We start from the raw sequence: 112,016 nt of genomic DNA on the forward strand, positions 1-112,016 counted from the left end.
CGGTCGTAGTCCGAGGTGGTCTCCTCGATCTGCGCCTTGATCTGCTGGACGCGGGCCTCGATGTCCGGCTTCTTGCCGGCGCCGTCGATGATCGTGGTGTTCTCCTTCTCGATGCGGACGCGCTTGGCGCGGCCCAGCATGTTGAGGGAAACGGTCTCGAGCTTGATGCCGAGGTCTTCGGAGATCGTCTGGCCGGCCGTGAGAACGGCGATGTCCTCGAGCATGGCCTTGCGGCGGTCGCCGAAGCCCGGAGCCTTGACGGCGGCGATCTTCAGACCGCCACGCAGCTTGTTGACCACGAGGGTGGCGAGAGCCTCGCCCTCCACGTCCTCGGCGATGATCAGGAGCGGCTTGCCGGTCTGAACGACAGCCTCGAGGATCGGGAGCATCGGCTGAAGCGAGGAGAGCTTCTTCTCGTGGATGAGGATGTAAGGGTCCTCAAGCTCGGCCACCATCTTCTCGGCATTGGTGATGAAGTACGGCGAGAGATAGCCGCGGTCGAACTGCATGCCCTCGACGATGTCCACGACCGTATCGGCGGTCTTGGCTTCCTCGACGGTGATGACGCCCTCGTTGCCGACCTTCGCCATCGCATTGGCGATTTCACGGCCGATGAACTCGTCGCCGTTGGCGGAAATGGTGCCGACCTGGGCAACCTCGTCGGAGGACTTCACCTTCTTGGCGCGGGCCTGGATGTCCTTCACGGCCTCAGCGGTCGCAAGATCGATGCCGCGCTTGAGGTCCATCGGGTTCATGCCGGCGGCAACCGCCTTGGCGCCCTCGCGGACGATGGCCTGGGCCAGAACCGTCGCGGTGGTGGTGCCGTCACCAGCGATGTCGTTGGTCTTCGAGGCGACCTCGCGCACCATCTGGGCGCCCATGTTCTCGAACCTGTCGGAGAGTTCGATCTCCTTGGCGACGGTGACGCCATCCTTGGTGATGCGGGGAGCGCCGAAGCTTTTCTCGATCACCACGTTGCGGCCCTTGGGACCGAGGGTGACCTTCACCGCATCGGCGAGGATGTCGACGCCGCGCAGCATCTTGTCGCGAGCTTCGGAAGAAAACTTAACGTCTTTGGCAGCCATGGGCTAAGCCTCCAGTTGACTTGGAAGAATTTCGAAGGGATCGGGTCGGAACTTACTTTCCGACCACGCCCATGATGTCGCTCTCCTTCATGATTAGGAGATCCTGGCCGTCGATCCGCACCTCGGTGCCGGACCACTTGCCGAAGAGCACGCGGTCGCCGGCCTTCACGTCGAGGGCGACCACCTTGCCGCTCTCGTCGCGGGCGCCGGGGCCGACGGCGACGATTTCGCCCTCTTGCGGCTTTTCCTTCGCGGTGTCCGGAATGATGATGCCGCCGGCCGTCTTCTCTTCGGCGTCGATGCGGCGGACGACAACGCGGTCGTGCAGCGGACGGAACTTCATGAAGCTTCCCCTTTGACTATTGGCGCAGCCCCTTTGGCGGCACCCTGGTCTCTCGGCTGTTAGCACTATCTTGTAGCGAGTGCTAACGCTTGCGGCGAGATAGGCATATGCCCACAGGGAGTCAAGCGGGCTGCCGTTCGGGCACTCCTAAATAGGGGCGTCGGGGCTCATAGCGGCGGGTCGTGGTGGTTTCATGACCGACCCCGACCGGCGGCTCCTAGGAGTCCCCTAGCGCCGGGAGGTCAGCATGGCGGCCGCGACGATAAGAATGCCGCCGCCGAGGGTCGCCCAGGTCGGGATTTCGGCGAAGACCCCATAGCCGATCAGGACCGCCCAGATCAGGGCGGTGTATTCCAGGGGCGCAAGCCGGGCAGCCTCGGCCTTGGCATAGGCCGTCACCATCAGCATGTGGCCGGAAAAGCCTAAGACCCCCATGACCAGGAACCAGGCGAGATGCCACAGGTCGAGCGGCTGCCAGACGAAGACCGCGAAAGGCGCCACCAGCAGCGCCGGGCCGACATTCTGGAAGACGACGATGTGGAGGAACTTGTCCCGCTGCGCCCGCTGGCGCAGGAGGACGAGGCTCAGGGCATAGGTGACCGCCGACAGCAGAGCTGCGCCAACGCCCGCCCAGGACCGGGCCGACTGCGCCTCCTCGGTCTGGCCCAGGACGACGATCAGCGTGCCCGCAAAGCCGATGGCGATGGCGCCGATGATGCGGGCATCCACCCTCTCCTTCAGCATCAGGAGCCCGAACAGGGCGATGAACATGGGCGAGAGGAACGACAGGACGAGGGTCTCGGCCAGGGGCAACTGGCCCAGCGCGTAGAAGAAGCTGACCGCCGTCACCACGGCGATCACGGAGCGGAACGCGTTCGCGACCACGGTCTCCCGGCTCGGCCAGCCGGGCCGCATCACGGCGACGACGCCGGTCACGATGAGCGTGCCGCAGGCGAAGCGCAGGAAGGCAACCTGGAAGGTCGGGTAGAAGGCGGACATCCCCTTGATGACCGCATCCATGATGGACAGGACCGCGATGCCCGCGGCAGCCCGCAGGGCAGGACCGAACTGCATGATGTCACGACGATGTGAAAAGCCGGCAACCGGGATGGAAGCCGAGAAGGCTGTCCGGTCTTACAGTACTTTCCCGAAAGCTTCACGTTTTCATTTGGAACTGTCGACAGAAAACAAACCCGGAAGCTCATCCTAATTTTCAGCGACCTTGGCGGAAACAAATGCCGTGCTTGTCGTTAATCAAGCACAATCAAAACCACACGACAGGATACTCCGATGCGCGCATGGATTCCTTGCACCGCAATGCTTTTTGCCGTCCTCGTCCCGGCCGCAGGCAACGCCCAGCCGATAGCCATGAACGGGCATTACTACGGGAATACCTACATCTCTTCTGAATACACCTATCCCTACGGCCCGACCGCCGACGGATGGAACAGGACGCCCCGGCGCGCTGTCCGGACGGACGTCCGCACCACGGCGTCCCTGCCGCAATCCTATGAGAGCGGCCCCGCCTACGACAACAGCATCCACTATGCGATCGCACCGCAATTCCAGCGCCAGATCGTGGCCTATCGCAGTAAGGAAAAGCCGGGCACCATCGTCGTCGATACGAACGACAAGTTCCTCTATCTCGTGCAGGAGGGAGGCCGCGCCCTGCGCTACGGCATCGGCGTGGGTCGTCCGGGGTTCGAGTGGTCCGGCATCAAGCGCGTTTCCATGAAGCGGGAATGGCCGGACTGGCGTCCGCCGGCAGAGATGCGCAAACGCCGACCCGACCTGCCGCGCCACATGGAAGGCGGTCCCGAGAACCCGCTCGGCGCCCGCGCCCTTTATCTCGGCTCCTCGCTCTACCGCATCCATGGCACCAACGAGCCGCACACCATCGGACAGGCCGTCTCCTCCGGCTGCATCCGGATGCTCAACGCCGACGTGATCGACCTCTACAAGCGCGTAAAGGTCGGCTCCAAGGTCGTCGTGATCTGACGGCCCTATCCTCTTCCTATCACGGGACATGGCCGGGCGATCCCGGCCATGTCTATTTCGGGCGGGCGACTCACACAGCTGCAACGATCTGCTGTAAGCCTACGATCTCTTACCGCGCGAGCCTCGCCTGCCTATGCCTTATGCTTATCTCTTCGCCGCCATCATCTGCGAGGTCGTAGCGACCTCGGCCCTGAAGGCCGCCGACGGCTTCTCACGCCTCTGGCCGTCGCTTGTCGTCATCGTCGGGTATAGTCTGGCGTTCTATTTCCTGTCCCTGACCCTGCGCACCATTCCGGTCGGGATCGCCTATGCGCTCTGGTCGGGCATCGGCATCGTTCTGATCGCCCTTGCGGGCTGGCTCTTCTATCGCCAGTCGCTCGATATTCCCGCCATCATCGGCATGGCGCTGATCCTGGCGGGTGTCCTCGTCATCAATCTTTTCTCCCGCACAACTGGGCACTGAGACGAAAACGCCCGCCTGAGAGGCGGGCGCTCGCGAATGGCGAAGCGGATCAGGCCCAGTCGCCGCCGTCGCCGGCATCCCCACCGAAGTCGGAGAAGTCGTCCTGTCCGTTCTGCGGATCCTGATAGAGGGCATCCGTGGTCCCGGCATGCTGCTCGCCACCCTGGTCCACCGCACCCGGATCATTGGCCGCCGCCTGCACGCCGGATGCGCCCTGCTCGTCCCCGCCGAAAGCATGGGTAAGGGCGTTCGCGATCATCATGCCGCCCGCAACGCCCGCTGCAGTCGAGAGAGCCGTCTGCAGGAAGCCGCCGCCACGCGACTGCATCGCGCCACCCCAGGGGCCGCGCGTGCCGCCTTGAGGCGCGCTGTAGGACTGCTGATGCATTGGCGGCCGGCCGGGATTGCCCCAGGGCGAAGCCTGATGGGCCGGCGGGGCATTATAGGTGGGTCCGGGCGGGCGCGAGCCGCCGCCGAACAGGCTGGAGAGGAAGCCTCCCTGCTGCGGCGACTGATGAACCTGGTCGAGTTCGGTGCGCATCTGCTCGTTCTCGGCCTGGAGGCGGGCCAGAGCCTGCTCCTGAACGAAGACCGCCTGCGCCATGGCATAGGGCGCATAGGGCTGCTGGCGCAGCTTCTCGGCGATGAAGCGCTCGGCCTCCGGATCGCGCGGTTGGTTCGCCACCTGCTCGAGCCGTCGGAAGATATCGGAAATGACCTCGCGTTCCTGGTCGTTCATGGCAAGCCTCCTTCAGACATGGCCGTCAGGACGTCATGTAAGCGCGGCATGGCCCATTGTCAGGGGCCGCACAAGCCAAGCTTGCGTATATTCCGGAGAGCCAGCGGGGCGATCTCCTCGAGTTTTGCAAGGCCGCGCCACTCGGCCCTGTGGACCTCCGCAAGATCGGGCCGGATTGCGCGCCCCTCCTCCGCTCGCAGGATGTAGCGGAAGTCGTGGTGCCAGTGCTCCGGTTCATCCCGCTCGGGGCGCGCGGGAATGGCATGCGTATCGATGTCGATTGGCAGGCCGGATGCCTGGTGCCATGGGTCGAGGCTCAGCCCCTCCACACCGGTTTCTTCGACCGCTTCCCTCAACGCGGATACCTCCAGCGTGTCCGGCACTTCATAATGCCCGCCCGGCTGCAGCCAGCGCCCGAGGGAGCGGTGATGAATGAGGAGGATCCTTTCGCCCGCTTCATCGAGGATAAAGGCCGAGGTAGTGACATGCCCAGGAAAGGTGCGGCGGGAATGAATGTCTTCCCCGGCTTCGATCTGGCGTCTCAACACAGCATGCTTGGCGCCGTGCACGCCGAAGGCTGCGGCATGGCCGTCGAGAACCTTCCGTACGTGCTGACGGAAGATCGTCGGATCGAAACTCATGAGGATCCCCCTGCCCGGCAGCTATTCCGCCAGGAACTTTGCGAATTCGTCCTTGTAGTCGGGGTGCCAGCGGGACAGGGGCGCACGGTTGCGGACGATATCTTCGGCCGCCCAGCGAATGCGCTTCTCGTCCGTCTCCCGCGTCGTTTCGTTATCCGGGCAGAGAACGTAGAAATCGCCTCGCTCGAGCGCCGGCAACAGGAAATCGATGACCTGTTCCGGCTCCCAGGCTCCTGCGGGCTTTTCGGTCACGCCTCTGGCCTTCGTGAAGCCGGTAAAGACGAAACCCGGAACGAGCAGGTGCGCAGAGATCCTGCAGTCCGGAATGTTGCGGAGTTCATGGGCCAGGGCTTCCGTCACCACTTTCACGCCCGCCTTCGAGATATTGTAAGCCGTGTCGCCGGGCGGGGTGGTGATGCCCTGCTTGGATCCCGTATTGATGATGGCGCAGGGTCTCCCCTGTTCGATCATGGCGGGAGCGAAGACCTGAACGCCGTGGATGACACCCCAGAGATTGGTATCGAGGATCGCCCGCCAGCGCTCCGGGTCGCCAAAGATCTGTCCGTCGCCCTCCGTACCGGCGTTGTTCATGAGCAGGGAGGCCTCACCGAAGGCGGCATAGACCCTCTCCCTCAGCCGCTCGACATCCTCGCGACGGCTGACATCAGTTTCGACGGCGAGCACCCTGCCCTCGTCCCCGGCCAGTTCCGCCACTTCCGCCGTAGCGCGCTGGAGCGCATCCCCGGGAAGGTCCGCCAGACAGACCTTCATGCCTAAGCCCGCAAGCCGCTTCGCCGCGGCAAGACCGATGCCGCTGGCCGCGCCCGTGATGACTGCAACCCGGTCCGTCGCGATGGCGGGATGGGCCATGATGCGAATCCTCCGTACCTCGATGAAATGGCCGGAAAGGTCTGAAGCCCGGTCGGCTTCGATACAACTCCAAAAGAAAAACCCCGCAGCATGTGCGGGGTTCTTAGCGAATTTCCTTACTCGGCGTCCGGCGACTTGAGCGGCCGGACATTGGTCTCGGCCTCCTCCTCGTCGAGGAGAGCCGGATCGTCCTCCTGCGTGTCGAGGCGGGTCTTCTTGCGGAGAGCCACGTATTTCTTCTGGATCTTGGTGCGGCTTTCGCGGGCGATTTCGAGGGCGCCCTGGACGAGGGAACGCTCGGCCTTCTCGTTCTGGAGCTCTTCCGTGAGGCGGCGGTTGGCGGCCTCCAGGGTGCTGCGATCCTGTTCGAAGCGCTTGGTGAGCTGGTCGATGCGCTCGGAAAGGCTCGCCACCTTGTTGTCGGAGCTTTCGATCTGGAAGTCCTTGGCGGCGATGGCCTTGCCGAGCATTTCCACGCGCTCCTGCAGCTCGATGCGCGAGCGCTGGAGCTCGTTGACCATGGCGACCTGGCGCTCGACCTCCTGCTGGGTCGCTTCCAGGCGGCGCTCCAGGGTGTTCTTCTCGATCGTGGTCTCTTTCAGGGAACGCTCGATGCCGCGCAGGGCCTCGTTCTTGTCGCGCAGCTGGTCGCGGGTGTGGGCCAGGATCTTGTCGGTTGCGGCAAGGCGCGAGTTGAGACCCTCGATCTTCATGTCGAGCGCAGAGAGGTCGGTCTGGTGCACGGAGCGCTCGGAATCGAGCTGGGTCTCGAGGCGCTGGCGCAGGACCTGTTCGGCCATGAGCTTGGTCTCGAGTTCGGAGGCGCGCTGGCGCGTGGCCTCGAGCTGGGTCTCCAGCTCGCCATAACGGTTGCCGAGGCTGGAAAGGCGGTAATTCTGCTCCTCCGCCACCTTCTGCAGGCGCTTGACCTCATGGTCCAGGAGGCCGTTGCGCTCGCGGGTCTCGATCAGCTCGCGTTCGGCGCGGGCCACCGTCTGATCCGCTTCCTGGGCTTCCAGGCGAAGGGCCTGGTTCTCTTCCGTGATGTTCCGGGCGCGCTCGGTCTCGATGGCCAGCTGGTTCTCGAGATCCGCGACGATGGCCTCCTTGTCCTTCACATTGAGGCGCAGGTCCTCGATATAGGATTCCTGCTCGCGGACCTTGGCCTCGGCCTTGCGAAGCTGGGAGACCGTGGCGGAGAGGTCGTCTATCGTCCGGGCATGGACAGTGTTGAGATCGCCCAGCTCCCGGCGCAGAGCCGTGGTGGTCTCGGACTCCTGCTTGAGCACCGCCTCGGTCTCGAGAAGCCTGGAGTGGAGCTGCGGATAATTGCGGATGAGGTCGTTCACCGGCTCGCTGAGGAGGGCGAAATCCTCCTTGAGGCTGCGGATCTCCTCCAGCCGGTCGATCATGTTGGCGAAGCGGACGCGGATCAGTTCGTTCTTCTGGCCGACGGAATCGAGCTTGCCCCCGTTCGCCCGGACCACGATAGGCTCGCCCTTCTCCTGAGGAGCCTGAGCCGGAACCGACACAGGAGCGGCTTCAGCGGCTTCGCCCTTCGAGGGAAGGACACTCAGGACCTCGTCCTGCTGCTTCTTGCCGAAAACGTTTCTGAAAGACGTCCAACCCGACGACATGGCGCCGCCCCCTTACGCACGAATTCCTAGGTTTAAGCCTCTTTTAACCTAGGCCTGCGTCAGTTGGAAATGGAATCTCGTTGCGCTACAGTGTAGCAGATCTACTCTGCCGCTATGGTTAACGGCGGGGAGAGCCGGCTGTGGAATCCAGCCTGCTCGAGAGCCTCCGGCATAGGGCCGCCGGTGGCCCAATCGAGAAGCTCGACCGTGTGGACGATGGGAATCTGGGTCCCCTTCCCGATCTGGGTCATGCAGCCGATGTTTCCGGTTGCGATGAGATCCGGCTTGGTGCGCTCGATATTCGCTACCTTCCGGGCCCGGAGCTGCCCTGCGATCTCGGGCTGGAGCAGGTTGTAGGTGCCCGCCGAACCGCAGCAGATATGGCCTTCGGGGACGTCCTTGACCGTGAAGCCCACCTTCTTGAGGAGGGTCTTGGGCTCGGTGCGGATGGCTTGCCCGTGCTGCATCGAGCAGGCGGAATGGTAGGCCACCACCAGATCCGTCTCCCGCACGGGCTCCATGAGGTCCAGGGTGGTCACGTATTCGGTGACGTCCTTGGCGATGGCGGAAACGCGGGCGGCCTTCTCGGCATAATCCGGGTCCTCCCGGAACATGAAGCCGTAATCCTTGATCGTCGTACCGCAGCCCGATGCCGTGATGATGATGGCGTCCAGCCCCCCGCCGTCCAGCTCGGCGATCCAGGCATCGATGTTGCGCTTGGCGAAGGCATGGCTCTCCTCGTCCCGGCCCATATGGTGGACGAGCGCGCCGCAGCAGCCCTCGCCTTTCGGAAGAACGACCTCGATGCCGTGGCGGTTGAGGAGACGGATCGCCGCCTCGTTGAAGCCGGGCTTCAGCACCGGCTGGGCGCAGCCGGACAGGATCGCGACCCGCCCCCGGCGCTCGCCTTCCCCCTTGAAGGTGCCGGGGGTGTCGAAGGGCGAGCGAGCCGGCACCCGGGCAGGCGCGAGGTCGATCATGGCCGAAAGACGGGTGCCGAGGAACGGCAGCGCACCGATGAGCCCCTTGAAGGGCTTGGCCAGCATCGCGGCCCCGATGGCGAAGCGGAAGCGGCCCGGATGGGGCAGGATGGTGGCCAGCACCGACCGCAGGAGCCTGTCGTGCCAGGGCCGCGTATAGGTCGCCTCGATATAGGCGCGGGCGTGGTCGACGAGGTGCATATAGTGCACGCCGGAGGGACAGGTCGTCATGCAGGACAGGCAGGAGAGGCAGCGGTCGATATGCTTGACCACCTCCGGCGAGGCGGGCTTGCCGCTCTCCAGCATGTCCTTGATGAGATAGATGCGCCCGCGCGGTGAATCGAGTTCGTCGCCGAGGAGCAGATAGGTCGGGCAGGTCGCCGTGCAGAAGCCGCAATGGACGCAGGTCCGGAGGATCTTCTCCGACGCCGCCATGGCGGGATCTCTCAGCTGATCGGGCGTGAAGTTGGTTTGCATCGCTCTCTCTTAAGCTCCCGCCTGCCACTGGTTGATGGCCTCGACGGGATGGATCAGCATGATGATGTTCAGAATAAGATTGTCCCGGATCCAGTATCCGACGACCAACTCCATCGCGACCGCCACCACGACCGTCAGCCAGACCGGCCAGATGCGAGCCAGGAAGAGTCCTGCGATCATGGCGAGAATATCCGAAACCGAATTGATGACGCTGTCTCCGTAATAGTCGAGGGCGATATTCGTCGCACGATAGCGGTCGATGATCACATCGGTGTTCTCGACGATCTCCCAAGCGGCCTCGACGCCGATGGCGAGCAGCAGCGCAACGCCCACGGGGAGCGCCTTGCCCCTGATCAGGCCGACGATCCAGGCCCCCATGTAGAACAGGAAGCCGTGGATGACGCGGGAGGGCGTGTACCAGTCGGTCAGGTGCTGCGAGTTCCCGGAATCCATGACCGTTCCGTGCCAGACCTCCACCGTGCCGCAGGTACAGATGAGCGGGCGGCCCATGCCGAAGAGGATAGCGGCGGTGAATGCGATGAGCCCCAGACCGAGACCGGCATAGAGCACCGTGCGTGCGTTCCGCGATCTTCCGGTACGAGGAGCGAGAGCCAGGGAATCCGCCACCTCAGACTCCTGCATACATCCGGCCGGGATTGAGAATCCCGTTCGGGTCGAAGGACGTCTTGATCCCGCGGGTCAGCGTCATCAGCGCATCCGCTTGCGGCTCGAACACGTCAACGGCCGAGCGGATTTCGGCAGGCGCGCGCACCAGGGTCGCGTGACCGCCGAACTCTCGTGTCGCCTCGCGCAGAGCGGACGCGCCCGCATCGCCCTCCAGCGGCGTCGAGATCCAGAGAAGCCCCCCGCCCCAGTCGTAGAACCATTGGGCGTCGAGGGACTGCGCCACGCGGGCCGTGAAATCCGGGCCCTTGGTCGGCGCGGTCGAGACGCGCCAGACCGCCCGGTCGTTCTGTTCCGTCAGGATCGTCGCATCGCGCACGGATTGCCAAAGCGCCTGGGCCCCCTTGCCTTCCAGAATATCTGAAGGCCCGAAGCGCTTGAGGAGACGGCGCAGCTCATTGAGGCGGTAGTCGACCGAGACGGAAAAGCCCTCGAGGCGGATCAGGGTGCTCGCCCCCTGCCGGTCGCGGGCCGGGATATGGGCCGCGCCCGTGACGTCGAAAGGAGAGCCGAGAGCCTGGGACAGGGCGTCGATGGCCTTGCTGTCCTTGAGTCCGCGGATCACAAGGGTTGCCATCCGCTCCGCCTTTGGCAGAACCTTGAAGGTGACCTCGGTCAGGAAGCCGAGCGTTCCCCAGGATCCGGCCATGAGCTTTACGAGATCGAGGCCGGTGACGTTCTTCATCACGCGCCCGCCCGACTTCACCGCCTCGCCGCGCCCGTTGACAAAGCGCACGCCGATGAGGCTGTCGCGGGCGGCGCCCGCCATGATCCGGCGCGGCCCCGAAATGTTCATCGCCGCCACCGCTCCGATGGTCGGCTCGCCTCTTGCGCCGAGGAGCGGGCGATAATCCATGGGCTCGAAAGGAAGCTCCTGCCCCTTGGCTGCCAATGTCCGCACGACCTCGGAGACAGGCGTGCCGCTGCGGGCGGAGATGACAAGTTCCGCCGGTTCGTAGAGGGTGATGCCGGATAGCGCGGAGGACGAGATCGAGGCGTCGGTCTGGTTCGGACGCCCCATCGTGGCCTTGGTGCCTTGGCCGGCTAGGCTCAGAAGGGTTCCTTTGGAGGCGGCTTCGCTGATGATCGTGGATGCGTCCTGCTCGTCGCGGGGGGTATGGGTCGTCACGCGGCGAGTCTCCCTTCGAGCGGAAATACCTTGGCGGGGTTGAGAAGCCAGCGCGGATCGAACACGCCGCGCACACGCATCTGCTGCTCCAGATCGGCGGCGTTGAACTGGTAGGTCATGAGATCGCGCTTCTCGATGCCGACGCCATGCTCGCCCGTGAGGCAGCCGCCGACCTCGACGCAGAGCCTGAGAATGTCCTCGCCCGCCTTCTCGGCCTTCTCCATCTCGCCCGGCACATTGGTGTTGAACATGACGAGGGGATGCAGATTGCCGTCGCCAGCATGGAACACGTTGGCGACGCCGAGCCCGTAAGATTTCACGATCTCGTCGATGCGGTTGAGGACGTGAGGCAATTGTCCGGTCGGAATGGTGCCGTCCATGCAGATATAATCGGCGACGCGGCCCGTTGCGCCGAAGGCGGATTTGCGGCCCTTCCAGATCGCGGCGCTCTCGGCCTCCGACTGCGAGACCTTCATGGTCTTTGGCTTGAACGGCTCGGCGATGGCGACGATGCGGCGGAGCATATCGTCGATCTCCTGGTCCGAGCCCTCCACCTCGATGATCAGCATGGCCTCCACGTCCAGCGGATAGCCCGCATGGGCAAAGGCCTCACAGATCTGGATGGCGGGCTTGTCCATGTATTCAAGCGCAACGGGAATGATGCCGGCCCCGATGATCGCTGCGACGCAGGCGCCCGCATCCTCCACCTTTTCGAACCCGAGGAGGGCCGGTCGTGCCCCCTCCGCCGCGCGCAGGATCCGGACAGTCGCCTCCGTCACGACTCCGAGCTGGCCCTCCGAGCCGCAGATAAGACCGAGGAGATCGTATCCGGCGCTGTCGAGATGATCGCCGCCGATCTCCACCACGGTACCGTCAAGGAGCACCATCGTGACTCCGAGCAGGTTGTTCGTCGTGACGCCGTATTTCAGGCAGTGGGCGCCGCCGGAATTCATGGCGATATTGCCCGCAATCGTGCAGGCGAGCTGGCTCGACGGGTCGGGGGCATAGAAGAAGCCCTCATGGGATACGGCTTGGCTGATGCCGAGATTGGTGATGCCGGATTGAACTTTAGCCGTACGGTTCTCGAAGTTGAGGTCCAGGATCCGGTTCATCTTGGCCACGCCAAGGACGATCGCGTCTTCCTGAGGGATTGCCCCGCCGCACAGCGAAGTCCCTGCCCCGCGGGGCACCACCTTCACCCCGCGCTCATTGCAGAACCTCAGGATGGCCGAGACCTCCTGGGTGGATGAGGGCAGCACGACGGCCAGCGGCATCTGGCGATAGGCGGTCAGGCCGTCGGTCTCGAAGGCCCGGCGTTCGTCCTCGGAGATGATGAGGGCCTCAGGGGCGACGAGACGTCCCAGCCCCTCGACGATCTCCCTCCGACGCGCCAGAACGGCCTCGTCGGGTTTTGGAAACGCGATCGTCATGAAACCTCTCCCTTCGGGAATCGCGACTGCACTCAAAGCATGACTGCTTCGCAGGAAGGTAGCTGCTCTGAGGGGAAATTTCCAATTATGTGGAATCTCTCTAAGATGCGACGCCTGCTTGCGCAAAGGAGTTTTTGATGCGTTCCTTCGTTCTTTCCGCCGCCCTGCTCCTCCTCGGGTTTGGCCAGGCCCAAGCCCAGGACGCCGCCGCCGGTGAGAAGGTGTTCACACAGTGCCGGGCCTGCCACCAGGTCGGCCCCAATGCCAAGAATGCCGTCGGACCTGTCCTGAATGGCCTGTTCGGCCGCCAGGCCGGCACGGTCGAGGGCTATAACTACTCCGCCGCCAACAAGAATTCCGGAATTACCTGGGATGAGGCGACCTTCCGGGAATACATCCAGAATCCGCGCGCCAAGATCCCCGGAACCAAGATGATCTATGCAGGCCTCAAGGACGAAAAGCGCATCAACGACCTGATCGCCTATCTGAAGCAGTTCGATGCCCAGGGCCAGAAAGCGTCTCAATGAGCGACCTCCCCTCTCAGGGCGAGGGCCGGCGCGCGAAACCCCGCGTCGGTCTCTTCATCACCTGCCTCGTCGACCTGATGCGCCCCTCCGTGGGCTTTGCCGCGGTCAAGCTTCTGGAGGATGCGGGCTGCAGCGTCGAGGTTCCAGTCCAGACCTGCTGTGGCCAGCCCGCCTACAATTCCGGTGACCGGGGCACCTCCCGGGATCTCGCGGAGCGGATGATTGAGGCATTTCGGGGCTTCGAGTACGTGGTCGCCCCCTCCGGTTCCTGCGCCGGAATGGTCCGGAAGCACTACCCGGAGCTTTTCGAGGACGATCCGAACTGGCTCCCCAAGGCCAATGCCCTGGCGGCCAAGACCTACGAGCTGACGAGTTTCCTGGTCGATGTGATGGGCGTGACGGCGGTGAATGCCTCCTTCGACGGAGCCGTCACCTATCACGATTCCTGCTCGGGTCTGCGGGAACTCGGCGTGAAGGCGCAGCCGCGCAAGCTTCTTGCCAGCATGCCCGGTGTGACCCTTGTCGAGATGAACGACAGCGACGTCTGCTGCGGCTTCGGCGGCACCTTCGCGGTGAAATACAGCGACATCTCCGGGGCCATCGTCGAGGCCAAGGCCAAGAACATCGAGGCGGCGCAGGCGCCGACCCTTCTCGCAGGCGATCTCGGCTGCCTGATGAACATGGCCGGCAGGCTCAGCCGTGAGGGCAAGCCCATCGCAGTGCGCCACGTGGCGGAGGTCCTTGCAGGCATGACCGACGAACCGCCCATCGGCACTGCCAAGGAGCCCCGCTCTGCATGACGGATTACGGGCAGATGGTTGCCAGGCTCTTCCACATGGACGAGCAGGCCTGGGAGCGCCATGCGAGTCCCTGGAGCGTTTGGACGCGGGTTGCATCCCTGCCCCTCCTGCTCACGGCGATCTGGAGCCATACCCGGCTCGGGAACGGAGCGCTCGTGCCCATCGCCCTCGTAATCCTGTGGCTGTGGCTCAACCCGCGCCTGTTCCCGGCGCCCCGCCGGACGGACACCTGGAGCGCCAAGGCAACCTTCGGCGAGCGGGTCTGGCTCAACCGGAAGACCGTACCCATTCCGGACCACCACGCCCGCACGGCGCATCTCCTGACGGCGATCTCCGCCTTGGGCTTTGCCGTGGCCTTGGCCGGGGCCATTCTGAACAACCTTCTCGCGACCGTTTCCGGCGGCCTCGTCGCCTGGTTTGCTAAGATGTGGTTTTGCGACCGGATGGTCTGGCTTTATGACGAAATGAAGAACGTGCATCCGCCCTACGCCGCTTGGGAAAGGGCCGGAGAGAAAGAGGTCCGATGACGGTCCACACCACCTCCCCCCAGTTCAAGCAGAACGCCACGCGGGCCTTGGGCGACGCCCAGCTGCAGAAGGCGCTGGGTAACGTGAAGCAGGGCTTCATCGACAAGCGCCAGAAGGCCGCCGAGGCCCTGCCCGAGTTCGAGGCCCTGCGGGATTCCGCACGGGACATCAAGAATCATACGCTGGAGCATCTCGACCTCTACCTTGAGGCCTACGAGGAGAAGGTGACGGCGTCCGGCGGGCATGTCCATTTCGCCCGCAATGCCGAGGACGCCCGCGAGATCATCCTGGGGATCTGCCGCGAGGCCGGCGCGAAGACGGTGACCAAGGGCAAGTCCATGATCTCGGAGGAGATCGGCATCAATCACCACCTGGAGGCCCACGGCATCAGGCCCGTGGAGACCGATCTCGGCGAGTACATCATCCAGCTCCGCAATGAGATGCCGAGCCACATTATCGCCCCGGCGGTCCACCTCAATGCGACCCAGGTGGAGCAGGATTTCCGCCGCGTCCACCGGCACCTCGACGCCAAGCGCGATCTCTCGGAGCCCGTTCAGCTTCTGACCGAGGCGCGCTCGGTCCTGCGTGAGCGCTTCCTCGCGGCGGATGTGGGCATCACCGGCGCGAACTTCCTCGTGGCCGAGACCGGCACCTCAATCATCGTCACGAACGAAGGCAACGGCGACCTGACCCAGATTCTGCCGAAGACCCACATCGTGCTGGCCTCCATCGAGAAGCTGGTTCCGACGCTCGAAGACGTCAGCCAATTGCTGCGGGTCCTCGCCCGCTCGGCCACGGGTCAGGAATTGTCGGTCTACACCACCTTCTCGACCGGGCCGCGCCGGTCCGGGGACGCGGACGGACCGGAGAACTACCACGTCGTCATCCTCGACAACGGGCGCTCGTCCATGCTCGGCACGAGCTTCGAGGAGATGCTGCGCTGCATCCGCTGCGGCGCCTGCATGAACCATTGTCCGGTCTATCATGCGGTCGGCGGGCACGCCTACGGCTGGGTTTATCCCGGCCCCATGGGCGCGGTTCTCACGCCCTCCCTCATCGGCGTCGACAAGGCGGGCCACCTGCCAAACGCCTCCACCTTCTGCGGGCGCTGCGAAAGCGTGTGCCCGGTGCGGATCCCGCTACCGAAGCTCATGCGTCACTGGCGCGAGCGGGAATTCGAACGGCACCTGACCCCGGCGACGGTGCGTTCAGGGCTCAACCTCTGGGGCTTCTTCGCCAAACGTCCCGCCCTTTACCGCCTTGCGACCCGCGCCGCCATGGGCGCCATGGGCCTCGCCGGACGCCGCCACGGACGCTTCGCCTGGCTGCCGATGGCGAAAGGCTGGACCAAGCATCGAGACTTCCCGGCCCCGCAGGGCGAAACTTTCCAGGCGCGCTGGCAGCGCGAGCGCAAGGATAAGACGGCATGAGCGCCCGCGACGACTTTCTCGCCAGTATCCGCCGATCCCTCGGCGTCAAAGGCAACGAGGCCATCCGGCGGCAGATCGTGACGGAGCGGTTGGAGCGCGCGCCCCGGGGCATCGTCCCCGCCCGCGGCCAGGTCTCCGGCGAGGAGCGGATCGCCCTGTTCAAGACCATGGCCGAAGCCTCGCTTGCCACAGTGACGGAAGTCGCCTCCCCGACGGAGGTGCCGCAATCCATCGCGCTTTTCCTGCGCAACCACAACCTGCCCGCAACTCTGCGCATGGGCGACGATCCGCGCCTTGCCGCCATGCCCTGGACCGAGACGACGCTCGAAATCGCCCACGGACCGAGCGAGGGTACGGACCTCAACGCCGTGACCCATGCCTTCGGCGGCGTGGCCGAGACCGGCACGGTGGCGCTGGTCTCAGGCCACGAGAACCCCTCCACCCTCAATTTCCTCCCCGACAACCACATCGTCGTAGTCTCGGCCAAGGACATCGCCAGCGACTACGAATCCGTCTGGAACCGGGTCCGCTTCGCTTATGGCAAGGGGAGTATGCCGCGCACGGTGAACTGGATCACCGGCCCCTCCCGCTCGGGCGACATCGAGCAGACCCTGCTGCTCGGCGCACACGGGCCACGGCGGCTGCATATCGTAGTGGTGAGGGATTAAAGTCCGAGTCGACAGCAGCATTATCCGAGCCATAATATCCGCGCCGCCTAACATCGCTGGCTGCGAGGCCCCAAGGCATGCCTTCTCGGACACTCATTTTCCGCACCATCCGCTGGTCGGCCTGGGAGGGCTGCGAGGCCGGGATGGAGCATGTGGATATCCGCCCGGCGGATGGCGGGCTCGACATCTCGGGCATCGTGATCGGCCGCGAGGGCGATGCGAAGTTCGGGCTGACTTACCGACTGAGGATCGACGGCTCCTGGCGGACCCGGAAGGTCGATCTCCGCACGACCTCAGGTCAGGCCCTGCATCTGGAGAGCGACGGCCAGGGCCACTGGACAGAGGACGGGAAGAGCCTGCCAGAACTGCAGGGCTGCCTTGATGTGGATATCCAGGGGACGCCGCTCACCAACACGCTCCCGATCCGCCGCCTCGACTGGCAGGTCGGAGAGAGCACCGAGATCCGCCTGTGCTACATCGAGCTGCCGAGCCTGACGGTTTCCGCGGCCGACCAGCTTTATACAGCCCTCATCCCCGGCTCCCTGTAAGGTTTCGAGAGCCCCGGGAGCGGTTTCTCCGCCGACCTGCCGGTCGACATGGACGGGGTCGTTCTGGACTATCCCGGCCTCTTCAAGCGTCTGGACTGATTATCCCCATCAACAGACCGTGACATCTGAGCGCGCCAAGAACCTATGGCGGTTGTCCTGCATTTGAGCTAAATAACTGAAATCAAACGTAGTTTTTAATAGTTCTAAACTAGAAAAACAATGATCGTCTGCTCCTGCAACATCCTCTCCGACGGCGACGTGAAGGCCTGCCTCAAACCGGGGCCCGATTGCCCGCGCACCCCCGCCCAGGTCTATCGCTGCCTCGGGTGCAGCCCGAATTGCGGGCGGTGCGCGCGGACGATCCGCGAGATCATGGACAAGGCCCTCCTCGATGCGGGCGTGGGGGCCATCGCCGTCTGCCAGAAGGGTTGCTGCCCTGCAGCTCTGGAAAAAGCGGCCGCCGAACCTACCCTTTGAACAAAGGGGCTTCCCCCCTAGTTTATAAATCCTCTAAAGATGGATTTGCCGTCCAGGGATGGACTTGGCGCTGTTTTGCGCCGTTTCGACACGAGGGTATGATGAAAGGTGATCCAAAGGTTATCGAGTATCTCAATCGCGGCCTGCGCAGCGAGCTGACGGCAGTCAACCAGTACTGGCTGCATTATCGGCTCCTGGACGACTGGGGCTATAAGGAGCTTGCCAAGACCTGGCGCAAGGAATCCATCGAGGAGATGCACCACGCGGACCGCTTCATCGAGCGCATCATCTTCCTCGAAGGTTTTGCGAACCTGCAGGTGCTCGATCCGCTGCGCATCGGCCAGAACATTCAGGAGATCCTCGAATCCGATCTCGCGGCCGAGTACGACGCCCGCAATCTCTATGGTGAGGCGGCCGCCTATTGCGACAGCATCGGCGACCGGGTGTCGAAGAACCTGTTCGAGGAGCTGATGGCCGACGAGGAGGGGCATATCGACTTCCTCGAGACCCAGATCAACCTCGTGGAGCAGCTCGGTGTCGAGCTCTACGCTCAGAGCCACATTGGCAAGCCCGAGAGCCACTAGGTTTAAAAATCACATAGGCCATATCGTGAGGAGCCGCGAGGCGGCGTCTCCAAGGATGAGGCTGCGAGAGCATCTCGGAGGCCCGCATCAATGATGCGGACCTTTTTCTTTGTCAGCGCCGCTGCGTGAGCTGCCCCGGCTCGTCGATGCTTGCAACCGGCAGAGTGACGACCCGAACTTCCGGATCATCGGGATCGACCCTGATGGAAAAGCCGAGATTGCGGCACATCTCCAGCATCGTGGTGTTCTCGCGCAGCACCTGGCCTTCGATCTCGCGCAGGCCCTCCACCTTCGCCCATTCGATCATTAGGCACATCAGCTCCCAGCCAAGGCCAAGACCCTTGAGGTCCGAGCGCATGAGGATGCCGTATTCCCCGGTCTCGTGGTTCGCATCGGCGTGCAGGCGCACGGCCCCCATCATCTCGCCGCTGTCGGCGCCGAAGGCGACGAAGGCGATGGCGCGGGCGTAATCGAGCTGCGTCAGCCGCGCGAGGAAGGTGTGGCTGAAGTCGCGCACCGGCGCGAAGAAGCGAAGGCGCAGATCCTCCGGCGTGATCCTCTCGAAGAAGCGCCGGAACTCCTCCTCGTCCTCGGGACGCACAGGACGCACGACTGCCTTGCGCCCGTTGCGCAGGGCAATCGTGCGCTCCCATTCCTTGGGATAGGGCCGCACCGCGAAGCGCGGATGCCCCCTGCCCTTGCGGGTCTCGGGCGCAACCGCCACACGCGCATCGACCGCGATCACGCCCGTATGGTCGGCGAGGAGCGGATTGATGTCGAGCTCACGGATCTCGGGGATATCAGCAGCCATCTGCGCGAGCTTCACGAGCGTGAGCGCAATCGCGCCCTCATCCGCCGCCGGCACGTCGCGATAGGCCTTCAGCCTGCGCGACACGCGGGTGCGGGCGATGAGATCGGCGGCGAGCTTCAGGTCGAGGGGCGGAAGCGCCAGCGCCTTGTCGTCGATGACCTCAACGGCGGTGCCGCCGCGCCCGAAGAGAACGACGGGGCCGAACGAGGCATCGTCCGCGATGCCCATGATAAGCTCCCGGGCTTTCGTCCGCCGCACCATCGGCTGCACGGTGACGCCGGTCACCGAGGCTTCGGGTTTGAGGCGCGCCGCCCGTTCGAAGATATCGGCGGCGGCCTTGCGAACCGCCTCCTCCGTGGTGAGGTCGAGCATCACCCCGCCGATATCGGATTTGTGCACTATGTCAGGCGAGAGAATTTTCACCGCCACGGTCGAGCCCTCCGCAAGGATGGGCCGTGCGGCCTCGGCCGCCTCCTCCGGCGTTTTCGCGAGGATCACGGGTGCCGCGGGAATGTCGTAGGCCCGCAGCAGCGCATTGACCTCGAGCGGATCGAGCCAGCGGCGGTTCTGCGCCAGCACCCCTGTGACGATCGCCTGGGCCGCCACCGTATCCGGCGCAAAGTCGTGCGGCAGGCTGTCCGGCGTTTCCATCAATTCGGTCTGCGCCTCGCGGTAGCGCACGAGCTGGAGGAAGCCGCGCACGGCATCTGCCTCAGTGGCGAAATGCGGGATGCGGGCCTCTTCGAAGATGCGGGCCGAATCCGGGTCCTCGCCGATCCAGGAAGCGAAGACGGGCTTCTGCCGCAGCCCATTCGCGCGGTCGCGCTTGATCACGTCCGTGACAGCCTGTGCGACCTCGGATGCCGATGCGACGGCTGTCGGTACATTGAGAATGAGGACCGCATCGTTCTCACGGTCTGCGAGCAGCGCCTCCAGCGCTCCCGCATAGCGGGCGGGATCGGCATCGCCGATGATGTCGATGGGATTGGCCTTGGACCATGTCGGCGGCAGGATGGCATTGAGCTTCTCCCGCGTCTCCTCGGAGATCGTGGCGAGGGTTCCGCCGAGATCGATGAGCCGGTCGATGGCCAGCACGCCGACGCCGCCGCCATTGGTGAGAACCGCGAGGCGGTTGCCGGGAAAGGGCTTCTGCCGGCCGAGGGTTTCGGCAGCGGCGAAGAGCTGGTCGAGATCGAGCACGCGCAGGAGGCCCGCACGGCGGAAGACAGCGTCATAGACCGCATCGGACCCGGCGAGCGCGCCCGTATGGGTCGCTGCCGCGCGCGCGCCCTGCGCATGCCGCCCGGCCTTGATCACGACAACAGGCTTGGTGCGCGCCGCAGCGCGCGCCGCCGACATGAACTTCTTCGCGTTGCCGATGGACTCGATGTAGAGCAGGATCGCCCGGGTCGATCCATCGGCGGAGAAGTAATCGAGGCAATCGCTGAAATCGACGTCGACCTTGTCGCCGAGAGAGACGACGGCCGAGAAGCCGACCTGCCGCTGCGCCGCCCATTCAACGAGCCCCACCGCCACCGCTCCCGACTGGGAGATGAGAGCGAGATCGCCGGGCTTGGCGCTGTGAGCTGCGAAGCTTGCGTTCATCCGTGCGCGTGGCGCGATCACGCCGATGCAGTTCGGACCGACAATGCGCAGGCCGTTGCGGCGGGCGGCCCGCATCACCTCGTTGGACAGGGAGCCCTCGCCATAGCCGAGCCCGGCTGTGGCGATGATCGCGGCCGAGACGCCCCTGCGCCCTGCCTCCTCGATCACATCGAGCACGCCTTTCGGCGGCACGGCGACGATGACGAGATCGGGCGTCTCCGGCAACTTGGCGAGGGAGCGATAGCAGGGTTTGCCCTCGATCTCGTCATGGTGCGGGTTCACCGGGTAGATCGCGCCCTTGAAACCCCCTTCCATGAGGTTCCTCAGAAAGGTCAAGCCGAGCGATCCAGGGCGGGGGCTCGCGCCCACAACGGCCACGGAACGGGGGGCGAAGATCTTGTCGAGGCGATAGGTGGACATGAGCGATCCTTCGTCTCGCAGGGCGACGTCGTGTCCCGGAAGCTAGTAGCACTTCGTGACGGATCAATCACCCGTCCAGCGGTAGCGCACATCCGGCAACCGCTCCGGGTTGCCCGAGCCGTCGGTGGTCTCGACGGGCTTGAACCCGCGCCGCTCGTAGAACTGGCGCGCCTGCAGGTTGTCCTGGAAGGTCCAGAGGTCGAGCTGCCGGCGTCCCTTCTTGATGACGAAGAGAAGAGCCGAGCCCACGCCCTGTCCATGCCAAGCCGGGTCGACATAGAGATGATCGAGCTGGTCCCGGCTTGCCGCCGCGAAGCCGATCAGTTCGTAGCCCTCCTCGGCGAGCCACATGGTGCTGTTGGGAAAGACCTTCTCCTCGAAGAAGGCCAGATCCTCCTCGGGCGTATGGAGATCGGGCAGGTACGGCAGGGAAATGTTACGCACGCGGCGATGCAGCCGGGCGACGGCCTCCATGTCGGAGAATTCGGCGCGTCGGACCTTGATCGGCATTATTCCGCCAGGACCCGCGTGGGCGGGAAGATGACCTCGACGAGGGTGCCCTCGTTCGGGTGGCTTGCGATCTGAAGAGCGCCGCGGTTCGCCTCCACCAGCGCCTTGGTGAGCGGCAGGCCGAGGCCCGTGCCGCCGCGCCTGCGGGCGGTGGCTATCTGGCGGAAGGGTTCGAGCGCCGCCTCGACCTCCTGCTCCGTCATGCCGATGCCCGTGTCGCGCACGCGGAAAGCGACCTCGCCCCGGTCGGTCAGGGCCGTCGAGACGATGACCTGCCCGCCCGCATCGGTGAACTTGATGGCGTTGGAGACGAGGTTGAGCACGATCTGGCGCATGGAGCGCTCGTCGGCCATCACGGGGGGCAGCTTGGCTGCAAAGCTCGTGCGCATGACGATCCGTTCGCGCGCGGCCTGCGGCTGCAGCAGGGCGACGCAGGAGGAGACCAGATCGTTGAGGTTCACGCCGATGAAGGACAGTTCCAGGCGCCCCGCCTCGACCTTGGCGAGATCGAGAAGATCGTTGACGAGGCTGATGACATGCGCACCGGAGGCGTGGACGTCCTTGAGATATTCCTTGTAGCGCTCGTTGCCGATGGGGCCGAAGCGCTCCTCCAGCATCACCTCGGCAAAGCCGATGATGGCGTTGAGCGGCGTACGGATCTCGTGGCTGATCTTGGCCAGCAGGTCCGATTTCTGCGCGCTCGCCTCCTCGGCCGCGCGCCTGGCGCCCACAAGCTCGCCTTCCGCCTTCTTGAAGGAGGTGATGTCGCGCAGAACGGCGCAGAACTTGCGGCCGGGCCCGTCGTTCATCCGGCCCATGGTCATGAAGAGCGGGATCGTGCCGCCCTGGCGCACCCGGCCGAGGACCTCGCGCCCGTCATTGAGCAGGCTCGCCATGCCCGGCGAGCGTAGCCCATCGAGATAGTCGAGCGCCACCATGTGGCTCTCGGGCGCGAGCAGCACGGTGATCGCATCTCCCACCACCTGCCGCTCATCATAGCCGAAGAGCGCCTCCGCGGAGCGGTTGAGGGAGAGAATGCGCCCGGTCTCGTCGAGGACGATGACGCCGTCGGTCGCCGTGTCGAGAATGGCCTCGAGTTCGTGGATCCGTCCCTCGCTCTGGCGCTGTCCGGCGTCAGAGCCGAGGCTCTTCCGCACAATCATCAGGCTTGCCGGCTCGCCGTTCCACTCGGCGGAGGAGAGACGTGCGCTGACGGGGACGGTCTCGTCCTGCCGGGTCGAGAGCGTAAGCAGGACATCCTCTTCTGCCGGAGCGGGCATGGCGCGGAACAGGCGCTTGAGGCCGCCTGCCGCCCTCACCTGCTCCACAGCCTCGAAACCCGCCAGATTGAGAAGAAAGCGGTTGGCGAAGAGGATGGCGTCGCCGCGATGGATCAGGATCCCGATCGGCAAGCGGTCGAGCACGGGAGCGCCATGGAAGATTTCGGCCGGCTGAAGCGGCGGAGCTACTCCCTGCTCCGGCGTTGCCCCTTCAGGGGAAGGCTCGCGCTGCGGCGAGCCTCCGTCCTCGAAGCGGGCGCCCAGGGCCCGCGCGATCTCGCGGAAGGCGTTGCGCTCCGTCTGCGACAGGCCTGAGGAAGCGGCAGGGCGGGGCCTTTCGCTGGGCTCCGCCGGAACCTCGTCAGGCCTGTTGCCCGACAGGGCCTCCGCGACCTTGTCGCGGAGATGGGTGAACCATTGATCGTCGTCCGGGGACGAAGCTTCGGAGCCCGCACCCTCCCGGCTGTCCGCCGGAGACGCCAGTTCCCTGGCCTCGTCAAGGCGCAGGACGCCGAAGCCGCGGAAGCCCGTCAGCTCGCGATGCGCACCGAAGACGGGCATGCCCGCCCACTCGACGGGCACCTGCCGGAGCGGGCTGTCGGCCTTCCAGAGGAGGGAGCACCCGCTCCAGGTCTCGCGGCGCGCGAACAGCCCCGCGACAATGCCTTCCGGATCCTCGGCAACGGAGCGGACGACCTCATCCCAGGTCAGCCCGACGATACTGGACGACCGGGGCCCAACGGCTTGGGCCAGTGCCGGCGACACATGGGTGAAGCGCGTGGAGGCGTCAGTCTGCCAGGTGAAGCGGATCGTCCCGCTCGGCTTGTCCTGCGGAGATGCAATTTCGGCAGCGGCGGACATCTGTGCGTCTGCGATCTCCCCTTCCGTCGGAGCCAGGCGGGCGCGTGACGCAGATTTGGGGACGGGACCGACAAGGGCGGTGACGAGCACGACCTCCCCCTCACCCAGGCCGACGAGGCGGCAGGCGCAGGTCACCGGCAGCCAGGGGCGGGCCGGATCGAGGCGCAGGCGCTCAAGGCGTGTGCCCTCCCGAGGAGCCAGTCCTGCGCTGAGCTCCTTCAGGCGCTCCCGGGCCTTGAACTCGGCGACGAGGCAACCGCTTGCGTCGGCAAAGGCCTCCCGCAACCCCTCGGCGGCCGGGGACGCCCAGAGAAGCCGCTCCACGGCCCGATCCCAGACGAGCACGCCCGATCCGGGCCTGACCACACCGGCCATTCCGGGATCGGCGGCCAGTCGCGCGATCATTGCCTCATAGCGGTTTGGAGCATCCGTCATGAACGGTCTCGGCCTCACCCCTGCCTGGGAGTCATTCAAGAAGAGGTTCTAACCAACAACGGGCAGGGAACATAGACGGCAGAACACTTGATTCCTTTTACTTTCAGGTAACCTTAATAGAAAGCGGCGGGGAGTTGATTTTGCAGCGCACAATGATATTGTGCACCGCACAAGTCACAAGATTCCAATGACGATACGGAGCGAGCAATGGCAACCAATCCCAACCAAAACTACGAAGTCCCGGCTGAGATGCGCGATTTCGCTGAGAAGAGCGTCGAGCAGGCCCGCAAAGCCATCGACGGCTTCATGAACGCGGCCCAGAAGACGGTCGATACCTTCGAGGGCTCCGCGAACACCGTTCAGTCCAGCGCCAAAGACGCCACCCGCAAGACCTTCACCTATGCCGAGCAGAACATCGCGGCAGCCTTCGACCTCGCCCAGAAGATGGTGCGCGCGAAGGACATGCAGGAGGCCATGCAGATCCAGGCCGAATTCGTCCGCTCGCAGTTCGAGGCGATGCAGACGCAGATGAAGGAATTCGGCTCCATGGCCCAATCGGCCATGAAACAGCCGGGCTCGAAGAAGTAAGCGCCGACCCTCAAGAACCATTGCGAGGACCTGCCATGGCGGAACCCAAGAAGATGCGCACAAGAACCCCCAAAGCTGCGAGCGCCAAACCGGATACGAAGCCGGATCTGGTCGAGATGGCGGCCGTGACGGCGATTGAGATCCCGAGCACTGTCGAGGCGGTGCCCGCTCCAGCAGCGCCTGCTCCCAAGGCTTCCGCCAGGAAGGCGCAGAAGATCGAAGCCGGGACCGCGCCCTCCCCGGTCCGCGAGCATGGCGACGCCCTGCGCCTCGCCATGGGCGAGTCCCTGGCGGCCTCCGCCAGAGGCGCCCTCGAAGTCAGCGACAAGGTTATCGATGCGCTGCAGAGCCAGAGCCATGCTGCTCTGGACCTGTGGCGGGGCGCCTTCAGCACTCCTCACCTTCCCGAGGCCTTTCACAACCAGGCCAGCGCTGCGCGCCAAGCCTACGAGACGGCCTCCGCCCAGTGGAAGGACATCGCGGAGACGGCGGCGCGCTGGATGACCAGAAGCGTCGAGCCGCTTCAATCGGCCCTGCAGCGTCCCATGCGCTGAGCAAATCTATCGGCGGCAGGCATGATGCGTTAAGGCTTGGCCATGACTGGCCAAGCCTTTTCCTTTTCGCCCTCGCCGATCCCGGCCGCCATCGCCGTCGTCGTCCATGAGGGGAAGGCCCTGCTCGTCCGGCGCGCCAACCCGCCGGATGCCGGCCTGTGGGGCTTTCCGGGCGGCAAGATCGATTTCGGCGAGACGGTCAGGGACGCGGCCACGCGCGAGCTTCTGGAGGAGACTGGCATCCGCGCCGAGGCGCAGGAGATCATCACCACCCTCGATATCCTGGTGCGGGCCGATGACGGCGGCGTCCGGCAGCATTTCATTCTCATCGCGGTCAGATGCCGGTGGCTTTCCGGAAGCCCGAAGGCCGGCGACGACGCCCTGGAGGCTGGTTGGATTCCGGTTGCGGACCTCCACCCGGACAGGCTGCCCATGAGCGCCGATGTGGATGTCATCGCCCGGCGCGTCGAGGCGCTTGCCCGCGAGGACTGAGCCTCAAAAAGAAAAGCCCCGCCTTGGGGGGAAGCAGGGCCAAGTTCTCATTGTCTCGCGCTTTGAGCCAAACAGGCAAACTGCGTGCCTTATGTACGCATGATTGAAGACCAAGCGTCAATCGAGCCGCCGAAATGTTGGTTTATGAAAAGTAAACGTTCATAGATCATCAATCATATCTCAAGCGAAACATAGTATCGGCATTGCATGTCTTCCCATGCTGCCCTTATTACTCCGGCGACAGGCAATAAATGCCTAGCCCAATTGATCGCTCACTACGGAACAAAACAAATGCGTACCTCTGTCTTCGGCTTGCTTGCCGGCACCGCGGCTCTCATTGCCGCTTCGACCGCTTCCGCCGCCGACCTTCCGTCGCGCTACAGCCCGGCTCCGGCCTACAATGCCGCTCCCCCGATCTTCACCTGGACCGGCTTCTATGCCGGCGTGAACGCAGGCTACGGCTGGAGCACCGGCGACAGCCGCTACTACGATCCGGCCTTCGGCTATATCGGCAGCAGCCGGAAGGGCGGCTTCGTCGGCGGCGCTCAGGCTGGCTACAACTACCAGCTCGGGATGTTCGTCCTCGGCGCCGAAACCGACCTGCAATACGCCGCCGTCGGCAATAAGGGCGCCTCCTACGGCGCTACCTACTACCCCGGCGACGATGACGGCTATTTCGGCACGATCCGCGCCCGCCTCGGCGTCGCCTTCGACCGCGCTCTCGTCTACGGCACCGGCGGCTTCGCCTACGGCGACATCGGCGGCAACCGCGCCTACGACCCGGTCCTCGGCTACCATCGCGACAACAGCACCAATGGCGGCTGGACCCTTGGCGGCGGCGTGGAATATGCCGTGACGGACAACTTCACCGCAAAGGTCGAAGGTCTCTATGTCGATCTCGACACGAAGAGCAACTACGCACTCGGCGAGATCGTCGGCACCCGCCGCGACACCGAGTTCGGCGTTGTGCGCGCCGGCGTGAACTACAAGTTCAACTGATCGCTGACACAGTGCGACCAGGAAAGGCCCGGTGCTCCGCCGGGCCTTTTTTCTTGGCTTCGGCCTGAGGTTGAATTCAGTCGGTATATGATTTCTTATAGCGGAAGGCGCGCATGCGACGCGCCTGCAGGTAGTGCGCCAGGAGCGCCAGCCAACGATACGATCGGGGGTGTCCGGGACGATAGGCCCATAGCCGCTCTGAGGTGGCTGGGAGTTTGCCAATGTCGCAAGTCTTCTGCGGATTTCGAGGCGCTGGAGCACATGGAACGGCATCGCTGGTCGTTGCAGCGGGCCTTGTCCTCGGCACGCCCGCATCTGCTCAGGCTCCTGCGCGGGACTGGCACATCAGCGTTTATGGCAGTCAATGGGTGAATGCCGATCTCCTGGAAATCCCGGAGCGCTCCCTCACCGTAGGGCTCACCCGCGAGGAGGCCTACTTCGTCGGGTTCGGCCTTTCGCGTGCGATCACGCCGCCTTTCTCGATCCCCCTCCCCGGCACCGATTTCGCCTTTCGCGGAAACCGCCTCGAACTCGAAGGACAGGTGCTGCGCCATTTCGGCGATCAGAGCCATTGGGAAGGAACGCTGGCCTTGCTGTTCCGGACGGGTCAGATCCCGCTCTTCGGAGGCCTGAGCGTCAACTTTGCCTTCGGCGAAGGCCTCTCATACTCCTCCGAGCCTCCGAACCTCGAAGGAAGCTTCCGTGTCGAGCCGAGCCGGTTGCTCAACTATCTTAGCTTCGAGGCCGACTTCACCCACGCCTCATTGCCGGGCGTCTCCATCGTCCCGCGGATCCACCACAGATCCGGCATCTTCGGCGTAATCGCACCACGGGAATCCGGTTCGAACTACATTGGCGTCGGATTGCGGGTCGACTTCAGATGATGCCGCGGAAGCAAGAACCTTTCGGTCCTGTCCGCTAATCCGCTTTTGCCATTGTCGGCCGGAAACGGCGCGCTCATCCTGACCCTGGTTTCACGGAAACCGGGGGACAGCCATGAAGCAGATTGCGTGGGTTTTAGCCGGAGCGACAGGCGCCCTCCTTCTGGGGGCGCCGGCCCTGGCGCAGGACAAGATGAAGCGCGGCGAGTATCTCGTGTCGATCATGGATTGCGCCGGCTGCCACACGCCCGGCACCCTGCTCGGCAAGCCCGACATGCATCGCCGGCTCTGAAGTCGGCTTCCAGATCCCGGGCCTCGGCATCTTCTACCCTCCCAACCTCACCCCCGATCCCGAGACCGGGCTGGGCCAGTGGAGCGAGGCTGATATCATAAAGGCCGTGCGCACGGGCGTGCGCCCGGATGGGCGACAGCTTGCGCCCGTCATGCCCTGGCACGCTTACGGCAACATGACCGATCAGGACGCCCAGGCGCTGGCCTCATATATCAAGGCCATGAAGCCGATGAAGAATAAAGTGCCGCCCCTATCGGGTCCGACGGAAAAGGCGCCTGGTCCCTATATGACCGTCGTCGTGCCACAGTAAGGGAAGCCGCCCCTATCGGGGGATCCCTGCGCATGCATCCTTCGCATCCCACATCCGAGCACGCGTGGCTTGACGGATTCTTGAGGAACGGGGTCTATGTTCCGTTACGGAGCCTGGGCATGTGATGGGTTGCGCCAGCCGAACGGCCGCCCAGATCCCCAAGAACAAGACGCCACACGGGTTTTCGAGAGAGTAGACGTGCGTATTCCGGGCCATGCGTGGCTGACCCAGTTTTTCAACCGGCGCTCCCAGAGCAAGGATGCACCCATCGAGTTGTCTGCGGCAGGTCCGACGGAAGGGATCGGCGCACCCAACGCACCGGATGACCAGCGCCTCTCCCAATATGCACGGGCCTTTCTGGAGGGCACGACCGACTGCGTCTTCTTTCTCGACCGTCGCTGGTGTTTCACCTTTCTCAACAGACGCGCCCTTCATGAATTGGAAGGCGGCTTCGATCTCGTCGGACGCAATATCTGGGACGTTTTCCCGCAGGCCCTGGGCACCCCGTTCGAGATCCATTACCGGCGCGCGCTTGCGGAGAACACGACTCAGATCTTCGAAGCTTTTTTTCCGCCGCTGTCGTCCTGGTACGAAGTCCATGCGGTTCCCGTCGGCCCCGGGCTCACGGTCTTTTTCCGCAACATCGACGAGCGGCGCGCTGCTGCCGATACGCTGCGCGAGAGAGAGCGACAGCTGGCAATCGTCTTCGGCCAGACGATGGTCGGCATCCTGCATCGCGACCTGAACCGGCAAGTCCTGATGGTCAATCAGCGCTTCTGCGAGATTGTCGGACGCAGCCGGGACGAATTGAACGGCCTGCCGATGGAGGCCTTCACGCATGCGGACGACATCGTGGAGAATAAGGCCCTCTTCGAGAAGCATCTCGCGAACGGCGAACCGTTTCAGATCGAGAAGCGCTATGTGCGTCCTGACGGTACGGTGGTCTGGTGCGCGGTCAATGTCTCGTTCGTTCAGGACGATTGGGGCCAAGTGGTTTCGACGATTCTCGTCGTCGAGGATATCGGCCTCCGCAAAGTGGCGGAGGAGCGCCTGCTCTGGAATGCACGCCACGATCTCCTGACGCAGCTTCCCAACCGCATGCTCTTCCAGGAGAGGCTCACCGAAGCCTTGAAATGCTCCGCCAGCACCGGCCTGAAAGTCGGTCTTCTGCTGCTCGACCTGGATCATCTCAAGCAGGTCAACGATACGCTTGGGCATGATGCAGGAGACTGCCTGTTGCGCACCGCTGCGGAGCGCCTGCGATCCTCGATCCGTCCTATCGACACGGTTGCCCGCAACGGCGGCGATGAATTCGCTGTCGTCATGCCGGATATCGGGAGCGAGGAGGAACTCGAGGAGATTGTGCGCCCGCTTCTCGCACGGCTGCAGGAGCCCTTCCTGTATGCCGGGCACACGGTCAGCTGCAGCGCCAGCATCGGGGTGAGCATCTGGCCCGATCATACGGACCAGGCCGAAGAGCTGCACAAGCAGGCCGATATCGCGCTCTACATGGCCAAGGCCGGCGGCCGCGGCAAGATCATGATCTTCGAGCCGTCGATGCGTGCGGAGACTCACCGCCGGGCCCAGATGCGCAACAATGCGCGCGAGGCCATCGAGTCCAGCCGGATCGAGCCCTATTACCAGCCCAAGGTCCATCTCGCGTCCGGCAAGCTCGCCGGCTTCGAGGCGCTCCTGCGCTGGCACGACCCACAGGATGGCCTGCAGCCCCCATCCGCCATTCAGGCTGCCTTCGACGATCCCCGCCTGGCGGTCGCCATCGGTCAGCAGATCCAGGAGCTCGTGCTTGGCGACATGCGCCGCTGGCTCGATGCGGGCGTCGATTTCGGCCATGTAGCCATCAACGCCTCGGCGGCCGAATTCAGAGGGCACGACTTCGCCGATCAGTTGCTGGAGCGCCTGCGCGCGGCCCGCATTCCCTCGCGCTATCTCGAGCTCGAAGTGACCGAGACCGTCTTTCTTGGTCAGGGAGCCGAGCATGTGGAATCGGCCCTGCGCATGCTCAGTGCCGAAGGCATCAGGATCGCCCTCGACGATTTCGGAACGGGCTATGCCTCTCTATCGCACCTGAAGCAGTTTCCGGTCGACATCATCAAGATCGATCGCTCCTTCGTCCGTGACCTGGCCGAGAACCCCGACGACACGGCGATCCTCCAGGCCGTTCTGAGTCTCGGTCAGAACCTCGGCATCGCTACCGTCGCGGAGGGCGTCGAGACGGAGGTCCAGGTCGCCTTCCTGCGCGCGCAGGGATGCGACCTGGGACAGGGCTATCTGTTCGGCAAGGCTGCGCCGAAGGATCGGATTTCCGAGCTCATCGCGTCATGGGACGTGTTCCGGCACCGGAGCCAGACGAGATCGTCCATCGCCCTTCTCTGACAAATGACAGACAGGCCTACGCGGGAGAGGACCTGTCTAAAAGTCTCCTCGCGGCTTGCGAGATCGTGTGGCAGGCATTGCCGCCTCGCTCCGCTTGAGCGCGAGCAGCCGTCGCGCCGCAACACCGCCCGGCTCACTGGATAGAGCCGGTCGTTCAGTACTTCGATCTGCCAGAGCTGCAGCTCGAGCAGGGCTTTCAATCCCCTGACGTGAGCCTGAAGATCGAGAGCGTCCTTGAGAGGGTCCGGTCCGCGATATGTCATAGGACCACCCCTGGAAAATTTGGGATGAATCATGTCTGAACGCGAGACCTAAAAACGGGGCGAAGAGCCCGGGTGACGGGAAAAAACAGGCTACTGAACGCTTTAAGCAAACAATGCGGCCGCCCAATCCGGCCGGCCCGCGCGCTACAAATCACAGGCACTTCTTCATACGATATATCCTGCCGCCCGACAATTGAACGGCGGGTACTTCGCAGTGCTTGCGACGCAGCGTGGCAGGAACCGGGAACAATGTTCGACAGTTGCATTCCAAAACAGCAGGAGATTCCGGACATGCCCGACCGACGTCACACCATGGAAGCCGAGAAATTGCTGGCCCAGATGGGCATTACCCTCGCCGACACTCGGTCTCTGCCACAGCGGCGTCGCCTTCTCGCAGAGGCGCTCGAGCGAGCGGAACGGCGCGGGCGCGGGACGATGATGTCCGGAAGCGAGAAGGAATCGAGCGGCTGAGAGCGCGGGTCCGTAGAGCGGACGCCTCTCACTCCATCATTCCATCAAGCTGCTTTCGGGACTAACCTGTTACGGCGTCCGGTGAGGCGCCTCGCACGAAGGCTGATCGATGCCCAGCAAGGACGAAGAGACCGAGACCGAGACCGACGACAGCGAGTTCGATCCGGAGACCCGCGTCGATCTGCGGGATTATCCGAGCACGATGCTGGTCCTGCTCGGAGTTGCAGGATCGGGCCTAGCCTGGATGCTCTACAACTGGCTGGGGCGCAAGAAACCCACGGACGAGGGCTCTCTCAATAAAGCCACGGGCGAGGCCGCTTCATCGGGCAAAGAGAACACGCCCGGCAATGAGGCCGCAAAGCCCGCATCGCGCCCCAACGCGGGCTAGAGCTGCATCACCCTTTGACGGACCGGGCGCATGGGGATCTGCAGCGGCTTGGCCGACATCCTGTGGCCGCGGTCGATGAGGGGAGCCACCAGGCGTGCGAGCGCCACGGCCTTCTCGTCCGTGCTGCCGGTCTGCAGGAAGGAGGCGTACTGCCTCATCAGCTCCACCGTCACATAGTGGAAGGCCGCCTCCGATCCCTTGACGACCTCCATGCGGCGGGCCGCCGCTTCCAGCTTCTCGAGATAGAGCTTCTGGTCGATGGGCGGAGCCGCCTGGAAGCCGCTGGCCCCGCCGAACACCTCCCGGAAATTGTCCCAGAGCAGCGACAGGTTCCGGGCGACCTTGTCCTGCTGGTCCCGTTCGAGCTTCCCGAATTCCGCAATCACGATATCGACCGGATCGGGCTCTTCCGGCTCGGGCTCCGGAACGTCGAGCAGGAAGGGAAGGACCGTGCGGGCCCGGGCGACGAGAGCGGGGTGAGTTTCCTGGAGCCGGGCCAGCACCTTCGGAGCAAGCTCCTGCGCATGGGGAAGCGCCTGGCGCAGTTCGACCATGCCTCTGCTGACCACAGGTCTCAAGGTGACGACAGTCTGGCGGATATACCAGCGCGTCAGCTGCGGCACCGCGCCGGCGGACCTGATCATCTGCCCGAAGCTACGAGCAGGAAATCCATCACCCTTACGCAAAGCAACCGCACTACCGACAGACTGAGGGAGGCTCTCCATCGCCAATCCGCTCCCACTTCCCCGTGCCATTTTGTGGTACCCACAGAAGATTCGACCTATCCCTTTGAGGGCCATCTTTTGGCGAAATTAAGTTTTCCGAGCAGGGAAAGTACTTCTGAGACGATTACTTGATGCAGAAGAACATCATTGCATTGATCTTCAGGAATATTTTGACATGAAGAAGACTATATACTTTAGCCTGAGCAAATAAGTCTTAGACGTCTTTCTTCGAAGTGAGATGTTCTCTGAAGCGGCAGACCGAACCTTAGCAAGAAACCGGTTTGCACCGGACGGACGCGCGGACATGAACCTCAGCCGGGATGACCGACCCTGCTACGACCGGCGAGGAATGCTACACATCGGGGAACTGAGAGAACGGAATTGAACAGCCGGAGAGTCATATCCCGGCAAAGGGCCGCTTCCGGCCAAAGCCTCGAACCTGCGAGGCGCTAAAGCTTTGATTTGAAGTGGTACAGCCGCCCCGGCTCGAACGGGGGACCCCCAGATCCACAATCTGGTGCTCTAACCAACTGAGCTACGGCTGCACGTGAGGCGTGGTGTAATCGTCCGGGCGATCAATTTCAAGGCTTCTTTGACGTCGCAGTCCATCAAATGAAAACGGCGGGCCCCGCGGCCCGCCGTCTCGAACGCAATGCGTGGCTAAGGCTTATTCCGCCTTGGCTCCGGCAGCCTGGAGGACCGGGGTCCAGCGGGCCACTTCGCTGTCGACCAGCTTCTGCAGGCCTTCTGGCGACTGCTCTTCGGCCGAGGGGATGACGCCGCCGAGGTCGAGGAGGCGCTTCTTGGTGTTCTCATCGGCAAGCGCCTTCACGAGAGCGTCGTTCAGCTTGGCGACGACGTCGTTGGGCGTGCCCTTGGGCGCGAAGACCGCGTTCCAGGCGCTGACCTGATAGTCGCCGAGGCCGGCTTCCTTCGTGGTCGGCACGTTCGGCAGCGCGGGGGAGCGCTCCGGCGTGGCAATGGCATAGGCCTTGATGTTGCCGCCCTGGATCTGCGGAGCAACGTTGACGATCTGGTCCGTCATGAAGTCGACCGTGCCCGCCATGAGGTCGTTGAGGGCCGGCCCCGTACCGCGATAGGCCACCATGGTGGGCTTGGTTCCAACAATGGAGTCGAAGAGCACGCCCGTCGTGTGGGAGACCGAGCCCACGCCCGCATGGGCCTGGTTCACCTTGTCGGCATTAGTCTTCACGTATTCGATGAAGCCCTTCAGGTCGCTGGCCGGAAGGTCCTTCTTGGCCACGATCAGGATCGGGGTGCCGGCGGCCATGCCGATGGGCGCGAAGTCCTTGGTCGGGTCATACTTCAGGTTCGGGTACAGAGCCGGTGCGGCGCCGTGGGTGCCCATATGGCCCATCATGATCGTGTAGCCGTCCGGCTGGGACTGGGCGGCGCGGGTGATGCCCGTGGTGCCGCCGGCGCCCGCCACGTTCTCGATCACGATCTGTTGACCGAGGGTGCGGGACATGTGGTCCGTCACGATGCGGGCCACGACGTCCGTCGGTCCGCCTGCGGCGAAGGGCACGATCATGGTGATCGGGCGATTGGGGTAGTTCTGCTGGGCCTGCGCGCCCGTTGCGGCAATGCCGGCGACGGCGGCAAGAGCCAGAGCAATCTTCTTCATCAGTCTTCCTCCCTCGGGAAAGCTATCGCCCTACATTGTGGGTAAGGGCTTGGCAAAAACAAGCTATTCCGTGAACACCTCGTCCCTCCCCTTCCGGATCGAGGGGAGGAGCGCGACGATCAGCAGGATGGCCGCGATGGCCAGGAGCACGGCGCTGATCGGGTGCTCGATGAAGGTCATCATGTCCCCGCGGGACAGGATCAGCGCGCGCCTCAGGTTCTCCTCCATCAGCTTGCCGAGCACGAAGCCAAGCAGCATCGGAGCCGGCTCGAAGCCGAACTTGATCAGCATGTAGCCCACGAGGCCGAAGAAGGCGATGAACATCACGTCCGTCGGCAGCGAGTTGATGGAGTAGATGCCGATGCAGCAGAACATCAGGATCGCGGGGAACATCAGGCGGTAGGGCACCTTCAGCAGGCGCACCCACATGCCCACCAGCGGCAGGTTGATGACGAGCAGCATCAGGTTGCCGATCCACATGGATGCGATCATGCCCCAGAACAGGTCGGGATTGCGGGTCATCACCTGCGGCCCCGGCACGATGCCGTGGATGGTCATGGCGCCGACCATGAGAGCCATCACCGCATTGGGCGGGATGCCAAGGGTCAGCAGCGGGATGAACGAGGTCTGGGCGCCCGCATTGTTGGCGCTTTCCGGCCCCGCCACGCCCTCGATGGCGCCCTGCCCGAAGCGGCGCGGGTCCTTGGCGAGCTTTTTCTCCAGCGTATAGGCTGCAAACGGCCCGAGCACCGCGCCGTTGCCGGGCAGGATGCCGAGCGCCGCGCCGATGAAGGTGCCGCGCAGCACCGGCTTGTAGGAATGCCGGAAGTCGTCCCTGTTCGGCAGCAGGCGGCCGATGGCCTGGCGGACCACGTCGCGGGTCTCGGTGTGGTCCAGGTTGCGCAGGATCTCGGCGATGCCGAAGACGCCCATGGCCAGCACGGCGAAATCGATCCCGTCGACTAGGAACGGCAGACCGAAAGTCATGCGCTCCTCGCCGGTCTCGAGATCCGTGCCGACCGTGGAGAGCAGCACGCCGACCAGAATCATGGCGATGGCCTTGAGGATCGAGCCGCGCGCCAGGACCACGGCGAAGACGAGGCCCATGGTCATGAGCGAGAAATATTCCGTCGGCCCGAAGATGAGCGCGAGGCCGGTCAGCGGAGCGCCCAGAGCCGCGATCACCAGGGTCGCCACGGTTCCGGCGAAGAAGGAGCCGATGGCCGCGATGCCGAGCGCGATGCCGGCCCGGCCCTGACGGGCCATCTGGTGCCCGTCCAGGGCCGTCACCACGGAGGTCGCCTCGCCGGGAATGTTGACGAGGATCGCCGTGGTCGAGCCGCCATACTGCGCGCCGTAATAGATGCCGGCGAGCATGATGAGGGCGCCGATGGGATCGAGGCCGAAGGTGATGGGAAGCAGCATCGCGATGGTCGCGATGGGGCCGACGCCGGGCAGGACGCCGATGAGGCTTCCCACGAGACAGCCCAGGAAGGCGAGACCCAAGTTCTGCAGGCTCAGAGCGACGCCGAAACCGAGGCTCAGGTTGGAAGCGAAATCACCCATCGATACCCTCGTCCGGTTGGACCACCCTGTCGACTTGCTGCGTGCGCTTCTTCGGCCCAAGGGCATAGACGACGATGGCCCCGACCACCATCGCCGCAGCCATTGCCCTCAGGATATCCTTCTGCGACCAGTCCGCCGGAAAAAGGTCCCTGAGCGCCTGCGGGAAGATCGGGATCGGCAGATTCAGCAGATCGCCGAACAGGACCATACAGAAAGGCGTCAGGCAAAGCGCGAGGATGATCAACTCCCTCAGGCGCATCTCAGGCGTTGCGAAACCGCCGATGATGATGGCCAGCGGCCCCGCAATCACGAGGCCGAGGCCCGGGATCGTCAGCGCCCCGAGCTCGAAGGGACGGATCGTGACGGCGAAGGCCAGGATGCCCAGAACGACGAAGAAGGGCCCGCGCAGGCTCCAGTGATCCAGCTCGTCGCCCTGCTTGGTAAAGGCGAAGGCCAGGAGGGCCACGCCACAGGCTCCGACCCCGACGGCGAGCCAGTCCGGCAGCATCGCCGGCCCCATGGCGTTCAGGGTGCCCTGATCCAGATTGCGATTGAGCCACAGGGCCAGGATGGCCAGGAAGACAAGGAAGATCCCGCCACCGAGGCTCTGCGGTGCGCGAATGGGCCCGCGGCGCCCCGGATCTCCGGGGCGTTCGTGAGGTACAGACATGGACGGCCTCCCGACAGGCGCATGGCATGCGCCTCTCAATTGTTCCAGGCGAGTAGTGCATAAGGCCACCCCCCGGATCAAGCTTCCGCCGCCGAAAGTGCCGGTTTCTCAACAAGGCTCCCCCTGCAATCGGAGAGGTGCGACGCCGCATGTTCCCGAGCCCTGCAGCGCCTGTGACGTGCAGCAGGAGATCACTTGATCGGCTGCGCGGGGTTGTCTAGATGAGACCGCTGTAACCAGGCCGGGCCCCTCTGGTCGCTCCTTTCGAGCGGCGATGTCGGACTGGAGAACCAGGGTCGCCTGGATGCGTTCTCGCACACGGTTCATTCAGTCCTTCAGCAGCCGGCCGGGTCGGTCCGGCACTGCGGACAACGCCGTCGAGCACTCCTCATGCGTACCCGTCGAACCGACACATGAGGACTTGAATGTTTGATCTCTCGCAGTTTTTCGGACCCGAAGTCATCGCCTTCCTGAAGGTGGTCGGCATCGACCTGGCGCTTGCCGGCGACAATGCCATCGTCATCGGTCTCGCCGCCGCGGGCCTTCCCAAGGAGCAACGAAACAAGGCCATCCTGCTCGGCATCATCGCCGCCACGGTGATGCGCATCGGATTCGCCCTGGTCACGACCCAGCTCCTTCAGATCGTCGGCCTTCTCCTCGCAGGCGGCATACTCCTTCTATGGGTGTGCTGGAAAATGTGGCGCGAGCTACGCACGAGCCACACGGAAGAGGTGCAGGCCGAGGAAGCGCTGGAAGGCGTGGACATCGACGCCGACGGTACCATCGCCGGCGCCGCGCCGCGCAAGACCTTCGCTCAGGCTGCCTGGCAGATCATCATCGCGGACGTGTCCATGTCACTCGACAACGTGCTGGCGGTCGCCGGCGCGGCGCGCGAGCATCCCTACATCCTCGCTTTCGGCCTTCTCCTGTCCATCGCCCTCATGGGCCTCGCCGCCTCGTACATCGCGCGCCTCCTTCAACGCTACCGCTGGATCGCCTATGTCGGACTGGCGATCATCCTCTACGTGGCTCTCGAGATGATCTATCACGGCGCCACCGAGATCTACCCGCTGGTCAACGGCGCGCTCTAGCGCCGTTAGCCCGTCACGGGCTCCGTTCCACGTCCCGTCTTCATCATTGACGGATGGGGGTGCGAGAAGGCACAGAGCGCAGGCTCATGTCCGCCTCTCTCCGCCCCCATTTTTCGTCGGCCGGCCTTCTCCAGGGCGCCCGCGCCGCATTCCCTGCGTTGCCGGGCTTCATAATGTTCGCCATGGCATTCGGCACGGCCGCGGCCCAGAAGGGCCTTTCCCTGGGCGAGACCTTCGGGCTCAGCGCCTTCGTCTATGCGGGCGCATCGCAGATGGTGGCGCTCGAAATCTGGCAGCAGGTCTGGACGCCTGCAACGATCCTGAGCATCGTGACGGTCACCGCGGTCGTGAATGCGCGCATGATCCTTCTGGGCGCGACCCTCCAGCCCTGGCTGAAGGACGAGCCCCTCGCCCGCACGGCGCTCAATCTCTTCCTCCTCACGGAAGCCGGCTGGATCATCGGCACGCGCTATCACAGCGGCGGCGGGCGGGACATCGGCATCCTGCTGGGCTCAGGCATCTTCCTCTGGCTGGTCTGGCTGGCCTCGACGCTGACCGGGTTCTTTGCGGGTGCCCTCGTGCCGGAGCCCAGCCGCTTCGGCCTCGACCTCGTGATGCCGATCTTCTTCGGCGCCATGCTGGTGCCCCTCTGGAAGGGTGCGCGGCCCGCCCTGCCCTGGCTCGTGGCAGGCCTCGTCTCGCTCCTCGTCCATGCCCTTGTGCCCGGCTATTTCTTCATCCTCGCCGGCGCTCTCGCCGGGGTTGCCGCTGGCATGGTGCTGGAATGAGCTTTGACACCCTCATCGCCCAGCCCTGGGGAGCGGTCATGGCAATTGCCGGCATGGCGGCTGTCACGTTCCTGTGCCGCATCGCGGGCGTGGTCGTGATGAGCCGCATGCGCCTCACGCCGCGGATCGAGCGGGGTTTGCGGGCTCTCCCGGGCTCGATCATCCTGGCGACGATCCTGCCCGTGGTGCTCGACAAGGGCTGGCCTGCCATCGTCGCGCTCGCGGCCACGATCCTCACGATGGCGCTCACGCGCATCGATCTCCTGAGCCTGGCTGCGGGCCTAGGCACCCTCTCCGTCATCCGGGCTCTTCTGTGAGCGCTGCTTGAGCCGCAGGCGGATGCGGTAGACGAGCCCATCGCGCACATCGCGATAAGCGTCGAGCACCTGCTCGCGGGAGCCCTGCGCGATGGTCGGATCCGGCGTCGGCCAGTATTCCACATCCGCCGCGATCGTCCGCGTCAGTTCGAGCGCGGCGTGGTGGGCCTCCGGCGAGAGTGAGATGATAAGATCGAAATTGAGCCCCTCCCACTCCTCAAGTTCGACGAGGGTGCGAGGCTTGTGCTTGGAGGCGTCGATGCCGATCTCGTCCAGCACGGCGCTCATGAAACCGTCGGCCTCGCCTTTGCGAACGCCTGCGGACTGCACATAGACCGACTTGCCGAAGTAGTGGCGTGCAATGGATTCCGCCATGGGCGAGCGCACCGAGTTCATCGCGCAGACGAACAGGACCGAATGGATCCGTTTCGAGCAAGGCTCGTCCAAGCGTCAGCCCTTCCAGTGAAGCGCGAAGATGAGCGTGAAGATGCGGCGCGCCGTATCGAAATCGAGGACCAGCTTGCCTTCGAGGCGCTTCATCAGGAGTTCGGCCGCCTCGTTGTGCAGCCCCCTGCGCCCCATGTCGATGGCCTCGATCTGCGCAGGCGAGGCGGAACGGATGGCCTGATAATAGCTGTCGCAGATCAGTTCGTAGTCGCGGATCGCCTTGCGAAAGGGCGTCAGCGACAGGTGGTGGGACACGAGATGCGTCCCACCCTGCGATGAGACTTCGAAGCAGAGCTTCTTTTCGATGAGAGCGATGCGCAGGGAATAGGGGCCGCCGTCGTAATTCGGCAGTGCAAACGTGTTCTCTTCGAGGATGTCGTAGATGGCGATGGCCCGCTCATGCTCCTGATCGGGATTGCCGCGGCCGATGGACGCCTCGTCGAGCGTGACGGCGACCAGCCGGCACCGCTCCTTTCCTTCGCTCGCCATCGCCCCTCCGCTCAGCCTTTCAAAGGTTCAGGCGGATCGCGATCGACCGCGCATGACCTTCAAGTCCCTCGGACCGCCCGAGGGTTATGGCTGCGGGGCCCAGAGCACGCAGCGCGCCCGCATCGCATTTCAGGATCGAGCTTCGCTTGATGAAGTCAAGCACGCCGAGCCCGGACGAGAAGCGGGCCGAGCGGGCCGTAGGCAGGACATGGTTCGGCCCGCCCACGTAATCGCCGATGGCCTCCGGCGTGAAGCTGCCGAGAAAGATAGAACCCGCATTGCGGACTTTCGCGGCAAGCTCCTCGGCGTTTTCCGTCTCGATCTCCAGGTGCTCCGGAGCCAGCCGGTCCACCAGCGGAATGGCGTGCTCGAGGGTGTCGATGAGGATGATCGCACCGTAATCGCGCCAGCTCGCGCCGGCGATTTCCGCCTTCGGAAGCGTCCTGAGCTGCCCCTCCACCGCCTTTTCGACGGCATCGGCGAGATCCGCGCTATCGGTGATCAGAATCGACTGGGCGGCGGGATCGTGCTCGGCCTGGGCCAGCAGATCGGCGGCGATCCAGGCGGGATTGGCATGGCTGTCCGCGAGGATGAGCACCTCGGAGGGACCGGCGATCATGTCGATTCCCACCTGCCCGAAGACCCGGCGCTTGGCCGCGGCCACATAGGCATTGCCGGGGCCGACGATCTTGGCAACCGGCCTGATGCTTTCCGTGCCATAGGCGAGCGCGGCGACGGCCTGCGCGCCGCCGATGCGGAACACCTCGTCGACGCCCGCCAGCCGCGCCGCGGCCAGGACCAGAGGGTTGGTCTCGCCTTTCGGGGTCGGCACGACCATCGCGACGCGGGGAACGCCCGCGACCTTGGCCGGCACAGCGTTCATCAGCACGGAAGAGGGATAGCTCGCCCGACCGCCCGGGACGTAGAGGCCGACGGATTCGATGGCGGTCCAGCGCCAGCCGAGGGTCACGCCCAGCGCATCGGTCGTCATGGAATCCTGCGGGCGCTGCGCCCGGTGATAGACCTCGATGCGCTCCTTCGCGAGGGCGAGGGCCTCCAGCGCCTCCTTCGGGCATTGGGCCTCGGCGGCGTCGATCTCGGCATCCGAGATCCGGAGGGTCTCAGGCTGGAGCGCCAGCCCGTCGAAGCGGTAGGTATAGTCGATCAGGGCCTCGTCGCCCCGCGCCACCACGTCCTCGATGATGGCGCGGACCGCCTGGTCCACGTCCTCCGAGACCTCCCGCTTCGCCGCCAGCAGTGCGGCGAAGGCCTGCGGGAAGGAGGCCTCCCGGGCGTCGAGCCGTTGCGCCATCAGACGCGCCCCGCCTGTTGCGGCAGTTCCTCGTGGCTCGGGCGGCTCTCGGCGGCCCAGACGGGGCCGATATCTTTCATCTGCATTTCGACGCACTCCAGGTCGACCTGGATGGCTCCGCCTTCGGCAAAGATCAAGGTCGCAGTCCCCGATGGGGCGTCTCGTTCATCGAAGGAAATGGCGAGAAGGTTAAGAACGGCGTCCTTGTCGGTCTGGTCGATTCCGCGGACGCGCACCCCGGTCACGTGCTCGAAATGCATGCAGGTCAGCCGGCGCTGGGGCGTGGCGGCTTCCCAGTCGAAACGCCGGGTCTGAATGACGAACCGGCGCTCCTTGGGCAGGTACAGGATGTCGCCGACGCGCAGCAGGGCGTCCTGCATGTGGCACGAGATGACGGCGAGGTCTTCCGGATCGAAGGCGACGAGTTTCAGGAGGTCCATGACTCTACCAACCTATTGCTGAGATTTGAGGTTTAGGTAGAGAGCGCCAGGGCCATGCGCAACCTCCGGACTTTCCCGCAGGCTGCCCCGAGGCGCGGATTTTCAGGCCTTTCCGGTGGAACTCCGGCGCTCAGGAGCCTGGGAAGCCAAGCCACTGCCCCTTCTCAGCCCCTGAGCCGCTCGATATCGGCCCCGCAGCGGACGAGCTTGGCCTCCAGCGCCTCGAAGCCCCGGTCGAGATGGTAGACGCGGTTGATGGTGGTCTCGCCTTCGGCCACGAGGCCGGCAATGACCAGGGAGACGGAGGCACGCAGGTCCGTCGCCATCACCGGCGCGCCTTTCAGTCCCGCCACGCCCTGCACATAGGCGCTGTCGCCGTCGAGGCGGATCTGGGCTCCCAGGCGCGCAAGCTCCTGCACGTGCATGAAGCGGTTCTCGAAGATCGTCTCGCGGATGCGCGAGGTGCCGTTCGCCCGGGTCATGAGAGCCATGAACTGGGCCTGCAGGTCGGTCGGGAAGCCGGGGAACGGGTCGGTGGTCACATCCACCGCCTGGATTCCATTGCCGTTACGGCGGATCCGGATGCCGCCGTGGGTCGGCGACACCTCGGCGCCCGCCTGGCCCAGCACGTCGAGAGCGGCCTGAAGGTATTCGGGCCGGGTGTTGTCGAGCACCAGGTCGCCTCCCGTCATGGCCACCGCCATGGCGTAGGTGCCCGTCTCGATCCGGTCCGGCATCACGTCGTGGGAGGCGCCGTGAAGGCGGGCCACGCCCTCGACCACGATCTCCGAAGTGCCGGCACCTTCAATCTTGGCGCCCATCTTCATGAGGCACTCGGCGAGATCCACGACCTCCGGCTCACGGGCCGCGTTGCGGATCACGGTTGTGCCGTTGGCAAGGGTCGCCGCCATCAGGGCCACATGGGTGCCGCCGACGGTGACCTTCGGAAAGTCGATTTCGGCCCCCTGGAGGCCCTTTGGCGCGGTGGCGACCACATAGCCGGCCTCGATCTCGATGGCCGCTCCGAGCTTAGCCAGAGCCATGATGAGCAGGTCCACCGGACGAGTGCCGATGGCGCAGCCTCCAGGCATGGAAACCTTGGCGCGGCCGAAACGCGCCACGAGGGGCGCGATGACCCAGAAGCTCGCCCGCATGGTCGAGACCAGCTCGTACGGAGCAGTGGTATCGATGATGTTCTTGGCCGTCAGGCGGATCGTCTGCCCCGTCTCGGAGGACTGGCCGGGCCGGCGGCCCGCAATCGAGTGATCAACGCCGAAATTGCTCATGATCCGCAGGAGCGAGGAGATGTCCGCCAGCCGCGGCACATTGCCGAGCTCCAGGGTCTCTTCCGTCAGGAGGCTCGCGATCATCAGGGGCAGGGCCGCATTCTTGGCGCCCGAGATCGGAATCAGGCCGTTGAGAGGCGCGCCGCCCCTGATAAGAATGCGATCCATCGTTTTCCCCTTGCAATTCTGGTGGACAAGCCATGCGCTATGCGCGCACCGGCCGGCCCATGCTAGTCGGACGGCTTGTCGCGCTCGTCGGAAACGCTCAAGCTCCCGCCTTCGGTTCCGACGGGCTTGGCGGCCCGCCTTCCACGAGCTTGAGCCTTACGACGCTTAAGATTTTCTTTCAAAGCCGCCTTCAGCCGGTCGGCCTTATCCTGCGATTTCACATCAGCCATGGTTCACGCGACCCATCGTCGCCACCACCAGATAAAGGCTTCGTGAGCGGCTCTCAACCGCAATATACATTAAAGCGATTCCAGAATTTTGACCGGGATCAATGTCCTCTGGCATAATCAGGCGGTATATCCCGGGGCAATCCGTTGCCCATCCGGTGAGATGATGAATTACCAGACCTTCTTCACGTCAGCCCTCGAGCGCCTCCAGGAAGAGCGCCGCTATCGTGTCTTCGCCGATATCGAGCGGCTGGCCGGTCGCTTTCCCCAGGCGATCTGGCACAGCCCGGAGGGCCCGAAGCCGATCACCGTGTGGTGCTCCAACGATTATCTCGGCATGGGCCAGAACCGGGACGTGACCCGGGCCATGGTGGAAGCGGCCTGGCGGCTGGGCACCGGGGCGGGCGGGACCCGCAACATCTCCGGCAACAGCCATCCTATTGTCGAGCTTGAGGCCGAACTCGCCGATCTCCACGGCAAGGAGGCAGGCCTCATCTTCACCTCCGGCTACGTTTCCAACCAGACCGGCATCTCGACGCTCGCCAAGCTCATCCCGAACTGCCTCATTCTCTCGGACGCCCTCAACCACAATTCCATGATCGAGGGCGTGCGCCAGTCAGGCTGCGAGAAGGCGATCTTCCGCCACAACGACCTCGAGCACCTGGAAGAGCTTCTCCAGGCAGCTGGCGACCGGCCCAAGCTGATCGTGTTCGAGAGCGTCTATTCCATGGACGGGGATATCTCCCCCATCCATGCCATCTGCGACCTGGCCGAACGCTATAACGCCATGACCTATCTCGACGAGGTCCATGCGGTGGGCATGTACGGCCCGCGCGGCGGCGGCATTGCCGAGCGCGACGATGCCATGCATCGGGTCGACATAATCGAGGGCACCCTCGGCAAGGCCTTCGGCGTGATGGGCGGGTATCTCACCGGCACCAAAGCCGTGATGGACGCCATCCGCAGCTTCGCGCCCGGCTTCATCTTCACCACCGCCCTCCCCCCGGCGGTGGCTGCGGCAGCCACGGCCTCGATTCGCCACCTCAAGGCCTCCTCAGCCGAGCGGCAGAAGCAGCAGCGCCAGGCCGCCCGCACCAAGGCTGTCCTGAGCGGCGTCGGAATCCCGGTCATGGACACGGTGACCCACATCGTCCCGGTCATGGTGGGGGACGCAGAGGCCTGCAAAGCCGCCTCCGACCGCCTGCTGGAGAAGCACGGGATCTACATCCAGCCGATCAACTATCCCACCGTGCCCCGCGGTACGGAGCGGCTGCGCATCACTCCGGGCCCCTTCCACACGGACGCTCACATCGACGCCCTCGCCGCCGCTCTCCTGGAGGTCTGGCGGGCGCTCAAGCTGCCGCTCGAACCCAAAGTGCAGGCCGCCGAATAAAGATTGCTTTTCAAGCTTGCGCATAGGGCCGCGCTGTGGCAGTAAGCGGCCCTCCTCGTTGGCGAGCTGCCGTAGCTCAGTGGTAGAGCACTCCCTTGGTAAGGGAGAGGTCGAGAGTTCGATCCTCTCTGGCAGCACCATCCCTTCTCCCGGGATTCACGCCAACTTTAAGCAGGACTTCAGGCTCCGGGCGCCCGATTGTACACCAGGGCAGCCCCCATGGTCCTCGCGATGACACGTCCCGGTCCGCTCCCCAGAACCGCATCTGCGAATTCCGCAGCCGCATCTCCGACGGGCTGTGTTCTCTCGTCGGCAAACGCGAGTGAAGCTACTCTTGCATCCAGAACCCTGCTCTCGCACGCGAGTGCTACGCGCCGTCGCCGGGACTTGGAAGCGTGGTTGGAACTCCCGCCCCCAGTCGCTTCCTAGCAAAAGCAGATCGTGCCTCTCCCGGGGAACTCCAACCACCTGACGGTTCCCGCACCGAGGGTGAGCGAGATGAAGCGGAATCGTCTCTGGAAATTTCCGGAGGCTAGACCGACTTCAGCTCGCGCATTCCTCTGTGCGGCGTCTGCCATGCTCCTCGTCCGTCGCTAGGCAGGGCGTTCAGGATTTGCGGGACTGCCTAAACATCGCATCGGTAACACGAGGGTCGGATCCAGCCGCTGGCAATCCGGCCGGACCCGAGCCGCCGTCAGGCGGCAACGAAGAGTTCGTTCCGGCGCCACGAAGTGGATGACCTTCGCTCTCTGGGCTTTGCCAGCGCAATCCGCTCCTCAAAACGCGCTTGCGCCTCGTTCAGAAGGCGGCGCTTGCGCGCGTAGGGCTGAGAGGCGGTCGTGACGTCCTTCACAATGGCAGCCGCCGCCGCGTAGAGATCCGCGGTCGCGGCATCAAGGCCGGGATCGCGCTCAAACAGAGCAAGCAGGCTTGCCAGGTTCTTCCTCAGGAGGGTCTGAAGGTCCCCAAGATAGGCCTGTTCTCCCCCGGCCTGTATCGCTTTCAGGGTTGGAGCGATAAGGTTCAGCTTCTCTTCGATAGCTTCGGTGAGGCTCTTCTCCGTCATGGGCAATCGTCTCCGGATGAGGGGCCCGCCCAGTCCCTGAATCACGCGGAGAAAGGATGCCCGCCTGAGGTTAACCGACAGTTTCAGACCGCCTGCGATTAGGATCCGGAGGCTGCGCCGGGATACGCCACAGACAGCCCATTGCGGGAGGCCCGCAAAGGAAAAGACTCCGGTCTGCTACAGAGCCGGAGTCTCCCGTACGTTCCAATTGAACGTCAGCGCGCCTTCACGGCGTGGTCGGTGAAGTCGCTGAAGAGGCCGTCAACGCCCAGGGCGTAGAAGGCCTTGTACTCCGCTGCGGGATCTCCCTCGAAGTCGGAGGTCAAACGCTTCGGCTCGCTGCGGAAGGTCCAGGTGAACACCTGGAGTCCGGCGGCATGAGCATCCTTGACCACGCTGGACGGGGCCGCGAGCACGCGATCGCGCTCGTCGATCGCCCCATCGTTGTTGAGGTCGTCCGGTTTGCCGTCGTTGTTCTTGTCGACCTGCTTGCTCGCCAGAATGTACGGCTTCCACGGTGCGACGATGTCGGCATAGGTCTTGACCTCGGCCAGCCCTTCCTTCGTCAGGAGATCCTTGTTGGTGCGCTGGTCGCCGACCACCACGAAGTCATAAGGCTGCGCGTAGGGAGCCTCCAGCACCATGTTGCCGTCCTTGTCGACATCGGCTCCATCGACGAGCTGCGCCAGACGAACGTCTATCTTGGTGTTCAGGTACTTGAGGTTCGCAGTCTCGAAGCTTTGGATCACCACGGGGGCATCCTTGCCAGTCCAGCCCGCCTTCTTGAGAACGTCGACGAGACGGTCCTCGATCGGCAGGCCCAGCGCGGCATGGAAGGTCGAATGCTTGGTTTCAGGAGCAATCCCGATGGTGCGCCCGCGGGCGGCAGCCTCCTGCTTCACCAAGCTGATCACCTCCTCAAGGGCCGGGATCTGGAACTGACCGTTCTTGGACTGGTCACGGTCCGCCATCGCCTGCTTGGCGCGGAGCTGCTTGATTTCGTCCAGGGTGAAATCGCCGGCAAACCAATCCGTCGTGTCGACCCCGTCAACCCTGCGTGTCGTCTTGCGGGATGCGAACTCCGGAAGGTCGGCGACATTTGTCGTGCCGCTCAGCATCGGCTCGTGACGGGCGATCAGTACTCCGTCCTTGGTCACCACTAGGTCCGGCTCGATGAAGTCTGCGCCCATCTCGATCGCCAGCTTATAGCCCTCGAGCGTATGCTCCGGGAGATAGCCGCTGGCGCCCCGATGGGCGACGATTGTCGTTCGCTCACCTGTCAGTGTCTTCTCCTGCGCCACAGCTGGCCCGGTCAGGGCGGGAAGCGAGACGAGGATGGCAGCCGATATCGCAATGTTCTTCATATTCTGCTCCTTCTAACCGGATTGACTGCCATCGGAGCCGTGACACCCGAATGACGGAGTCCTTATGCCCTTTCAGGGCCTCAGGATATGGTTGCAGCGAGAAGCTGGCGAGGAGGATTGCAGGAATCGGTTCATCGGGCTCGGCAGGGTTCAGGCCTCTTTAGTGACCTTTGGCCTTCCGACGCGTTCTGGATCCTTCGATACGGATTCGAAGCTGTTTGCAGCACCGGCACCGTATTTAAGGGAAGGCTCAATAACGATAGTTTAGGTGATCATTAGCTGATGAACGTGTTGCACGAGAATTTCAACGAAGGCAGCATCGTTGATATGGTGCGGAACACGAATGATCCGATGGGTATCCGACACCTGAAAGTTTCTCTCGAGGCTCGCGAACAACGCCTCGTTTGCTTCGGGATCGAAAAAGGGCTCTCCGGGAGCATCGAGCATGGACAATCCACCCTCCGGGATCAGCAAATGCACGGGGGCCTGGGATCGGTTCAGCTTCCCTGTCAGCCATTCGCCGATGGCTGCCATCTCGTCCGCGGATGTTCGCATCAGAGTGACATGGGCGTTGTGTGAGTGGAGGAGACGCCCGCGATATTGTTCCGGAATCGTATCCACCGCCCAGAAGTTCACCATGTCCAATGCGCCGCATGAGCCGACCCACGGCACACCTGCCAAAGCGGCAGCCTCAAAGCGGTGAGGACCGGCGCTACATACTCCTCCGAAGAGATAGTCGGCGGCCTCGGTCGTCGTGACATCCACAACCCCTCGGAACAGTCCGGAAGCCGTGAGCGCCTCCAGCGCCCTCCCTCCTGGACTGTTCGCGTGAAACACTTGGCAGTCGAACGTGCTCGACAGGGAAGCTGTCAACTGCTGGACACAGGGCGTCGTCACGCCGAACATACTGATCCCAATGGACGGCTTGTCGTGATCGGGCTTAGGTATATTTCGCAGCATCATTCCAGCGAGCGCATGGGCTGCATTCCCCAGAACGACACAGGAGACGCGATTCAATCCTGCGATGTCCGTTACCGGAAACATCATGATGATGTCGCTGACGCCGACAAAGCGGGAGGTGTCGCCGGACGCCAGTGTCGACACCATTACTTTCGGCGTGCCGATCGGGAGCCCTTGCATCGCCGGCGTGATGATGGCTGTCCCACCGGATCCACCGAGCCCGATGATGCCGCCGACATCCGTACATGTCCGGATGTAGGCCTGAAATGCATCTCTCATCGCATTGACTGCGACGCCGCGTTCACCTGCCCTGAAGACAGCGTCAACTCCGCCTGGATGATAGGAGGCGACCATCTCGGCAGGTATGTCCGCATCTGCCGAGGAGGAGCTGGTTCCGACATCCACCAGAACCGTTGCAACTCCTGCGCCCTGCAGCAAGGCCGCTATATAACGCAGTTCTTCAGCCTTCGTGTCGAAGGTCCCGACAATATAGGCCTTTCCCTTGTCCGACGAGATCGTCATGAGGCACTGCGCCGCCTCGCTTTGGCCACTTCCGCAGCCCCCTCGAAGGCAAAGCGGAACGTGTCCGTCACCCGCGCAACGAGGTCTGTTTCCTGATCGGGTGGGGTATCAAATTCCGCCCACCACTCTCCAAAAGTTTGTTGGCTTTCGGTGACCGGGCGAAGCCGCATTTCGGATACGTAATTCCACAGAGGAACCGATGCTTCGATGGTGGTGTAGCAGCAAAGGTGTTCGCGGTCCGACAGGCTCAAGAGCTTCTCGCGAATATAATCGTCTCCCTCCTTGGTCCTGAAGTTCCGGACACATCCGATCCTGTCGGCCGGCCAGTCATCCTCGATATAGCTCTCCTTGAAGAAACGATGATACACCGGCAAGGCATTGAAGTCGCGCAGGACACTCCACGCCTCATCGATCGTGACGTCCATCACTGCACTCACATAGACGCGGAGCATGAAGACTTCTCCCTCTGGCTGGGTTCGATGGACAGGTTCTTGAAAGTGCGAATGTGCTCTGTGAGGGCGATTTCGGTTGGCAGGCGCTCCATGCTGCTGGCGCCATAGAAGCCATTGCAGTGCTCACTGCTCTCAAGGACATAGACGACATCCTGAGGGGTCGCGATGGGACCGCCGTGCGCAATCACAACGACGTCCTTGCGCACCTTCCGAGCAGCCTCCGCCCATTCGTCGATCAGCGCAACGGATTGCTCGAGGGTTTTCGATGTCGACGCTCCGATCGTTCCACCGACCGTGACGCCCATATGCGGCACGATCAGATCAGCACCGGCTTTCGTCATTTCGACAGCCTCGTCGGCGCTGAAAACGTAGGGTGTTGTGAGCAGATCAAGTTCATGGGCCTGGCGGATCATGTCGATCTCTGAAGCAAACTGGATTCCGGTTTCCTCCAGGCTGATTCGAAACGTGCCGTCGATGATCCCGACCGTGGGGAAATTCTGAACACCCGAGAAGCCCATCTCCTTAAGCTCTCTCAGCAGCACCGGCATGATCGCAAAAGGGTCGGTCCCGTTGACGCCCGCAATAACCGGTGTGTGCCGAACAACAGGGAGGATCTCGCCGGCCATTTCCTTGACGATCTGGTTTGCGTTGCCATAGGCGAGCAGGCCCGCTGAGGAGGCGCGACCGGCCATGCGGTAGCGCCCGGAATTGTAGACGATGATAAGATCGATCCCTCCAGCCTCCTCACATTTCGCGGAAATTCCGGTGCCGGCGCCGCCGCCGATGATGGGCTCGCGTCGCCGGACCATGTCCTGAAAGCGTTCGACCAAAGTTCTGCGCTCAAACCGAGCCATATTTCATCCTAGAGTAAGTATTTTGATCACGCTCTCACTCCCTTCGAGGCGAGAGCCAGTTCGAAATGCCGCGCTCCAGCTGAGCCGGAGCGCGGCACATGATCTGTCAGGATTTGTTCACAAGATAGCACTTGCTCTGGTCGAGAGGCTGGAAAGCCCGCTCGGCCGGAATTGTGTCGACCAGCTTGAGATAATCCCATGGGTACTTGGATTCCGAAGGGGCCTTTACCCTCCAGAGATACATGTCGTGAACCATGCGCCCATCGACCCGTATCTTTCCATCCTTTGCGAAGAAGTCGTTGATAGGCATTTCCCGCATCTTCGCCGAGACGGCGTCCGGTTCGTCCGTGCCAGCCGCCTGCACGGCCTTCAGGTAGTGCATGGTCGAAGAATAGTCTGCCGCCTGGCTCATGTTGGGCATGTTGCCGACACGCTCAAAGTAGCGCTTTGCGAACGACCTCGTCTCTTCGTTCATGTCCCAGTACCAGGCGTTCGTAAGCAACAGCCGCTGCGCCGTATCGAGGCCGATCGCATGAACGTCGTTGACCCACAACAGAAGAGCGGCGAGATCCTGGTCTTTCGTGATCCCAAACTCTGCGGCCGCCTTGATGGCGTTGATTGCATCCCCGCCAGTCGATGCAATGCCAACGATCTTTGCGCCCGATGCCTGTGCCTGCAGAACAAAGGAGGAAAAGTCCGTTGTGCCGAGTGGATGCCTCGCAGCCCCGAGCACACGCCCTCCGGAAGCCCGGACGACATCCGCAACCTGTTGCTCAAGCCCGATGCCGAACGCAAAATCGACAGTGAGGAAGAACCAGGTATCACCGCCTTGCTCGACAACAGCCTTGCCGGTGCCATTCGCGAGCGAATAGGCGTCATACGCATAATGCACCGCGTAGGGCGAGCATACCTGGTTCGTGATGCCCATGTTCGATGAGCCGTTTACGATAATATGCCGCTTCCGATCTTTTGCCAGCGTCGCAACGGATAGTGCAACAGCAGAATTGGAAAGGTCTGCGATCAGATCAACGCCGCCCGTGTCGAACCATTGGCGGGCAGTCGCAGAGCCAATGTCCGGTTTATTCTGGTGATCGGCAAAAATAACATCGATAGGCTTGCCGAGAACGGACCCGCCAAAGTCTTCCGCTGCCATCTTGACAGCCTCGACCGCGCCTTTCCCGGCCAGATCGGAATAGACGCCACTCATGTCCGTTAGAACGCCAATCCTCACCACATTATTGGATATCGCACCCTGCTGCGCCATTGCGGCCGTTACTGCCAGCGGCAGAAGTAGTGAAGCCGAAAGGACACTTTTTAGACTTGCGACCATTGTTTCCTCCATGACATTTTTTGTTATCTTGAATGGAAGTTTGACAGTCGAAGGCTCCGGAAGCCATGGCCGTAGCGCACGAGAAGCTACTCGAAACACACATTGTCGGCGCAAAGACGCAACAGTGGATCGTGCGCGATGATATCTGTCCGCTTCTCCGCCAGCGGCACATTGCGCATGTTGGGGTCGGTGACGCAGCCCCACCCTACCGCATTGTGAGGACAAAGCTTAGCGGCGCCTACCTCCATGGGTCCCTCGGCGGCGAAGGACGCATGTTGCTCGACGGCCGCTGGCGGCCCCATCGAGCAGGAATGACGACCTTCGCTCCGGCCCACGTTCTCCACGCCTTCCACGCCATACCATCGAGGCGCTGGCAGTATTGCTGGGTGCGCTTCACACCCTCCTCGCCCTTCTCCATGATCAGCGCGGTGGCCCCGCTGATGGCCCGCTTCAATCCAGAGCCACTCCGGCACGCGATCATGGGGCTTGTTCATGAAGTGGAAGGCGCTCGCGATATCGGTACGTGCGGCCTCTGGATCGACCTCATCGAACGCTATGTGGACCTGTTCATGGAGCCATGGCGTCGGGAAAAGCGCTTGCTGTCTCTATGGCACGTTGTGCAACAGGACCTCTCGCGCGATTGGACTCTCGGCGAACTCGCCGACTTGGCAAGCATGAGTGGCGAGCACCTGCGCCGGCTTTGCCACCGGAGCCTCGGCCGGAGTCCAATACAGCAGCTTGCAGTCCTGAGGATTCAGCACGCGGCGCACCTCTTGGCCACGACGGACGTAAAAATCGAGCTGATTGCGAACCAAGTAGGGTATGAGAACCCGTTCGCCTTCTCAAACAAGTTTCAGCAGATCACAGGCATCAGACCGTCACAGTTCCGCAAACATAAACACCGAAGCACAATCCTGTAGAAAGCCGTACTCGCTCTATCCAGCAATTCGCCTTGCGCTCTCGCGGGACCAGATCGGCGCGTACCGCTGGCATGACCGGAGCCAAACCATCCGGGATAACTCCCCTGCACGAAGATCAGCTTCACGATTTCACAAAATCTTCCCGCATAGGCGTGAACACGTCGAGAAGAACACCATCCTCGACCGCGACGGCGCCGTGAATGGCGTCAGTGGGTACAAGAAAGCTGTCGCCGCGCCCCAGACGCTCCATTCGACCGGCGATGGTGATATCGAAGACGCCCTCCTCCACTAAGCTGCATTGAATGTGCGGGTGCGAGTGGAGAGAGCCCACGGCTCCTGCTTCGAATGCCACGCGCACCATCATCACGTCCTCATCGTAGGTTAGGACTTTGCGTCTGATACCCTCTCCGGCCGGTTCCCACGGGATTTCACTGTCGAAAGCAAAAGTTTGGCCTTTACGGGTCATCACTCCTCCAGACGTGCTTAGCGCGCCAGCCAACCACCATCCACGGGCAGAACGACCCCGTGAATGTAGCTTGCCGCTGGCGAGGCCAGAAAGACGGCCGCGCCGCCAAGGTCACTTGGTTCTCCCCAGCGGCCTGCGGGGATGCGGCTCAGGATTTCGCCGCTTCGCTTCGGATCATTGCGCAGGGCTTCCGTGTTGTTTGTCGCGAAGTAACCAGGCGCAATGGCGTTCACGTTGATGCCCTTCGCAGCCCATTCGCAGGCGAGCAGGCGTGTGAGTCCCGCAAGACCACTCTTGCTCGCCGTATAGGACGGGATGCGGACTCCTCCCTGGAATGACAGAAGAGAGGCGATGTTGATGATCTTGCCGCCTCCGCCGTCCGCCAGCATATTTCGCGCCACCGCCCGCGAGAGAAAGAAGGTGGACTTCAGGTTCACGTTCATCACGTCATCCCAGTCCTTCTCGGTGAAGTCGATGGCATCGGCCCGACGGATGATCCCGGCATTGTTGACCAGAATGTCCACCCGACCGCTTACGGCTGCCGCCTCGGCGACGATGCCCTCGATGGGATCTAGGCTGGACAGGTCGGCCTGCACGCTGCGGAACTCCGAGCCCGAGGCCCGGCACAGGCTTTCGGTCTCGTCCATCGCCGAGCGTCCCACTGCGACGATGGCGGCGCCCGCTCCGGCGAGCGCCACAGCAATCGACTGGCCGAGGCCCGTATTGGCTCCGGTCACGATGGCGGTTCTGCCGGTCAGATCGAAGGGATTCATCATCTTTAGCCTCTCAGCACAAAGCGTCTATGGGTACCATGTCCATGTCGGCGAAGTCCTGGTTGTCGCCGCCCATGGCCCAGACGAAGGCGTATCTGCTGGTGCCGACGCCAGAATGGATCGACCAGCCAGGCGACAGGATCGCCTGCTCATTGGCGACCACGAGATGCTTGGTCTCGTCCGGCTCACCCATGAAATGGAACACCCGCGCCTCCGGCGGCAGGTCGAAATAGACATAGACCTCTGAGCGGCGGTCATGAACGTGAGCTGGCATGGTGTTCCACATGCTGCCGGGCTTTAACTGGGTCATGCCTAATACGAGTTGGGCCGAGCGGCATACCTCCGGGTGGATCATCTGGAAGATCGTGCGCACGTTGCCATTCGCCGCCTCCCCCAGATCGACGCGACGGGCGCGGTCGAGCCCGATCCTCACCGTCTCGAAGCGGGCATGGGCAGGCGTGCTGACGAGGTAGAACTTGGCGGGGCTGTCCGCATCGGCGGATTCGAAGCGAACCTCCCGCGTGCCCATCGCAATGTAGAGAGCATCGCGTGAGCCGAGCTGGTGAGCCTCCCCATCCGTTGTGACGCGACCGGGCCCGCCGAGATTGACGACGCCGAGCTCGCGCCGGTCGAGGAAATTAGGCGATCCGATCTGCTTGTGCGATTCCAGAACAAGAGGCTCGCGGGCCGGTGTCGCACCGCCCACCACAAGGCGGTCGATATGGCTGTAAGTGAGCTTGACCTGCCCCGGAACGAACAGCGCCTCGATCAGGAAGTGGCGTCGTAGCTCGGCCGCACTGAAATGGCGGACGGCTTCGGGATGGCAAACCTGCCGGACTTCAATGGTCATCATTACCTCTCGGTGATCTCAGGATGAGTAAAGGTCAGCGGAACAGGGCCGGCAGCCAGAGCGACAGGCCGGGAATGTAGGTGACGAGGAGCAGGACGAGAGCGCTCGCTCCCAGAAATGGCCAGATGGATTTCATCGCCTCGCCGATGGTGATCTTGCCCACCGCACAACCCACGAAGAGAACAGAGCCCACGGGCGGCGTGTTGAGGCCGATGCCGGCATTGAGAATCAGGATCACCCCGAAATGCACCGGGTCGATGCCGAAGGCCTTGATGACGGGCAGGAAGATTGGCGTGCAGATGATGATCATCGGCGCCATGTCCATGAAGGTACCGAGCACCAGCAGGATAACGTTGATGAGAAGGAGCACGACGATGGGATTGTCCGAAAGCGACTTCATCAGGTTGATGGTGGCCTGAGGCACCTGTAGGAAGGCCATGAGCCAGCCGAAGGCGCTGGCCGTTCCGATGACGAGGAGCACCATGGCGGTGGTTCGTACGGCCCCGAGGGTCGCCTCGACGAAGGCCTGCCAATTCAGCTCACGATAGACGAGGAGCGTGACGAGGAAGGCATAGACGACCGCGATGCACGAGCTTTCCGCCGCCGTGAAGATCCCTGAACGGACGCCGCCGAAGATGATGAAGATGAGCAGGATGCCGGGCACGGCGGAAACGAAGAAATAGGCCAGCATCCGGAAGCCGGGGAAGGGATCGGCCGGGTAGCCGCGGCGCACGGCGACGACATAGGCTGTGATCATCAGGGCTATTGCCAACAGAAAGCCGGGCACGATTCCAGCCGTGAACAGATCCGCCACCGAGATCGTCCCGCCGGCAGCAATCGAATAGATGATCATGTTGTGCGAGGGCGGAACGAGGAGCGCGATGATCGCCGAATTGACGGTGACGTTGACGCTGTAATCATTGGCGTAGCCACGCTTTTCCATCTGCGGGATCATGATGCCGCCAATGGCGGAGGCGTCCGCAATGGCCGAGCCTGATATGCCTCCAAAGAGGGTCGAGGCCACGACATTCACCTGGCCCAGCCCCCCGCGCAGGTGCCCGACAAAGCCGGCCGCAAGGCGGATCAGGCGGTCTGCGATTCCGCCGCGCATCATCAGGTCGCCGGCATAGATGAAGAACGGGATCGCCATCATGGCGAAGGCGCCCATGCCGGAATTGACCTGCTGGAACACCACGATGGGCGGAAGGCCGATGTAGAGAACTGTCGCCAGGGAAGCGATGCCGAGGCAGAAGGCGACCGGCATGCCGATCAGGAGGAGCAGCGTGAAGACGCCGAAAAGAACCCAGACCTCCATGGCATCAATCCTTCACAGCAAAGAGATGCGGCTCGTCCGCACGCACCAGCGGTACCTCCTCCCCTGCAAGCAGGAGGCGGACGAGTTTCTCGAAGGAGAAGAGAGCGATCAGCACGCCGCCGGTGGCGAGCGGGACGTAGTCCGTTCCCTGCGGAATCGGCAGTCCCGGCATGTCGGCCGCCCAGGTCTCCGCGGCCAGATCCGTGCCGTACCAGGCCATGGCCGCCCCGAAAGCGATCACCAGAACCTCGGTGACGACCGACATGATCTGGCGCAGACCGGGCGGAGCGTGATGGAGGGCGATTTCGAATCCGAGATGGTTGCCCTCCCACACGCCGACGGCGGAGCCGAGAAGAATGAACCAGCTCATGAGCAGAAGGGAGGCCGGCTCCGTCCAGCTCGGAGACTGGTTCAGCACGTAGCGCCCGAACACCTGCCAGGCGATAAAGACTGTCATCAGGACGAGGCCGAACCCGGCGATCCACAGGGCCGCCCGATTCACGACGGCCAGGATACGGGACAGCGCAGCAAGCTCAGCGCGCATCGGTCGCGATCTCCATCGGGGAAGGTGGCGGACCGGATATTCCCGGCCCGCCGCAACATTCGAGCCGGTGGGCTCAGTTCATCGCCTGAATGCGCGCGACGAGATCCTTCACCTTCGGATCCTTGGAGTATTTCTCGTAGACGGGCTTCATTGCCTCGATGAAGAGCTGCTTGTCGACCGTGTTGATCTGGCTTCCGCTGGCGCGGATCTTCTTCTCGGCCTCTTGCTCGCGGGCCTCCCAGAGCTCGCGCATCTTCGCGACCGATTCCCTCGCCGACTCGCGCACCGCCTTCTGGTCCTCGGGCGAGAGCTTGTCGAAGGCCTTCTTCGACATCACCAGCACCTCCGGAGACATCGAGTGCTCGGTCAGGGAATAGAACTTCGCCACCTCGAAGTGCCGGAAGGAGTCATAGCTCGGCCAGTTGTTCTCGGCGCCGTCCACGACGCCGGTCTGGAGCGCCGAATAAACCTCGCCCGGAGGCATCGGCGTTGCGTTCGCGCCGAGGGCATTCACCATGTCGAGGAAGAGGTCGGACTGGATCACCCGCACCTTCAAGCCCTTGAGGTCCGCCGGCGTGTTGATGGGGCGCTTGGAATTGTAGAAGGAGCGCGCGCCGGAATCATAGAAGGCGAGCGCGACAAGGCCGTGCGGCTCAAACGCCTTCAGGATCTGGTCGCCAATGGGGCCGTCCATCGTCTTGCGCATGTGGTCGACGGACCGGAAGATGAAGGGCAGTCCAGGGACCAAAGTCTCAGGGATCAGATTATTGAACGGACCTATATTGATCCGGTTCAGGTCGATGACCCCGAAGCGGGTCTGCTCGATGGTGTCCTTCTCCTGACCGAGTTGGGCCGAGGGGAAGACCTGCACCTTGTAACGGCCATTCGTCTTCTGCTCGAGCAGGGAGCCGAAATATTTCACCGCCTCGACTGTCGGATAGCCGTCCGGGTGGACGTCGGCGGAGCGGAGGGTCGTCTGCGCGCTCGCAGCTCCGCTCAAGAGAGCCGCACACAGGCTAAGGGTGGCAGCGGCCAGGGATCGTCTTGTAAACATCGTATCCTCCTTGAGTTTCCTCGTTTATTTTGTTGTTGCGGAGTCGGTCCTTGCAGCCCGATCCGGCCCGGTAGGGAGGGTCTTGTAGACCTCCCCACCGGGGGACAGTCGGCACTTGTTGTGCCTTACTGTCGACCATTGTATGGTAGTATACTCTGATATGCGAGGCAACTCGCCAACGAACGAGATTTGTTGTGAACACGCCCTTTTCTATGAACCAGGGTTCCGCGGCCCAGCGCATCGAGAGCGAATTGCGCCGGCTCATCGTCGCTTTGGAGCTTCCGCCCGGAAGCCGCCTTTCCGAAAGCGATATTGCGGAGCGCCACGGCGTCTCCCGCCAGCCCGTCCGCGAGGCCCTGATCGGTCTGGCCCGGACCCGGCTGGTGGAAATCCAGCCCCAGCGGGGCACCGTCGTCGTGAAGATCTCGGTTCGTAAGATGATGGAGGCCCGGTTTGTGCGCGAAGCGATCGAGACTGCCGTCGTGCGGCGGGCCTGCTCATCCTTCGATAGGCAGAGCCGGGAGCGGATCGACGACCTTCTCGAGATGCAGGACAATGCTGCGCGCCGCGACGACCACGCAGCGTTCCAGCGCTATGACGAGCTCTTCCACATCGCCCTGGCGGAAGGCGCCGGCTGTCCGCTGGCCTGGGAGGCGATCCAGGATATCAAGGCCCATATGGACCGGGTCTGCCAGCTCACCCTCCCCGGCCCGGAGGCCATGCTGCCTCTCATCGACCAGCACCGCGCCATCGTCGCCGCCATCGATGCCTGCAATGAGGATGCAGCTGCGGAAGCGATGCGCCGGCACCTCACGGAGATCCTGCGAGCTCTACCCCGCGTCGAAGCAGAGTATCCCGAGCTATTCAGCTCATAATTGCGGACCCGGGGTCCTTGGCCCTGATGCACCTATCCGGATCCCCAATAAGCACGCGTATGAAGTCTTAAGGACGGCACATCCTCGGGCGGCGTTCCACAGGTCCAACAGTGCCAGCCCCGTTTCATGCGAAAAGAGGCACCGGAAGGACAGGACTGTCTCGGAACCCATTCACGAGGCGCGCTTGGCCCGTTAGAGTGATCATCCCCTCGCATTTGGATCCCAGCTCATGGCCGCCAGCGTTACCGACCGTTTCCTGCGTTACGTCGTCATCGACACCCAGTCCGACGCCAAGTCCCCGTCCCAGCCATCGACAGAAAAGCAGAAGACCCTCGGCCGGCTTCTGGTCAAGGAGCTTCTTGAGATCGGCGTTGCGGACGCTCATCTCGACGAGCACGGTTATGTCTATGCGACCATTCCGTCGAACAGCCCCAAGAACAACGTTCCTGTCATCTGCTTCTGCGCCCACATGGACACGGCGCCGGACTTTTCCGGCACCAACATCAAGCCGCAGGTCGTCAGGGATTACCAGGGCGGCGACATCCGGTTGCCGGGCGATCCCAGCCAGATCATCCGGGTCGCCGACCATCCCGTGCTGAGGGACCTGATCGGACATGACATCGTCACGTCGGACGGCACGACGCTGCTCGGCGCAGACGACAAGGCCGGAATTGCCGAGATCGTGGCGGCAGCCGAGTTCCTGGTGAAGAACCCGGACATCAGGCACGGCGCGCTCCGCATCCTCTTCACCACGGATGAGGAGGTCGGCCGCGGCGTCGACAAGGTCGACCTGACGAAGCTTGGCGCCGATTTCGGCTACACGATGGACGGCGAGACCGCCGGAACGATCGAGGACGAGACCTTCTCCGCAGATGCGGTGGAGATCGCGATCAAAGGCGTGGCCATCCATCCGGGCTTCGCCTACGGCAAGATGGAAAACGCCATCAGGATCGCCGGCGCGATCATCGCGCGTCTCCCGCAGGACATGGCGCCCGAGACCACCAGAGGCCGTGACGGCTTCATCCACCCGACCGGCGTTTCCGGGGTGATGGAAAAGGCCGAACTCAGCTTCATCATCCGCGACTTCACGGAGGACGGCCTGAAGCAGAAGGAGGCATTGCTGGAGCAGATCACCAAGGAGGTGATGGGGGCCTATCCGGGCTCCAGCTACACCTTCACGGTCAAGGAACAGTATCGCAACATGAAGATCGTGCTCGACCGGCACCCGGAGATCGTCGAGTACGCAGTGGAGGCGATCCGCAGGGCGGGCATGAATCCGGTGCGCGGCAGCATTCGCGGCGGCACGGACGGCTCACGCCTCTCCTTCATGGGGCTGCCCTGCGCCAACATCTTCGCCGGAGGCCATGCCTTCCACTCCCCGCTGGAGTTCGTCAGCAGCCAGGACATGGAAAAGGCGGTGAAGACCATCGTCGAACTCGCGAAAGTCTGGGAGGAGCGCGCTTAAGGCGCTTTTCCGCATCATGGGCGCCTAGTTCTTCCGGATGCTCCGGCAGAACTCGCTCGTGCCGTCCTGGTTTTTTGCGTCATACCGTCCAATAATCGCCGAGCGTCCCTGAAGATACAGGGCGGAGGCAGGGAGGAGACGGCGAATGACAGAGCAATCGAGCAGTTCCTTGGGCGATGCCCAGGGCCAGAAGGTACGCGCCGGCATCATTGGCCTGGGTTCGATGGGCTTTGGAATGGCGGCATCGCTCATGCGCGCCGGTTTCGACGTCGCGGGCTATGACGTGGTCCCGGCCGCCGCCGAGCGCTTCGTTCGGGAGGGAGGACGCCGCACGGCCTCCCCGGTTGAAGCCGCCCGGCAGGCAGACATTGTCGTGTCGGTCGTGGTCAACGCGGCGCAAACGGAGGACATCCTGTTCGGATCGGGCGGAATAGCGCAAGGGATGCCCGAGGGCGCAGTGTTCATCTCGTCCGCGACCATGGCCCCGGAGCATGCTCGCGATATGGCGCGGCGGCTCGAAGCAACCGGCCGGCACTACCTCGACGCGCCGATCAGCGGCGGGGCCCGCCGCGCCGCCGAAGGGGCGCTGACCATTCTGGCCTCCGGGAGCCCTGCCGCCTTCGCCAGAGCCAGGCCGGCGCTGAATGCAATGGCGGCAAAGGTCTATGAGCTCGGCGACGAGCCTGGCCTGGGCGCAGCGTTCAAGATGATCAACCAGCTGCTCGCAGGCGTCCACATCGCCGCCGCCTGTGAGGCCATTGCCTTCGCGGCCAAGCAGGGGCTCGATATCCGGAAGGTCTACGAGGTCATCACGGCTTCGGCGGGCAATTCCTGGATGTTCGAGAACCGGATGCCACACGTGCTGGAGGGTGACTACACGCCTCACAGCGCCGTGGACATCTTCGTCAAGGATCTGGGGATCATCCAGGACATGGCTCGCGACGCCAAGTTCCCGGTTCCCGTATCCGCTGCGGCGCTCCAGATGTTCCTGATGACATCAGGATCGGGCATGGGCCGGGACGACGATACGTCCGTCGCGCGCCTCTATGCGCGCATGACGGGAACCAGCCTTCCGGGCGATGCCGGCTGACGCCAACCTTCAGCCTGTCAGCCCCCCTGCTCGCGCTCGATGCCGTTGAGCTCGGCGATGACATCCGACAGCATGGGGACATAGTCATCCCCGTGCCCTGTACCGACGGCGAGAGCAAAGCTGTTTCGAACGGCCGCCCCGACCGGATTGGCGAGACCGACCGAATTGGCAAAGGATGCGAGATAAGTCATGTCCTTGAGACCATTACGGATCGCGAACCTGTGCGCATTCGGATCCCGCTCGAGCACCCATTTGAAGAAGGTCTGGTAGAAACCGCAATCCATGCGGCCGCCGCGGATCACGCTATCGAAGAGCTGCGGCGTCAGGCCTGCCTTGACGCCGAGCGCGAGAGCCTCGGAATAGATGGCGGCATAGCCCATCGACAGGAAGTTGTTGAGGAGCTTCATGGTGTGCCCCGTCCCGGTCGGCCCGGTATGCACCACGCGCTGCGCGAAGGCATCCAGAACCGGGCGCACGCGCTCGACGACGTCGGGATCGCCGCCGACCATCACATCGAGGGTGCCAGCCCGTGCATCCGCCGGCGTGCGTCCCAGCGGGGCATCGATGAGAGTGATGCCCGACGATGCGAGTTCGGCGGCAAGCTTGATCGTCACCGATGGATCGGAGGTCGAACAATCGACGACGAGCAGCGGCCGGCCGGCCGCTGCAAGACCTTCAGGCCCCTGGAGGATTCCTTGGACCTCCGCCGAGCCCGTGACGCAGAGGATCACGATGTCGGATTGCTCCGCAAGATCCTTCGGACTCCTCGCCTCAGCTGCTCCGCGCCGCTTGAGGTCTTCGACTGGATCGCGGTTGCGATGCGCCAGGACCGTCAGGGGCCAGCCCTTGTCGACGAGGTTGCCCGCCATGCCGTGGCCCATCAGCCCGACCCCAATGAAACCGATCCGCTCCTTCACCATCAGCCAAACTCTCCTCACCTATCTCGCTGCAGTTCCACCCGCCGCACAGCCCGCAGGTCCTGTTGAAACGATAGTCTCAGCTCGGGAACACCCTCTCCAATTCCTCGACGGCCTCACAGGTCAGCGGACGGGCCGGCCGATCTCCGATGAGGAAGAACAGCTTGGAAGTCTCCTCCAGCTCCTCGCTGTTATAGACCGCTTCCTCCAGCGACCTGCCCGACACGATGGGCCCGTGATTGGCGAGCAGCATGGAGGCATGATCCCGCGCAACCTGGCGCACGGCCGCCGCAAGGGCCCGATCGCCGGGTCGATGATAGGGCACGAGCGGCAATCGACTAACGCGCATCACATGATAGGCCGTCAAGGGCGGCAGCACGTTCGCGGTGTTCTCGTGGCACAGGCATGAGAGGGCCACCGCATGGGTGCAGTGGAGATGAACGACGGCGCGAGCCGATGGGCGCTCCTCAAACATGGCGAGGTGAAAGAAGGCTTCCTTCGAGGCCGGATCGCCCGCAAGGAGCGTTCCGTCCCTGGCCAGTTTCGAGATGCGGGCCGGATCGAGAAAGCCAAGACAGGAGTTGGTCGGCGTTACCAGGATACTGCCGTCCTCCAGACGCACCGAGAGGTTGCCGGCGGTCCCATGGGCGAGCCCGCGCTGGTAGAGGATGGCGCCGAACCGGGCCATCGCATCGCGCAGGCGTGTTTCATCGCTCATGGCGTGCTCCTGTGGGCGCCGGACAGCGCCTTCAGCGCCTTGCTGAAGAAATCGGGCGCACCGAAGTTTCCCGACTTCAGCGCCATCGCGATCCCCTTGCCGTCGGCGGCCACCAGAACCGGCACACCGGGATCGATCTCGGGGCCGATATGGAACGATCGCACGCCCAGGGCAGAAACCACAGCCCCCGAGGTTTCTCCGCCGCCGACCACGAGGCGGCGGACGCCCGAGGCGAGCAGCAGTCTTGCCGTCTCCGCAAAGAGCGCCTCAAGCCTGCTTGCGACATTCTCGCGGCCATACCGCGCCTGCAGCGCGGCAACCTGTTCCGGGCGAGAGGAGGAAAAGATCAACGGTGCGCATCCGGCATTCTCCTTCACGAAGGCCTGCAGGTCCTCGGGCGATACCCTGCCGTCCATGACGGCATCCACATCAATGGGAAGGACAGGATGCTCCTTGGCATGGGTCTCAACCTGGGTCAGTGTGGCGCGCGAGCAGCTGCCCACGAGGATTGCCTCAGGCCCTTCGACGGCCTCCACCTGCGGCTGCCCTCCCCTTGCCAGCCCCGCCCTGATGAAGTTGCGCGGCAGGCCCAGCGCAATGCCCGAGCCTCCGGTGAGGAGCTTCGCGTCCGTGCAGGACTCCCCGATGGACAGCAGATCGTCATTGGTGAGCGCATCGACGATCACGAGCCGCTGCCCCTGATCGGCCGAGGATGCAAGCGCTTGTCGGGTTGCGTCGCCTCCTCGCGAAATCACGGACCAGTCGACGAGCCCGACCGGATCCGAGCATTGCCGGCCGAGCCACCGCCGCAGATCGGCGTCGGTCATGGGATTGAGCGGGTGATGCTCCATGCCCGATTCGTTCAGCAGCCGGTCGCCCACGAAGAGGTGGCCCTTGTAGATCATGCGGCCCGCATCCGGGAATGCGGAGCAGGCAACGACGCCCCTCACGCCGAGGCGCTGGGCCAGCGCTTCACCGACCGGGCCGATATTGCCTTGAGGCGTGGAATCGAAGGTCGAGCAGTACTTGAACACGATCTGCCGGCAGCCCTGGGCCTGAAGCCATTCAAGAGCGGCCAGCGACTGGGACACGGCCTCCTGGGCGGGAATGGAGCGGCTCTTCAGGGAGATGACTCCGGCCTCGACGCCCGCCGGCGCCGGCGTGGTCGGCACGCCAAGAAACTGGACCGTCCTGAGGCCGCCATCAGGGCCGTAGCCCTTGGCGATCGTGTTGGCGATGTCGCTCGCCCCCGTGAAGTCGTCAGCGATCACTCCGAGCAGCATGTCAGAGTCTCCCTCCGAACCCATTAAGCGAGGGCCCGCCGCGGAAAGCAAGCGGACCAAGGCACAGAGCCCCATCCTCGATGAAGCGGCAAGCCGTCTGTATTGCAACATAGGGCAGCGTTCGTCACAATCCCATCCTGCGCTCGCCGGCAGCGCGAAGCCCCTTGTACATCCGGATGAACCGATGCCCCGCTTCTCAGCCAATCTCGGCTTCCTCTTCGCCGACCGCCCCGATGTGGACCGGGTTGCCGCCGCCGCGGATTCCGGCTTTGAGGCGGTCGAGATGCACTGGCCCTATCATGTTCCAGTGGCGGAGATGCGCAGCGCTCTCGCGCGAAGCCGCATGACCATGCTTGGACTGAACACCCGCGTCGGCAACGCCGCCGCAGGCGATTTCGGGCTGGGCGCCCTGCCGGGTCGCGAGAGCGAGTTCCAGGCAGCCGTGGACGAGGCCCTCTCCTATGGAAGCGGCATCGGTGCGACCGCCGTTCACTGCATGGCCGGAGCCGTCCCTCCCGGCGATCTCCACCTGGCGGAGAACACGTTCGTCGCGAACCTGAGAGAAGCCGCCGACAAAGCAGCGCAGGCTTCCATGACGGTGCTGATCGAACCGATCAACCACCGAGACAAGCCCGGCTACTTCCTGCACCACATCGAACAGGCTGCCGCGATCATCGGGAAGGTGGGCCGATCCAACGTCCGCCTCCTGTTCGACTGCTATCACACGCAGATCATGCAAGGGGACCTGACGAGGCGGCTGGAAACCCATCTCGGCATCATCGGGCATGTGCAGATTGCCGCCGTGCCCAGCCGCGCCGAACCCGATGAGGGCGAAGTCGACTATCGCGACATCTGCCGCACGCTCGACCGCCTCGGCTATGACGGTTGGATCGGAGCGGAGTACAAGCCGCGCGGACGCACGGAAGATGGGCTCGGCTGGCTTGCAGCCCTGTCCGCAAGCAGGTAATCCGCCGGACAAGTCCATCCGGCGGCCCGGCTGGGTACCCGCTTCATCAGTAAGGTCGCCAATCCCGGCGCTGTTTCCTGGCCCGTGCGATCATCCATCGGTGCCCGGCAGAAGGCGGTGGAATTCGTCCGGCGGGTGCTGAAGCCCATCCGCATCGGTGATGATGACATCCAGCACCCCGTCAGCAAGAAGATCGTGCGCCTTCTCCACTGCCGCGGCCGCCGTCGCGCAGGTGAGCGCCACCGGCCCGTTCAGTCCCTGTCCCGTCACAACAAAGAACATGTGGCCTCCTGTCGCTTTCAATGAAGACATGCAGATTAGGCGTCCCATAGCCACTGCATTTATCGAACACGATCGCCCGGCCCCTCCCAGTCCTGTTTCTCCTGCCAACGGCGAGAGGCCAATCCAGGAAATTGCGGAGAACCGAGACATGAGCTTTCAAATCGTCTCTGTTTAGTTTTGGCCGCAGGCGGCATCCGTTTCAAGGTCAACCCTGAAGCCTGTGATTTCAACTCTGTACTGCGGGTGCCGTGCATCGAGGCGCTACATTGAAGGGCTAAGTTGCCGTTCAAGCTCGGGCGGAAGGCGGATATTGGGGTAGTGAGATAGGATTGAGACCACCAGGAACTCCTGCCAGATTGCCCGCGCATTGCGGAGAGAGATCCGTCAGCTTTGCAGCAAGACGCTTGGGGATATTCCCCCTACCCGATGCGCCACCGAAGCTTGAGCTGCAGGCCTCCTGTCCACAGATGCGCCGGAACGCAAAAATACTTGGGAATGCGCGACGAAATGGGATTGACGGCTTTAAATCCTTACTGATGAGACTAAGCGTAGACTTGGAGTCGCCAATCACAGTTCACAGGAAGGAGCTTCTAGTGGCGAAAACTGCAACGAAGACCAAGACAGCACCGGCCCGCAAGGCCGAAACCAAAGCTTCGGGATCGAAGACTTCCGCAGCCAAGGCCAGCGCGAAGGCGCCGGCCAAGAAGAGTGCGAAGGCAGCCGCCCCCAAGGCCGCTGCGAAGGCACCGGCCAAGAAGGCGGTCAAGAGCACGGCCAAGGCCGCTGCGACGAAGGCTTCGCCGATCCTGACGCTGCGCAACATCGCCGAGAACCTGGCGGAGGCGCACGAGATGCCGAAGCGTCAGGCGAATGAGATGCTGACGCAAGTGGTCGAGATGATCACCAAGAGCCTGAAGAAGGGCGAAAAGATTCGTCTGACAGGCCTTGGGATCCTGCAGGTGCGCAAGCGCGCCGCCCGCATGGGCCGCAATCCGCAAACCGGCGACCCCGTCAAGATCAAGGCCTCGAAGAAGATCGCTTTCCGTCCTGCCAAGGACCTCAAGGAAGCCATCTGATATCCGCACCTGCGGGCTGCTCCGATCATCAGAGGGGCAGTCCGCAGCCTGCGCTGAAACGAATACCGCACACGTCCGACACTCGTGCCGGGACCGGCACGAGGGCATGATGCCCTCCCCGCCGCTCAAGGCCCGTCCCAAGCTCGCACTTGCAATAGAGTGACAAAAGGTGCAGTTGCTTTTGCCGCATCTTGTTGCACTATGGACAAGCTAGGAATGGCTCGCCGTCAGGGCGAAGCGCTTCCTGGACCAACGACCGGAGCGGAACAAAAAACTCCGGCGATAGGGGGCAACAGCATGACACACTCGGTATCGACGCCCGAGAGCCTTGATCCGTATGCGACGCTCGAGAGCATTCTGGAGGTCATCGGCCGATCCTGGCTCACGGAGGAGTGGCGCCTTGAGGATATCCGCGTTCTAGCGCAGACCGCGATTTCAGGCCGCAAGGATCAGGGTACCACGGTTCTCCGACAGGATTTGCCCGACGCCTTTGCGGTGACCATCGAGAGCATGAACAGGGCTCTGAGGCAGATCCGGTCCTCCTCTCTCTGACATCGGTTGACGGCTCGACCTCTACAGCACCGACACATGCTTGGAGCGGTTTACGGCAGTCCGGAGAACCGCCTCCAATCCCTTGCGCTTCCTTCTCTCACACATGCGGCAGATTGTCCGAAGGGATTGAAGTCAGGCACAAAAGACTTTTGGCTTCGTAAGCTGCCTCGTAGAAACAAGAAAACTCACAAGAACGGTTGCACTGCAACCAGGGGCATAGCTACCGATGAAGCAATTAGCTATTCGTCACGACGCGACTCTTCACGGCAGCGCGGGTTCACCTCGCCTTGACGGATAAAGGCGGATCCTTCAGACCCTGTGCCATTCCTTTTTGCGCGCACGCCCGTGCATTCCTTCCAAAGACTTCACCATGCCAGCCGCATCGACTTTCAGCTTCACCGGCAATTCATACATCGACGCCATTCTATGCGACACCCGGTGGGACACGACGCGCCTGACCTACAGCTTTCCAACGATCGCCTCCTGCTATGGGAACGGCTATGGAGAGGGAGAGGCCTCTCACGGCTTTGGCGCCTTCAGCACTGCGCAGCAATCAGCTGCGCGGGGGATCCTGAGTCTTTATACCTCGGTCTGCGGCCTGACCTTCAAACAGGTGAATGAGACGCCCACGCAGCACGCCACCCTGCGCTTTGCGCAGTCGGATTTTCCCAGCACCGCCTGGGCCTATTTTCCGGATGCAGCTGAAAGCGGCGGAGATGTGTGGGTCAACAGGACCAGCAAGGATTACGACAGCCCGCAGCTGGGCAACTACGCCTATTTCACCTTCGTGCACGAGATCGGCCATGCCCTCGGCCTCGACCATCCGCATGAAGGGATCGCAATGCCTGAGAGCCGTGACTCCATGGAGTACACGGTCATGAGCTATCGCTCCTATACCGGCGGCTCCACGACATCCGGCTATGCGAACGAGACCTGGGGCTACGCGCAATCGCTCATGGTCTATGACATTGCCGCCCTGCAGCACATGTACGGCGCGAACTACGCCACGAACAGCGGCAGCACACGGTATTCCTGGAATCCGACAACAGGAGAGATGTCCGTCAACGGACGCGGCCAGGGCACGCCCGGAGGCAACCAGATCTTCCAGACCATCTGGGATGGCGGCGGCTCCGACACATACGATTTCTCTCAGTACAGGACCGGCCTGAAGATCGATCTTCAACCTGGAGCCTGGACACAGACATCCTCCGAGCAGCGCGCGAAACTTCACTGGAGCGGTTCTGAGGTGGCCGCTGGCAACATCGCCAATGCGCTTCTCTACAACAATGACAGTCGCTCCCTGATCGAGAATGCGGTTGGGGGCTCGGCTGCCGACAGCATCAAGGGCAACATCGCGGCCAACAGGCTCATGGGAGCCGGCGGCAATGACAGGCTCTACGGCCTTGACGGCAACGACGTCCTGACCGGCGGAACGGGCAAGGACTATCTCAGCGGCGGCAGCGGATCGGATTATGCAAGCTATTCGAACGCCAAGTCGGGCGTGAAGGCCGATCTGGTTTCGGTGACCACCAATAGGGGCGATGCCCGCGGCGACAAATATTCCGGCATTGAGGGATTCTACGGCAGCAACTACGCCGACTCGCTCCACGGCAACGCCGCTGCCAACAAGATCAAGGGCCGAAGCGGGAGCGATACCCTGCTGGGACGCAGAGGAAACGATCTTCTCGATGGCGGCTCCGGCAATGACAAGCTGTATGGGCAGAGCGGAGCGGATACGCTGATCGGCGGCAGCGGAGAGGACATTTTCCTCTTCAAGACGGCAAGCCAATCGCGTGGCTCATCCACCGATACGATCAAGGACTTCAAGCGCAGCGCCGACCATATCGACCTGCGCAGCATCGACGCCAACACGTCGGCTGCCGGCAATCAGGCTTTCACCTTCATCGGCAAGGCCGGGTTTCATGGGAAGGCGGGTGAGCTGCGCTTCGCGAGCGGCCTGCTTTCGGGTGATGTGAATGGCGATGGCGTCGCGGACTTTCAGGTCAGGGTTCCCGGCCTGACCTATCTCAGCAAAGGCGACTTCTATCTTTGACAGTATAAGCGGCAGCGGCATTCCTTCGCCGCGCCTGCCACCTGAATGCGTCCTCACGCAGCAATGCGACTGCCGCCAGCGGCGGGTCCCGGCTGGATTGATCGAGGCGGTTGATCTTAGAGGTCGGAGGCGTCGAGATAGATCCGGACGAGCCTCTCGCACCCCTCCCGGTCCTCCTCGTCGAATCGGTTCGGGCTTGGACTGTCGAGATCAAGAACGCCCAAAACCTGTCCGTCCTTGATGAGCGGCACCACGAGTTCGGAACGGGAGGCGCTGTCGCAGGCGATGTGCCCCGGGAAGGCATGAACATCCGGCACGACCACGGAGGCCTTCCGCTCCACGGCTGTCCCGCAGACCCCGCGTCCGACTGCGATGCGCACGCAGGCCGGCTTTCCCTGGAAGGGACCGAGCACGAGTCCCTCGCCGCGCATGAAGTAGAATCCCGCCCAGTTCAGGTCTGGCATGAGCCCGTAGATCAGGGCGGACATGTTGGCGGCATTCGCGACGGCGTCGGGCTCACCCTCCAGCAGCCCGGAGAGCTGCTGGGCCAGGGAACCATAGAAACCGCGCTTATCGCCGGCGGAGGAGATGGGCTTCGCTTCGAACATGGGATTCCCTTATGAGGCCTGGTCAGCCTTGTCCAGAGGAAGATAGCAGGTTGCAGAGGCTGGCTAGCGGCCTCATTCCGCAGCCAGATCCGACGCGCGCTCCGCTCTCGCGAAGTCTAGTCCCTGGTGATCGCAGAGGCGGCGGTAGAGGCCGCCCTTGCGGTAGAGGCTTGCGTGGTCACCCTCCTCCACGATACGCCCCTTCTCGAAGATGAGGATGCGGTCAAGAGCACGTACCGTGGACAGGCGGTGGGCGATCACGATGGAGGTGCGCCCCATCATGAGCCGCTCCATCGCCTGCTGGATCAGCGCTTCCGATTCCGAGTCGAGGGCCGAGGTCGCCTCGTCGAGGATCAGGATCGGCGCGTCGGCCAGGAAGGCGCGGGCGATGGCCACCCGCTGGCGCTCGCCGCCGGAGAGCTTCACGCCGCGCTCGCCAACGAGCGTGGCATAGCCTTTCGGGAGCTGCATGATGAAGTCATGCGCATTGGCGAGCCGCGCCGCACGTTCGATCTCCGCCATGCCGGAGCCGGGACGTCCATAGGCGATATTCTCGGCCAGCGTGCGGTGGAACAGGATAGGCTCCTGCTGCACGATGGCGATCTGCGCGCGCAGGGACGATTGCCGGGCTGCTGCGATGTCCTGTCCGTCGATGCGGATCTGCCCGCCCGTTACGTCGTAGAGGCGCTGGATCAGCTTGACGAGCGTGGTCTTGCCCGATCCCGAAGGACCGACGAGACCGACGCGCTCGCCCGCCCGGACGGTCAGCGAGAGGTCCCGGTAAAGCGGCTCATCGTGGCCGGCATAGTGGAAAGTGACACGGTCGAACTCCACCTCCCCCTTCCCGATCCGGATCGGGTTCGCGCCGGGGCGATCCGGCACGCCGATCGGCTCTCCGGTGATCGCAACGAGCTCCTCCATGTCGTTCACCGAACGGCGGAGGTTATTGATGTGCATGCCCACATCCCGCAAATAGCCGTGGATCACGAAATAGGCCGTCAGCACGTAAGTGAGATCACCCGGCGTCGCACGCCCCTGCCACCAGAGCCAGATCGCTGTCCCGATGATGGCCGCACGGATGCCGAGCAGCGCGATGAACTGCGCCGTGCCGCTGTTGGTGCCTCGCTGCCAGACCCGCCGCGTGCGGCTCTGCCACTTGCCGACCACCCAGGCGAGACGTTCATCCTCGCGGGTCTCCGCACCGAAGGCCTTCACGACTGCGTTGCAGCTCAGGGCATCGGCGAGCGTGCCGCCCATCCGCGTGTCCCAGGAATTCGCGAGCCGCGCTGCGGGCGCGACATAGCGCACGGCGAGAAAGCCGGTCATGACGATGTACGCGAGCGCCGACAGGGCCACGACAAGACCCATGATCGGCCAGCGCAGGCCAAGAATGAGCATCGAGCCGACGAGGACGACGAGCGAGGGCAGCAGTGCCAGCAGCAGGGTGTCATGCAGAAGGTCGAGCGCCCACATGCCGCGCGTGATCTTGCGCACGGTGGATCCTGCGAAACTGTTGGCATGCCAGTCCGTGGAGAAGCGCTGCACGCGCGCGAACGCATCCTGCGCCACGCGCCCCATGACCCGTAGCGTCAGTTCGACGATCCCGTAGAAGGCCAGATGGCGCATGACGATCATGATCAGCCCTAAGCCTGTCATGAGAGCGAAAGCGACGAGAGCCGCATGGAGGGCGTCGTCCCGAGAGCCGCCTGTGGCGATGGCGTCGACGAGCTGTCCGGCAAAGACCGGCATGAAGACGTCCGCAAGCGTGGAGACCATCATCGTCGCGACAATGAGGACGACATAGCGCGGCTCTTCTCGCCAATGGCGGAATGTGAAACTCAATACGTCGCGGGTCGCGTCCCCGCTCTTCGTCTGCTGGGTCATCGGCCGAACAGACCGCGCGCAAAGCGCAGCCTCTCCTGAAAGCTCGGATGAGCGGCAGACGGCAACAGCCTTCGAAGGGACGCCGGACGCCGCTCGGATCTCTGTGAAATGGGGAAGGTTTACGGGGGCGCAGGGCCTCTCAGCCCCGCATCGACAAGCCTAGCGCCTGGATGCGGGAGGTTTCGTCGGCAAGCACATGAATGCCATGCAGTCCTCCCTCTCTTGAAAGCAAACCTTCCAGCTACTTACCGGAAACGGCGCGATTTGGCAACCAGCCGGCAAGACACGTCCTCAAAGACAGTTCCTCAAACACATTCCAAGGGCCGGTATGGCCCGGGCGGGTGCTCGACCCTGATCGAATCGCCCGGTCGAATCTCGCCGCCCTCGATGACGATCGCCATGACCCCGGATTTGCGGATGACGTTGCCCTCCGCGTCCCCATCCAGCACCGCCTGCATTGGGCCTTTCTGGAAGCGGTCGATCTGGACGCAAGGATTGCGCAGACCCGTCACCTCGATCACGGCCGCTGTCCCGATGAGCAGGCGCGCCCCGGTCGAACGCCCCAGCAGATCGATGCCGCGGGTGGTGACGTTCTCTCCCATCTCGCCGGCGCGGACACTGAAGCCTTTGGCCTGCAAGTCATCGAACAGCTCGGAATGGATCAGGTGGACCTGACGGAGATTGGGCTGGCTCGGATCCTTCGCTACGCGCGAGCGGTGCTTCACGGTCGTGCCGAGATGGGCGTCGCCCTCAATGCCGAGGCCGGCCAGCAGGCGGATGCGATCTCGATTCGCCTTGCTGAAACGATGCGTGCCACTGGAACTCACCGCCGTGACGATTGCGTTCATGACCTTGAGCCCTCTCCCCAGCCCTCCTCTGCATTGGGCTACAGGACCGCCAAGTCTACCGTCTCGAAGCCTCTCTCCGCCAAGCGCTGCGCCAGAATGCGGCGATGGCAATGGGCGGGATCGCGTTCGAAGCACAGAAGGCATATGGGTTGATTGCGTGCCAGGGCTTCGAGGTCCTGGAAAGCTTCCTGCGCGGCTTCGGTGGCGAGCACCGCGTCGCAATAGATCCGGCGCATCGTCTCCCCATCCCCGGCGCGGGCAGCCTGGCGGCCCTCCTTGGGCGTGCCGAGGTGAATGAAATGCTGGTAACCGATCTCTTCGCGGGTCAAAGCTTCACGCAGCGCGGATTTGGAGAAGCCGCGTTTGCGAGAGAGCGCGACAGCCCTGACATCCGCCAGGGCTGATACGCCTGCGTCCTTGAGTGTCGCGAGAAAGCGGTCCACGTCCGCTCCCTCGTAGCCGATCGTAAATACCTGCGGCTTCGCCATGCCGCGAGGTTACATGGATGGCTGCGGATGTCGAGGCGGCTCCGGTTGTGTATAGGGGCGCAGGGGATCCGGCGTGCGGAACCCACGCGGGGCCTCGAAATCGCTTGCTGCGCCTCGGGCCTGCTCCACGCCGCGCGGGAAGCCGCTCCGGCCGGAATAGTCCTGCATGGGCGGCAGCCGGCGTCGGCTCTCGCGGCTCAGGGTCTGGGCGCAGTAGACATCGAGCGCCGTCACGCCGGCCACAGCCGCCATGGCGATCCCGATATTCTCCTTCTTGCGGTTGCGGCCCTCGAGCCCGGTCGCAAGCGTCGCCAGATCGAGCGCATCGCCAGCGACACGGCCCCAGATCCAGGGTGCAGGATCCTTCGACGCAAGAATGCCGATGCCTGTCGCGATCTCTCTCACTCCATAGGCCGCGATGAGCTTCTCGGAGCCGCGCATGCCGAGCGAGCGCGCCAGCTTGCGGGGCGCAGCGATTTCGGCGATCCCGAGAGCGATGGAGAACAGCCCGAGGCCACGGGCCAGGGTGTCGGTGGCCGTGTCGGCGTGACCGCGACGGCGCGTTCTTTCGGTTTCGTAGCGCATGGGTGGCACCTCAGGGTTTGAGAACGACCTTGACGCAGCCGTCCTGCTTGTCGCGGAAGATCTTGTACATCTCCGGCCCCTCCTCGAGGGACACGTTGTGCGTGATGACGAAGGACGGATCGATCTGCCCCTCCTCGATGCGCCGCAGGAGATCGTCGGTCCAGCGGTTCACATGGGTCTGGCCGGTGCGGATCGTGAGCCCCTTGTTCATGATCGCGCCGAAGGGGATCTTGTCGAGCAAGCCGCCGTACACGCCGGGCACCGAGAGAGTGCCGGCGGGACGGCAGACATAGGCCATCTCACGCAGCACGTGCGGCCGGTCCGTCTCCATCATGGTGGCCTGCTTCACCCGGTCGTACATGGCGTCGATCGTAGCTGTCGCATGCGATTCCATGCCGACCGCATCGATGCACTTCTCCGGGCCCTTGCCGTTGGTGAGCTCATTGAGCCGTTCGATCACGCTCTCTTCGTCGAAATTGATGGTGATCGCCCCGCCCGCGCGGGCCATGTCGAGACGCTCGGGAATACGGTCGATGGAAACGACCTGCTTGGCGCCGAGAAGAACGGCGCTGCGGATCGCCATCTGCCCGACCGGTCCCGCGCCCCAGATCGCCACCGTGTCCGTCGGCTCGATGTCGCACTGGACGGCGGCCTGCCAGCCGGTGGGAAAGATGTCGCTCAGGAAAAGCAGCTGTTCGTCGGTCAGGCTGTTCGGCACCTTGATGTGGGTGGTATCCGCAAAAGGCACGCGCAGATACTCGGCCTGTCCGCCCGGATAACCGCCGGTCAGATGGGTGTAGCCGAAGAGGCCTGCCGTCGTATGGCCAAAGGCCTTGGCGGCGATGTGGCCGTTGCGGTTCGTGCGCTCGCAGACGGAGAAGTTGCCGCGCTTGCACTGTTCGCACTCGCCACAGATGATCGTGAAGGGAACCACGACGCGGTCGCCGACCTTCAGCTTGCCCTTGGTCTCCGCCCCGACCTCGACCACCTCGCCCATGGCTTCGTGGCCCATGATGTCGCCGGATTTCATGCCGGGCATGAAATGATCGTAGAGGTGAAGGTCGGAGCCGCAGATGGCGCAGCTCGTCACCTTGATGATCGCATCGCGCGGATGCTCGATTTCCGGATCGGGCACGGAGTCACAGCGAATATCCGTCGTGCCGTGCCAAACCAGAGCCTTCATGGAAATCTCCCTTACCGTAACCTTCAAAAGGCCAAGCTTCATCGCTCGGCGGATGCCGCTACGGGGGAAAGACTTCTTGGGCAGGCTTGCGTTCCAGAAGGAACTGCAAAAATTCCGGGCGCTACTCCGTAAGGGCGTGCGCCTCGGCGCCGATATGCCCGGGCAGGCTGCGGATGAGCTCGGCAAGCGCCGGTTCGAGCACCTGGTGCGCCGCATCCTCGACGGCGAACCACTGCACCTTGCGCTGCCCTTTCTCGCGCCAGGTTTCGAGCTGCTTGGAGACCTCCAGCGGATAGACATTGACCCGGCACAGATCGAAATGGGCCGCGCGGCGCTTCCAATACCTGTAGTGGCCGATCGGCTTATTCCGAACCTCGCCCTTGACGCCGGCCTCCTCCACCGCCTCCTGAGCGGCAGCCTTGTGAGGCTTCTTGCCCTTCATCGGCCAGCCCTTCGGAATGAGCCAACGCTTGGTTTCGCGTGACGTAACGAGAAGCACCTCGACCTTTCCATGATTGATCCGGAAGGGAAGCGCTGCGACCTGACTGAGTTCTTCTTTTTTTGGCGCTCGGGGCATTAGGACTGGTGATTCGGAAGCGATATTTTAGAACGTAGTTGATTTAAGCCGGCTAATAAAGAATCTATTGGTCTGGCTTCAAGGACATTTTGTGTCTCCCGAATGGCACAGCTTGCGCAGTGTAGCGTAAGAAAGTGAATGTCCGACAACAGCCAAGCTGCCTTTTTTGTTCCTGAAGGACGACACGACGCTATGACGACCGAGGGCCTGGACATGAGATTTGCCGCAGCCTGCGCCATTGCCCGGGAAGCTGGCGTTCTGGCGCGCAAGCGGTTCCTGGAGCGGCCGCGCTCACAGCGTCCCGACTTCAAGGGGCCGCAGGATTTCCTCACCGCCACCGATGCGGAGGTCGAAGAACTGATCCGCCGTCGCCTGAGCGAGCTCTTTCCGGGCGATTCCTTCTTCGGGGAGGAACGCGGCGGCTTCTTCGAGCGCGATGTCTGGGTGGTGGACCCCATCGACGGCACGGCGAATTTCGCCCGCGGCATCCCGCACTTTGCGATCTCCATCGCCTTCGTGCGCGACAACCAAGTGGAGATCGGCGTGATCTACGACGTCATGCATGCCGAACTCTACATGGCCCAGCGCGGACGCGGCGCGATCCTGAACGGCGAGCCGGTCCGGGTGAGCGGCCTGACGGATATGCGGCAGGCCACCGTCGAGGCCGGCTGGTCGCCGCGCCTGCCGCCCGAACCCTATGCCGACATGGTCGGACGCCTGAAGGCGAGCGGCGCTAACGTGCGTCGGGCAGGCTCCGGCACCCTCGGCCTCGCCTATGTCGCCGACGGGCGTATCGACGCCTATTGCGAGTTGCACATCAATTCCTGGGATGCGCTGGCGGGATTGCTGATCATCGAGGAGGCGGGAGGGTGGACCAACGACTTCCTCGCCGGGGACGGCCTGCGCTCCGGGAATCCCGTGCTCGCCTGCACCCCGGGTCTCGCCCCGGCCCTGAGGGCTGCGACGGGGATCGCTCGCGAAACCTGAGACCACTTCCCTATCCACAATCCGAAGGGAAATGACCTGCTGTTCCCGACGAAAGTTCCCGGATCCCGGCAAAACCCTTGACCGTCGCCCTCAATGGAGGGAGCTTAGCCGGCTAACAATAACAACGACGCCAAGAACGACACGGGAGGATCTGATGAATCTTAAGAAGACATTCGCGACTGCGACCATGCTGGCGGGGGCCGCGACGGCCCTGTCCTTCATGTCGGCTGGAACGGCCCAGGCCCAAGGAGCGCTCGTCATGTATTGCGGCGTTCAGGAGGAATGGTGCCGCGCCATGACCAACGCCTTCGAGCGCGAGACCGGCATCAAGGTCTCCATGACCCGCAAGAGCTCCGGCGAGATCTATGCGAAGGTGAAGGCAGAATCGCAGAACCCGCGCGCGGACATCTGGTGGGGCGGCACGGGCGATCCGCACATGCAGGCGGCGGAAGAAGGCCTGACGGTCGAGTACAAGTCGCCCAAGATGAGCGAGCTTCAGGATTGGGCCGTGCGCCAGTGGGAGCAGTCCAACGACCGCACCGTCGGCATCTATTCGGGCGCACTCGGCTTCGGCTACAACACCGAACTGGTGAAGGCGAACGGCGTAGCGGAGCCGAAATGCTGGGCCGACCTTCTCAATGCCAACCTGAAGGACGAGGTTCAGGTAGCGGACCCAACTCATCCGGTACCGCCTACACGCTTCTCGCCACCATCGTGCAGCTGATGGGCGAGGAGAAGGGCTTCGACTACCTCAAATCCCTGCATAAGAACGTCAACCAATACACCAAGTCCGGCTCCGCTCCCGCCAAGGCAACAGCCCTGGGCGAGACGACCGTCGGCATCGCCTTCATGCACGACATCGTCACGCAGGTGGTGAACGATGCCCCGATCAAGGTGGTCGCGCCCTGCGAGGGCACCGGCTACGAGATCGGCTCCATGTCCATCATCAAGGGCGCGAAGAACCTCGAGAACGCCAAGAAGTTCTACGACTGGTCCCTGACGGCCGACGCCCAGAAGCTCGGCGCGGAAGCCAAGTCCTACCAGGTGCCCTCCAACAAGAACACGCCGGTTCCGCCGCAGGCTCCCAAGCTCGACGAGATCAAGCTCATCAATTTCGACTTTGCAAAATACGGCTCTTCCGACGAGCGCAGGCGCCTCCTGTCCAAGTGGGACAAGGAGGTCAAGAACCTGCCGAAATAGCCGGCCCGGACACTCGCCGGCGAAACGGCGGCCGGTTGCTGGTTGCCGGTGAGTTTCGCCATTGAACGAACTCGGACCGGACTTCGCATGAAGTCCGGTTCCGCCTCACGCGAGAATGGATATGTCACGGGCAACCCTTGGCTGGATCGTTCTGGGCTGGGTCGGCTTTGCCCTCTTGCCTTGGTACGGATTCGACCGCTACGCCGATCCTGCCTTGAGCGATTACCTGGTCACAGGATCGGGACTTGTGCACGGCCTGCGCGAAGCCTGGTGGCTTCTGCCGATCCTGGCGCCGCTGCTCATGACCCTGCGCCCGGCACTCTCGTCCTCACGCCAGTCCGACAGCACCTGGCTCATCGCCTCCGGCGCACTCGGCCTTGCCCTGATCGTCATCCAGGGCTTCTCCATCGGCCTCAACGGCTGGACCACGGATATCCTGAAGACGATCTTCGGCGAGCCGGGCCCGAGTCAGGCCGGCATGGGCTATGGCGCGGCACTGACCTCGACCGCCTTCCTCATCATCCTCTGCCACGGTCTCGCCGCGCGCGGCTGGTGCCGCGGCGACGCCTTCGTCACCTCCTCCATCGGCCTCGTCATCGCGCTCATCGGCATCTTCGTCTTCTTTCCCGTCTCGGCCATTCTCGCGAGCGCCTTCGCCGACAATGACGGCAACCTCGCTCCGCTGGAATTCGTGGCGAAGTTCACGGACAGGTCGATCTGGGGCCTGGACTGCCTGACCAGCGACCTGCGTTGCGGGGTTGCCTGGAACACGCTCTTTCTCGGCCTGCTCGTCGGCGTCGGCACCACGGCGCTCGGTCTCGCCTTTGCGCTGATCGCAACCCGAACGGAGTTCCGCTACAAGAAGCTCCTGCGCGTGATGAGCGTGCTGCCCATCATCACGCCGCCTTTCGTGATCGGCCTGGCCCTGATCCTGATCTTCGGCCGCTCGGGCATGCTCTCCACGGCCCTGTGGGAGTGGTTCGGCATCCCGCGCTCCCGCTGGATCTACGGGCTGCCCGGAATCTTCATCGCCCAGCTGCTCGCCTTCACGCCCATCGCCTTCCTCGTGCTCATCGGCGTGGTGCAGGGGATCAGCCCGACCTTGGAGGAGGCCTCGCAGACGCTGCGCGCCAAGAGCTGGACCACCTTCCTTACCGTGACGCTGCCGCTCATGCGGCCGGGCCTCGCCAACGCCTTCCTGCTCGGCTTCGTGGAAAGCCTCGCGGATTTCGGAAACCCGCTGGTGCTCGGCGGGAATTACGAAGTGCTTTCGACCAAGATCTTCTTCGCCGTCGTCGGCGCGCAGCAGGACCAGGGCCGCGCCGCCGTGCTCTCCATCATCCTGCTCGCCTTCACGCTCGGCGCCTTCCGGCTTCAGCATGCCTGGCTCGGCAAGAAGGTCTACACCACCGTCACCGGCAAGGGCGATACGGGGCTCGCCCTTCCCCTGCCCCGCCGCGTGGCGATGGCATCCTGTGCCACGGCGATCCCGTGGGCTTTCTTTACGCTGGCCGTCTACGTCGTCATCGCCATTGGTGCTTTCGTGCGCTCCATGGGCCGCGATTACACGCCTACTCTCGAGCACTTCCTGACCGCCTTCAGGATCGAGCGGACCGAATGGGGGCTCTTCTTTGCGGGCTCTGCCTGGGATTCGTTCTTCGCCACCGTGAAAGTTGCAGGCGTTGCGGCGCCTCTCACTGCAGCAGTCGGCCTGCTAACAGCCTATCTTCTCACGCGTCAGCGTTTCTCGGGCCAGCGCGCCTTCGAGTTCGGCACGCTGCTCAGCTTCGCCATTCCCGGCACCGTCGTCGGCGTGTCCTACATTCTCGCCTTCAACGTGCCGCCCATCGAGATCACGGGAACTGGCTTCATCCTCGTGATGTGCTTCGTCTTCCGCAACATGCCGGTGGGCGTGCGGGCCGGCATCGCAACCCTGAGCCAGATCGACAAGAGCCTGGACGAGGCCTCTCTGACGCTCGGCGCGCGCTCGGCCACCACCATGCACCGCGTGGTGCTGCCGCTCCTGCGTCCGGCGGTCGTCGCCTCCCTCGTCTATTCATTCGTCCGCGCCATGACGGCGGTGAGCGCCGTGATCTTCCTGGTGACCGCGGAGTACAACATGGCCACCACCTATATCGTCGGCCGCGTCGAGGCGGGCGAATTCGGCCTCGCCATCGCCTATTCCACCGCGCTCATCTTCGTCATGCTGCTCGCCATCGTGGCGATCCAGTTCCTCGTGGGCGAGCGGCGTCTCGGACGCCGCTCCTCCAGCGCCTCCACTGGTCGCGCTCCCGTTCCGGCTGTCTCATCATGAACCAGATGACCTCACCCAGCACCCTCCCCCATGCTCCGGCGTCCCGGAAGCAGGCGGCTTCCGTCGAATTCCGCAATGTGACCAAGCGCTATGGCATCGTCACCGCCGTGAGCGACGTGTCCTTCACCATCGAGCCGGGCCAGCTCGTCACCCTGCTCGGCCCCTCCGGCTGCGGCAAGACCACGACTCTGCGCATGATCGCGGGTCTCGAGATGGTGAGCGAGGGCCAGATCCTCATCGGAGGAAAGGATGTAACCCATCTCTCCGCCGCCGACCGGGACGTGAGCATGGTGTTCCAATCCTATGCCCTCTTCCCGCACATGTCGGTGCTGGAGAACGTGGCCTATGGCCCATCCGTCCAGGGCATTCCGAAGAAGGAGGCCTATGCGATGGCGATGGAAAAGCTCTCCCTGGTCGGTCTCAACGGACTCGAGAAGCGTGCGCCTTCCGAGCTCTCCGGCGGACAGCAGCAGCGCGTCGCCGTGGCTCGCGCCCTCGTGCTGGAGCCCCAGGTTCTGCTCTTCGACGAGCCGCTCTCCAACCTCGACGCCAAGCTGCGCCGGCGCGTGCGCGAGGACATCCGCGAATTGCAGCAGAGCCTCAACCTCACCGTCGCCTATGTGACCCACGACCAGGAGGAAGCGCTCGCCGTTTCCGACCGCATCATCGTGATGTCGAACGCGCGCATCGCCCAGACCGGCACGCCGCGCGAACTCTACGAGGAGCCTGCGGACCTGTTCGTGGCCGACTTCATCGGCGACGCCAATATCCTGAGCGGCGAGCTCGTATCCGTCACCGGCCCGCTGGCGCTGGTGCAGACCGGAGGCGCCAGCCTCCACCTTCCCCACCGGGGCATGAGGCCGGGTCCTGTCAAGCTCGCCGTCCGGCCGGATGCGATCCTGATCGACGAGGCGACCTCTTCCTCCGGCGCGGTTGCGGGCCGGGTGAGGAAGGCCTCCTACCTCGGCACGCAGATCGAATACGAGGTGGAGAGCCCGGTCGGCGACCTGTTCGTGGTGCAGTATGGCCGGAAGGAACCGATCGCGCCGGGCGCTCAGGTCTCGCTCGCCTTCGCGGAAGGACGTGGAGTGGCGATCATTCCATCCGCTTGAGCCGCCTCAGACGGCGCCCTCGTCGGGAATGTTGAGGATCGTGCCGCAGGCCTTGCAGTGTACCGCATCCCGATCGTGACGTTGCAGGCCGCAGACAGGACAGGGATGGCGGACCTTGTTCGGCCTCAACAGGACCTGCACGAGCCTTAGAAACAGCGTCACGCCGAAGATCATGATGACGACGGACAGAAGATGGCCGAGCGTGCCTGTCAAGGTAATGTCGCCGAAGCCGGTCGTGGTGAGAGCCGCTATGGTGAAATAGAGCGCATCCACGTAGTTGCCGATCTCAGGATTGGTCCATCGCTGCGTCTCGTAGACGAAGCCGGTCATGATGAAGATGAAGACGCCGAGATTGACGGTTGCGATGATCAGTTCCTCGTTCCGGCGGAAGAAGGTACTGTCGCTCCGCAGGCGGACGAGCAGTTGATAGGTATGCAGGAGACGCACCGTCCGTAGGATGCGAATGAAGCCAAATCCCTCTCCCACAACCGGCGCCAGGAAGGAGACGATGGCGGCGAGGTCAGCCAGGGTCACCGGATGCACCAGATATCTCCAGGGCCTGCCGCTGATCGCGAGGCGGGCCGATAAATCGGCCAGGATGAAGATTCCGAAGATGGCATCGAGCCACCACTCAAGCTCCCGCAGACGCGGCAGGAACGATGACACGACGATATAGGCGATCGTGGTCAGGTCAAAGAGGAGGAGCGCATAGCGGAAGCGATGGGCTTCCGGCGTGTCGCCCTCATAGAGAAGCCTAAGCTTGCCGACGATCCTCATCGGGACAGCCCGTCAAAGCGGCCGGGAAAAGTGCGGGTCATGGGAGCAACGGGGCGAGGTGAAGGTTTATCCATTGCTCATTTATCTGTAAGGCAGGGGCGAAATTCCAACGGGCGAGTCTCGAAGCTTTGCCTTGCCCACCTTCTTTTCCTCCCGATCCGCACGACGAGACAGCCCGATGCTTAAAGCCCTGATCTTCGACATGGACGGCACCCTGGTCCACAGCGACCCCATCCACCTCCAGGCTTTTGCCGAGATTCTCGGCCCCGAGGGCGTCGAGATCACCGATGACCTCTACAGGACTTCGATCATCGGCCGGACCAACGAGGCCATTTTTGCCTCCCTTCTGCCGGATCATCCGGTCGAAGAGCACCAGGCCTTTGCCGACCGCAAGGAGGCGGCCTTCCGCCGCCTGGCGCTGAATCTCAAGCCCCTGGACGGGCTGAACCATCTGCTCGACTGGGCCGATGCGCGCGGCATAAGGATCGGCCTCGTGACCAATGCTCCGCTGCTGAACGCAACCCACATGCTGGACGTGCTCGACATCACGGATCGGTTCGAGGTCAAGATCACCATCGAGCAGGTCGCCCGCGGCAAGCCGGATCCCCTGCCCTACCTCACGGCCCTGGAGCGACTGGGCGTTGCGGCAGAGGCGGCCATCGCCTTCGAGGATTCTCCCTCAGGCATGCGCGCCGCCAAGGGCGCGGGGATGTTCTCGGTGGGCGTGCTGACGGGCCTGACGGCGGACGAGATGAAGGCCGTCGGCGCCGATGCGACCATCGACACCTTCCATGACAGCGCTCTCTGGGACATCCTGGAGCGCAGGACCGCCGCCTGAGGCAGGTCCTCGCTCAGGCCGCCCTGTACGGCTTCGGCACCGGAGCCGAATCGGCAGCTTCGGCCCTGTCGTAGCGCCGGCGCGCCTCCAGGATCTCGTCGCGGTTCGCGACAGCCCACATGCCGAGCTCACGAACCGTCTTGAGCAGGGAGCAGCCTAATCCTGTGAGCTCATAGTCAACCCGGGGCGGAATCGTCGGATAGACGGTGCGCGTCACGAGGCCATCCCGCTCGAGTCCTCGCAGCGTCAGGGTCAGCATCCGCTGCGAGATGCCATCGACGACCCGGCGCAGCTCGTTGAAACGCCTGGGTCCCTCGCCGAGCTGGACCACGACCTGAACGCTCCACTTGTCGCCGATCTGGGACAGGATCTCCGTCACGATCCGGCAATCGGTAGGCACATGGATGTAACTGAGTGACAAGAAAGTGCCTCCTTGTGCGCTTTTCAGAAAGTTACTTAATGAGCATCGGTTACAAAACGGAACTTAGTCGTTGTTCCGGCCCATGGCAAATCAGGAGACACAATGACCCTCAAGCTTCACACCATCGTCGTCAGCACCCGCCCCGGCCGGATCGGGCCGAGATTGCGAAATGGTTCAACGGCTTTGTAGCAGAGCACGGCAAGTTCGATCCGACCCTGATCGACCTGGTCGATTTCAAGCTGCCGATCTTCGACGAACCCGACTTTCCGATGATGCAGAACTACAAGAATGCCCACACGAAGGTCCGGGCGGAGAGCGTGAGATCCGCCGATGCATTCGTGTTCGTGACCCCGGAATACAACTACTCGCCGCCTCCCTCCCTCGTTAACGCCATCAGCTATCTCTCGCTGGAGTGGAACTATGCCCCCGTCGGCTTCGTGAGCTATGGCGGCATTTCGGGCGGTCTGCGTTCCGTGCAGGCGGCCAAGCAGCTCGTGACGTCGATGAAGATGATGCCGATTCCGGAAGGCGTGCCCATGCCGATGGTCTTCCAGAACCTGGACGAGAGCGGCAATCTCAAGCCGACCGACATCTACAAGTCCTCGGCCGCGGCGATGCTCGACGAACTGCACCGGTGGGCCGAGACGCTGAAGCCGCTGCGGATCGAGCGCAAGACGCCCCCTCAAGGCGGCTGCCTGAGCCGAACGCTGGATAATGGAAAAAGGCACCGCCGTGGCGAACGGCGGTGCCTTTCCCGTTTGCGGACGCGAGCCGGTCAGAGCCGCCCGGCCAGCGCGTCCTCGAAGAGCTTGCGGGCGCTTTCCTTGGTGATCGGCACCGGGTTGCCGCCGGCGGTCGGATCGTTGGGCGCCATGTCGGACATCTCGTCGAAGCGCGCGCTGTCGACTTTCAGGCCTTCGAGGGTGTGCGGCACGCCGAGATCCTTGCGCAGTTGCAGCACCCAGTCGAGGAAGGTCTGGAAGCTCGGCTCAAGGCCGATATAGGCGGACAGCCGCGCGATCCTCTCCTCGATGGCATTGCGGTTATAGACCAGCACGTAAGGCATGAAGACCGCATTGGTCAGGCCATGATGCGTGTCGTAGAGCGCACCGGTCGGATGCGAGAGCGCATGGATCGCCCCCAGCCCTTTCTGGAAGGCGGTGGCGCCCATGGCGGCGGCGGACATCATCTGCGCGCGGGCCTCGATGTCCCTGCCGTCTTTGTAGGCGCGCGGCAGGTATTCCTTCACGAGGCGGATGCCCTCCACCGCGATGCCGTCGGCCATCGGGTGATAGCCCGGCGCGCAATAGGCCTCGATGCAATGCGCGAGTGCATCGAGGCCCGTGCCTGCCGTGATGTGGGGCGGCATGCCCACCGTCAGTTCCGGATCGCAGATCACGATCTTCGGCATCATGAGAGGATGGAAGATCACCTTCTTGGTGTGCGTGGCTTCCTGCGTGATCACGCCGGCGCGACCGACCTCCGAGCCTGTGCCGGCCGTCGTCGGCACGGCGATGATCGGCAGAATGCCGTTGGGATCCGCCCGGGTCCACCAGTCGCCGATATCCTCGAAATCCCACATGGGCCGGGTCTGTCCCGCCATGAAGGCGATGACCTTGCCGGCATCCAGCGCCGAACCGCCGCCGAAGGCCACGACGCCGTCATGCCTACCGCTCTTGAGAGCTTCCAGCCCCCTGTAGACATTCGTCTCGACCGGATTCGGCTTGATGTCGGAGAAGATCGCCGCCTTGAGACCAGCCGTGAGAAGCTGGTCGAGCGCCGCCTTCGTCATGGCTTGAGTCGCCAGAAACGGATCCGTGACGATGAGAGGAGCCGAGATGCCGACGGCCTTGCAGGCCTCGGCCAGTTCCGAAATGCGGCCTACGCCGAAGCGCACGGCGGTGGGATAGTTCCAGTTGGAGCGAGGTGATGAGGTCATCTTGTTTTCTATCAGATCTGACGGAGGTGGTAGGATTTCGGGCGGGTGAGCGATTCATAGGCCAGCCGCGACAGGCTTGCGCCGCGGCCCGTCTCCTTCACGCCGGTCCAGGCGAGCGCGGGATCGAGATAGTCGCAGCGGTTCATGAAAACGGTGCCGGTCTCGAGCTTCTCCCCGATGGCCTCCGCCGCGTCGACGTCGGACGTCCAGATGGCGGCCGAGAGACCATAGGGCGAATCGTTCATGAGGCGGATGGCCTCCTCGTCGCCCTTCACCTTCATGATGCCGACGGTGGGGCCGAAGCTTTCGTCCCGCATGACGCTCATGGAGTGATCGACATCGGTCAGCACCTGCGGCGCGAGATAGGCCGTATTGCCCGTATCCGCCAGGAAGCGTTTGGCATCGATGTGGGCCCCTGCGCCCTTTGCCACCGCTTCCGCATTCTGCTGGCGCACGAGATCGGCGAAGCGCTTGTGCGCCATGGGGCCGAGCGTCGTCGCCTCTTCGAGCGGGTTGCCGAGCACGTATGTGTTCACGAGATCGACCGCGCCCTCGACGAAGCGGTCATAATGCTTCTCGTGCACGTAGATGCGCTCGATGCCGCAGCAGCACTGGCCCGAGTTGAAGAAGGCGCCGTCGACGAGGTTCTCGATGGCATGGTCGATGTTCGCGTCCTCGCGCACATAGGCCGGGTCCTTGCCGCCGAGTTCGAGGCCGAGAGAGGTGAAGGTCCCCGCCGCCGCGCGCTCGATGGAGCGCCCGCCGGTGACGGAACCGGTGAAGTTGCAGTGATCGACGAGACCGCCGCTCAGGATCCGGCTCGTCTGATCGTGGCTGAGATGCAAGTTTTGGAACAGGCCCTTCGGCAGGCCCGCCCGGTCCATGGCCATCTGGAAGCGTTCGCCGGCCAGAACCGTCTGGGATGCGTGCTTCAGCAGCACCGCATTGCCGGCCATGAGTGCCGGCACGATAGTGTTGATGGCGGTCAGGTACGGATAGTTCCAGGGCGCGATCACGAGAACGAGCCCCACGGGCTCGCGCTTGATCATGCGGCGGAAGCCCGACTTCTCGTCATCGGCGGGAATGGGCTGGAGGCTCTCCTCCGCGATGCCGATCATATGGCGCGCGCGCTCCTCGACCCCGCGGAACTCGCCGCCGTAGCGCACCGGACGGCCCATCATCTGGGCGATCTCAGGCACCACCTCCTGGTTCATGGCCAGCAGGGCATCGAGGAAAGCGGAGAGCCTGCTCGCGCGCTCAGCCATGGATGTGCTGCGCCATGCCTTCTGCGCCTCGCGTGCCGCGGCGATGGCCGCATCGATGGCCGCCTCGGACATGATGGGACGGCGGACGAACTCACGCCCGTCGATGGGAGAAATACAGACGATATCGGTGTCGGCCATGATGATGCTTTATCAGATGATTTCGAAGTAGCGGGCGAGCTGCCAGTCGGTGATGGCCTTGCGGGCCTCACGCTCCTCCCATTCGCGCGTTGCGGCGTAATGGTCAACAAAGGTATCGCCAAAGAGCTGGCGCGCCGCCTGAGAGCCCTTGAGCCGCTCGGCGGCCTCACCCAGCGAGCGCGGCAGGGCGCGCTCCTTCGGGTGTTCGACCGCATAGGCGTTGCCCGCGACGGGCTCGCCCGGATCGACCCGGTTCTCGATGCCCCAGAGGCCTGAGCCGATGGCGGCGGCGAGCGCGATATACGGATTGATATCGGCGGCGGCGACCCGGTACTCCACCCGCTGCGACTTCTCGGAGCCCGGAATGACGCGCAGCGCCGTGGTGCGGTTCTCCACGCCCCAGGCGGAATCCGTCGGCGCCCAGAAGCCGGGGATCAGCCGTGTGTAGCTGTTCACCGTGCAGGCGACCATGGCAAGGATCTCGGGCATCAGCCTCTGCTGGCCGCCCACGAACCAGCGCATGGTCTCGGACATGCTGTGCGGCTTCTCGGGATCATAGAAGGCGCCCTTGCCGGTGCGGATATCGCGCAAGGACGCGTGCAGGTGGCCGGACTGGCCGGGCCAGTCGCGCGACCACTTGGCCATGAAGGTCGCCATCCAGCCACGGCGCTGCGCCAGGATCTTGGTATATGTCTTGAACAGGGCCGCCTTGTCCGCCGCGCTCAGCGCATCGTCCACGCGGATTGCGGCTTCCAGCACGCCGGGACCGGTCTCCGTGTGCAGGCCCTCGATCTCGAAATCCATCTTCCGCCCGAGGTCGAGAAGCTCGTGGTAGAAATCGGAATGGACGCCGGAGCGCAGCACCGAATAGCCGAAGAAGCCCGGCGTGATGTTCTTCAGGTCCCGGTAGCTCTTCTCGCGCACGGAATGCGGAGTTTCCTCGAACAGGAAGAACTCGAACTCGGCGGCGGCCGAGACGGCGAAGCCCATATCCTCCGCCTTCTTCAGAACCCGGCGCAGAACGCCGCGCGGACAGGCGGCCTCCGCATAGCCCTCGAACTCGGCGAGGAAGAACGGCAGGTCGTTCTCGAACGGAACGAGCCGCATGGATTCAGGGATCACCCGCGCCGTCGCATCGGGATAGGCCGTGTGCCAGCCGGTGAGCGTCGTGTTGTCGTAGAGCTGATCGTTGGAGTCCCAGCCCAGCACCACGTCGCAGAAGCCGAATCCCTTCTCCAGGGCAGATTCGAACTTGTCGCGGGCCATGTACTTGCCGCGCATGATGCCGTCCACATCGGTGAGGCCGATCTTGACGAAGGGAAGATCGCGGCTGCGTACGTATTCGGCAGCGTCGGCGGCTGTCTTGATCTTGGGAGCGTCCATCCGGAAAAAACCTTGAGCGAGGGAATGTATGGGGAGCGCGCCTCATGCGCGCTCCCTTGGTCTCGTCAGTAGGACTTGTATTCGCCCTGCCCCTTGGTGAGAGCGAACTCCTCCTCGGGAGAGAGGATCAGCTTGTGACGGCCGTGGACCAGGAAGTAGGCCATCATGACCGCATAGTAGATCGCCACGCCGATCACGCCGGCCCGGAACACGGGATCCGCGAACTGGAAGTAGAGCGTGACCGCCGCGATGATCATGCAGATCGCCGCGCCTGCGATGCCGAACGGGCTCTTGTAAGGCCGTGCGATGTGCGGGAACTTCTTCTTGAGGACGATGTAGGACATGCCCTGCATGAAGTAGGCCAGCATCGCGCCCGCCACCGCCATGTTGAGCAGGGTGCCGCCGATCACGCCGGCGCCGGCCTCGGCGCCGACCGAGAACCAGATGATCATCATCACCACGAGGCCCATCACCGCGCCTGCGATCAGCGCCACGTGCGGCGTCTGGCGCCCGCCATGCGTCACCGACAGGAAGCTCGGGAAGTAGCCCGCCCGCGAGAGCGAGTAGATCTGCCGCCCGAAGGCAAAGATGATGGTGTGGAACGAGGCGATGAGGCCGATGACCGCGATCGCCGCGAGGATCTTCGCGATGTCCGAACCGAACAGGGTGCGGAACCCATCGAGAAGCGGCTCGCCCGACTTGCCGAGAACGGCGGCACCCGGCGCGATACCCGTGTTCAGGAAGAGCACGAGGAAGGCGGAGACGATGAGCGTCAGGATGCCCGCGATGATGCCCTTCGGCATGTCGCGCTGCGGGTCGTGCGATTCCTCCGCCGCCAATGGGAGCTGTTCGATGGCGAGGAACAGCCAGACGGCGAAGGGCAGCGACGTCAGGATGCCGGCGACGCCCATCGGCAGGAACGGCCCGTTTCCTTGGGGCAGTTCTGTGCCGTCGGCGCCGATGTTCAGCGCCCAGCGGGAGAAGTCGAACTCACCGGAGACCAGCACCGAGACGTAGAAGAAGGCGAGCACCGCGAGCGCCATGAGCGTCACGGTGACGGTCACCTTGAACGACAGTTCGACGCCGACGATGTTGAGCCCGACGAAGAGCGCATAACAGAGGACCCAGTAGACCGGCTGGAATGCAGGCGACGTCTCGAAGATCGCCGAGAGATAGGCGCTGATGAAGAACACGATCACGGCCGGGGTCAGCACGAACTCGATGTTCTCGGCAATGCCCGTGATATAGCCCGCCCACGGCCCCATGGAGGTGCGGGCGAAGGAATATGCGCCGCCCGTATGCGGCAGGGCCGGCGACATCTCGGCCAGCGAGAAGGTGAGACCGAGATACATGATCGCGATGATGATCGTCGCGAAGAACATCGAGCCGAAGCCGTTGGCGAGGCCGAGGTTCCAGCCCGAATAGTGGCCCGAGATCACCGCGCCGACGCCGAGCGCCCAGAGCGACCAAACGCGGGCGTGCCGCTTGAGGCGACGCGCTTCGAAATAGGTTGCGTCCACCGTGGTGTAGGTAATTCCGGCGGCGCTGTGCACCCCGGTCTGCGGGGTCGGTGCCCCGGCGCTTTCGATCGACATGTCTCTTCCTCCAAGAAATGTCTGTCCCTCGGGCCACGGCACATCATGCGCCATGCCCGTCATCAGAGCGTCCGTGCCCCCTCCCTCAAAAGCGGCGCGAGACGGCTTGCCCACGACGCCTGGCCGTCTTCCGTGCGGATCAGGTCGTTGCGGATCTCGATCATCAGCGGTGCGAGCCCGCGCCTTTCGGCGTGGCGTTCGAGGGTGTGGAACACCCGGTCCGCTGGCGAATAGGGTTCGTTCATGCCGACAATCAGCGCGGGTTCGCGCTTCAGGCCTGCTTCGACGCTGCGGGCGAGGCGCTCGTCCCGGTCGAAGATGAGCCCGATCTGCCAGGGACGCGGCACGTCGCGGTAGACCGGCGTGAAGGAATGGATGGAGACGACAGCCCGCGTCTGTTCCGTCCGGACGCGGGGCTCAATGAGCCGGTCAACGCCGCGATGGAAGGCGTCATAGACCTCCCGGACCCGGTAGGCCCGCTCATCCGGATCGATGGTCTCGTTCGCCGGAATGACCGTCCGCTCGCTCAGGGTCCAGATGGAATCGGGGGCGGAGGGATCGCGGTTGAGATCGAGCACGAGGCGCGAGACCGTCGCGTGAACGAGCGGCGCATCGAGGAGACGCGACAGCTCCCTCGCGGCGCCGAGCGCGCCCGGGTCCCAGGCGATGTGGCTCTCCAGTTCGGCAGGGCCTAGTCCGAGGGTGCCGTAGCGGCGGGGGAGAAAATTGGAGGCATGCTCGCAGATGAGGAGGATGGGGGAGCGCCCTTGGGGATTCTCCACGCGGGCGACCGGCTCTGCTGCCTCGGCAGCAGGCTCGACATCGGTCGCCACCCGACTCGCATTCCTCATGCGGTCCTCCGTTGCCCTGCCGGAGCAGGTTTAGGTCCCTCTTTGAACGATTGGTACGTTCATTATCGTTTTTTGCTATTTTGAAATTTCTGATACAGCTTTTCAGAACCGTCAAGGAGGGGCTGTGGATCGATCCGGAATGCGCGATGGGAGAGACCTCCCCCCAGCCGACCAGCCCAGCCTCGCCGAGCGCATCCGGCACGAGATGGATTCCTTCACGCCGAGCGAAAAACGGGCGGCGCACCTGCTCCTGAGCCATTATCCCTTCGCCGGCCTGGATACCGCTGCGGAATTCGCCTCGCGCGCGGGGATCTCCGCCCCCTCGGTCCTGCGTTTCGTCACGCGGCTGGGATTCGGCGGCTTTCCCGATTTCCAGAAGCATTTGCGCGAGGAACTCGAGGCCCAGCTCCTGTCCCCGCTCGCCAAGGCCGGCCCCTCCGACAAGGGACAGGGCGCACCCGCCCTCGCCTCCTTCGCGGAAGCGGTGATCGGGAACCTGCGTGCGACGGTGGACAATATCGCCCCGGCCGAGTTCGATGCGGTGGTCGCGCTGCTCAGCGACCCGCGCCGGAACATCCATTTCACGGGAGGGCGTTTCACGGGCGCACTCGCCCGCTATGCGGAAAGCCATTTCCGCATCGTCCGCAGCCAGGTGGACTTCATCGAAGGACAGCCCGCCCTCTGGCGCGACCGGATGATCGAGATCGGAAGGAAGGACGTGATCGTCGCCTTCGACATCCGCCGTTACCAGGAGGATGTGATCGCCCTGTCAGAAACCGCGGCGGGACAGGGTGCGACGGTCGTGCTCCTCACCGACCCCTGGCTCTCCCCCATCGCCCGCGTGGCGCGCCATGTGCTGCCGGCCCATATCGCAGCACCCTCGAACTGGGATTCCTCGGCGGCGCTTCTCCTGCTCACGGAGGCCATCGTCGCAGCCGTCACCAAGCGCCTGTGGGAGACGGCGAAGCCGCGCATGGAGGCGGTCGAGCGGCTCAGAAACGAGCGCTCCTGATCCTCACTCTCCCGGCGCCACCTTTTCCCGCTGCAGCCAGCCGATGAGGAAGGGCAGGATGAGGCCGATGCCAAGAAACCGGACGAGGTGGTGGATGCCGACGTAAAGCGGATCGAGCCCGAGAACGAGGGCCAGCACCGTCATGGCCTCGAGCCCGCCCGGCGCGAAGGCGACGAGGCTGTTGGCGAAGCTCACCCCCGCGAGCAGAGCGGCGAGCGCAGCGAAGAGCGTGGCGACAGTCATCCCGACGAGAAAGGAACCGAGCGCCGCCGTCAGGGCCCGCCGCAGGGTCGAGCGCTGGATGTTGCGGAAACGCTCGGCGATGAAGATGCCGATGAGCACGAGGCCGCCCGTCGCGATGACGGGAGGAATGACGCCGGTCACCACCTCCGTGGCATGGCTCACCGTGCTCACGACGGTGGCGCCGAGCAGAACCGGCGCGGCAACTTTCAGGATCTTGAACACGGCACCCAGAGCAAGGCCGCCCAGCAGAACGACGGCCATGCCGACCGGCGTCGCGACCGGCAGCCCCTCGCCGATCAGGGCGCCGATATTGGCCCCTCCGCCGGTGAGAACCACGAGGCTCGGCAACAGCGCGATCAGCACGAAGAGACGCAGGTTCTGGGCGATGGCGATGGAGGCCACATCCGCCTTCCGGTCGGCCGCGACCGCAAGCACCGTCGAGAGCGCGCCGGGAACGGAGGCCAGCACCGCATCCGCCCTGCGCCAGCCGGACATGCGGGTAAGCCAGAGCGTGGAGGCGGCAGAGATCGCGAAGACACCGATGACCAGAAGGACGAGGCTGCCCGGATAGCGCCCCACGGCTGCAACCGCCGCCGGCGTCACCGCAGCGCCCATGGCCGCGCCCGAAATCAGCATCGCCGCATCGGCGAGAGCCCGCGGCATGGACACGGCCCAGCCGGTCAGTCCCCAGAGCGTCGTCGCAATCGCAGCGCCGGAGAGCCATGCGGCCGGGACGCCGAGCCAGTGGAAGACGAGGCCGCCGAGGCAGGCAACGAGAATCTGGGCGAGATGGGCAAGGATGAGGCGCATGATCGAAACTGAACGGAGTCGAAAGCCGCTGACGGTCGGGCGGGACTTCCCGCCCCCACGTCCCAGGACCATTTCGGCGGCGACACCGTCACCGAATCCGCTTTTCATGAAGCTCCTCCTTGCAGGAAGGAGCTTCATGCCGGGATCACCGAAGGGTCAATCTTGAATCAAGTTATCAACCTATGAGGTCTCTTCCTCACCTCAGCGGATGAGAGCCGTCACGCCACGAGCTTCGGCAGGGCGGCGGCGATGCGCCGGACCGCCTCCTCCAGATCCTCCGCCTTGCGCAGGTAGCAGAGGCGTAGGTAGCCCTCGCCCGCCTCGCCGAAGGCGGAGCCGGGCGCGAGACCGACATTCGCCTCGTCGATGAGGCGGAATGCGATGTCCTTGGAGCTGGTCGCACCCTTGATCTTGAGGAAGGCGTAGAATGCGCCGCTCGGTGGCGGAAGCTCCACGAGGCCCGTTTCCGCCAGCCGTCCGACGATCTCGCGCCCGGCCTTCGCCTGGGCGATCTGCTCGGCAAGGAAGTCGTCGCCCTGCTCGATGGCGGCGACGCCCGCCCGCTGAACGAAGACCGGCGTCCCCGATGTCTGGTACTGGAGCAGGTTCTCGATGACTTGCCCGAGTGCGGGCGGGGCCTCGATCCAGCCGAGCCGCCAGCCGGTCATCGCCCAGTTCTTGGAGAAGGTCTGAACGAAGAGGATCTTGTCTTCCGGCGTCATGATGTCACGGAAGGACGGCGAGCGTCCCTCGACCGTCAACGCCGGATCATGAACGAACCGGCTGTAGATCTCGTCGGCGACGATCCAGAGGCCGTGCCTGCGGGCCAGTTCCAGCGCGGCCTTGAGATCCGCGCGGCTTGCGGTCCAGCCCGTCGGGTTCGAGGGCGAGTTGATGACAAGTACGCGGGTGCGCGGCGTGATGGATTGTTCCAGCCGCTCGAAGTCGAGGTGCCAGCCCTGCGCATCGATGGTCATCGGCACGGCGACGGCCCGTGCGCCGGAAATCGTGATGGCGCCCACGAAGTTCGGCCAGGCGGGGGTCGGCACCAGCACCTCGTCGCCGGCGCCGCAGGTCATGCGAAAGGCGATCTGCATCGCAGGCATTCCGCCGGAGGTGACGAAGATGCGCTCCAGATCGAACGGCTTGCCGTAGACCTGCTCGTGGTAGCTGGCGATGGCCTGGCGCAGTTCCGGAATGCCGCGCTGGTAGGTGTAGAAGGTCTCGCCGTCCTTCAGCGACCGGGCCGCCGCCTCGCAGATGAAGGCGGGCGTCGGCAGATCGCCCTCGCCCACCCAGAGCGGGATGATGCCCGGGCGTCCCCGACCGTAGCTGAACACATCCACGATGCCGCTCGTCGGAGCCTGCTCCGCTTCCGGGCGCAGATTGAGAAGGGAGGAAATCGAAACGGATGCGTTCATCAAGGCCAATCCTCAAACAGGCGCTCAGGCATGGCCCGTTCGCCTGCCAAAGGCAAGCGTCGCCGCCCCATTCATCAAAAGAAGCGAAAGGATCCATCGGATCCGGTGATGGAACAGGCGGCCTTCTGTTCTTTGAGGATGTCGCGGATTTCCGAAAGGAGCTGCACGTCGGCGGGGAGTTCCGGCGCCTTCGCTGTGCCCGCCTTGTCGTCCTCCGTACGCCGCAGCCGGTTCATCGCCCTCACCACGAAGAAGAGGATGAGGGCCACGATGAGGAAAATGATCGTGACCGTGATGAAGTTGCCCCAGGCGAGGACTGCGCCCTGCTTCTTGGCTTCGACGAGCGACTGCGCCGTGACGGTGTCGGCCAGCGGGATGAAGTAGTTCGAGAAATCGAGGCCGCCTGTGATGGCCCCGATGATCGGCGTGAAGATGTCGCCGACGATGGAATCCACGATCCGGCTGAAGGCCGCGCCGATGATGACGCCGATGGCGAGGTCGACCACATTGCCGCGCAGGGCGAACTTCTTGAACTCGTTCAACATGGCCGGACCCTCTCGTCTCAATCGTCGAGCTTAAAGGTGTCCGGCCTGCAATTTTCGTCAAGCGCTGCGTGCCGCCAGCAGGTCCTGCAGGTCGAGGCGGCGGGTGACCATCTGCAATTCGCCGTCCGGCGTGCGCGGCCACTGGTCCGTCGGCCTGTCGACATAGAGTTCGATGCCGTTGCCGTCCGGATCGCTCAGGTAGAGCGCCTCGCTCACCCCGTGATCGCTCGCGCCCTGGAGCGGGATATCCGCCTCCGCCAGCCGGCCGAGAGCATCGGCCAAAGCCGCCCGCGTCGGATAAAGGATCGCCACATGGTAGAGGCCCGTCGTGCCGGGAGGCGGCGGCGAGCCGCCTTTGCTCTCCCAGGTATTGAGCCCGATATGGTGGTGATAGCCGCCTGCCGAGACGAAGGCGGCCTGGGTGCCGTAGCGCTGCATCAACTCGAAGCCGAGAACGCCGCAATAGAAGGCGAGCGAGCGGTCAAGGTCGGCCACCTTCAGGTGGACATGCCCGATACGGACGCCGGGATCGATGGGGCGGGCCGCCGGAGATCCGGCGGCCGGGGAAGCATTGGGATCGCTCATGGCTGCTTCCATCAGGCCGACCGGGTGGACAACGCGGGAGCAGCCTTTGCCGATCCGGACGACAGGGCGTAGGCACCGTCGCCGAGGAGGGCCTGCGCCCCCAGGGCCGCGATCCAGAACGCCAGGAATTCCCAACCGCCGTTGGGGTTGGAGAAGAAGAACCCGGCCGAGCCGTGGACCGTGACGATGGCACCAAGGAGGATCGGGATGAGCGCCAGCGCCGCCCAGCGGGTCAGGAAGCCGAGGATCAGGGCGAGGCCGCCGGCCAGTTCGGCCAGAATGACCACATAGGCCAGGAAGGACGGCAGGCCGAGAGTGCCGAAGAACTGCGCCGTGCCGGCGGGCGTGAAGACGAAGATCTTGAGGCCCGCATGGGCCAGGAAAAGAGCCCCCAGCGTCACACGGAGGACAAGGGCGGCATAGGGAGCGGTGCGGGTGTCGATCATGGGGAGAGGTCTCCTGCTTTGGAACTCCCATATGACCTCAAACCAAAGACATGATAATCGCTCCATCCGAATATCAGCTCACACCCGGGGAGTGAGACATGCTCGACCGCGTCACCAGCATGCAGGTCTTCGTTCGCGTGGCCGCGCTCGGCAGCTTCTCGGCGGCGGCGCGGGCGCTTCACCTCTCACAGACCATGGTGACGAAGCACATCGCCGCCCTTGAGGAACGGCTCGGGATCAAGCTTCTGAACCGCTCGACGCGCCGGCTGGTCCTGACCGAAGGCGGGCGCAGCTATCTGGCCGCCTGCGAGCGCATTCTGGCCGAGATCGAGGAGGCGGAAGCCTCGGCCAGCCTCGACCGGATCGAGCCCCGGGGCACCTTGCGCCTCAATGTCCCCCTCACCTTCGGCTTCCGTCAGATCGTCCCGGCTCTCGCCGAGTTCAGCCGCCTCTACCCGGCCATTTCCGTCGATCTCGGCCTAGCGGACCGCTATGTGGACCTGATCGAGGAGGGCTGGGATCTGGCGATAAGGATCGGGCGGCTGAAGGATTCGAGCCTCATCGCCCGGCGGCTTGCCCCCTGCCGCATCGTCGTCTGCGCCGCGCCGTCCTACCTCGAGGCGCATGGGACACCGAAGACCCTGGAGGATCTCTCCCGCCACAACTGCCTCGGCTACACCTTGTCCAGCACCGTCGGCGCCGATCGCTGGGCGTTCGGAGCGGAGGGCGAGATGGTGGCGTCGGTCCAGGGCAATCTGCGCGCCAACAACGGCGACGCCCTGCTTGCCGCGGCGCTGGCCGGACAGGGGCTGATCTATCAGCCGACCTTCCTCGTGGGCGACAGCCTTCGCGAGGGAACGCTCATTCGCCTCCTCGACGACTACCCGGCCTACGAGGTGGGCGTCCACGCCGTCCTGCCCTCGGGCCGGCAGGTCCCGGCCAAGGTGCGCGCCTTCGTGGAGTTCCTGAGCCGGCGCTTCGCGCCTGAGCCGGAATGGGACCGGGGCTTGTGACGATGCCTCTGTGGCGTTCGAGAGCCTGAACGGCTAAACCTGTAGCAGTTTCTTGCGAGGATCCATCCATGGTCGCCAGCTGGGCGGTTATCCTGACGGCGCTGGTCTATCTCTGCCTGCTCTTCGCGGTCGCCCACTGGGGCGACAATGCGGGGCGGCGTTTCGTGCAGGGGCCGTACCGCGCGACGGTCGCCGCCCTGGCGCTCGCCGTCTACTGCACCTCCTGGACCTTCTTCGGATCGGTGGGGCTTGCCACCCATTCGGGCCTCGACTTCCTCGCCATCTATATCGGCCCCATCCTCGTCATCGGCCTGGGCCATGTCCTCATCGCCCGCATCGTGCGGGTCGCAAAGACCCAGAACATCTCGTCCATCGCCGACTTCGTCGCCGCCCGCTATGGCAAGAGCGAGCGCGTCGCCGCTCTCGTGAGCCTGATCGCCCTGATCGGCTCCATTCCCTATATCGCGCTACAGCTGAAGGCGGTTTCGTCCTCCCTCGACGTGTTCCTGACCGCCGCCAACGGCACCGTGCCGACGGAAATCCCGTTCGTCGGGAATCTCTCGCTCGTGGTCGCCTTCGTGCTCGCGGGTTTTGCGGTCGCCTTCGGCACGCGCCACACGGACGCCACCGAGCACCAGGACGGGCTGATGATGGCGATCTCGCTCGAATCCGTGGTGAAGCTCGTCGCCTTTCTGGTCGTCGGCGGCTACGTCACCTTCATCATGTTCGACGGCTACGACGCCATCGTCGACAGGCTTCATGCACAGGGTATCAGCGCGAACATCGCAGGGCGCACCTCGGGCTTCGGCAGCTACATCACCCTGATCCTGCTCTCCGCCTGCGCCGCCCTGCTGCTGCCGCGCCAGTTCCACATGACCGTGGTCGAGAACCGTGGCATCGGGGACATCAAGCGCGCGGCCTGGATGTTTCCGCTCTACCTCGTGCTCATCAATCTCTTCGTGATCCCGGTGGCGCTCGCAGGCCTCGCCGTTTTCCCCGAGGGCACCATCGACCGCGACATGACGGTGCTGGCCCTGCCGCTCCTCAACGATGCGGGCACCATCGCCATCATCGCCTTCCTCGGCGGCTTCTCGGCGGCCACCGCCATGGTCATCGTCGATTCCGTGGCGGTGGCGGTGATGATCTCGAACCACCTCGTCATGCCCATCGTCCTGCGGCGGCGGTCCTTCGCCGGCATGGATCCCGGCGGGTTCGTCATCGCCGTCCGGCGCGCCTCGATCGTGGCGGTCATCCTCCTCGCCTATGTCTATTACCGGAACTCGGGCGAGGCGGCGCTCGCCGCTATCGGCCTGCTCTCGTTCGCCGCCATCGCGCAGGTCGCCCCGGCCTTCCTCGGCGGGCTGATCTGGTCGCGCGGCACGGCGCTGGGCGCCAGCGCCGGCCTCATCGCTGGCTTCATCACCTGGGCCTACACGCTGCTCCTGCCCAGCCTCGTCTGGGACGGGGTGTTCTGGTCCGATGTGGTCGTGACCGGTCCCTTCGGGATCACCGCCCTCAAGCCCACCGCCCTGTTCGGAGTGGACCTGCCCCAGCTCACCCACGGCGTCGTCTGGAGCCTGTCGCTCAATATTCTCTGCTATGTCGGCTTCTCCTTCTGGCGGCCCGCGACGGCCTTGGAGCAGATCCAGTCCAACGTCTTCGTCGGCGAGACGCCCGTTTCCGTCGCGCCGAGCTTCCGCCTTTTCCGCGCGAGCGTGACCGTGGACGAGCTGCGCGCGACCATCGCCCGCTATCTCGGCGAGGAGCGCACGACGCGCTCCTTCGAGGGCTTCGCCCACAGCCGCGGGCAGAGCCTGGAGCCGCGGGCCGAGGCCGACATCCACCTCCTGCGCTATGCGGAGCACCTCCTGGCGTCGGCCATCGGAACCGCGTCCTCGCGCCTCGCCCTCTCGCTGCTTTTGCGCCGCCGCACCGTCTCGACCAAGGCCGCCCTCAAGCTGCTGGACGACGCTTCGGCTGCGATCCAGCACAGCCGCGATCTGCTCCAGCACGCGATCAACTATGCCAAGCAGGGCATCACGGTGCTCGACCGCGACCTGCGCCTGCTCGCCTGGAACCAGGCCTTCGTCGATCTCTACGACCTGCCGCCCAACCTCGTGCGCGTCGGCGTCGGCATGGACAGCATCATCCGCTTCAATGCGGAGCGCGGCTCCTACGGCGCCGGCGAGCTGAATGCGCTGATCCAGGCGCGCATCGATTCCTTCCTGCACGATTTCGCACCGGTGCGCCTCAGGCTCTATCCCTCCGGCAAGGTGATCGAGATCCGCTCCAACCCGCTGCCCGATGGAGGTCTTGTCACAACCTACACGGACGTGACCGAAACCGTGCAGGCGGAGGAGGAAAGCCGCCGCGCCAACGAGACGCTGGAACAGCGCGTGCGCGAGAGAACCGAGGAGCTGACGCGCCTCAACGAGGCGCTCAGGAACGCCAAGGCCGAGGCGGACGAGGCGAACATCTCGAAGACGCGCTTTCTCGCCGCCGCCTCCCACGACATTCTCCAGCCGCTCAACGCAGCGCGGCTTTACGCGACATCGCTCGTGGAGCGCGACCGGGACGCGGGCGACGCGACCCTCGCCGAGAATATCGACGCCTCCCTCGACGCGGTGGAGGAAATCCTCACGGCGCTTCTCGACATCTCGCGCCTCGATACGGGCGCGATGAAGCCGCAATGGTCGAGCTTCCGCATCGACGAGCTCTTCCGTCAACTCGAGCGCGAATTCGACCCGGTCGCGCGGGAGAAGGGTCTGAAGCTTACCTTCGTCCCCTCCTCCCTCACGATCCGCTCCGACCGCCGCCTGCTGCGCCGCCTCCTGCAGAACCTGATCTCGAATGCGATCAAATACACGCTGAAGGGACGCGTGCTCGTCGGCGCGCGGCACCGCCACGGGCATCTCGTGCTGGAGGTCTGGGATACGGGCCTCGGCATCCCGCCCTCGAAGCAGCGCATCGTGTTCCGCGAGTTCCAGCGCCTCGACCAGGGCATGAAGGCCGCGCGCGGCCTTGGCCTTGGCCTGTCCATCGTGGAGCGCATCGGCCGCGTGCTGAAGCACCCCGTGACGCTGACATCGGAGGTCGGGCGCGGCTCGGTCTTCAGGGTCGAGGTGCCGGTCGTCGCAGCGCTGCCCGCCACGGAGATGGCCGCCGAACCGCCGAAGCCGCCGGTGACGCCGCTCTCGGGCCTGCGCATCCTCGTGGTCGACAACGAGCCGGCGATCCTGGAAGGCATGCGCCTGCTGCTCGCGGGCTGGGGCTGTGAGGTCTGGACCGCCTCGCACCTCGAAAGCGCACAGCAGGTCCTGAAGACCAGCAGGCTGCTGCCCGAGGTCTTCATCGCCGATTACCACCTGGACGAAGGCGACGGCCTCGAACTCATCAAGGCCCTGCGCTGGAAGACGCAGGTCAACACGCCCGCCGTGCTCGTGACCGCCGACCGCACGCCCGCCGTGCGCGAGGAGGCCACGGCCATGAACGTCCACATCCTCAACAAGCCGCTGAAGCCCGCAGCTCTCAGGGCTCTGCTCACCCAGTGGCGCGCGACACGGGTCGCAGCGGAGTAGGAGTTCCGCCTTTCCTCAATTAGCGAGGGCGTAGTCGACGGCGGAAAGGGCGTGGATCGTCGTGGTGTCGAACAGCGGCACGGCGCTATCCTCACCTGAGACCAGCAGCATGATTTCGGTGCAGCCGAGAATGACGGCCTGCGCGCCCCGCGCGATCAGGCGGGCGATGATCTTGCGGTAGGCCTGCCGTGACTCCGGCCTGATCCGTCCGAGCACGAGTTCCTTATAGATGATCTCGTGGACGATGCGCCGGTCCTCCGCCTCGGGCACGATCACCTCGAGGCCGTGGGCCTGCTGCAGGCGGCCCTTGTAGAAGTCCTGCTCCATGGTGAAGGCGGTGCCGAGCAGGCCGATCTGGTTGAGGCCGGCAGCCTTTATCCTCTCGGCCGTCGGATCGGCGATATGCAGCAGTGGAATGCTTGCAGCCGAAGTGATCGCATCGGCCAGGCGATGCATGGTGTTGGTGCAGAGGACGACGAAATCGGCGCCGCCGCGCTCCAGCCGGATCGCCGCATCCTGCATGGACCGGGAGAGCCGGTCCCAGTCTCCCGCATGCTGAAGCTGCTCGATCTCGCCGAAATCGACCGAGTACATGAGGCTGCGCGCCGAGTGGACGCCGCCGAGGCGTCTCTGCATCTCCGGATTGATGATGCGGTAGTACTCGGCCGAGTTCTCCCAGCTCATCCCGCCGATGAGGCCGATCGTCTTTTGCTGCGTCATCGCCTCACACGTTCGGCCGGTAAGGCGCGCGTCCGCCTGTCAGGGCGTCGTCGAGGAGTTCCAGGCGGTCCTGCCCCCAGAAAACCTCGCCGTCGAGGACATAGGCCGGGGAACCGAAGATGTCTCCCGCGACCGCATTCTCGAGGTTGAGCGCGTAGAGCGCCTCGGTTGTCGTGCCCGTCGCGGTTTCCATCAGGGAGGAGGAATCGAGCCCGGCCTGCTCGGCGATTTCGGTCAGCACCAGGGGATCGGCCAGATTCCGCTCCTCCTCCCAGACAGCGGCATAGGCGCGGCGCAGAAAGGCGTCGGGGCTCTTTCCGGCAATCGTGATGGCGATCGCGAAGCGATCCGCCAGGTTCACGTCGAAGGGCCAGTGCTTGGGCTGGAGATTGAAGGAAAGGCCACGCTTCTCCCGCCAGCGCTGCAGCTCGACCATGCGGTAGCGCTGGCGCGCCGGGTGGCGCTGGGGAAGCGGCAGGCCGCCGGTCTCGGCGAAAACACGGCCAAGGAAGACGGGCTTGTAGTTGATCTCGACCCCGTGCCTCTCCGCAATCTCCATGAAGGGGGCGTGGCCGATATAGGCCCAGGGGCTCACGAGGGAGAAGTAATAGTCGATAATGCGGGGCATGGGCTCAGCTTCGCTTCTGTGACAGGCAGCACGAAACTACAGCACCACGCCGAACCATCAAGCCGCCTGCTTCAAGGTCTCCTCGGAACTCAGAAAGGCCAGGACCTCGGGCGAGGCTGCCGGCGGCTCCGCCTTCAGGCCGATCTCGCCGAGCAGGCGCTCCATCGAGACGAAGCTCTTTTTCTTGCGGTCGTAGAGTCCGGCCCGCACGAGAGCGATGGCGTTGAGGACCGGGCTGCCGTCCCTGGCTTTCGACACCAGCCGGTGCTCCATCACCACATGGCTCTCGGACCAGGTGAGAATACGGGTTTCCAGGGTGAAGGGCTGGAACGGCCTCAGCTCCCGCCGGAAACGGATCTGGCCAGCGCCGACGATGGGCACCCAGCCGTTCTTGAGGATCACCCGCCACAGTCCCGAACGGACCATGATGTCGGTCCGACCGAGATCCATCAGCGTCCAGTAGCGGCCGTTGTTCAGGTGGAGCGACGTGTCGAGATCGTGGGGCCAGACCCGGAAGGACAGGCGCGAGACGTCCCGAACCGGGTCGAGCCTCGGGCGGACGAAGGCGGAAACGATCAGGGAGATGAGGCGCAGCCAAAGGTTCATGCCATGCCCATGCCGGTTTCGCGCTGGAACGGAACGAGGTCGAGAGATGGCGCCTCGCGACCGAACCCGGTCAGGATGCAATGGGCCTGGCCCCGATGATGGGTCTGGTGGTTGAAGAAGTGGAGCAGCGCCGGCGCAAGCGGCTGCTCCACGGTCTCCGGCCTTGAGATGAGATTGTAGCGGATGGGTCCGGACAGATCGGACTCCGACAGGCGGTCGACATAGGCGACGATCCGCGCATCCTCGGCCTCTCGCGCCTGGCGCAAGTGTTCAAGCTCATCGAACAGGATGGCGTCGAGGCGCGTCGGCGCATCGCCCTCGCCGGTGAAGCGCCGCAACCAGATCCGGTCGGCCACGAGGATGTGGTTCAGCGTGCCGTGCAGGGACTTGAAGAATGCCCCGCGGTCAGCACGGTAGTCCTCGTCTGAGAGCTCGGACGCCGCGTCGTACAGGCGTCGATTGCACCAGGCGTTGTAGCCCGCCAGCATGGTGAAGAGGGGTTTCATGGTCGGCTCCTGTTGTTCCGGGGCCAGGAAATGGCCCCGGAACGCCGGATGAGGTCAAGCAGCCTTCTTCGCCGCGGCGCGGCCGTAGAAGGTCTCGCCGGAGGCGGCCATGTCGAGCAGGATCTTCGGCGGGGCGAAACGGTCGCCGTGCTTCGCCTGCAGCTTCCCGCACAGCTCCACGAAGGCCTTGGGCCCCATGAAGTCGATGTAGGAGAGCGCGCCGCCCGTATAGGGCGCGAAGCCGAAGCCGAGGATCGAGCCCACATCCGCCTCGCGGGGATCGGTGATGACGCCCTCCTCCACCGTGCGCGCGGCCTCCAGTGCCTGCGTCACGAGGAGGCGCTGCTTCAACTCCTGCATGTCAATGAGTTCGGCAGCCGCCGGATTCACCTGGAGACCCTTCAGGCCGGGCCAAAGGCGCTTGGGGCCGCCTTCCGGATAATCGTAGAAGCCCTTGCGGTTCTTGCGGCCGAGACGGCCCTCCTTCTCCACCAGGGTCGTCAGCAGCTGCTCCTGCTCCGGGATGATGGCGGCATCGCCCAGCTGCGCCCTCGTGGCCCTGAGGATCTTGAGGCCGAGATCGACGCCGACTTCGTCGTTGAGCGAGAGCGGGCCGACAGGCATGCCCGCCTGCTTGCCTGCCTGTTCGATCATCGTCGCAGGCACGCCTTCGGTCAGCATGAGATGACCTTCGAGGATATAGGCCAGCACGCAGCGATTGGCGAAGAAGCCGCGGGAATCGTTGACGACGATGGGCGTCTTCTTGATGGCCCGCACGTAGTCGAGCGCAGTGGCGAGCGCCTTCTCGCCCGTCTCCTTGCCCATGATGATCTCGACCAGCATCATCTTCTCGACCGGCGAGAAGAAGTGGATGCCGATGAACTGGCCTGCGTTCTTCGAGGTCTTGGCGAGCCCCGTGATCGGCAGCGTCGAGGTGTTGGAGGCGAAGATGCAGTCGGGACGGATCGCCGCCTCCACCTTCGCGATCACCTCGGCCTTCACCTGCGGATCCTCGAACACGGCCTCGATGACGAGGTCGCAATCCTTCAGGTCGCTGTAACCGGCCGACGGCGTGATGCGCGCGAGCAGCGCATCGCGATCCGCGGTCTTGGCGCGGCCCTTCATGATCTGGTCGGACATGAGCTTGTGCGAGTGGGCCTTGCCCTTTTCCGCCGCCTCCACGTCGCGGTCGATCAGAACGACCTCGAAGCCCGCATTGGCGGTGACATAGGCCACGCTCGCGCCCATGAAGCCTGCGCCGATGACGCCGACCTTCTTGAGCGACGTGGGCGGCACGTCCTTGGGACGGCGCGCGCCCTTGTTGAGGTCCTGCATGGAGACGAAGAGCGTGCGGATCATGGCCGCCGCCACCTTCGAGCGCAGGATCTTGGCGAACCAGCGCGACTCCACCTTCAGCGCCAGATCCATCGGAAGCTGCAGGCCCTGGTAGACCGATTCCAGGATCGCGTAGATGGCCGGGTGGTTGTCCTGCGTCTCGCGGCGATAGATGGCGTTGGCCGGAGGCCAGATCTGCATGCCGGCCGCCGAATAGACCTTGTTGGAGGGAAGCTTAAAGCCCTTCTGGTCCCACGGCGCTTCAGCCGAGCCGCCCTGCTTGATCCAGTCCTTCGCCGCCTGGACGATCTGATCGCGCGGCGCGACCGCGTGGGCGAGGCCCATGTTGCGCGCCATGAGCGGGCGGATCTGGTCGCCCTTAAACAGCATCTGCAGCGCATCGCCCGTCTGCATCAGGCGCGCCACGCGCTGTGTGCCGCCGGCGCCCGGGAAGAGCCCGACCTTCACCTCGGGCAGGCCGACGCGGGTGGAATCCACATCCGACAGCACGCGGTAATGGCAGGCGAGCGCCAGTTCGAATGCGCCGCCGAGGCACACGCCGTGGACCGCGGCCGCGAACGGCTTGCCGCAGGTCTCGAGGCGGCGGTAGAGCAGCGAGAGCTTGCGCGACTCGTCGAAGAAGAACTGCATCGCAGCCTCTTCGCCCTTCTCCTTCGCCAGCCGCTCGTATTCCGCGCCGAGTCCCTGGAGCATGTTGAGGTCCGCGCCGCCGGAGAACGAGTCCTTTCCGGAGGTGATGACGCAGCCCTTGATGGCTTCGTCGCCCGCGACCTTATCGACGATCTGCGACAGCTCTTCCATCACTTGCGGCGTGATGACGTTCATGGAGCGGTCGGCCATGTCCCAGGTCGCGAGCGCAATCCCGTCGCCGTCGACCTCGAAGCGGAAGTTGGTGAAGTTCGTCATAGTTCTCTCCCGGACTTTCGTGTCATTCCCGACCGGAGCGCAGCGGAGGGGAAGGGAATCCACTTGCGTGCGCGCCGGTTGATGGATCCCCTTCCCGGCCCTTGCGGGCCGCCAGGGATGACAAAGCGTTAAACGCGCTCGATGATCGTGGCCGTGCCCATGCCGGCGGCGACGCAGAGGGTCACGAGAGCGGTCTGCTTGTTCGTGCGCTCCATCTCGTCGAGCACCGTTCCCAGCACCATGCCGCCGGTCGCACCCAGCGGGTGGCCCATGGCGATGGCGCCGCCGTTCACGTTGACGACGGACGGGTCGAGATCCATGGCCTGCATGTAGCGCAGCACCACCGCCGAGAAGGCCTCGTTGATCTCGAACAGATCGATATCGTCCTTCGTCATGCCGGCCTTGCGCAGCACGAGCTCGGTCACGTCCACGGGCCCCGTGAGCATGAGCGCGAGATCGGAGCCGATGGAGGCGAAGGCCTTGATGCGCGCGCGGGCTTTGAGGCCCGCCTTCGCGCCGCCCTCCTTCGAGCCCACGAGCACAGCGGAAGCGCCGTCCACGATGCCCGAGGAGTTGCCTGCGTGGTGCACGTGGTTGACGAACTCCACATCGGGATGCGCGGCAATCGCCACCGCGTCGAAGCCGCCCATCTCGCCCATCTGCACGAAGGCGGCTTTCAGCTGGCCCAGGGACTGCATGTCCGTCTGCGGCCGCATGTGCTCGTCCCTGGCCAGGATCGTGAGGCCGTTGACGTCCTTCACGGGCACGACGGACTTGGCGAAGCGCCCCTCCTCCCAGGCCTTCGCGGCGCGCTTCTGCGACTGGACGGCATAGGCGTCGACATCGTCGCGGGAGAAGCCGTATTTCGTCGCGATGAGATCGGCCGAGATGCCCTGGGGCAGGAAGTAGTTGGCGATGGCGATGCCGGGATCGACCGGCCATGCGCCGCCGGATGCGCCCATGCCGACGCGGCTCATGGATTCCACGCCGCCGCCGATGGTGAGGTCCTTCATGCCGGACATGACCTGCGCCGCCGCAAGATTCACGGCATCGAGGCCGGAGGCGCAGAAGCGGTTGATCTGCACGCCGGGCACCTCCTTGCCGAAGCCCGCCTTCAGGGCTGCGGCGCGGGCGATGTCGCCGCCGGCCTCGCCCACCGGATCGACGCAGCCGAGCACCACGTCCTCCACGAGCGCGGGATCGAGGTCGTTGCGGCTGCGAATGGCGTCGAGCGTCGTGACCGCGAGATCGACCGCCGGCACCTCGTGCAGCGAACCGTCCGGCTTGCCGCGTCCGCGCGGGGTGCGGACGGCGTCGTAGATGTAAGCTTCGGCCATGAAAGCCTCCCAGAGTGATTGTGCGGCGTCCCGGGCACGCCGACCGCGACCCGGGACCATTTGCGGATATTCGTACTCAGCGACGCGATCCCGGCCCTCGCTCACGCTCGGGCCGGGATGACAGTCCTACAATCAGAATGCCTCCATCGGCATCGCCATGGTGACGTCCGCACCGGTGGTGATGCGGGCGAGCCGCGTGGCGGTCTCCGGCATCAGGCGCTCCATGAAGAAGCGGCCGGTGAGCAGCTTGGCGTCCATCCTGTCGGCCGCGCCGTTGCCTTGAGCCCTCTTCGCATTCGCGGCCTTCGCCATCTTCGCCCACATGTAGCCCATGGCCACGAGGCCGAAGAGGTGCATGTAGTCGGTCGCGCCCGCCCCTGCATTGTTGGGATTGGCCATGGCGTTCTGCATGAACCACATGGTGGCCTGCTGGAGGTGGCCGATGCCCTGCTGCAGCGGAGCGATGAAGGGCTTGAGATTCTCGTCGCCCTCGTTCTCCTGGCAGAAGGCTCCGACCTCGTTGAAGAAGGTCATGATGGCGCGCCCGCCGTCCTTGGCGAGCTTGCGGCCGACGAGATCCATCGCCTGAATGCCGTTGGCGCCTTCGTAGATCATGGCGATGCGGGCATCGCGCACGAACTGCGACATGCCCCATTCCTCGATATAGCCGTGACCGCCGAACATCTGCTGCGCCTTCACGGCGTTGTCGAAGCCGAGATCGGTCAGCACGCCTTTCACCACGGGCGTCAGGAGGCCCATGTAGTCGTCGGCCACCTGGCGCTGCGCCTCGTCGGAGGAGCGGTGGGCGATGTCGCTGTTGAGACCCGTCCAGACGATGAGGGCGCGGGCGGCCTCGTTGATCGCCTTGACGGTCAGAAGCGTCTGGCGCACGTCCGGATGCACGATGATCGGATCGGCGGGCCTGTCGGGGAACTTCGCGCCTGTGAGCGAGCGGCCCTGGAGGCGGTCCTTCGCATAGGCCACGGCGTTCTGGTAAGCGACCTCGGACTGGGCGAGGCCCTGCACGCCCACGGCGAGGCGCGCCTCGTTCATCATCACGAACATGGCGTTGAGGCCGCGGTTTGCCTCACCCACGAGCCAGCCCTTCGCGCCGTCGTAGTTCATGACGCAGGTGGCATTGCCGTGAATGCCCATCTTGTGCTCGAGAGAGCCGCAGGCGACGCCGTTGCGCTCCGCCAGCGAACCGTCCTCATTGACGAGGACCTTGGGCACGAGGAAGAGCGAGATGCCCTTGGTGCCCTGGGGTGCGCCCTCGATGCGGGCCAGCACCAGATGGACGATGTTCTCCGCCATGTCGTGTTCGCCGGCCGAGATGAAGATCTTCGTACCGGAGATGGCGTAGGAGCCGTCGCCGTTCGGCACGGCCTTGGTCTTGAGCAGGCCCAGATCCGTGCCGCAATGGGGCTCGGTCAGGTTCATGGTGCCGGTCCAGGCGCCCTCGACCATCTTGGGCAGGTACTTCGTCTTCTGCTCCTGCGTGCCGTGCACCAGCAGCGCGGCGATCGCGCCTTGAGTCAGGCCCGGATACATGCCGAGCGCGAGGTTCGACGAGGAGACGAATTCCTGCATGATGGTGTTGAGGACGGAAGGCAGCCCCTGTCCGCCATATTCCTCCGGCACCGAAAGCCCCATCCAGCCGCCGGAGGCATAGGCCTCATAGGCCTCCTTGAAGCCCTTCGGCGTGGTGACGGAGCCGTCCGGGTTGCGGGTGCAGCCTTCCAGATCGCCGGTGCGGTTGAGAGGGGCGAACACCTCTTCGCAGAGCTTCGCGCCCTCGCCAAGGATCGCCTCCACCATGTCCGGCGTCGCTTCGGCGAAGCCCGGCAGGTTGTTGTAGCGCTCGATGGAAAAGACGTCGTTCAGAAGAAAGGTCACGTCTTCGACGGGGGCCTTGTAGACCGGCATGCGGACTCCTCCCAGTTCGGAGGCCGGCAGGCGTCAGGGCCATGCCGGCGAATAAGATAGTTTACATATAAACTATCCGATCTCCGTAGGGAAGAGGTAGGGCGCGAGATCGCCCCTGAAATGGGTCAAAAGGCCGTCGGGTCAGCCCCTCGCGCCCATGCGAAAAGCGCCGGAGAAGGGCTCTCCGGCGCTCGGAGGAAAAGAAATTGAAGGCGATCTGCTCAGGCGGCGGCGAGGGTCGTGCGGCGGGCCTTGAGCTCGATGAGGGCCTCTTCGATCTCCATCTTCTGCTGCTCGAGATGGCGGATCTGATCCTCGACCTGGTCGAGGGAGAGGTTGAGGTTCAGGGACGGCGTGCCGCCGGCACGGTCCTCGGCGAGCATGGCGCGGATCTCGGTCAGGGTGAAGCCGAGCTGCTTGCCCTTCAGGATGACGGAAAGGCGCTCACGGTCGCGGGCATCGTAGATGCGGGCGGTGCCGTCGCGGCGCGGCGAGAGAAGGCCGCGATCCTCATAGAAGCGCCGCGTCCGCAGCATTACGCCGAATTCGCGCGCCAGATCTCCGATGGTGTAGGAGTTTGCGCCATTGCCCGGCTCCGCATGGCCGGAGGCGCTCGCGTTGAGTGTCATATCGTGCCCCGTCAATTCATTATTGGTTCCGCGCTTACACGCGCATCACTTGTAATAGTATGATAGAACGTTATTTATGCTTATTGCAAGCATGTTACGTCTTGTGGCTCCCGCTGGGGCAAAGCCCCCTCCCTTTGGAGAGGCTCCCTGAGAGGAATGAGCCGCTCCGGGCCGGCGGCCGCCGCTAAATGCCCCGCGCTTAACAGCTTTTTTACTACGTTCGCCAAAAGCTGCGCCATCGGTCAGAGAACCCGGAGGCGTCGCCGCGATTCGCCCGCGCCGGCTCTGATCGTCGCGGCGGGCATGGACATGGGGCCATGGGCGTCGCCAGCGTTCCAGTACCCCCTGCGAGCCGGCCATGAGACGATACGTCCTCCCGAATCTCGACGATCTCGACCTTGAGGCCCGCGATCTGGCGAAGGTCGCAGCACGCCGGGCGGGCCTGAGCCTCGAGGACTGGGCGGCCCGGATCCTCGCCGGGCAGGACGGCGCGGCCGAAACGCTCACCACGCGCGCCCGCCGGATCACGGCCGAGGACCGGGAGGCGCTCATGGCGGCCGCCGCGGCCGAGAGCGAGCGCCGTTTCAGGGAGCGGCAGACCGAAGTCCGGATGCCGCGGGAGGCATCCAACACGCGCACCGAGATCGCTCTCGAATCCATGGCGAGCTGGATGGAGCAGACCGAGGAGCGCCTGACCGAAACGGCCCGCGCCTCCGCCGATCACCGGGACCGGACGACGGAAGCCCTGTCGCAGATCCTGTCCGCGGTGAAGGACCGCCTCGACACGGTCGAGCAGCGGACGGCTCCGGCCCGCATCGAGTTTCCGGTCCAGGACGCCCTCAAGGCGCTGGCTCCGCTCTCGGAGACCCTGGTCGGCCTTCGCTCTGACATGTCGCGCCTTGCCGAACGGCTGGAGCAGCCGGGCGCATCGAGCCCCGCGGTGGAGGGAATCCGTGCGGAGATCGAGCATCTGCGCTCCTCCATGGAGAGCCTCGCCACCCGCGAGGAGATCACCGCTCTCGACCATGCGGTGAAGGACCTCGCCCGCGGCCTGGACAAAGGGCGCGCCAGCAAGGACCTCCTCACCCTCGCCTCCTCTGTCGCCGCCCTCTACCGGCAGGTCCAGACCCTCTCGGAGGAGCTGGCGGAGGGCATGCACCGGCGCCTCGGCGGTGAGATCGAAATTCTCCAGCGCAAGATCGACCGGATCGCCGAGACGGGCGTGGACCGCTCGGTGATCGACTTCCTGAGCAGCCAGATCGTCGACATGCGCCACGACCTCGCCCAGAGAGCCGAGCCGCAGCAGATCGAGCGCCTGTCCGGCGAGATCGCAGCCCTCGGCGGGCAGATCGCGGAGTTGCGCGCGCATCAGGTCGGCAAGGCCGATTTCGCGGCCCTCAAGACCTCGCTCGAGAATGTCTGCACGGCGCTCGGCCGCACCGTCGCGGCGCAGGAAGCGAGCGACGTGCCCGAACAGCTCCAGTCCCTGAGCCAGCGCCTCGACGTTCTCGTGAGCCGTCCGGAGCCGGAGCCCGCCAATCTCGATCCTATCGCCATGCAGCTCGCGCTCCTGACCGAGCGGATGTCCGAGCTTTCCAGCAGCCGATTCGATCAGGCCGAAGCCCTGACCGAGATGATCGGCCGCCTGTCCTCGCAGGTCCAGGATGTCGCATCCCGCGAGGCTCCCTCGCAGGAGCCCCTGTTCCGTCGCTTCGACCAGCTCGAGGAGGAAGTGCGGCAGGTCGGCCAGCGGATGGACACCTCCGCCCTCGAGCTCATGCTGCGCAATCTCGACGAAAAGCTCGACCGGGCTCCTGCCGGAACGGGCGCGCCCCTCCAGAAGGCCGTGGACGAGGCGGCGACCTATCTCAAGAGCCTGCAAGACGAGGCCTCGGGTCTGGCGGAGCGCACCGCCAGGGCCGTGCTCAAGGATATCGGGCCCAGCCTGCCGCATCCCGGCGACGTGGACGCCCTCAAGCAGGGCTTCGTCGAGCTGAAGGCTCTGCAGGCTCGCGCCGACAAGAAGACCCAGGAGACCCTGCGCGCCGTTCACGGCGCGCTCGAAACGCTGATCGCCCGCTTCCCGGACCAGGGCGTCGCCCTGCGCCTCGCCGGGGCAGGCATCCACACGCAGCCGGAACGCGCGCCGGAGAAGCTTCCCTCGGCCGACCGTCTGGAAGCCGCCGTGCGCCGGCTTCATGCGGCCGCCCTGTCCCAGATGGAGGAGGTCTCCGCCTCCCTCGCAGCGGTCGACGCCACGGAGCCTCGCGTCGTTTCGATGACGAGCAGGGCGTCGCCCGGCCTCGAATCGCCTGCCGCGGCCTCCCCGCAGCAGGAGGCCGAACTCGGCAATCTGCGCGCGAGCTTCATCGCGGCGGCCCGCCGCGCCGCGCAGACCATCATACCGGACAGGTCCGAACCGGAACTGTCCGCGCCCGCGGATACGGGAGCCAACCTCCGTCATGAGGCCGGGCGCGGCCCGGCGGACGAAGCCGCGCTCCCGATGCCCTCTCTCCTCGAGCGTCTCCGCCGAACCCTGGACAGCCATCGCCGTCCCCTTCTCCTGGGGATCGCCCTCCTGATCCTTGCCGCCGGCACGGCGCAGGTCCTGCTGGCGGGAAGGCATGCGCCGTCCCTCACCGCGGCATCGCCCGACGTCGCGCCGGTCGAGACGGCAAACGCCGTCGGCACGTTGCCCCCTGCGGATGGGGCGGGCCTGTTCCGCGCCGTGAGCCTTTCCGAAACCGCCTCCCATTTTGCCCTTCCGGCTCAGGCGAAGTTCTTCATCGACCCCACCACGGTGGGCGTCATTCCGGAAGAGGCGCCCGCCGTCCTGAGGCAGGCGGCGCTCTCCGGCGATGCGGCGGCGCTCTACGCCATCGCCGCGCAGGCGGCCGAAGGGCGCGGGATCCCCCAGGACATGACCCTGGCCCTGCGGCTCTTCGAGCGGGCGGCCCAGGCCGGCCTGCCCCCGGCTCAGGAACGGCTCGCCATGATCTACGACAAGGGGGCGGGCGTTCCCCGGGACGCGAAGCTCGCCGCCACCTGGTACGAGCGCGCGGCCCAGGGCGGCAACATCCGCTCCATGCACAACCTCGCCACCCTGCTCGCCTCCGGCGCGCTCGGGAAGCCGGACTACGCGGCGGCGATGCGCTGGTTCGGCGAGGCCGCCGCCGGAGGCTGGCGCGACAGCCAGTTCAACATGGGCGTGCTCCTGGCCCGCGGCGCCGGCGGGGTCAAGAACCTGGCCGAGGCTTTCACGTGGTTCGCGCTCGCGGCCCGGCAGGGCGATGCGGAAGCGGGCAAAAGGCGCGACGAGATCGCGGCGCGGCTCTCCGCCGCCGATCTCCGGACCGCCCAGGCGGCTCTGGAGCAATGGCGGGCGCGCACTGTGGACCCGGAGGCCAACGATATTCCGGTCTCGTCCCCAGGCCAGACGGTGGCCCTGGATCGAACCGGAGCGGACAGGAGTTGAAACCACGGATGGCGGCTGTCACCTTCCGTTCATCAGGTGAGCCGTAAACCGCCTGACGATGTCCTAACAACAGGATGGCTGCGCCGGCCATAGGGGAACCGGGTTGCAAATCTATTTGCCTATCGCCGAAATGCCTGTGAGCGTACTTCTCATTCTGGGAATGGGTGCGGCGGTCGGCTTCATATCGGGCCTCTTCGGCATTGGCGGCGGCTTTCTCATGACGCCGCTCCTGATCTTCATCGGCATTCCGCCGGCGGTCGCGGTCGCGACCCAGACCGCGCAGATCGTCGCCTCCTCCACCACCAGCGTCCTCGGGGCCCTGCGCCGCAGGGCGCTCGACATGAAACTCGGCGGGATCCTCGTCGCCGGAGGCTTCGTCGGCTCGGTGCTGGGCGTCTGGTTCTTCGCGGCGGCCCGGCGGGCGGGCCTGCTCGATCTCGTGATCGTCGTCTCCTACGTGACGCTCTTCACCGTGGTCGGCAGCCTCATGCTGAAGGAGAGCATCCGGGAGTTCTGGACTAAGAGGAAAGGCGGCTCCGTGCGCCCGCGGCGCAGGGCCGGCGAGCACCCGCCCTATCTCGGCTGGCCGCTGCGCATGCGTTTCTACCGCTCGAAGCTCTACGTGAGCGTGATCCCGATCACGGGGCTCGCCCTCTTCGTCGGCTTCGCGGGCGCGCTGCTCGGCATCGGCGGCGGCTTCATCGTGGTCCCGGCGCTGCTCTACATCTTCCGGGTGCCGACCACCATCGTCGTGGGGACCTCCCAGTTCCAGATCGTCTGCACGACCATCGTCGCCCTGGTCCTGCACGCGGTGCAGAACCAGGCAGTGGACCTCGTTCTCGCCATCCTGCTCATCGTCGGCGGCGTCTTCGGAGCGCAGTTCGGCGCACGGGTCGGGCGTAACCTGAGGGCCGAACTCTTCCGTTTCCTGCTCGCGATCCTGCTGCTGGCCGTGGGCCTGCGCTTCGCGCTCGAACTCGTGGTTCGCCCGGAGGATCCCTTCACCGTCACGACGCAGGAGGTCCACCAGTGAGAGCGCTGGGCCTTCTCCTGTTCTTCCTGTGCAGCATCACGGCCGCCTCGGCGGAGAACCTGATCATCACCCTGTCGAACCACCGGGTGCTGATCAGCTCCAATTATACCGGCACGTCGATCGCGGTGTTCGGCACCATCGAGCGGGATGCGCAGACGGTCGCCCGCAGCGCAGGCTACGACATCGTGGTCACCGTGCGCGGGCCGCTGCAGTTTCTCGTCGTGCGCGAGAAGGAGCAGTTCGGGCCGGTCTGGATCAACCAGGGTCAACAGAAATTTCCCATGGCCCCGGCCTACCTGAGCGTGCTGACCTCACGGCCCGTCGCGGAAATGACGAGCATTCAGC

At 64.2% G+C, this 112,016-nt stretch carries 106 protein-coding genes, 2 tRNA genes and 4 pseudogenes (1 of these 112 running past the window's edge); 45 read left to right on the forward strand and 67 right to left on the reverse strand.

Annotated elements, in window-relative coordinates; all coding sequences use genetic code 11:
• From groL to LG661_RS07280, 3 genes are all read right to left on the reverse strand, one after another.
• Window positions 1-1,085, reverse strand: a 1,085-nt coding sequence (groL, locus tag LG661_RS07270; RefSeq protein ID WP_230531216.1) for a chaperonin GroEL, incomplete at its 3' end; no start/stop codon positions are given.
• Window positions 1,086-1,137: 52 nt separating this feature from the next.
• Window positions 1,138-1,428 (reverse strand): co-chaperone GroES, encoded by a 291-nt coding sequence (groES, locus tag LG661_RS07275; RefSeq protein WP_230531217.1) that lies wholly within the window; start codon window positions 1,426-1,428, stop codon window positions 1,138-1,140.
• A gap of 228 nt (window positions 1,429-1,656) precedes the next feature.
• Window positions 1,657-2,502: a DMT family transporter gene (locus LG661_RS07280; protein ID WP_230531218.1), complete on the reverse strand. Its 846-nt coding sequence runs from the start codon at window positions 2,500-2,502 to the stop codon at window positions 1,657-1,659.
• Between the two features lie 243 nt (window positions 2,503-2,745).
• Between LG661_RS07280 and LG661_RS07285 the strand changes: the two genes are divergently transcribed.
• Both LG661_RS07285 and LG661_RS07290 read left to right on the forward strand, forming a co-directional pair.
• Window positions 2,746-3,426, forward strand: coding sequence for a L,D-transpeptidase (locus LG661_RS07285; protein WP_230531219.1), 681 nt, complete (start codon window positions 2,746-2,748; stop codon window positions 3,424-3,426).
• 133 nt (window positions 3,427-3,559) lie between these two features.
• Complete coding sequence (locus tag LG661_RS07290) at window positions 3,560-3,889, forward strand: DMT family transporter (protein ID WP_230531220.1); 330 nt, start codon at window positions 3,560-3,562, stop codon at window positions 3,887-3,889.
• A gap of 49 nt (window positions 3,890-3,938) precedes the next feature.
• Here LG661_RS07290 and LG661_RS07295 read toward each other — a convergent pair whose 3' ends face one another.
• The 8 genes from LG661_RS07295 to LG661_RS07330 form a co-directional block, all read right to left on the reverse strand.
• On the reverse strand, window positions 3,939-4,628 hold the full coding sequence (locus tag LG661_RS07295; protein ID WP_230531221.1) for a DUF2076 domain-containing protein: 690 nt from the start codon (window positions 4,626-4,628) through the stop codon (window positions 3,939-3,941).
• A gap of 59 nt (window positions 4,629-4,687) precedes the next feature.
• Entirely contained in the window at window positions 4,688-5,269 is a 582-nt protein-coding gene (locus tag LG661_RS07300; RefSeq protein ID WP_230531222.1) for an NUDIX hydrolase, read from the reverse strand.
• 21 nt (window positions 5,270-5,290) lie between these two features.
• A complete protein-coding gene (locus tag LG661_RS07305) occupies window positions 5,291-6,142 on the reverse strand; it encodes an SDR family NAD(P)-dependent oxidoreductase (protein ID WP_230531348.1) in 852 nt (283 codons plus the stop codon).
• A 113-nt stretch (window positions 6,143-6,255) separates the two neighbouring features.
• Complete coding sequence (locus LG661_RS07310) at window positions 6,256-7,776, reverse strand: chromosome partitioning protein ParA (protein WP_230531223.1); 1,521 nt, start codon at window positions 7,774-7,776, stop codon at window positions 6,256-6,258.
• A 101-nt stretch (window positions 7,777-7,877) separates the two neighbouring features.
• Entirely contained in the window at window positions 7,878-9,233 is a 1,356-nt protein-coding gene (glcF, locus tag LG661_RS07315; protein WP_230531224.1) for a glycolate oxidase subunit GlcF, read from the reverse strand.
• Between the two features lie 9 nt (window positions 9,234-9,242).
• The gene (locus tag LG661_RS07320) at window positions 9,243-9,875 is read right to left on the reverse strand and encodes a DUF2585 domain-containing protein (RefSeq protein WP_407666673.1); all 633 of its coding nucleotides are present in this window, start codon (window positions 9,873-9,875) and stop codon (window positions 9,243-9,245) included.
• Entirely contained in the window at window positions 9,862-11,046 is a 1,185-nt protein-coding gene (gene glcE, locus LG661_RS07325; RefSeq protein WP_230531226.1) for a glycolate oxidase subunit GlcE, read from the reverse strand. The genes LG661_RS07320 and glcE overlap by 14 nt, the downstream gene beginning before the upstream one ends.
• Window positions 11,043-12,476 carry an FAD-linked oxidase C-terminal domain-containing protein gene (locus LG661_RS07330; protein ID WP_230531227.1) on the reverse strand — a complete coding sequence of 478 codons (1,434 nt, stop codon included), beginning with the start codon at window positions 12,474-12,476 and terminating at the stop codon, window positions 11,043-11,045. The genes glcE and LG661_RS07330 overlap by 4 nt, the downstream gene beginning before the upstream one ends.
• A gap of 137 nt (window positions 12,477-12,613) precedes the next feature.
• On the opposite strand from LG661_RS07330, the gene LG661_RS07335 reads away from it, so the two are divergent.
• From LG661_RS07335 to bfr, 8 genes and pseudogenes are all read left to right on the forward strand, one after another.
• The gene (locus LG661_RS07335; protein WP_230531228.1) at window positions 12,614-13,003 is read left to right on the forward strand and encodes a c-type cytochrome; all 390 of its coding nucleotides are present in this window, start codon (window positions 12,614-12,616) and stop codon (window positions 13,001-13,003) included.
• Complete coding sequence (locus LG661_RS07340) at window positions 13,000-13,803, forward strand: (Fe-S)-binding protein (protein ID WP_230531229.1); 804 nt, start codon at window positions 13,000-13,002, stop codon at window positions 13,801-13,803. The genes LG661_RS07335 and LG661_RS07340 overlap by 4 nt, the downstream gene beginning before the upstream one ends.
• A complete protein-coding gene (locus tag LG661_RS07345; RefSeq protein ID WP_230531230.1) occupies window positions 13,800-14,330 on the forward strand; it encodes a DUF6653 family protein in 531 nt (176 codons plus the stop codon). Before LG661_RS07340 ends, LG661_RS07345 begins: the two co-directional genes overlap by 4 nt.
• Window positions 14,327-15,760, forward strand: a complete 1,434-nt coding sequence (locus LG661_RS07350; protein ID WP_230531231.1) for a LutB/LldF family L-lactate oxidation iron-sulfur protein — start codon at window positions 14,327-14,329, stop codon at window positions 15,758-15,760. Before LG661_RS07345 ends, LG661_RS07350 begins: the two co-directional genes overlap by 4 nt.
• Window positions 15,757-16,428 carry a LutC/YkgG family protein gene (locus LG661_RS07355; protein ID WP_230531232.1) on the forward strand — a complete coding sequence of 224 codons (672 nt, stop codon included), beginning with the start codon at window positions 15,757-15,759 and terminating at the stop codon, window positions 16,426-16,428. Before LG661_RS07350 ends, LG661_RS07355 begins: the two co-directional genes overlap by 4 nt.
• Window positions 16,429-16,505: 77 nt before the next feature.
• A pseudogene (locus tag LG661_RS07360) lies at window positions 16,506-17,075 on the forward strand (putative glycolipid-binding domain-containing protein).
• 120 nt (window positions 17,076-17,195) lie between these two features.
• Window positions 17,196-17,453 carry a (2Fe-2S)-binding protein gene (locus LG661_RS07365; protein WP_230531233.1) on the forward strand — a complete coding sequence of 86 codons (258 nt, stop codon included), beginning with the start codon at window positions 17,196-17,198 and terminating at the stop codon, window positions 17,451-17,453.
• A gap of 101 nt (window positions 17,454-17,554) precedes the next feature.
• The gene (gene bfr, locus LG661_RS07370; RefSeq protein ID WP_230531234.1) at window positions 17,555-18,037 is read left to right on the forward strand and encodes a bacterioferritin; all 483 of its coding nucleotides are present in this window, start codon (window positions 17,555-17,557) and stop codon (window positions 18,035-18,037) included.
• Between the two features lie 112 nt (window positions 18,038-18,149).
• Here the strand turns inward: bfr and LG661_RS07375 are convergent, their stop codons facing one another.
• The 3 genes from LG661_RS07375 to LG661_RS07385 form a co-directional block, all read right to left on the reverse strand.
• Window positions 18,150-20,873, reverse strand: coding sequence for a bifunctional acetate--CoA ligase family protein/GNAT family N-acetyltransferase (locus tag LG661_RS07375; protein ID WP_230531235.1), 2,724 nt, complete (start codon window positions 20,871-20,873; stop codon window positions 18,150-18,152).
• A gap of 63 nt (window positions 20,874-20,936) precedes the next feature.
• Window positions 20,937-21,383: a GNAT family N-acetyltransferase gene (locus LG661_RS07380; RefSeq protein ID WP_230531236.1), complete on the reverse strand. Its 447-nt coding sequence runs from the start codon at window positions 21,381-21,383 to the stop codon at window positions 20,937-20,939.
• Window positions 21,383-23,959 carry a PAS domain-containing sensor histidine kinase gene (locus tag LG661_RS07385; RefSeq protein ID WP_230531237.1) on the reverse strand — a complete coding sequence of 859 codons (2,577 nt, stop codon included), beginning with the start codon at window positions 23,957-23,959 and terminating at the stop codon, window positions 21,383-21,385. Before LG661_RS07385 ends, LG661_RS07380 begins: the two co-directional genes overlap by 1 nt.
• Window positions 23,960-24,166: 207 nt before the next feature.
• On the opposite strand from LG661_RS07385, the pseudogene LG661_RS07390 reads away from it, so the two are divergent.
• The 10 genes and pseudogenes from LG661_RS07390 to LG661_RS07435 form a co-directional block, all read left to right on the forward strand.
• A pseudogene (locus LG661_RS07390) lies at window positions 24,167-24,529 on the forward strand (phasin); the annotation flags it as partial.
• 53 nt (window positions 24,530-24,582) lie between these two features.
• The gene (locus tag LG661_RS07395) at window positions 24,583-25,101 is read left to right on the forward strand and encodes a phasin family protein (RefSeq protein ID WP_230531238.1); all 519 of its coding nucleotides are present in this window, start codon (window positions 24,583-24,585) and stop codon (window positions 25,099-25,101) included.
• Window positions 25,102-25,143: 42 nt separating this feature from the next.
• On the forward strand, window positions 25,144-25,593 hold the full coding sequence (locus tag LG661_RS07400) for an NUDIX hydrolase (RefSeq protein WP_230531239.1): 450 nt from the start codon (window positions 25,144-25,146) through the stop codon (window positions 25,591-25,593).
• Window positions 25,594-25,884: 291 nt separating this feature from the next.
• Window positions 25,885-26,592 carry an outer membrane protein gene (locus tag LG661_RS07405; protein ID WP_230531240.1) on the forward strand — a complete coding sequence of 236 codons (708 nt, stop codon included), beginning with the start codon at window positions 25,885-25,887 and terminating at the stop codon, window positions 26,590-26,592.
• A gap of 221 nt (window positions 26,593-26,813) precedes the next feature.
• Window positions 26,814-27,476, forward strand: a complete 663-nt coding sequence (locus tag LG661_RS07410; RefSeq protein ID WP_230531241.1) for a hypothetical protein — start codon at window positions 26,814-26,816, stop codon at window positions 27,474-27,476.
• A gap of 112 nt (window positions 27,477-27,588) precedes the next feature.
• The gene (locus tag LG661_RS07415) at window positions 27,589-27,765 is read left to right on the forward strand and encodes a hypothetical protein (RefSeq protein ID WP_230531242.1); all 177 of its coding nucleotides are present in this window, start codon (window positions 27,589-27,591) and stop codon (window positions 27,763-27,765) included.
• Window positions 27,766-27,862: 97 nt separating this feature from the next.
• Complete coding sequence (locus LG661_RS07420; RefSeq protein WP_407666677.1) at window positions 27,863-28,075, forward strand: c-type cytochrome; 213 nt, start codon at window positions 27,863-27,865, stop codon at window positions 28,073-28,075.
• A 198-nt stretch (window positions 28,076-28,273) separates the two neighbouring features.
• Window positions 28,274-30,469: a putative bifunctional diguanylate cyclase/phosphodiesterase gene (locus LG661_RS07425; RefSeq protein WP_230531244.1), complete on the forward strand. Its 2,196-nt coding sequence runs from the start codon at window positions 28,274-28,276 to the stop codon at window positions 30,467-30,469.
• Between the two features lie 554 nt (window positions 30,470-31,023).
• The gene (locus LG661_RS07430) at window positions 31,024-31,203 is read left to right on the forward strand and encodes a hypothetical protein (RefSeq protein ID WP_230531245.1); all 180 of its coding nucleotides are present in this window, start codon (window positions 31,024-31,026) and stop codon (window positions 31,201-31,203) included.
• Window positions 31,204-31,312: 109 nt separating this feature from the next.
• Window positions 31,313-31,591, forward strand: a complete 279-nt coding sequence (locus LG661_RS07435) for a hypothetical protein (RefSeq protein ID WP_230531246.1) — start codon at window positions 31,313-31,315, stop codon at window positions 31,589-31,591.
• Here the strand turns inward: LG661_RS07435 and LG661_RS07440 are convergent.
• The 5 genes from LG661_RS07440 to LG661_RS07460 all read right to left on the reverse strand — a co-directional run bounded on the left by LG661_RS07440 (window position 31,588) and on the right by LG661_RS07460 (window position 36,197).
• Window positions 31,588-32,235 (reverse strand): hypothetical protein, encoded by a 648-nt coding sequence (locus tag LG661_RS07440; RefSeq protein ID WP_230531247.1) that lies wholly within the window; start codon window positions 32,233-32,235, stop codon window positions 31,588-31,590. The genes LG661_RS07435 and LG661_RS07440 overlap by 4 nt on opposite strands.
• 549 nt (window positions 32,236-32,784) lie before the next feature.
• Window positions 32,785-32,861: transfer RNA gene (locus tag LG661_RS07445), tRNA-His, on the reverse strand.
• 122 nt (window positions 32,862-32,983) lie between these two features.
• The gene (locus LG661_RS07450) at window positions 32,984-33,961 is read right to left on the reverse strand and encodes a tripartite tricarboxylate transporter substrate-binding protein (protein WP_230531248.1); all 978 of its coding nucleotides are present in this window, start codon (window positions 33,959-33,961) and stop codon (window positions 32,984-32,986) included.
• A 63-nt stretch (window positions 33,962-34,024) separates the two neighbouring features.
• Entirely contained in the window at window positions 34,025-35,527 is a 1,503-nt protein-coding gene (locus LG661_RS07455; RefSeq protein ID WP_230531249.1) for a tripartite tricarboxylate transporter permease, read from the reverse strand.
• On the reverse strand, window positions 35,520-36,197 hold the full coding sequence (locus tag LG661_RS07460) for a tripartite tricarboxylate transporter TctB family protein (protein ID WP_230531250.1): 678 nt from the start codon (window positions 36,195-36,197) through the stop codon (window positions 35,520-35,522). The genes LG661_RS07455 and LG661_RS07460 overlap by 8 nt, the downstream gene beginning before the upstream one ends.
• Before the next feature lie 425 nt (window positions 36,198-36,622).
• Between LG661_RS07460 and LG661_RS07465 the strand changes: the two genes are divergently transcribed.
• From LG661_RS07465 to LG661_RS07475, 3 genes are all read left to right on the forward strand, one after another.
• Complete coding sequence (locus LG661_RS07465; RefSeq protein ID WP_230531251.1) at window positions 36,623-37,288, forward strand: TerC family protein; 666 nt, start codon at window positions 36,623-36,625, stop codon at window positions 37,286-37,288.
• 86 nt (window positions 37,289-37,374) lie between these two features.
• Window positions 37,375-38,076, forward strand: coding sequence for an AzlC family ABC transporter permease (locus LG661_RS07470; protein ID WP_230531252.1), 702 nt, complete (start codon window positions 37,375-37,377; stop codon window positions 38,074-38,076).
• Window positions 38,073-38,393 carry an AzlD family protein gene (locus tag LG661_RS07475; protein ID WP_230531253.1) on the forward strand — a complete coding sequence of 107 codons (321 nt, stop codon included), beginning with the start codon at window positions 38,073-38,075 and terminating at the stop codon, window positions 38,391-38,393. Before LG661_RS07470 ends, LG661_RS07475 begins: the two co-directional genes overlap by 4 nt.
• On the opposite strand, the gene LG661_RS07480 is transcribed toward LG661_RS07475, so the two are convergent.
• The 5 genes from LG661_RS07480 to murA form a co-directional block, all read right to left on the reverse strand.
• Complete coding sequence (locus LG661_RS07480) at window positions 38,358-38,768, reverse strand: arsenate-mycothiol transferase ArsC (protein WP_230531254.1); 411 nt, start codon at window positions 38,766-38,768, stop codon at window positions 38,358-38,360. The two genes, LG661_RS07475 and LG661_RS07480, sit on opposite strands and share 36 nt — an antisense overlap.
• Before the next feature lie 75 nt (window positions 38,769-38,843).
• Entirely contained in the window at window positions 38,844-39,329 is a 486-nt protein-coding gene (locus tag LG661_RS07485; RefSeq protein WP_230531255.1) for a UPF0262 family protein, read from the reverse strand.
• Window positions 39,330-39,348: 19 nt separating this feature from the next.
• Complete coding sequence (gene hisD, locus LG661_RS07490) at window positions 39,349-40,641, reverse strand: histidinol dehydrogenase (RefSeq protein WP_230531256.1); 1,293 nt, start codon at window positions 40,639-40,641, stop codon at window positions 39,349-39,351.
• Window positions 40,641-41,081 (reverse strand): DUF2948 family protein, encoded by a 441-nt coding sequence (locus tag LG661_RS07495; protein ID WP_230531257.1) that lies wholly within the window; start codon window positions 41,079-41,081, stop codon window positions 40,641-40,643. Before LG661_RS07495 ends, hisD begins: the two co-directional genes overlap by 1 nt.
• A gap of 164 nt (window positions 41,082-41,245) precedes the next feature.
• Window positions 41,246-42,535, reverse strand: coding sequence for a UDP-N-acetylglucosamine 1-carboxyvinyltransferase (gene murA / locus LG661_RS07500; RefSeq protein ID WP_230531258.1), 1,290 nt, complete (start codon window positions 42,533-42,535; stop codon window positions 41,246-41,248).
• Between the two features lie 393 nt (window positions 42,536-42,928).
• Between murA and hemA the strand changes: the two genes are divergently transcribed.
• Together hemA and LG661_RS07510 are read left to right on the forward strand one after the other, a co-directional pair.
• Window positions 42,929-44,155 carry a 5-aminolevulinate synthase gene (gene hemA, locus LG661_RS07505; protein WP_230531259.1) on the forward strand — a complete coding sequence of 409 codons (1,227 nt, stop codon included), beginning with the start codon at window positions 42,929-42,931 and terminating at the stop codon, window positions 44,153-44,155.
• Window positions 44,156-44,220: 65 nt separating this feature from the next.
• Window positions 44,221-44,295, forward strand: a tRNA-Thr gene (locus LG661_RS07510).
• Between the two features lie 554 nt (window positions 44,296-44,849).
• Here LG661_RS07510 and LG661_RS07520 read toward each other — a convergent pair.
• The 6 genes from LG661_RS07520 to LG661_RS07545 form a co-directional block, all read right to left on the reverse strand.
• Entirely contained in the window at window positions 44,850-45,221 is a 372-nt protein-coding gene (locus tag LG661_RS07520) for a hypothetical protein (RefSeq protein WP_230531260.1), read from the reverse strand.
• 215 nt (window positions 45,222-45,436) lie between these two features.
• Window positions 45,437-46,585 carry a glycerophosphodiester phosphodiesterase gene (locus LG661_RS07525; RefSeq protein WP_230531261.1) on the reverse strand — a complete coding sequence of 383 codons (1,149 nt, stop codon included), beginning with the start codon at window positions 46,583-46,585 and terminating at the stop codon, window positions 45,437-45,439.
• A 264-nt stretch (window positions 46,586-46,849) separates the two neighbouring features.
• The gene (locus LG661_RS07530) at window positions 46,850-48,067 is read right to left on the reverse strand and encodes a Tm-1-like ATP-binding domain-containing protein (RefSeq protein ID WP_230531262.1); all 1,218 of its coding nucleotides are present in this window, start codon (window positions 48,065-48,067) and stop codon (window positions 46,850-46,852) included.
• Entirely contained in the window at window positions 48,064-48,519 is a 456-nt protein-coding gene (locus LG661_RS07535; RefSeq protein WP_230531263.1) for an SRPBCC family protein, read from the reverse strand. Before LG661_RS07535 ends, LG661_RS07530 begins: the two co-directional genes overlap by 4 nt.
• Window positions 48,501-49,373, reverse strand: a complete 873-nt coding sequence (locus LG661_RS07540; RefSeq protein WP_230531264.1) for a phosphoenolpyruvate hydrolase family protein — start codon at window positions 49,371-49,373, stop codon at window positions 48,501-48,503. The genes LG661_RS07535 and LG661_RS07540 overlap by 19 nt, the downstream gene beginning before the upstream one ends.
• 106 nt (window positions 49,374-49,479) lie before the next feature.
• Entirely contained in the window at window positions 49,480-50,703 is a 1,224-nt protein-coding gene (locus LG661_RS07545; protein ID WP_230531265.1) for an ABC transporter substrate-binding protein, read from the reverse strand.
• A 65-nt stretch (window positions 50,704-50,768) separates the two neighbouring features.
• Between LG661_RS07545 and LG661_RS07550 the strand changes: the two genes are divergently transcribed.
• Window positions 50,769-51,623 (forward strand): helix-turn-helix transcriptional regulator, encoded by an 855-nt coding sequence (locus LG661_RS07550; protein WP_268995440.1) that lies wholly within the window; start codon window positions 50,769-50,771, stop codon window positions 51,621-51,623.
• A 121-nt stretch (window positions 51,624-51,744) separates the two neighbouring features.
• Here LG661_RS07550 and LG661_RS07555 read toward each other — a convergent pair whose 3' ends face one another.
• From LG661_RS07555 to LG661_RS07580, 6 genes are all read right to left on the reverse strand, one after another.
• Entirely contained in the window at window positions 51,745-52,089 is a 345-nt protein-coding gene (locus tag LG661_RS07555) for a cupin domain-containing protein (protein WP_230531266.1), read from the reverse strand.
• 17 nt (window positions 52,090-52,106) lie between these two features.
• A complete protein-coding gene (gene kduD / locus LG661_RS07560; protein ID WP_230531267.1) occupies window positions 52,107-52,865 on the reverse strand; it encodes a 2-dehydro-3-deoxy-D-gluconate 5-dehydrogenase KduD in 759 nt (252 codons plus the stop codon).
• Between the two features lie 10 nt (window positions 52,866-52,875).
• The gene (gene kduI, locus LG661_RS07565; RefSeq protein ID WP_230531268.1) at window positions 52,876-53,712 is read right to left on the reverse strand and encodes a 5-dehydro-4-deoxy-D-glucuronate isomerase; all 837 of its coding nucleotides are present in this window, start codon (window positions 53,710-53,712) and stop codon (window positions 52,876-52,878) included.
• 34 nt (window positions 53,713-53,746) lie between these two features.
• On the reverse strand, window positions 53,747-55,027 hold the full coding sequence (locus tag LG661_RS07570) for a TRAP transporter large permease (protein ID WP_230531269.1): 1,281 nt from the start codon (window positions 55,025-55,027) through the stop codon (window positions 53,747-53,749).
• A 4-nt stretch (window positions 55,028-55,031) separates the two neighbouring features.
• Window positions 55,032-55,571, reverse strand: a complete 540-nt coding sequence (locus tag LG661_RS07575) for a TRAP transporter small permease (protein WP_230531270.1) — start codon at window positions 55,569-55,571, stop codon at window positions 55,032-55,034.
• A gap of 73 nt (window positions 55,572-55,644) precedes the next feature.
• Window positions 55,645-56,625: a TRAP transporter substrate-binding protein gene (locus tag LG661_RS07580; RefSeq protein ID WP_230531271.1), complete on the reverse strand. Its 981-nt coding sequence runs from the start codon at window positions 56,623-56,625 to the stop codon at window positions 55,645-55,647.
• A 212-nt stretch (window positions 56,626-56,837) separates the two neighbouring features.
• On the opposite strand from LG661_RS07580, the gene LG661_RS07585 reads away from it, so the two are divergent.
• From LG661_RS07585 to ltnD, 3 genes are all read left to right on the forward strand, one after another.
• Complete coding sequence (locus tag LG661_RS07585) at window positions 56,838-57,500, forward strand: GntR family transcriptional regulator (RefSeq protein WP_230531272.1); 663 nt, start codon at window positions 56,838-56,840, stop codon at window positions 57,498-57,500.
• A gap of 229 nt (window positions 57,501-57,729) precedes the next feature.
• A complete protein-coding gene (pepT, locus tag LG661_RS07590) occupies window positions 57,730-58,965 on the forward strand; it encodes a peptidase T (protein ID WP_230531273.1) in 1,236 nt (411 codons plus the stop codon).
• A 145-nt stretch (window positions 58,966-59,110) separates the two neighbouring features.
• The gene (gene ltnD / locus LG661_RS07595) at window positions 59,111-60,055 is read left to right on the forward strand and encodes an L-threonate dehydrogenase (protein ID WP_230531274.1); all 945 of its coding nucleotides are present in this window, start codon (window positions 59,111-59,113) and stop codon (window positions 60,053-60,055) included.
• Between the two features lie 17 nt (window positions 60,056-60,072).
• Here ltnD and LG661_RS07600 read toward each other — a convergent pair whose 3' ends face one another.
• From LG661_RS07600 to otnK, 3 genes are all read right to left on the reverse strand, one after another.
• Window positions 60,073-60,975 carry an NAD(P)-dependent oxidoreductase gene (locus tag LG661_RS07600; RefSeq protein ID WP_230531275.1) on the reverse strand — a complete coding sequence of 301 codons (903 nt, stop codon included), beginning with the start codon at window positions 60,973-60,975 and terminating at the stop codon, window positions 60,073-60,075.
• A gap of 76 nt (window positions 60,976-61,051) precedes the next feature.
• Complete coding sequence (gene otnC / locus LG661_RS07605; protein WP_230531276.1) at window positions 61,052-61,690, reverse strand: 3-oxo-tetronate 4-phosphate decarboxylase; 639 nt, start codon at window positions 61,688-61,690, stop codon at window positions 61,052-61,054.
• Complete coding sequence (gene otnK, locus LG661_RS07610) at window positions 61,687-62,973, reverse strand: 3-oxo-tetronate kinase (RefSeq protein WP_230531277.1); 1,287 nt, start codon at window positions 62,971-62,973, stop codon at window positions 61,687-61,689. Before otnK ends, otnC begins: the two co-directional genes overlap by 4 nt.
• Window positions 62,974-63,157: 184 nt before the next feature.
• Here otnK and LG661_RS07615 point away from each other — a divergent pair, with 184 nt between their 5' ends.
• Entirely contained in the window at window positions 63,158-63,940 is a 783-nt protein-coding gene (locus LG661_RS07615; protein ID WP_230531278.1) for a hydroxypyruvate isomerase family protein, read from the forward strand.
• Window positions 63,941-64,030: 90 nt separating this feature from the next.
• Here LG661_RS07615 and LG661_RS07620 read toward each other — a convergent pair whose 3' ends face one another.
• Complete coding sequence (locus LG661_RS07620) at window positions 64,031-64,222, reverse strand: hypothetical protein (protein WP_230531279.1); 192 nt, start codon at window positions 64,220-64,222, stop codon at window positions 64,031-64,033.
• 593 nt (window positions 64,223-64,815) lie between these two features.
• Between LG661_RS07620 and LG661_RS07625 the strand changes: the two genes are divergently transcribed.
• The 3 genes from LG661_RS07625 to LG661_RS07635 all read left to right on the forward strand — a co-directional run bounded on the left by LG661_RS07625 (window position 64,816) and on the right by LG661_RS07635 (window position 67,903).
• Window positions 64,816-65,298: an HU family DNA-binding protein gene (locus tag LG661_RS07625; RefSeq protein WP_322098843.1), complete on the forward strand. Its 483-nt coding sequence runs from the start codon at window positions 64,816-64,818 to the stop codon at window positions 65,296-65,298.
• 297 nt (window positions 65,299-65,595) lie between these two features.
• Complete coding sequence (locus LG661_RS07630; protein ID WP_230531280.1) at window positions 65,596-65,850, forward strand: hypothetical protein; 255 nt, start codon at window positions 65,596-65,598, stop codon at window positions 65,848-65,850.
• Window positions 65,851-66,220: 370 nt separating this feature from the next.
• On the forward strand, window positions 66,221-67,903 hold the full coding sequence (locus LG661_RS07635; protein ID WP_230531281.1) for a M10 family metallopeptidase: 1,683 nt from the start codon (window positions 66,221-66,223) through the stop codon (window positions 67,901-67,903).
• A 116-nt stretch (window positions 67,904-68,019) separates the two neighbouring features.
• On the opposite strand, the gene LG661_RS07640 is transcribed toward LG661_RS07635, so the two are convergent.
• The 7 genes from LG661_RS07640 to LG661_RS07670 all read right to left on the reverse strand — a co-directional run bounded on the left by LG661_RS07640 (window position 68,020) and on the right by LG661_RS07670 (window position 74,076).
• A complete protein-coding gene (locus LG661_RS07640) occupies window positions 68,020-68,511 on the reverse strand; it encodes a GAF domain-containing protein (RefSeq protein ID WP_230531282.1) in 492 nt (163 codons plus the stop codon).
• Between the two features lie 72 nt (window positions 68,512-68,583).
• Window positions 68,584-70,395 (reverse strand): ABC transporter ATP-binding protein, encoded by a 1,812-nt coding sequence (locus tag LG661_RS07645; protein WP_230531283.1) that lies wholly within the window; start codon window positions 70,393-70,395, stop codon window positions 68,584-68,586.
• 305 nt (window positions 70,396-70,700) lie between these two features.
• Window positions 70,701-71,243, reverse strand: coding sequence for an MOSC domain-containing protein (locus LG661_RS07650; protein ID WP_230531284.1), 543 nt, complete (start codon window positions 71,241-71,243; stop codon window positions 70,701-70,703).
• A 38-nt stretch (window positions 71,244-71,281) separates the two neighbouring features.
• Complete coding sequence (locus LG661_RS07655) at window positions 71,282-71,731, reverse strand: DUF488 domain-containing protein (RefSeq protein ID WP_230531285.1); 450 nt, start codon at window positions 71,729-71,731, stop codon at window positions 71,282-71,284.
• A 9-nt stretch (window positions 71,732-71,740) separates the two neighbouring features.
• Window positions 71,741-72,316, reverse strand: coding sequence for a cyclase dehydrase (locus LG661_RS07660; protein ID WP_230531286.1), 576 nt, complete (start codon window positions 72,314-72,316; stop codon window positions 71,741-71,743).
• A gap of 10 nt (window positions 72,317-72,326) precedes the next feature.
• Window positions 72,327-73,499, reverse strand: coding sequence for a zinc-dependent alcohol dehydrogenase (locus LG661_RS07665; protein ID WP_230531287.1), 1,173 nt, complete (start codon window positions 73,497-73,499; stop codon window positions 72,327-72,329).
• Between the two features lie 121 nt (window positions 73,500-73,620).
• The gene (locus tag LG661_RS07670) at window positions 73,621-74,076 is read right to left on the reverse strand and encodes an NUDIX hydrolase (protein ID WP_230531288.1); all 456 of its coding nucleotides are present in this window, start codon (window positions 74,074-74,076) and stop codon (window positions 73,621-73,623) included.
• 213 nt (window positions 74,077-74,289) lie between these two features.
• On the opposite strand from LG661_RS07670, the gene LG661_RS07675 reads away from it, so the two are divergent.
• From LG661_RS07675 to LG661_RS07690, 4 genes and pseudogenes are all read left to right on the forward strand, one after another.
• Window positions 74,290-75,063: an inositol monophosphatase family protein gene (locus tag LG661_RS07675; RefSeq protein ID WP_230531289.1), complete on the forward strand. Its 774-nt coding sequence runs from the start codon at window positions 74,290-74,292 to the stop codon at window positions 75,061-75,063.
• 154 nt (window positions 75,064-75,217) lie between these two features.
• A pseudogene (locus tag LG661_RS07680) lies at window positions 75,218-76,263 on the forward strand (ABC transporter substrate-binding protein).
• Between the two features lie 121 nt (window positions 76,264-76,384).
• Window positions 76,385-78,577: an ABC transporter permease gene (locus LG661_RS07685; RefSeq protein ID WP_230531290.1), complete on the forward strand. Its 2,193-nt coding sequence runs from the start codon at window positions 76,385-76,387 to the stop codon at window positions 78,575-78,577.
• A gap of 5 nt (window positions 78,578-78,582) precedes the next feature.
• A complete protein-coding gene (locus LG661_RS07690) occupies window positions 78,583-79,689 on the forward strand; it encodes an ABC transporter ATP-binding protein (RefSeq protein WP_230531291.1) in 1,107 nt (368 codons plus the stop codon).
• 6 nt (window positions 79,690-79,695) lie between these two features.
• Here LG661_RS07690 and LG661_RS07695 read toward each other — a convergent pair whose 3' ends face one another.
• The gene (locus tag LG661_RS07695) at window positions 79,696-80,466 is read right to left on the reverse strand and encodes an ion transporter (RefSeq protein WP_230531292.1); all 771 of its coding nucleotides are present in this window, start codon (window positions 80,464-80,466) and stop codon (window positions 79,696-79,698) included.
• 178 nt (window positions 80,467-80,644) lie between these two features.
• On the opposite strand from LG661_RS07695, the gene LG661_RS07700 reads away from it, so the two are divergent.
• On the forward strand, window positions 80,645-81,304 hold the full coding sequence (locus tag LG661_RS07700; RefSeq protein ID WP_230531293.1) for an HAD family hydrolase: 660 nt from the start codon (window positions 80,645-80,647) through the stop codon (window positions 81,302-81,304).
• Between the two features lie 13 nt (window positions 81,305-81,317).
• Here LG661_RS07700 and LG661_RS07705 read toward each other — a convergent pair whose 3' ends face one another.
• On the reverse strand, window positions 81,318-81,725 hold the full coding sequence (locus LG661_RS07705; protein ID WP_230531294.1) for a winged helix-turn-helix transcriptional regulator: 408 nt from the start codon (window positions 81,723-81,725) through the stop codon (window positions 81,318-81,320).
• A 38-nt stretch (window positions 81,726-81,763) separates the two neighbouring features.
• On the opposite strand from LG661_RS07705, the pseudogene LG661_RS07710 reads away from it, so the two are divergent.
• Window positions 81,764-82,198 (forward strand): annotated as a pseudogene (locus LG661_RS07710) (NADPH-dependent FMN reductase); the annotation flags it as partial.
• Between the two features lie 302 nt (window positions 82,199-82,500).
• Here the strand turns inward: LG661_RS07710 and LG661_RS07715 are convergent.
• The 5 genes from LG661_RS07715 to LG661_RS07735 form a co-directional block, all read right to left on the reverse strand.
• Window positions 82,501-83,664: an iron-containing alcohol dehydrogenase gene (locus LG661_RS07715; protein ID WP_230531295.1), complete on the reverse strand. Its 1,164-nt coding sequence runs from the start codon at window positions 83,662-83,664 to the stop codon at window positions 82,501-82,503.
• An 11-nt stretch (window positions 83,665-83,675) separates the two neighbouring features.
• Window positions 83,676-85,067 (reverse strand): aldehyde dehydrogenase family protein, encoded by a 1,392-nt coding sequence (locus tag LG661_RS07720; protein WP_230531296.1) that lies wholly within the window; start codon window positions 85,065-85,067, stop codon window positions 83,676-83,678.
• Window positions 85,068-85,079: 12 nt separating this feature from the next.
• Window positions 85,080-86,450: a glutamine synthetase family protein gene (locus LG661_RS07725; protein ID WP_230531297.1), complete on the reverse strand. Its 1,371-nt coding sequence runs from the start codon at window positions 86,448-86,450 to the stop codon at window positions 85,080-85,082.
• Between the two features lie 65 nt (window positions 86,451-86,515).
• Window positions 86,516-88,045 (reverse strand): amino acid permease, encoded by a 1,530-nt coding sequence (locus tag LG661_RS07730; protein WP_230531298.1) that lies wholly within the window; start codon window positions 88,043-88,045, stop codon window positions 86,516-86,518.
• Between the two features lie 62 nt (window positions 88,046-88,107).
• Complete coding sequence (locus LG661_RS07735; RefSeq protein WP_230531299.1) at window positions 88,108-88,896, reverse strand: N-formylglutamate amidohydrolase; 789 nt, start codon at window positions 88,894-88,896, stop codon at window positions 88,108-88,110.
• Window positions 88,897-89,035: 139 nt separating this feature from the next.
• Between LG661_RS07735 and LG661_RS07740 the strand changes: the two genes are divergently transcribed.
• Entirely contained in the window at window positions 89,036-89,908 is an 873-nt protein-coding gene (locus tag LG661_RS07740; RefSeq protein WP_230531300.1) for a MurR/RpiR family transcriptional regulator, read from the forward strand.
• Window positions 89,909-89,911: 3 nt separating this feature from the next.
• On the opposite strand, the gene LG661_RS07745 is transcribed toward LG661_RS07740, so the two are convergent.
• From LG661_RS07745 to LG661_RS07765, 5 genes are all read right to left on the reverse strand, one after another.
• Window positions 89,912-91,069, reverse strand: a complete 1,158-nt coding sequence (locus LG661_RS07745; RefSeq protein WP_230531301.1) for an AbrB family transcriptional regulator — start codon at window positions 91,067-91,069, stop codon at window positions 89,912-89,914.
• 110 nt (window positions 91,070-91,179) lie between these two features.
• Window positions 91,180-92,382: a pyridoxal phosphate-dependent aminotransferase gene (locus tag LG661_RS07750; RefSeq protein WP_230531302.1), complete on the reverse strand. Its 1,203-nt coding sequence runs from the start codon at window positions 92,380-92,382 to the stop codon at window positions 91,180-91,182.
• A 74-nt stretch (window positions 92,383-92,456) separates the two neighbouring features.
• Entirely contained in the window at window positions 92,457-92,927 is a 471-nt protein-coding gene (mscL, locus tag LG661_RS07755; RefSeq protein WP_230531303.1) for a large conductance mechanosensitive channel protein MscL, read from the reverse strand.
• A 57-nt stretch (window positions 92,928-92,984) separates the two neighbouring features.
• On the reverse strand, window positions 92,985-93,512 hold the full coding sequence (locus LG661_RS07760; RefSeq protein WP_230531304.1) for a VOC family protein: 528 nt from the start codon (window positions 93,510-93,512) through the stop codon (window positions 92,985-92,987).
• Between the two features lie 11 nt (window positions 93,513-93,523).
• Window positions 93,524-93,958, reverse strand: coding sequence for a DoxX family protein (locus tag LG661_RS07765; RefSeq protein ID WP_230531305.1), 435 nt, complete (start codon window positions 93,956-93,958; stop codon window positions 93,524-93,526).
• Window positions 93,959-94,056: 98 nt separating this feature from the next.
• Between LG661_RS07765 and LG661_RS07770 the strand changes: the two genes are divergently transcribed.
• Both LG661_RS07770 and LG661_RS07775 read left to right on the forward strand, forming a co-directional pair.
• Entirely contained in the window at window positions 94,057-94,971 is a 915-nt protein-coding gene (locus LG661_RS07770) for a LysR family transcriptional regulator (protein ID WP_230531306.1), read from the forward strand.
• 68 nt (window positions 94,972-95,039) lie between these two features.
• Window positions 95,040-98,549, forward strand: coding sequence for a PAS domain-containing hybrid sensor histidine kinase/response regulator (locus LG661_RS07775; protein ID WP_230531307.1), 3,510 nt, complete (start codon window positions 95,040-95,042; stop codon window positions 98,547-98,549).
• Window positions 98,550-98,564: 15 nt separating this feature from the next.
• On the opposite strand, the gene LG661_RS07780 is transcribed toward LG661_RS07775, so the two are convergent.
• The 8 genes from LG661_RS07780 to LG661_RS07815 form a co-directional block, all read right to left on the reverse strand.
• Window positions 98,565-99,269, reverse strand: a complete 705-nt coding sequence (locus LG661_RS07780; protein WP_230531308.1) for an aspartate/glutamate racemase family protein — start codon at window positions 99,267-99,269, stop codon at window positions 98,565-98,567.
• A 4-nt stretch (window positions 99,270-99,273) separates the two neighbouring features.
• Window positions 99,274-99,897, reverse strand: a complete 624-nt coding sequence (locus tag LG661_RS07785; RefSeq protein ID WP_230531309.1) for a 2-hydroxychromene-2-carboxylate isomerase — start codon at window positions 99,895-99,897, stop codon at window positions 99,274-99,276.
• A gap of 57 nt (window positions 99,898-99,954) precedes the next feature.
• Entirely contained in the window at window positions 99,955-100,503 is a 549-nt protein-coding gene (locus LG661_RS07790) for a thioesterase family protein (RefSeq protein WP_230531310.1), read from the reverse strand.
• A complete protein-coding gene (locus LG661_RS07795; protein WP_230531311.1) occupies window positions 100,500-101,009 on the reverse strand; it encodes a DinB family protein in 510 nt (169 codons plus the stop codon). The genes LG661_RS07790 and LG661_RS07795 overlap by 4 nt, the downstream gene beginning before the upstream one ends.
• Before the next feature lie 54 nt (window positions 101,010-101,063).
• A complete protein-coding gene (locus tag LG661_RS07800; protein WP_230531312.1) occupies window positions 101,064-103,271 on the reverse strand; it encodes an FAD-dependent oxidoreductase in 2,208 nt (735 codons plus the stop codon).
• 128 nt (window positions 103,272-103,399) lie between these two features.
• The gene (locus LG661_RS07805) at window positions 103,400-104,608 is read right to left on the reverse strand and encodes an acetyl-CoA C-acetyltransferase (protein WP_230531313.1); all 1,209 of its coding nucleotides are present in this window, start codon (window positions 104,606-104,608) and stop codon (window positions 103,400-103,402) included.
• 132 nt (window positions 104,609-104,740) lie between these two features.
• Window positions 104,741-106,534 (reverse strand): acyl-CoA dehydrogenase C-terminal domain-containing protein, encoded by a 1,794-nt coding sequence (locus LG661_RS07810; protein ID WP_230531314.1) that lies wholly within the window; start codon window positions 106,532-106,534, stop codon window positions 104,741-104,743.
• 221 nt (window positions 106,535-106,755) lie between these two features.
• Complete coding sequence (locus LG661_RS07815) at window positions 106,756-107,163, reverse strand: MerR family transcriptional regulator (protein ID WP_230531315.1); 408 nt, start codon at window positions 107,161-107,163, stop codon at window positions 106,756-106,758.
• Window positions 107,164-107,521: 358 nt separating this feature from the next.
• On the opposite strand from LG661_RS07815, the gene LG661_RS07820 reads away from it, so the two are divergent.
• The 3 genes from LG661_RS07820 to LG661_RS07830 all read left to right on the forward strand — a co-directional run.
• Window positions 107,522-110,638 carry a hypothetical protein gene (locus LG661_RS07820; protein WP_230531316.1) on the forward strand — a complete coding sequence of 1,039 codons (3,117 nt, stop codon included), beginning with the start codon at window positions 107,522-107,524 and terminating at the stop codon, window positions 110,636-110,638.
• 103 nt (window positions 110,639-110,741) lie between these two features.
• Window positions 110,742-111,671, forward strand: coding sequence for a sulfite exporter TauE/SafE family protein (locus LG661_RS07825; protein ID WP_230531317.1), 930 nt, complete (start codon window positions 110,742-110,744; stop codon window positions 111,669-111,671).
• On the forward strand, window positions 111,668-112,016 hold the 5' portion of the coding sequence (locus LG661_RS07830) for a TIGR02186 family protein (protein WP_230531318.1). The gene runs 413 nt beyond the window's last position; only the first 349 of its 762 coding nucleotides appear in the window; the start codon lies at window positions 111,668-111,670; the stop codon falls past the right edge of the window. Before LG661_RS07825 ends, LG661_RS07830 begins: the two co-directional genes overlap by 4 nt.

The organism is Microvirga roseola, assembly GCF_020866965.1.
Lineage (GTDB): Bacteria > Pseudomonadota > Alphaproteobacteria > Rhizobiales > Beijerinckiaceae > Microvirga > Microvirga roseola.

Coding starts and splice junctions, on each gene's coding strand:
- groES (WP_230531217.1), bottom strand. CDS start 1,428: ATGAAGTTCCGTCCGCTGCACGACCGCGTTGTCGTCCGCCGCATCGAC.
- LG661_RS07280 (WP_230531218.1), bottom strand. CDS start 2,502: ATGCAGTTCGGTCCTGCCCTGCGGGCTGCCGCGGGCATCGCGGTCCTG.
- LG661_RS07285 (WP_230531219.1), top strand. CDS start 2,746: ATGCTTTTTGCCGTCCTCGTCCCGGCCGCAGGCAACGCCCAGCCGATA.
- LG661_RS07290 (WP_230531220.1), top strand. CDS start 3,560: ATGCCTTATGCTTATCTCTTCGCCGCCATCATCTGCGAGGTCGTAGCG.
- LG661_RS07295 (WP_230531221.1), bottom strand. CDS start 4,628: ATGAACGACCAGGAACGCGAGGTCATTTCCGATATCTTCCGACGGCTC.
- LG661_RS07300 (WP_230531222.1), bottom strand. CDS start 5,269: ATGAGTTTCGATCCGACGATCTTCCGTCAGCACGTACGGAAGGTTCTC.
- LG661_RS07310 (WP_230531223.1), bottom strand. CDS start 7,776: ATGTCGTCGGGTTGGACGTCTTTCAGAAACGTTTTCGGCAAGAAGCAG.
- glcF (WP_230531224.1), bottom strand. CDS start 9,233: ATGCAAACCAACTTCACGCCCGATCAGCTGAGAGATCCCGCCATGGCG.
- LG661_RS07320 (WP_407666673.1), bottom strand. CDS start 9,875: ATGCAGGAGTCTGAGGTGGCGGATTCCCTGGCTCTCGCTCCTCGTACC.
- LG661_RS07330 (WP_230531227.1), bottom strand. CDS start 12,476: ATGACGATCGCGTTTCCAAAACCCGACGAGGCCGTTCTGGCGCGTCGG.
- LG661_RS07335 (WP_230531228.1), top strand. CDS start 12,614: ATGCGTTCCTTCGTTCTTTCCGCCGCCCTGCTCCTCCTCGGGTTTGGC.
- LG661_RS07340 (WP_230531229.1), top strand. CDS start 13,000: ATGAGCGACCTCCCCTCTCAGGGCGAGGGCCGGCGCGCGAAACCCCGC.
- LG661_RS07345 (WP_230531230.1), top strand. CDS start 13,800: ATGACGGATTACGGGCAGATGGTTGCCAGGCTCTTCCACATGGACGAG.
- LG661_RS07350 (WP_230531231.1), top strand. CDS start 14,327: ATGACGGTCCACACCACCTCCCCCCAGTTCAAGCAGAACGCCACGCGG.
- LG661_RS07355 (WP_230531232.1), top strand. CDS start 15,757: ATGAGCGCCCGCGACGACTTTCTCGCCAGTATCCGCCGATCCCTCGGC.
- LG661_RS07365 (WP_230531233.1), top strand. CDS start 17,196: ATGATCGTCTGCTCCTGCAACATCCTCTCCGACGGCGACGTGAAGGCC.
- bfr (WP_230531234.1), top strand. CDS start 17,555: ATGAAAGGTGATCCAAAGGTTATCGAGTATCTCAATCGCGGCCTGCGC.
- LG661_RS07375 (WP_230531235.1), bottom strand. CDS start 20,873: ATGTCCACCTATCGCCTCGACAAGATCTTCGCCCCCCGTTCCGTGGCC.
- LG661_RS07380 (WP_230531236.1), bottom strand. CDS start 21,383: ATGCCGATCAAGGTCCGACGCGCCGAATTCTCCGACATGGAGGCCGTC.
- LG661_RS07385 (WP_230531237.1), bottom strand. CDS start 23,959: ATGACGGATGCTCCAAACCGCTATGAGGCAATGATCGCGCGACTGGCC.
- LG661_RS07395 (WP_230531238.1), top strand. CDS start 24,583: ATGGCGGAACCCAAGAAGATGCGCACAAGAACCCCCAAAGCTGCGAGC.
- LG661_RS07400 (WP_230531239.1), top strand. CDS start 25,144: ATGACTGGCCAAGCCTTTTCCTTTTCGCCCTCGCCGATCCCGGCCGCC.
- LG661_RS07405 (WP_230531240.1), top strand. CDS start 25,885: ATGCGTACCTCTGTCTTCGGCTTGCTTGCCGGCACCGCGGCTCTCATT.
- LG661_RS07410 (WP_230531241.1), top strand. CDS start 26,814: ATGTCGCAAGTCTTCTGCGGATTTCGAGGCGCTGGAGCACATGGAACG.
- LG661_RS07415 (WP_230531242.1), top strand. CDS start 27,589: ATGAAGCAGATTGCGTGGGTTTTAGCCGGAGCGACAGGCGCCCTCCTT.
- LG661_RS07430 (WP_230531245.1), top strand. CDS start 31,024: ATGCCCGACCGACGTCACACCATGGAAGCCGAGAAATTGCTGGCCCAG.
- LG661_RS07435 (WP_230531246.1), top strand. CDS start 31,313: ATGCCCAGCAAGGACGAAGAGACCGAGACCGAGACCGACGACAGCGAG.
- LG661_RS07440 (WP_230531247.1), bottom strand. CDS start 32,235: ATGATCAGGTCCGCCGGCGCGGTGCCGCAGCTGACGCGCTGGTATATC.
- LG661_RS07450 (WP_230531248.1), bottom strand. CDS start 33,961: ATGAAGAAGATTGCTCTGGCTCTTGCCGCCGTCGCCGGCATTGCCGCA.
- LG661_RS07455 (WP_230531249.1), bottom strand. CDS start 35,527: ATGGGTGATTTCGCTTCCAACCTGAGCCTCGGTTTCGGCGTCGCTCTG.
- LG661_RS07460 (WP_230531250.1), bottom strand. CDS start 36,197: ATGTCTGTACCTCACGAACGCCCCGGAGATCCGGGGCGCCGCGGGCCC.
- LG661_RS07465 (WP_230531251.1), top strand. CDS start 36,623: ATGTTTGATCTCTCGCAGTTTTTCGGACCCGAAGTCATCGCCTTCCTG.
- LG661_RS07470 (WP_230531252.1), top strand. CDS start 37,375: ATGTCCGCCTCTCTCCGCCCCCATTTTTCGTCGGCCGGCCTTCTCCAG.
- LG661_RS07475 (WP_230531253.1), top strand. CDS start 38,073: ATGAGCTTTGACACCCTCATCGCCCAGCCCTGGGGAGCGGTCATGGCA.
- LG661_RS07480 (WP_230531254.1), bottom strand. CDS start 38,768: ATGGCGGAATCCATTGCACGCCACTACTTCGGCAAGTCGGTCTATGTG.
- LG661_RS07485 (WP_230531255.1), bottom strand. CDS start 39,329: ATGGCGAGCGAAGGAAAGGAGCGGTGCCGGCTGGTCGCCGTCACGCTC.
- hisD (WP_230531256.1), bottom strand. CDS start 40,641: ATGGCGCAACGGCTCGACGCCCGGGAGGCCTCCTTCCCGCAGGCCTTC.
- LG661_RS07495 (WP_230531257.1), bottom strand. CDS start 41,081: ATGGACCTCCTGAAACTCGTCGCCTTCGATCCGGAAGACCTCGCCGTC.
- murA (WP_230531258.1), bottom strand. CDS start 42,535: ATGGATCGCATTCTTATCAGGGGCGGCGCGCCTCTCAACGGCCTGATT.
- hemA (WP_230531259.1), top strand. CDS start 42,929: ATGAATTACCAGACCTTCTTCACGTCAGCCCTCGAGCGCCTCCAGGAA.
- LG661_RS07520 (WP_230531260.1), bottom strand. CDS start 45,221: ATGACGGAGAAGAGCCTCACCGAAGCTATCGAAGAGAAGCTGAACCTT.
- LG661_RS07525 (WP_230531261.1), bottom strand. CDS start 46,585: ATGAAGAACATTGCGATATCGGCTGCCATCCTCGTCTCGCTTCCCGCC.
- LG661_RS07530 (WP_230531262.1), bottom strand. CDS start 48,067: ATGACGATCTCGTCGGACAAGGGAAAGGCCTATATTGTCGGGACCTTC.
- LG661_RS07535 (WP_230531263.1), bottom strand. CDS start 48,519: ATGCTCCGCGTCTATGTGAGTGCAGTGATGGACGTCACGATCGATGAG.
- LG661_RS07540 (WP_230531264.1), bottom strand. CDS start 49,373: ATGGCTCGGTTTGAGCGCAGAACTTTGGTCGAACGCTTTCAGGACATG.
- LG661_RS07545 (WP_230531265.1), bottom strand. CDS start 50,703: ATGGTCGCAAGTCTAAAAAGTGTCCTTTCGGCTTCACTACTTCTGCCG.
- LG661_RS07550 (WP_268995440.1), top strand. CDS start 50,769: ATGGCCGTAGCGCACGAGAAGCTACTCGAAACACACATTGTCGGCGCA.
- LG661_RS07555 (WP_230531266.1), bottom strand. CDS start 52,089: ATGACCCGTAAAGGCCAAACTTTTGCTTTCGACAGTGAAATCCCGTGG.
- kduD (WP_230531267.1), bottom strand. CDS start 52,865: ATGATGAATCCCTTCGATCTGACCGGCAGAACCGCCATCGTGACCGGA.
- kduI (WP_230531268.1), bottom strand. CDS start 53,712: ATGACCATTGAAGTCCGGCAGGTTTGCCATCCCGAAGCCGTCCGCCAT.
- LG661_RS07570 (WP_230531269.1), bottom strand. CDS start 55,027: ATGGAGGTCTGGGTTCTTTTCGGCGTCTTCACGCTGCTCCTCCTGATC.
- LG661_RS07575 (WP_230531270.1), bottom strand. CDS start 55,571: ATGCGCGCTGAGCTTGCTGCGCTGTCCCGTATCCTGGCCGTCGTGAAT.
- LG661_RS07580 (WP_230531271.1), bottom strand. CDS start 56,625: ATGTTTACAAGACGATCCCTGGCCGCTGCCACCCTTAGCCTGTGTGCG.
- LG661_RS07585 (WP_230531272.1), top strand. CDS start 56,838: ATGAACCAGGGTTCCGCGGCCCAGCGCATCGAGAGCGAATTGCGCCGG.
- pepT (WP_230531273.1), top strand. CDS start 57,730: ATGGCCGCCAGCGTTACCGACCGTTTCCTGCGTTACGTCGTCATCGAC.
- ltnD (WP_230531274.1), top strand. CDS start 59,111: ATGACAGAGCAATCGAGCAGTTCCTTGGGCGATGCCCAGGGCCAGAAG.
- LG661_RS07600 (WP_230531275.1), bottom strand. CDS start 60,975: ATGGTGAAGGAGCGGATCGGTTTCATTGGGGTCGGGCTGATGGGCCAC.
- otnC (WP_230531276.1), bottom strand. CDS start 61,690: ATGAGCGATGAAACACGCCTGCGCGATGCGATGGCCCGGTTCGGCGCC.
- otnK (WP_230531277.1), bottom strand. CDS start 62,973: ATGCTGCTCGGAGTGATCGCTGACGACTTCACGGGGGCGAGCGACATC.
- LG661_RS07615 (WP_230531278.1), top strand. CDS start 63,158: ATGCCCCGCTTCTCAGCCAATCTCGGCTTCCTCTTCGCCGACCGCCCC.
- LG661_RS07620 (WP_230531279.1), bottom strand. CDS start 64,222: ATGTTCTTTGTTGTGACGGGACAGGGACTGAACGGGCCGGTGGCGCTC.
- LG661_RS07630 (WP_230531280.1), top strand. CDS start 65,596: ATGACACACTCGGTATCGACGCCCGAGAGCCTTGATCCGTATGCGACG.
- LG661_RS07635 (WP_230531281.1), top strand. CDS start 66,221: ATGCCAGCCGCATCGACTTTCAGCTTCACCGGCAATTCATACATCGAC.
- LG661_RS07640 (WP_230531282.1), bottom strand. CDS start 68,511: ATGTTCGAAGCGAAGCCCATCTCCTCCGCCGGCGATAAGCGCGGTTTC.
- LG661_RS07645 (WP_230531283.1), bottom strand. CDS start 70,395: ATGACCCAGCAGACGAAGAGCGGGGACGCGACCCGCGACGTATTGAGT.
- LG661_RS07650 (WP_230531284.1), bottom strand. CDS start 71,243: ATGAACGCAATCGTCACGGCGGTGAGTTCCAGTGGCACGCATCGTTTC.
- LG661_RS07655 (WP_230531285.1), bottom strand. CDS start 71,731: ATGGCGAAGCCGCAGGTATTTACGATCGGCTACGAGGGAGCGGACGTG.
- LG661_RS07660 (WP_230531286.1), bottom strand. CDS start 72,316: ATGCGCTACGAAACCGAAAGAACGCGCCGTCGCGGTCACGCCGACACG.
- LG661_RS07665 (WP_230531287.1), bottom strand. CDS start 73,499: ATGAAGGCTCTGGTTTGGCACGGCACGACGGATATTCGCTGTGACTCC.
- LG661_RS07670 (WP_230531288.1), bottom strand. CDS start 74,076: ATGCCCCGAGCGCCAAAAAAAGAAGAACTCAGTCAGGTCGCAGCGCTT.
- LG661_RS07675 (WP_230531289.1), top strand. CDS start 74,290: ATGAGATTTGCCGCAGCCTGCGCCATTGCCCGGGAAGCTGGCGTTCTG.
- LG661_RS07685 (WP_230531290.1), top strand. CDS start 76,385: ATGTCACGGGCAACCCTTGGCTGGATCGTTCTGGGCTGGGTCGGCTTT.
- LG661_RS07690 (WP_230531291.1), top strand. CDS start 78,583: ATGACCTCACCCAGCACCCTCCCCCATGCTCCGGCGTCCCGGAAGCAG.
- LG661_RS07695 (WP_230531292.1), bottom strand. CDS start 80,466: ATGAGGATCGTCGGCAAGCTTAGGCTTCTCTATGAGGGCGACACGCCG.
- LG661_RS07700 (WP_230531293.1), top strand. CDS start 80,645: ATGCTTAAAGCCCTGATCTTCGACATGGACGGCACCCTGGTCCACAGC.
- LG661_RS07715 (WP_230531295.1), bottom strand. CDS start 83,664: ATGACCTCATCACCTCGCTCCAACTGGAACTATCCCACCGCCGTGCGC.
- LG661_RS07720 (WP_230531296.1), bottom strand. CDS start 85,067: ATGGCCGACACCGATATCGTCTGTATTTCTCCCATCGACGGGCGTGAG.
- LG661_RS07725 (WP_230531297.1), bottom strand. CDS start 86,450: ATGGACGCTCCCAAGATCAAGACAGCCGCCGACGCTGCCGAATACGTA.
- LG661_RS07730 (WP_230531298.1), bottom strand. CDS start 88,045: ATGTCGATCGAAAGCGCCGGGGCACCGACCCCGCAGACCGGGGTGCAC.
- LG661_RS07735 (WP_230531299.1), bottom strand. CDS start 88,896: ATGAGGAATGCGAGTCGGGTGGCGACCGATGTCGAGCCTGCTGCCGAG.
- LG661_RS07740 (WP_230531300.1), top strand. CDS start 89,036: ATGCGCGATGGGAGAGACCTCCCCCCAGCCGACCAGCCCAGCCTCGCC.
- LG661_RS07745 (WP_230531301.1), bottom strand. CDS start 91,069: ATGAAAAGCGGATTCGGTGACGGTGTCGCCGCCGAAATGGTCCTGGGA.
- LG661_RS07750 (WP_230531302.1), bottom strand. CDS start 92,382: ATGAACGCATCCGTTTCGATTTCCTCCCTTCTCAATCTGCGCCCGGAA.
- mscL (WP_230531303.1), bottom strand. CDS start 92,927: ATGTTGAACGAGTTCAAGAAGTTCGCCCTGCGCGGCAATGTGGTCGAC.
- LG661_RS07760 (WP_230531304.1), bottom strand. CDS start 93,512: ATGAGCGATCCCAATGCTTCCCCGGCCGCCGGATCTCCGGCGGCCCGC.
- LG661_RS07765 (WP_230531305.1), bottom strand. CDS start 93,958: ATGATCGACACCCGCACCGCTCCCTATGCCGCCCTTGTCCTCCGTGTG.
- LG661_RS07770 (WP_230531306.1), top strand. CDS start 94,057: ATGCTCGACCGCGTCACCAGCATGCAGGTCTTCGTTCGCGTGGCCGCG.
- LG661_RS07775 (WP_230531307.1), top strand. CDS start 95,040: ATGGTCGCCAGCTGGGCGGTTATCCTGACGGCGCTGGTCTATCTCTGC.
- LG661_RS07780 (WP_230531308.1), bottom strand. CDS start 99,269: ATGACGCAGCAAAAGACGATCGGCCTCATCGGCGGGATGAGCTGGGAG.
- LG661_RS07785 (WP_230531309.1), bottom strand. CDS start 99,897: ATGCCCCGCATTATCGACTATTACTTCTCCCTCGTGAGCCCCTGGGCC.
- LG661_RS07790 (WP_230531310.1), bottom strand. CDS start 100,503: ATGAACCTTTGGCTGCGCCTCATCTCCCTGATCGTTTCCGCCTTCGTC.
- LG661_RS07795 (WP_230531311.1), bottom strand. CDS start 101,009: ATGAAACCCCTCTTCACCATGCTGGCGGGCTACAACGCCTGGTGCAAT.
- LG661_RS07800 (WP_230531312.1), bottom strand. CDS start 103,271: ATGACGAACTTCACCAACTTCCGCTTCGAGGTCGACGGCGACGGGATT.
- LG661_RS07805 (WP_230531313.1), bottom strand. CDS start 104,608: ATGGCCGAAGCTTACATCTACGACGCCGTCCGCACCCCGCGCGGACGC.
- LG661_RS07810 (WP_230531314.1), bottom strand. CDS start 106,534: ATGCCGGTCTACAAGGCCCCCGTCGAAGACGTGACCTTTCTTCTGAAC.
- LG661_RS07815 (WP_230531315.1), bottom strand. CDS start 107,163: ATGACACTCAACGCGAGCGCCTCCGGCCATGCGGAGCCGGGCAATGGC.
- LG661_RS07820 (WP_230531316.1), top strand. CDS start 107,522: ATGAGACGATACGTCCTCCCGAATCTCGACGATCTCGACCTTGAGGCC.